Below are 115,343 nucleotides of genomic sequence, written 5' to 3'. Positions count from 1 at the left end.
CAGGCAGGCGCCGGCGCGGTGTCCTTCACCGGTGCCCACGCCGGTCCGGTACCGCGCATGGACGCGTGGAACGGGTCGCCCGGCCCGATCTCGCCGGCCCGGACCACCGTGCCGGTGAACGCCGACCGGTAGATGGCGGCGACCAGCTCGAGCGTGCCGCGCACGTCGGCCACGGTGACCGGAGGTGCCTCCCCCGCGACGAAGGCCCGGTAGGTCGGCAGGAGCTGGGCAAGGTGTCCGGAGGGCAGGGCCGCGGGGTCCGGCTGCCACAGCTGCCCGACGTCGCCCCGGTCCTTCGCGGGCGTGAACGTCCAGTCGGCGTCGTCGTACCCGTAGAGGTGCGACAGCTCGATGGTCGCCGCCTCGGTGTCGAACCGCAGGTCGGAGGTCTCGCGCGGGGACAGCAGGGAGTTGGTGATGGTCGCCATCGCGCCGTTGGCGAAGCGCACGATCGCCATCGACACGTCCTCGGTGTCCACCTGCCGCGCGAGCCGTCCGGCCATCGCCGTCACCTCGGACCAGGGTCCGAGTACCGCCAGCAGCAGGTCGAACTGGTGGATGCCGTGGCCCATCGTGGGCCCGCCGCCCTCGGTGTCCCACCGCCCGCGCCACGGCACCTCGAAGTACTCGGGCGCACGGAACCACATGGTGTCGCAGGTCGCGACGAACGGGCGACCCAGCGCGCCGTCGTCGAGCAGCCGCCGCAGCTGCCGCAGGCCGTGCCCGAACCGGTGCTGGACCACCTGGGTGAACGTCGCGGTGGAGGCCGCCTCGGCCTGCGCGATCAGGTCGATCTCCGCGAGGGAGAGCGTCGCCGGCTTCTCCACGACCACGTGCACGCCTGCTCCGAGTGCGGCGACCGCCGCGTCCACATGAGCGCCCGGCGGAGTGCACACGTGCAGCACGTCGGTGTCGGCGAGCACGGCGGCCAGGTCGGTGCCGTGTCCGGCGACGCCGTACTGCTGGGCGAACGCCTCAGCCCGCGCCGGGTCGATGTCGAGGGCATGCGCCAGGACGGCGTCCACCCCGTGCTGCGACAGCGCTGCGATCGCTTCCGCATGGGTCCCGGCGATGGCGCCCGTACCCAGGATCGTGACTCTCATGTCTCTCCGTCCTCATCGACGAGGTGAATCGTTTCACCGTCCGTACGGACCGTACCAGCCCTCGTCGAGTGCGGGATATCTGCGCCCCTCTGCGGGACTGAGCGCACAGATGTCCCGCACTCGACGGGACGGTCAGCGGACCGACTCGATCTCCTCCGCCACCGCGTCCAGGAAGGTCTCCGGGGTGCTTTCCGGCAGCAGGCCCGGGAGCCCGAGCAGGGCTCGGACGTCCTCCTCGGCACCGGCCAGTCCTTCGACGTCGCCCAGCCCGTCGGAACCACCGGGCACCTCGAAGGCGCTGACCACCGCCTCGAGCTCCTCGGCCCGCGGGTCGTCCACGCCCTCGCCGGAGAGCGTCCGACGTCGGACGAACTCCGCCCAGGCGGCCAGCGCGAACGCCACCCCGCGCGGCTCCCGGCCGGCGGCCAGCGCGTCCGCGAGGACGCCGCCCCACCGGTACGGGATCTTCTGCGTGCCGTCCATCGCCACCTGCGCCGTCGTGTGCCCGGTGTGCGGGTTGGCGAACCGCGCGAGGATCTGCTCGCCGTACTGGTGCAGGTCCAGGCCCTCGGGCGGGGTGAGCGTCGGCAGCGCGTCCTCGAAGAGGTACTGCCGGGCGCGCTCGCCGATCGCCGGATCCGCCATCGCCGCCGCGATCGTCGTGTGCCCTGCGAGCCACCCGGAGTACGCGACCAGGGAGTGCGTCCCGTTCAGCAGCCGCAGCTTGGCCTGCTCGAACGGCGCGACGTCCTTGGTCAGGGTGGCACCGGCCGCCTCCCAGGCGGGGCGCGGGCCGGCGAACCGGTCCTCGATCACCCACTGCGCGAACGGCTCGCCGACGACGAGCCCCTCGTCCCGCGCGCCCAGCGCCTGCTCGACGTGGTCACGCTGCTCCGGCGTCGTCGCGGGCACTATCCGGTCGACCATCGAGCACGGGAACGTGACGTGCGTGTCCAGGAACCCGCGCAGGGCGTCACCCTCCGCCCCGGGCAGGCCCGCGTCAACGGCCTGCCGCACCAGACGTTCGAGCACCCGGCCGTTGTCCACCATGTTGTCGCAGGTCAGCACGGTGATCGGCGCACCGGATGCCGCACGCGCCGCGAGGCCGCGGACCAGGAGGCCGATCGCCGACGTCGCCGGGCGTACCGGCGACGTCCCGGGCGCGGCCCGGAGCTCCTCGAGGTCCCCCGCGACGGCGTCCAGGTCGAGAGCGCCGTCCGGCGTCCGGGCGTACCCCTTCTCCGTGATGGTCAGCGTGACCACGTGGGTGGACGGCGCCGCGAGCGCCGCCAGCACCCGCTCGGTCTCCTCCGCGGGATAGGCGACGTCGACCACCGAGCCGATCAGCTCGACGGACGATTCCTGCTCGCCCGCCGTCAGCACCGCGTACACGCCGCCCTGCGGGCGGAGCTGGTCGCGGACCGTCGCCGACCGCTGGGTCACGCCGAGGATCCCCCACGAGGTGTCGCCCGTGGCGATCGCCGCACGTTCGGTATAGACGGCCTGGTGCGCCCGGTGGAACGCCCCGATGCCGAGGTGGACGATGCCCACCGCCGTCGGCATCACCGGCGCGTCGATGCCCACGGGGACGTTGTCCCGGTGCAGGCGGTCGTCAGTCATCGCGTGTCTCCTTCACCTGTGCCACGAGCTGCGTCGGGTTCACGAACCGCAAGGCAGCCACGAGCATGACGAGCATGGTCGCTGTATAGATCACCGACATGGCCGAGATGAGCTGTCTCGCCTCACCACCGCCGGCGGATGTCATGCCACGGTAGATCGCTACGACGAGTGTGTCCGATCCAGGGCCGGACACGAGGAACGTCAGCTCGAACAGCCCGACGGTCCGGACGAGCACGAGGATCGCCGCGGCGAGGATACCGGGCACGAGCAGCGGGGCGAGGACCCGCGTGAACACCTGCCGGGTTCGCGCCCCGCACATCCGGGCGGCGGACTCGATGGCCGGGTTGATCTGCTCGATGAACGGCGTCATGGTCAGGATCACGAACGGCACGGACGGGACGAGGTTGACCAGGACGACGGCGGTCAGCGTGCGCCCGAGGCCGAAGGAGTACATGACCGTCGCGAGCGGGATGCCGTAGGTGATGGGCGGCATGAGCACCGGCAGCAGGAACAGCAGCATGATCGCGCGCTTGCCGGGGAAGTCGCGGCGGGCGAGCACGTACGCGGCGGGCACGCCAACGGCCACGGAGATGACGACGACGAGCGCCGCCACGCCGACCGTGACGCCGACGACCTCGCCCAGCGCGAACCGGTCCCAGGCCTCCGTGTAGCGCTCGGTGGTCAGGCCCTCTGGCAGCCACGTGTCGAACCACTGCCGCCCGAACGAGTCGACGACGACCGCGACGAGGATGCCCAGCAGGAACACCCCGAACGCGGTCATGCCTGCCCAGACGAACCAGGTGGACGGCCGGGCGGCGATCGGCCTTTCGAGCGTTGCGGTGGCCATCAGCCCTTCCCTCCGGTCGTCCCTCGGTACAGCAGCGACCGCAGGCCCAGCACGGCCACCACGACGATGAGCTCGACCGCGCCCATCATCAGCGCGATGGTGGACGCCATCGCATAGTCGTTCTGCTCGCCGAACGCCCGGAACGCCATGAGCGACATGACCCGGGTCTCGCCCATGGCGTCACCGACGAGCCGCGCCGACGGGAACACGGAGAAGGCGAGCACGAACGTCAGCACGAACGTCGTCGCGAGGCCCGGCGCCAGCAGCGGCAGGATGATCCGCCGGAACCGCTGCCACCAGCCCGCGCCGAGCGTCTTGGCCGCCCGTTCCAGCGACGGGTCGATGCCCGACAGGTAGGACGAGATGAGCAGGAATGCGAACGGGAAGCCGGTGATGACCAGGGAGAACATGACGCCCAGGTAGTTGTTCACCAGCCTGAGCGGCTCCTCGATCAGGCCGATCTCCAGCAGCGTCCGGTTGATCCAGCCCTGCCGTCCGGCGAAGATCAGCAGCCCCTGCGCCGTGAGCACCGTGCCCAGCGTGATGGGGAGCACCAGCAGCGACGTCAGCAGGCGCTTGCCGCGGAACCGGTGCCGCAGCACCATCGCGACCGGCACCGACGCCAGCACGTTGAACAGGGCTGCGGGGAGCGCGAGCCGCATGGTGATCCCGACGGAGTCGAACACGAACGGGTCGCGGAAGAACGCCACGTAGTTCGCGAAGATGCCGCCGCCCCACTGCTCCCGCATCGCCGCGGTGGGCTGGACGGTGAGCCCTATCCCGTACGAGAACGGGTACACGAACAGCGCGACCGCCACGACGAGGCCGGGCACCAGCAGGAGCAGGGTCGGGTCGACGCCCCGCTCGGCCAGGCGGTGCCGCAGGCTCGCGGTGGCGCGCCCGGCCCGCGGCCCGCCCCCGCTCGAGCTCATGCCGCCACCTCCACCGGCACGACGGCGTCCAGCGACTCCGGGAACACCAGCACCCGCTCGACCGGCGCCGTCAGCCGGACGGCGCTGCCGACCTGCGGGGCCGACGGCGTCCTGGCGTGCAGCATCGTGTCGCCGGCCTGGACCCCGACGGCGTGCTCGCGGCCGTGGTACTCGACCACGGCGACGGTGCCGGGAACGGCGCCCGCTCCGCTGGTCGATGCGGGCTCGCCCTGCTCCACCACGAAGTCCTCCGGCCGGATCGCCACCCGCACCTGGTCCCCCGCGCTCAGGGCGCCGACCGCACGCCCCGTGAGCCGCACCCCGCCGTCGGCCGTCCCGGGGAGGGCGACCACCACCTCGCCCCCTGCCGCCGAGACGACGGTCGCGGTCAGGATGTTGCGGTACCCCATGAAGTCCGCGACGTACCAGCTCGTCGGGCTCTCGTAGAGCTCGTCGGGCGTGCCCACCTGCTGCACGCGACCCTCCCGCATGACGACGAGGCGGTCGGCCAGCGACAGTGCCTCCTCCTGGTCGTGCGTCACGTAGATGGTCGTGAGTCCCAGCGACTGGTGCAGACGCCGGATCTCCGTGCGCATGTCGAGGCGGAGCTTCGCGTCGAGGTTCGACAGGGGCTCGTCCATGAGCACGAGCGAGGGTTCGAGCACCACGGCGCGCGCGATCGCGACGCGCTGCTGCTGCCCGCCCGAGAGCTGGCCCGGCAGCTTCCTCGCGTGCTCGCCGAGCTTGACGAGCTTGATCGCCTCGCGCACCCGCGAGTCGATCTCGGCCCGGGGCCGACCCTGCATCTGCAGGCCGAACGCGACGTTCTTCTCCACGGACAGGTGCGGGAACAGCGCGTAGGACTGGAAGACCATCCCGAACCCGCGACGCTCGGGCGGCAGGGTGTCGATGCGCTTGCCGTCGAGCAGGATCTCGCCGTGCGTCAGCGGGAGCAGGCCAGCGAGGCAGTTCAGCGCTGTCGACTTGCCGCAGCCCGACGGTCCGAGCAGGGCGACGAACTCGCCGGACCTGATCGTCAGGTTCAGGTCGGACAGCGCGTCCACCCCGCCGAACCGCCGTCCGACACCGCGCAGCTCCAGGGAATCGAAGTCGCTCACCTCAGGACACCTCCTCCACCTTGCCGCCGCCGACCTCGCGGTCCCAGATGTCGAACGCCTTGACCATCGACTCGGCGTCGAGCGGCACGACGGCGTCCTGGGACTCGATGAGCTCGTCGAACATCGGGCGGCCGAACTCGTCGATCACGTCCTGCGACTTTTGCGGCGCAAGGTCCAGCGTGGCGCCCTCGACGGCCGGGCCGGGGTAGAAGTAGCCGGCGTCGTACGCCTTGGCGTTCTGCTCGGGCGTGAGCATGTCCTGCAGCAGGAGCATGATCGCGCTGATCTTGTCCGCGCTCTGCCCCTTCGGGATGGCCGCGTAGTGCGCGTCGGTCACCCAGGTGAAGTCGTCGAACGCGGCGGCCTGCAGCTTGTTCGGGAGCTGGCCCTCGGCGCGCGGCGCGATCTCCCAGCCGGTGGTCGTGGGGATCATCGCCCAGGTGCCGTCGGCCATGTTGGTCACCACCTGGCCGGTGCCCGTCGGGTAGGTGTCGACGTACTCGCCGAGCTCCTTGAGGTACGCCCAGGTCTTGTCCCAGCCGTTCTCGGGGTCGGTCGGGTCCTCGTCACCCAGGATGTAGGGCAGGCCCATGAGGAACGTCCGGCCGGGACCGGAGTTCGCGGGGCGGGCGTACCCGAACTTGCCGGGGTTGGCCTTCGCCCACGCCAGCAGCTCGTCCGGGGTCGCGGGCGGCGCGTCGACGACGTCGGGGTCGTACTGCAGCAGCGGCCCCGACGGGTAGTACGTCGTCACCACGCCGAAGCCCTGGGCGAGCTCCTGCATCTTCGCGGCCGGCTCCAGGTAGTTCTCCTGGTTCGACACGCGGTCGCCGTAGTCGTCCACGATCGGCAGCCACAGGTCCTGGCTGATGCCCGCGGCCAGGCCGTCGTTGCCGGTGAAGACGACGTCGATGGACAGGTTGCCGCTGTCGACCTGCGGCTTGACGATGCCCGTGACGTCGGGCGCACCGCCGGTCTCCCAGGTGACCGACTCGATGACGTCCGGGTTGTTCTCGACGAACTCGTCGACCATGCCCTCGGTGAGCCGCTGGTTGCCCGCGACGTCGAGGATGTTCAGCGTGACGGGCTCGGAGGGCGTGTCGGGGACGTCCGCCGCGTCGGTGACGGCTCCGCCGCTCTCGCCGCCGGGGGGCGCGGGCGGGGTGCAGGCGGTCAGCAGGGTCAGTGCCGCGACGCCGGCGAGCGCCACAGCCTTCTTCGAGGTGCGCATGGTGCCTTCCTCTCTCTCGGGCTCCTTCGCCCAGGGTGTGTTGCCGGGACGGGCGTCAGTTGGCCGGCCCGGCAGGTACGGGTCCTGTGGACCCGCGAATCGTGAGCTCCACGGGGAGCTGTGAGCTGGCCGACGTCCCGCCGCGCAGGCGCGCCAGCAGCAGGTCGACGGCGCGGCGGCCCAGCCGGGCGAGCGGCGCGTGCACCGTCGTGAGCGCGGGCGAGACGAGGGTGGCGAGCTGGACGTCGTCGAACCCGACGACGGACATCTCGCCCGGTACGTCCACCCCGCGGTGCCGGAGCCGGTCCAGGATCCCGAGCGCCATGAGGTCGTTGAACGCGACGACGGCGGTCACGCCGCTCGCCAGGGCGTAGTCGGCTGCCTGGGTGCCGCCCGCGAAGTACGGCTGGAAGGTGCCGAGCTCCACCAGCTCGACGTCCCGCAGCTCAGCGGCGGCCTTCAGCCCGGCGACGCGGCGGCTGCCCGACCACGACGACGACGGACCGGCCGCGACGCCCACCTTCCGGTGCCCGAGCGCGTACAGGTGCCCGAGCACCTGGGCCACGCCGTCGGCGTCGTCCACCGAGACGCAGGGGATCTCCAGCGGCTCGGCGCCGGAGCCGCCTGCCAGCTCCCGGTTGGCCAGGACGGCGGTCACGCCCACCAGCGCCGCGCTCAGCTCCGCGTCGCCCGACCGCGGCGAGGCGACGACCAGGCCGTCCGTCCGGGCGGCGAGGGCGCCGATCAGCTCGGCCTCGACATCCGGGTCCTCGTCGGAGTCGGCGACGAAGACCTCGTAGCCCTCCGCGCGGGCACGCGCCTGCACGGCCTTGGTCACGGTGGCGAAGTAGGGGTTCTCCAGGTCGGGCACCAGCAGGCCGACGGCGTGCGTGCGCCCCATCCGCAGGCCGCTCGCCGCCTGGTTGGGCCGGTAGCCGAGCTCGGTAGCGATGCGGGTGACCCGGTCGCGGGTCTCTGCGGCCACACGTTCCGGGGAAGCGAGGGCGCGGGACACCGTGGAGATCGAGACCCCAGCCGCGCGAGCGACGTCGTGCACCGTGACCATGGCACCTCCTTGTGACCGTTGCGACGCTGCAAACGTTTGCACCATACCCTAGGTTAGAGTGCAAACGTTCGCACCACTCTCCGTCCGGCCGCCCGACCGGCCCGGCAATGACGCCAGGAGCACACGAATGACCGCATGGACCCTGCACCCTGACCGAGCACTGCCCGCCGACCCCGTGACGCGGCCGATCGCGCGCGAGATCTACGAGGCGGTGCGCGACCTCCCGATCGTGTCGATGCACGGCCATGTCGACGTCACGGCGTTCGCCGACGACGAGCCGTTCCCCGACCCGGCGCAGCTCCTCGTGGTGCCCGACCACTACCTGACGCGGATGCTCGTCTCGCAGGGTGCGCAGCTTCCGGAGCTGGGTGTGGGGCCGGCCGACGGGCCGGGGTTCGAGTCGGACCCGCGCGAGATCTTCCGGCGCTTCTGCGCGGGCTGGAAGCATTTCCGCGGCACGCCCACGCGGTACTGGATGGAGCATGAGCTCGTCGAGATCTTCGGCGTCACGGTGCGGCCCTCCGCCGAGACCGCCGACCAGATCTACGACCAGATCGCTGAGACCCTGGCCGACCCGGCGTTCCGGCCGCGCGCCCTCCTCGACCGGTTCGGCATCGAGATCATCGGCACCACCGACCCTGCCTGGAGCACGCTCGACGAGCACGCCCGCCTCGCCGCCGAGCTGCCGGGCCGCGTGCTGCCGACCTTCCGTCCGGACCCGCTGCTGCATCCCGCCCGGGCGACCTGGCACGGCGACCTGGAGCGCCTCGCCACGGCGTCGGGCATCGCGACCGATACCTACGCGGGCTACCTGGCGGCGCTCCGCGAGCGCCGCGCGGCCTTCGTCGCGGCCGGTGGCCTCGCCACCGACCACGGCCACCTCAGCGCGGAAACGACCCCGCTTCCCGACGACGTCGCGAGCAGCCTGTTCGAGAAGGCGCTGCAGGGCGGCTCCGACGGGTCGGGGATCAGCACCGCGGAGGAGTCGGCGTTCTCCGCGCACATGCTGTTCCAGATGGCGGCGATGTCCGTGGAGGACGGCCTGGTCATGCAGTTCCATCCCGGTGTGCTCCGGGATCACGACCCGGCCGTCGCCGCGACGTTCGGACCCGACAAGGGGTACGACATCCCCGTCGTCACCGAGTTCGCGCGCGGCCTGCGGCCGGTCCTGGAGGCGTTCGGCAACTCGGCGAGCTTCCGGATGATCGCGTTCACCGTCGACGAGGACGTGTACTCGCGCGAGCTGGCGCCGCTGGCGGGCGTGTACCCCGCGCTCCGGCTCGGTGCGCCCTGGTGGTTCCTGGACGCGCCGGACGCGATGCGCCGGTTCCGGGAGTCGGCGACGGAGACCGCGGGGTTCTCGAACATGTCGGGCTTCGTCGACGACACCCGGGCGTTCTGCTCGATCCCCGCACGCCACGACCTGGCCCGCCGGGTCGACGCCGGCTACCTGGCCCGGCTGGTGGCGGAGCATCGCCTCGACCTGGACGAGGCGGTGGACACCGCGGCCGACCTGGCCTACCACCTGCCGAAGCAGGCGTACGCGCCGCGCTGACCCGAGCGTGCCGGGCCCGCAGGCACCGGGTCAGCCGCGCACCGGGTCCAGCGGAGCGCCCGGAGCGAGCGCGAGCTTCGCGAAACGTTCGCCGATGCGGCGGTGCGTGGCGGAGTCCGGGTGGAGCCGGTCGGGCAGGGGCAGCTCCTCGGCGTCGGCGTGGCCGTACAGCTCGAGGCCGTCGAGGTAGTGGAGATTCGGGTCGCCCGCGGCACGCTCGCTCACTATGCGGGCGAGCTGTTCGCGGATGACGGTGAGGGTGAGCTTGCCTGCCGCGCGCTCGGCGGGGTCGCCGGTCGCGCGGAACCGGAGCTGCCCCTCGGCGAGGGCGTCGGTGTCGAAGGCGCCGGGGCCAGGTGTGTCCTCGTGGATCGGACAGAGGATGGGTGAGATGACCAGCAGGGGCGTGTCCGGGTGTCCGTCACGCACGGTGTCGAGGAATCCGTGGACGGCGGGGCCGAACGCGCGCAGGCGCATGAGGTCGGCGTTCACGAGGTTGATGCCGATCTTCAGGCTGATCAGGTCGGCGGGGGTGTCGCGCATGGCGCGGGCCGTGAACGGGTCGAGCAGCGCGCTCCCGCCGAACCCGAGGTTGACCAGATCGACGCCGCTGAGGGACGCCGCGACCGCCGGCCAGATGCCCGTAGGCCGCAGCGCGTTGGAGCCCTGGCTGATCGAGCTGCCGTGGTGCAGCCACACGGGCCGCCGGTCCGCCGAGGCATGCACCGGCGCGTCCGTGCGCAGCTCGACGAGCTCGACCGTCTCGTTGTGGGGCAGCCAGAGCTCGACGGACTTCTCGCCGTCGGGCAGCCCGTCGAACCGGACGCCGTCGACGCCGCCCTCCGCGACCTCGCGCGCCCCGGTGGCCATGTCGATCGTCACGACGGTGGCCGAGGCAAGGCTCCCCTGCCCGACCAGCCGACCGTCGACGACCAGGTCGAAGACGCCGAGGGGGCGCGCGGGAGCACCGCGGAAGCCGAACCGGGTGGCGAGCGCCCGCAGCTCGATGCTCGTGGCGGCGGTGGTGACGGCGAGCCGCACCCCGGACGGCTGCGACTCGACCATGGCGAGCTGGGGGTCGGCGGCCTGGGCGAGCGCCCGGGCCGGCAGCCGGTGCACGCGCACGCCGGTCGGCGTCTGCTCCAGCTCGGGTGCGCCGCGCAGCAGGTCGGCACTGACAGGGGTGGTGTGTGGAAGCGGCCGAGCAGTCATGCGAACAGCGTATGGGCGGCGGACCGCCGGTCGCCGCGCGGCAGACCCCTCGCATCCTCGCCGCGAACCCTGGTCCGGGGTGGACCTGGGGCAGTTCGCTGAGGCACAGTTCAAGCACGCCCCCACATATCTGCATATCAACCGCAAGACGGACGGGACGATCCATGACCGGTGATACTCAGCGCTCCGTGCCCCATCCGGCCTGGCTGCCCGACGACGCGTTCGCCGCGATCGGCAGCCGCCGCGTGGTGGTGGCCGGCGACGGCGTCCTCGCGGGCACGGTCGCGGAAGAGGTGGCGGCCGCGACGGCGCGGTTCGGCGGTTCGTTCTCACGCCTCGAGGTGGGCGACGGCGTGGCTGACGCCGAGCTGGTGCTGACGCTTGCGCACTTCGACGCCTCGTCGGCAGACCACTCGATCGACGAGAGCTTCCGGTTCACGCGCGAGGCGGGCGCCGTCGTCGTGCAGGCGGAGACCGATGCCGGGCTGCTGCACGGCCTGTTCCACGTGGTGCGCCTGGGCGAGGCGGCGTTCGAGGGGCCGGACACCGACGAGACGCACGCCCCCGCGACCGGCCTGCGGATGCTCGACCACTGGGACAACGTTGACGCGCATCCTGTGATGGGCCAGGTGGAACGTGGGTACTCGGGCGGCTCCATCTTCTACGACAACGGTTTCGTCCGCGCGGACCTGTCGCGGGTCGAGCGGTACGCACGGCTGCTGGCCGCCGTCGGGATCAACCGGGTCGCGATCAACAACGTCAACGTGCACGAGCGCGAGGCGCGGCTGCTGACCGACGACCTGGGCGACGTCGTGCGGATCGCCGCCGTCTTCCGGCGCTGGGGCATCCAGGTGCACCTGTCGGTGTCGTTCGCCTCGCCGATCACGCTCGGCGGCCTCGCCACGTCGGACCCGCTCGACCCGGGTGTGGCGCACTGGTGGGTGCGTACGGCGGGTCGGGTGTGGGACGCGATACCGGACTTCGGCGGGTTCGTGGTCAAGGCCGACTCCGAGGGCCAGCCGGGCCCGTTCGCCTACGGGCGCACGCATGCCGACGGCGCGAACATGCTGGCTGCGGCCGTCGAACCGTACGACGGCCTGATCCACTGGCGGGCCTTCGTCTACGACCACAGGCAGGACTGGCGCGACCGGTCCACCGACCGCGCCCGCGCGGCCTTCGACCACTTCCAGCCGCTGGACGGCACCTTCTCGGACAACGTGATCGTGCAGGTCAAGTACGGCCCGCTCGACTTCCAGGTGCGGGAGCCGGTCTCGCCGGTCCTTGCCGCCATGCCCCGTACCCGGATCGCCCTGGAGCTGCAGGTCACCCAGGAGTACACGGGTCAGCAGAAGCACGCCGTCTACCTCGGGCCGCAGTGGAGCCAGATCCTCGGGTTCCGGTTCTGGGACCGGGCCGGAGGGGACGGCGGTTCCCCCACCGTCGCGGACCTCGCGACCGGCCGTGGCAAGGCCGCCGAGGACCCGGGCACCGGCACGTGGCAGGAGCCCGCCGGCGGCTTCGCCGCCGTCTCGAACGTGGGCGACGACGAGTTCTGGACCGGGCACCCGTTCGCCCAGGCCAACCTCTACGCGTACGGACGGCTGTGCTGGGACCCGGCTCTTGACCCGGCCACGGTGCTCGACGAGTGGGTGGGCCTCACCTTCCCTGGCGCCCCCGAGGCCGTCCGGCAGGCGGTGCACGCGGTGCTCGACCGGTCCTGGGAGACGTACGAGCAGTACACGGCGCCGCTCGGCGTGGGCTTCATGGTGCGCCCCGGCCACCACTACGGGCCCGACGTCGACGGGTACGAGTACACCCCGTGGGGCACCTACCACTTCGCGGACCGGGACGGGATCGGCGTCGACCGGACCGCGCGGAGCGGCACCGGCTACGCGAGCCAGTACCCGTCGCCCTGGCGCGAGACCTACGAGTCGCTGTCCACCTGCCCGGACGAGCTGCTGCTGTTCTTCCACCACGTGCCGTACTCGCACGTGCTGCACGGCGGGAAGACCGTGATCCAGCACGTCTACGACACCCACTTCGAGGGCGTCGAACGGGTCGAGGCGATGATCCGCGCGTGGTCGGCGGTCTCGAAGCTCGTGGACCCTCGTCTCTCGGAGCGCGTCGCGGACCGGTTCGCGGAGCAGCTCCGCTCCGCCACCGAGTGGCGCGACCAGGTGAACACCTACTTCCTGCGGAAGTCGGGCGTGCCGGACGAGCGGGGCCGCACGATATACCCCTAGGCGCTCCGTCAGGCCGGTCGCGGGACGTGCCGCGTGTGGCTGAAGGTGCCCTTGCCGAAGGCCAGCACCTTGGTGGGCTCCACGGCGAACACGAGCGCGGGGCCGGCGACGTCGTTGAGGAACACGCCGTCGCCCACCTCGTAGACCCACCGGCCGTCCCACTTGGTGCGCCAGGCCGCCGCGAGCCGCGCCAGCGCCTCCCGGTCGGTCACGCGGACGGCAGGACCCTCGACCACGACGTCCACGCCCTCGTCCCAGGTGTCACGTCCGGTGGTCAGCACGACGTTCGGGTTGACCGCCAGGTTGACCGCCTTCTGCTCCTCGGGTCCGGTCGTGAAGTGCAGTGCCCCGTCGAGCCAGACGGCGACCAGTGGCGCGACGTGCGGGCGCCCGTCGGCGCGCACGGTGGTCACCCAGGCCATCTGGGCGTTCTCGAGCACCTCCTGCGTGGCCTGCCAGCTGGTCGGCTCGGCGTAGGGGTCGCTGAACCGGGCGTCGATGGTGGTGATCGGGTCCTTCATGATCGCGCTCCTCGGGTTGGATGGAAGCGGCCCGAGTCCATCCCCCTTCGAGGACGGAGTCCGCGGCACCGCTACCAAACCCGACGAGCGAGTGGCGGGAAACTCATCGCAGCGGTCACCCGCTCGATGTTCGGCCAGGCGCCGGACGCGGACTAGTCCGTCACCCCGCGCGGTCCGTACATGATCACCGAGACGCCGACCAGGCAGATCAGCGCCCCGACGATGTCCCAGCGGTCGGGGCGAAAGCCGTCGACGACCATGCCCCAGGCCAGGGAGCCGGCCACGAAGACGCCGCCGTAGGCCGCCAGGATGCGGCCGAAGCTGGCGTCGGGCTGGAGGGTCGCGAAGAAGCCGTACAGGCCCAGCGCGATCACTCCGGCACCGATCCACAGCCAGCCCCGGTGCTCACGGACGCCCTGCCACACGAGCCAGGCGCCGCCGATCTCGAACACGGCGGCGGCGACGAACAGGATGATCGAGCGCATGACCATGCCACGACGTTAGTCCTCCGAGCGAGCTCGAAGGACTAGCCCCGGGCATCAGCCCGCGTCGAACCGCTCCTCGCCCTCCAGGTCGGGGTCGTCCTTCGGGTGCTCGCCGGGGATCGCCCTCTCCCCTGCCGGGTCCTCGGTCGTGCGGTCGAGGTCGTCGTCCTGCCCCGGCACGTCACGCGGTCCGGGGTTGCTGCTGCCCTGTACGTCGTCGTCGGCGGTGACGGGATCGACGCGCGGTCCGGGATTGGCCTGCGGCGTCGGCACGTCGTCGGTCCGGTAGTTCTCGTTCTCGCTCATGCTGGACTCCCTCCGGCTGGATGGTGCGGCGGCGCGACCTCACGGACGACCACACCACCTCTTCTCGACCGTAAGGCGACGACGTCCCGCTCGCACCCGGCCCCTACGACGCCGTGTCGCCGGGAACCTTCACGGCCTCCACCTGGGCACGAGCCGGCAGGCCGGTGTCCCAGAACTGGATGGTCTGCAGCGCCCAGTAGAGCGCGAAGATCAGCATCAACGCCGTCTCGACCACGAACAGCGTCTGCGGGAACAGGTCCGGCAGGAACCGGTCGAGGACCACCATGGTCGCCAGGCCCACCACCAGCACGGCGGCCATCACCGCCGCGATCCAGCGGTACCAGACCCGGTACGCCCGGGCCGACATACCCCGCAGCCGCTCTAGCGTCTGGGTCGTGATCGCGTGGTCCGAGCCGTTGATCCAGGCGATGGCCACGAGGCAGGCGAACAGCAGGACCGCCGCCGTGTAGTGCGCCGACTCCAGGAAGCTCGCGGGCCACACCAGCAGCCACACGCCCGTCCCTGCCCAGGTCAGCCACGTGAGCCAGAGGTCCCAGCCCACGCGGCCGCCCAGGTCACGTCGCCGCGGCCAGGTCGCCAGCACCAGGACCACGCCACCGACGAGGAGCAGCGTGCCTACGTTGTTGCCCACCCGCTCCGGCACGTCGAGGCAGTACGGCTCCTCGCCGCACATCGCGGCGTCGAGCGGCGTCGGGATCAGCGCCACGAGGACCGCGAACATGCCCGCGAAGTTGAGCAGCACCTCCTCGGCCCCGTGCCTGCCCTTGATCGCGATCAGACACGTGCCGATACCCACCAGCGTGCCCACGAAGATGCTCTGCACGGGCGAGTAGAAGTACGCGCTGATCGACGCGTGCCACCACTCCTCGCCGGAGCCGAGCCTTCTGTGGTCGGCGGCTATCTGCATCGTCAGCGACACGAACAGCACCAGCACCCCCGCCACGATCGCTATGCGCAGATAGCGGTAGGTCAGTCGTGCCGGGTCCCCCTGCTTGATCACCATGCGCTCACTGTGGCGCAACGCCACAGATCGGACAATGTTGCACACGCGACCCGGTCAGGATCCGCCGGTGAACCGCTCCTCGACGTCGGCCAGCAGAGGGGCCGCGTTGCGCAGCACGAAAGCGAGCCACACCACCGCGACAAGACCGAACAGCACCTCGGTGGTCAGCACGATCACTCCCCCCGCGAGCACGAGCAAGGAGAGGTTCCCCAGCGTGACCAGCGGACGAGCCGCGAGGTAGTGGGCGGCGAGCCGAGCCGAGTCTCGTGCCCGGAAGCCGAAGAACGAGACGATCACCAGCACGTTCACCGTCCACAGGAGCAGTCCCGCGCCGATGACGACAAGGGCTGGCGTGTACCACGCGGGCACCCCCGACGCACCGAGGTTCGCCAGCGAGAAGCCCAGGATGCCGAGCACCACGAGCGCAGGAGTCCACACCCGGAGGACGTCGGCCCAGTTCAGGCGGTACCCCCGCCAGAAGGAGGACGCCGGGGTCAGTGCGTCGGTGGTGGCCCGGTCACGCAGCGCGAACAGCCCGGCCGACGCCGCCGGCCCCAGCGGCAGCAGGCACAGCACCACGAACGGGACGTTGCCCGGCGACCGGTCCAGCAGCGCGAGCGCGACCAGGCCCGGCAACGACGTCAGCACGAGCAGCAGCTCGACCACGAGATACCAGTAGATCGCGTTCGCCGCCCGCCCCAGCGGACCGTCACCGAACTCCCGGCGCTCAGCCACGGCCCAGGATCCGGGTGTCGTCGAGCCAGGACGGGGTCTCGTCGCGTACGGCGTCGAGGGTCACCAGTGTGACGCCGTGCCGCCCGATCGTCAGGTCGAGGTCCACCCGGCCATCGTCGCCGACCGGTAGCGAGTGCGCCCGACGCGCGGGCTCGCTCGCATCGCGCAGCGCGTCCAGCTGTCTGCCCGACGGCGACGCGGGCCGCCCCATCTCGCGCCAGGCCGCCCACGCATTCCCGGCGACCTCATCGACGTCGTACCGCATGGTGAACACCCTCCCACTCGCCGAGGTAGCGACCGGGACGCTCAGCCGGAGCTCGTGCCGGGCCGGCTCGGTTGCGTCGTCGGTCCCGCCGACCGGCTGCCAGGCGAGCACCGTCACCTGACCGGTGGCAGGATGCCTGGTCACCAGGTGGTCGACCCCACGAGCGAGGATCTCCGGCCCCATCCGCGCCATGAAGGCGTACAGGTGGAAGGTCGGCTTGCGCACCTGCCGGTGGGTCAGCATCCCGAACCCGCCGTGGAAGAACGACGCCGGCACACCCGCCTCCTCGAAGACGTCGCTGAACGTCCAGTACGAGAACGAGTCAGCGTGCTCGCCGCCCTCCGCGAGCACCGGGGCGAGGTAGGCGGCGTTGTACGCCGTGTCGTGCACCGGGTTGTCGGGGCGGTAGCTCGTGTTGAACTCGGTGACGTGCAGCGGCCGGTCCGCGAGCGCCGTCCCGGCGAGGATCTTGCGCGGCCTGGCGAACTGGTCGAGCAGGTGCTGGGGCCGCTGGAGCGTCTGGTAGACGCCGAACGGCACGTGCTGGGCGGGCCCGGAGCTGTAGGCGTGCACGGACAGGAAGTCGGCGGGCAGGTCGCGCGCGGTGACGAACTCCGCGAAGGGCTCCCACCAGTCGTCAGCTCCCGGGGAGATGGCGGGGCCACCCACCTGGATCGACGCGTCGACGTCCCGCACGGCCCGGACCGACGTCTCGTAGAGCCGGAAGTAGGCCGCTTGGTCGGCGTCCTTCCAGAACTGGGGGAGGTTGGGTTCGTTCCACACCTCGACGGGCCAGGTGCGCACCTCGGCGACGCCGTACCGGTCGATGAGGTGCCGCAGGAGCGCCCGCACCAGGCTCGCCCACTCGGCGTGGTCCCGGGGCGGGGTGACGTTGCCCAGCCACCAGAACACCGTCTGGTCGCCGGACGCGAGCCCGCTGGGCATGAACCCGAGCTCGAGGAACGGCTTGATCCCGAGCCCCAGGTAGGCGTCGACCACCTGGTCCACGTAGGTGAACACGTAGGCGGTGCCGCGGTGGCCGCCGGCGTCGTACGTCCGGTGGACGGCGACGTCGTCGTGCAGGAGGCCATGGCCGCGGATGTACCGGAACCCGATCTCGCGCTGCACCAGGGCCAGGGAGTCCTGGTAGTCCTTGCGCAGCGCGAGACCGAACCGGCCCGTGCCGACGCAGGTGCGCCAGGCGTCGCTGAGTGTTCCGGCGGCCTCGGTCGGCACGATGGTGCGGGGCACGGGTCTCCTCGGTGGTTCGGGGCGTGGTCGTCCGGGCTAGCTCGTCCGGCGTGCACAGGCGTGCGGGTCGTCGACGACGGCCCGCACGCCTGGGTCAGGGTCGGGTGACGGTCACTCGCCACCGTCGAGAGCGCCGTTGGCCAGCTCGACGTAGTCGGTCATGCCTGCCGCCTCGAGCTCGGCGACGTAGTCGTCCCACTCGCTGAGCGGCCGCTCACCGACGATGAACTGCGCGGTGTTCTGGTAGACGGTGTCCTGCAGGTTCGTCTGGTAGAGCGTCGCCTGCTCCTGTTCCATCTCGTCGTACGTGATGGACGGCGGAAGGGGCAGCTCCTCCTTCGCGTTCATGCCGTCGAGGAACTCGACCACCTCGTCACGCAGCATCGACTTGTCGAGGTCCTCGGTGGACCCGTGGGCGAGCAGCCAGACGCCGTTGTGGAAGCCGAAGTCCTTGCGGAGCTCCTTGGGCGCGCCGGGGTTGAGCCCGTTCACGTCGATGTCCTCCTTGAGGACGCGCTTGTCGCCTTCCCGCTCGAACGTCTCGCCCTCGACGCCCCACTTGGCGAACTCCAGGCCCTCGTCGGAGTAGTACAGCCAGTCGACGAACTGCAGCATCGCGAGGAAGTCGTCGTCCTTCGCCGCCTCGGCGCCGAACACGATGCCCGACTCACGGCGCGAGCCCGCGGCGAGGTAGCTGCCGTAGGGGCCCGCGGGCACCACGATCTGGTGCACCTCGGCGTCCTTGTTGCCGAGCTGCTCGAAGTTGTCGCGGTACTTCACCAGCTCCTGGTCGTTCGAGCTGATGGCGGCGACGCTGCCGGACGCGAACTTCTGCTCGCCCTGCTCCATCTCCTGGGTGACGGACTCCGGGTCCATCAGGCCGTCCTCGACGAGCGACGCGAAGTACGTCACCAGGTCGCGGTAGCCGTCACTGGCTCCGGCGTAGGTGAACTCGCCGGCCTCCTCGTCCCACCAGAGGCCGTTGATGAAGCCGGTGCCCGCGGAGGTCCCGAAGTTGGGGGCCGCGGCGTTGAGCGTCTGCTCCATGGGGCTGTTGATCGACCACTTGTCGCTGAACGGGTAGTCGATCTCGGGGTTGGCCTCCTTGACGGCCGCGAGCTGCTCCTTGAACTCGTCCCAGGTCTCGGGGTCCTCGGTGATCCCGGCCTTCTCCCACAGGTCCGAGCGGACAGCGATGGAGTACTGCGGCTTCGCGATCTCGTGGATGCCCGGGAGGATGTAGTACTTGCCGTCCTCCTGGCGCAGCTGCTCGACCTCGGCCTCGAGCCCCCACTTCTCGATCTTGTCGAGGAAGTTGGGCATGTGCTCCACGTAGTCCGAGATCGGCAGCAGGGCGTTCCGGAACTGCGTCTCCTCGCCCGCGTAGATGGAGGGCATGATGTCGGGCGCGTCCCCCGAGCTGATGAGGACGGACCGCCGTGTCGCGAGGTCGGCGAGCGGCACGTTGACGTACTCGAACTCGACGTTCTGGTTGTTCTTGAGGTGCTGGACGATCGACCAGTCCTCCTTGAACGGGTAGTCGGGGTGGTCGCGGTACAGCAGGCTGAAGTCGACGGGCTCCGTCGCCTTGAACGTGGTGCCGACCTCGAAGTCCTCCATGTAGCCGACCTGCGACTCCATGTCGATGGCTCCGGACTCCTCCTGGCCGCCGCCGCTGGTCGTGCACGCCGTCAGCGTGACGACCAGGGCCGACGCAGCGAAGCTGGCGGCAGCCCGTCTGCGGGTGATCCTCATGGTTCTCCTTCGGGTTGTGAACGCCTTCGTTCAGGACGGTGAGGCTGGTTCGGGACGGCTCTCGTGTACCGGACGGCGTGCGGTCAGCCCTTGACGGAGCCGAGCATCACGCCGGACACGAAGTACTTCTGGATGAACGGGTACACGCAGACGATCGGCAGGACCGTGAGCAGCATCGCCACGGACTGGACGTTCGCCTGGATCTGGACGGTGTCGCTGCCGAGGTCCGTCGTGGACGTCGCCGCGGCGAGCAGGTTGCGCAGGTAGAGCGTCACCGGGTACATGTCCCGGTCGTTCAGGTACAGGTACGCCTGGAACCACGAGTTCCAGAACTGGACCGCGTAGAAGAGGGTCATCGTGGCGATGACCGCCTTGGACAGCGGGAGCACGATGCGGAAGAACACGCCGAACTGCGACATGCCGTCGATCTCCGCGGCTTCCTCGAGGTCCCTGGGGAAGTTGTCGAAGAACGACTTCATGACCAGGAGGTTGAAGACGTTGATCGCACCCGGCACGACGATCGCCCACATCGTGTTCTTGAACCCGAGGGCATCGATGAGCAGGTAGTTCGGGATGAGGCCGCCCGCGTACAGCATGGTCACCATGGCCAGGCCGATCAGGACGCCCCGGCCCTTCAGGTACGGCTTGGACAGCGCGTACGCGAAGGTGGTGGTCAGCGCCATCGCGATGGCCGTGGCGAGCAGCGTGTACACGACCGTGTTCCGGTAGTTGACCCAGAAGATCGAGTCGCCCATCACGCTCGCGAACGTGGTCAGGTTGAACCCGCGCGGCCACAGGTTGACCTGGCCTGCGGCGATGTACGCCTGGGAGCTGAACGCCTTCGCCACCATGTTGAGGAAGGGGTACAGCGTGAGGAACGTGATCACCACCAGCACGAGCCCGTTGACGATCCGGAACGCCCGGTAACCGAGCGTGTCCTTGACCGTGATCGTGGCGGGGCTGACCGCCGTGATGTCGGGAGTGTTCGTCGTCACCACAGGGAGGCTCCCACCGCTCGCTTCGAGATCTGGTTGGCCGTGACGACCAGGGCGACACCGATCAAGGCCTCGAAGAGGCCGATCGCGGCGGCGAACGAGTAGTTGCCGCCCTCGCCGATCCCCACGCGGTACAGGTACGTGGAGAGCACGTCCGCCGTGTCGTACGTGAGGGGGTTGTACAGCAGCAGGACCTTCTCGAACCCGACCGCCATGAAGCTGCCGATGTTGAGGATGAGCAGCACCATCATCGTCGGCCGGATGCCGGGGAGCGTGATGTGCCAGGTCTGCTGCCACCGGTTGGCGCCGTCGATCCGGGACGCCTCGTAGAGCTGGTCGTCGATGGTGGTCAGCGCGGCCAGGTAGAGGATGGTGCCCCAGCCGACCGTCTGCCACACCTCCGAGGTCAGGTAGATGGTCCGGAACCAGTCGGCCCGCTGCATGAACGGGATGGCTTCACCGCCGAACCCCTCGATGATCTGGTTGATCGTGCCGTTGATCGCGGTGAGCTGGAAGACCATTCCCGCCACGATCACTATCGACATGAAGTGCGGCAGATAGGTGACGGTCTGCACCACGCGCTTGAACAGCCGCGACCGCAGCTCGTTCAGCATCAGCGCCAGGATGATCGGCAGCGGGAAGCAGATCGCCAGGGTGAGCCCACCGAGAACCACCGTGTTCCAGAAGACGTCCCAGAACGGCTTGCTGCCGATGAACATCTGGAAGTAGTAGAGGCCCACCCACTCGTCGCCGAACATCGAGCCGCCCGGCCGGTACCTGCGGAACGCGATGACGTTGCCGATCATGGGCACGTAGCGGAACACCAGGAGGAAGACCACCGGCAGGACCACGAACGTGTACAGGCGCCAGTGCCTGCGCAGGGACACACGCCAGGTCTCGTTGTTGCGGAGCTGCTGCGGCGGCCTGGGCCCCACGCCGCCGACCGCGCCACCCGCTCCGCGGCCCGGCAGCCCGTCACCGGTCCGGGGAACGGCGTCGACCGTCCCAGTGCCTCGTGCCATCAAGTCCTCCGGTCACTCGCCGTGCCGGTCCCCACCAGGAGGGCGCCACGTCTTCGTGGAACGTTTTCGAAACTATCGGCGGCTTTACCGAGAGTCGTTGGCTGGGACATTAGGATGGTTACCGTCATATCGTCAAGAGCAGCCCACGGCCGGCACTGTCACGATGTGGTTACGTCGAACTTCAGTGCGGGATGACCCGACGCTGGTGTACCGTCGGCAGCGAAAGTTTCAGAGCCCGGATCGAAAGGCCTGCGCAATGACGGACGTACGGCCAGGTCCCACCATCGCGTCGATCGCGAGCGAGCTCGGCCTGTCGGTGCCCACGGTCTCGAAGGTGCTCAACGGCAGGGCCGACGTCGCCCCCGCCACCCGCGACCGCGTCGAGGCAGCGCTGGAGAAGCACCAGTACCGACGCCGGCGACCGGCGACCGCACCGGCGGGCACCGCCCTGATCGACCTGGTCTTCCACCGGCTGGGCTCCGGCTGGTCCATGGAGATCATCCGCGGCGTCGAGGACGCGGCCGCCGAGTCGCGCACCAGCGTGATCCTGTCCGAGCTGGGCGGCGAGCATCGCCCGCCCGCCCGGTGGCTCGACACGACCATCGCCCGCCCGCCCCTTGGCGTGCTGCTCGTCGCCGCGAACCTGTCCGAGGGGCAGCACCAGCAGCTCGACCGGCGGGGCATCCCCTACGTGGTGATCGACACCGACGGGGAGCCACCGGCCGACGTCGCCTCCGTGGGCTCCGACAACTGGAACGGCGGGCTGGCGGCCACCCGGCACCTGCTGGCGCTGGGCCACCGGCGCATCGCCATGATCACCGGGCCGTGGGACATGCTCTGCAGCCGCGCCCGGGCGGACGGCTTCCGCTCCGCGCACGAGGAGGTGGGCGCCGTCGCCGATCCCGCGCTCGTGCGGGAGGGCAACTTCTACGTGGAGACCGGCTTCGACCACGGCCTGGAGCTGCTGTCGCAGCCCGACCGTCCGACGGCGGTGTTCGCCGGCTCCGACATGCAGGCCCTCGGGGTGCTGCGGGCAGCGCACCAGCTCGGCCTACGCGTGCCGGAGGACCTCTCCGTGGTCGGCTACGACGACCTGCCGCTGGCCTCCTGGGTCGGCCCGCCGCTCACCACGGTGCGGCAGCCGCTCCGCGAGATGGGAGCGGCCGCCACACAGATCCTCCTCGACATCGCGGGCGGCAGGTCGCCGAAGGTGCGCCGGCTCAACCTCTCGACCGAGCTCGTGGTCCGGGAGTCGACGGCCCCGCCCGGCTGAGCGCCCTCGCTCAGATCGAGCGCGCGTGCTCCGCGAGCCGGTCGTACGCGGCGTCCAGCTCGGCGTCGACCACCCGCGCCTCGGGGTGGGCGTCATACCAGGACACCTGCTCCGTGGCGCCGACGTCGTAGGTGATCGTGGTGCCGAACTCGGGCACGAGCGTCCGCACCTTGGAGATGTCGAAGACCATCGAGTGCGCCTTGTCCCCCACCAGGCCGGGCCCCATGTCGGGCAGCACCCTGGCGATCGTCTCGGACGCGACGTGCACCAGGTCGGGGTTCGGCACGCCCGCTGCCTCGGCGAGCCAGGTGTAGATCTGGTCCCACGTGGGGGCGTGCGTGCCCGTGATGTGGAAGGACTCCCCGATCGCGAGCGGGTGGCCGAGCAGGCCCACGAACCCGACGGCGAAGTCCTCGGTGTGCGTCAGTGTCCACAGCGAGGTGCCGTCGCCGTGGACCACCACGGGCTTCCCTGCGCGCATCCGGGCCACGTCGGTCCAGCCGCCCGACGTCGGCAGCAGCGTGCGGTCGTACGTGTGCGACGGGCGCACGATCGTCATGGGGAACCCGTTCTCGCGGTACTCCCGGACCAGCACGTCCTCGCACGCGATCTTGTCCCGCGAGTACTGCCAGAACGGGTTGCGCAGCGGCGTGGACTCCCGGACGGGCAGCCGCGCCGGTGGCGTCTGGTACGCCGACGCCGACGAGATGAACACGTACTGCCCGGTCCGCCCGGCGAACTGCGCGACGTCGCGCGCCACGTGCTCAGGGCTGAACGCGCGGAACTGCGCGACGACGTCGAACTCCCGGCCACCCAGCGCCGCGGCCACTCCCTGCGCGTCGTTCGCGTCGGCGACGAGCGTCTCCACACCGGCCGGAAGCTGGCGCGCGGACGATCTGCCTCTGTTGAGCACCGTCACTCGGTGCCCGAGCCGGGCGGCCCGGGCGACCGAGGCGTGGCTGATGATTCCGCTTCCACCGATGAACAGGATGCTCTTGGACGACATGCCGCCAATCCTTGCACCAAATGGGCAGGTCAGCGCTGTACGCGGGCACTTCCTCCGCCGGCGAGCTTCGCGACCTCTGCGAGCGTCACCATGGTGGTGTCACCGGGCGTGGTCATGGCCAGCGCACCGTGCGCTGCGCCGTACTCGACGGCCTCCTGGAGCGAGCCCAGCTCCATGAGCCCGTAGGCCAGACCGGAGGCGAACGAGTCACCGCCGCCGACCCGGTCGAAGATCTCCAGGTCGGCCCGGTGGGTGGCCTCGGCGAAGCCCTCCTTGCGCGACCAGGCGATGGCGCCCCAGTCGTTGCGCGACGCCGACCGCACTCCGCGCAGGGTCGTGGCGATCACCTGGAAGTTCGGGTACGCCTCCGACGCCGTCTCGATCATCGCGCGGAACGCGCCGGTGTCCAGGTCGGTGAGGTTCTCGTCGACCCCCTCGACCTCGAAGCCGAGCGAGGCCGTGAAGTCCTCCTCGTTGCCGATCATCACGTCGACGTGCTGGGCCAGGCGCCGGTTGACCTCCCGGGCACGCTCCTCGCCGCCGATGCCCTTCCACAGCGAGGGCCGGAAGTTCAGGTCGTACGACACGATGGTCCCGTGCCGGCGGGCGGCGGCCATCGCGGCCTCCGCGACATCGGCGCTGCTCTCGGAGAGCGCGGCGAAGATGCCGCCCGTGTGCAGCCAGCGCACGCCGCGGGAGAAGAGGGCGTCCCAGTCGACGTCGTCGGGCTTCATCTGCGCGATGGCGGTGTTGCCGCGGTCGCTGACCCCAACGGCGCCGCGTGCGCCGAACCCGCGCTCGGTGAAGTTGAGGCCGTTGCGGACCGTGCGCCCGATGCCGTCGTACGGCACCCACTGCACGTACTGGGTGTCGAGGCCGCCGGTGAGCATGAAGTCCTCGACGAGCCGGCCGATCTCGTTGTCGGCGAGGGCCGTGACGATCGCGCCGCGCAGGCCGAAGCAGCGGCGCAGGCCGCGGGCCACGTTGTACTCGCCGCCGCCCTCCCAGACGTCGAAGCTGCGGGCCGTGCGGACCCGGCGGCTGCCCGGGTCGAGGCGGAGCATCACCTCGCCGAGGGCGACGACGTCGTAGGCACTCTCGGTGGCGGGGCGAACGTTGAGCGAGGTCATCGGTTGTTCTCCTGGGAGTCGATCTGGGCGGCGAGCGCGACGGCGTCCCGCGTACGGCTGGTGATCCCGTCCCAGTCCCCCGCGGTGACGAGCGCACGGTCCACCATCCACGAGCCGCCGACGGCGAGGACCGGCTTCAGTGTCAGGTAGTCGGCGAGGTTGGCGGCGCTCACCCCGCCCGTGGGCACGAACCGAAGCCCGGGGAACGGCGCGGAGAACGCCTTGATCGCGGCCGGCCCGCCGACGACGGAGGCGGGGAACAGCTTGACGACGTCAATCCCGAGATCGAGCGCCGCCATGATCTCGGACGGCGTGGCCACGCCGGGCAGCACGGGGATGCCGTGCTCCTGGGCGCGCCGCACGACGGCGGCCGACAGCCCCGGGGACACGATGTAGCGCGCGCCGGCGTCCACGACGTCGTCCACCTGCTGGGCGGTGGTCACGGTGCCCGCGCCGACGACGACGTCGGGCTGGTTCTTCGCGACCGCGCGGATGGCGTCGATGCCGCCCGCGAGGCGCAGCGTGATCTCGGCGACGGGGAGGCCGCCCGCGACGAGCGCGTCGGCCAAGCGTGCGCCCTCATCGGCGCCGTCGACCACCACGACCGGCACGAGCCGGTGGGCGGCGAGGGTCTCGAGGACTGTGCTGTCCGCGGATGACATGGGGCTCCTTCGTGGACTAGGGTTTCGCTATGGTGAACGACTGTTGTTCACTGCGAAACGCATGCTACGTGAGGGAGCCCCATGGATGCCAGCCCGCTCGGGAGCGTCGACAAGGCGCTGCTCGCGCTCGACACGCTCGCCGGCTTCGGCGCCAGGGGTGCCTCGCTGGCCGCTCTCGCGCAGGCCGTCGGTGTCAGCAAGCCGACCCTGCACCGCACGCTCGCCGCGCTGCGCCACCGCGGCTACGCCGAGCAGACGGAGGACGGCGCCTACCGCCTCGGCCCCGCGGCGCTCTCCCTCGGGAGCACCTACCTGGCGGAGGAGAACCTGCCCGCCCTGCTGCACCCGGCCCTGACCGCGCTCAGCGAGAAGACCGACGAGCTGGTGCACCTCGGCGTGCTCGCGGGACGCGAGGTGGTCTACCTCGACAAGGTGGAGCCGCAGCGGGCGGTCCGCGTGTGGTCCGCCGTCGGACGGCGGCGTGCTGCCGCGACCACCGCACTGGGCCGCGCGCTCCTGTCGGTCCAGGATCTCGACGAGGCGGCGCTCGCCCGGTTCGCGGGTGACGCGACCGGCCCCGAGCAGCTTCGCACGGCGCTCTCGGAGGCGCGGACCTCCGGTATCGCCGGCGAGACCGAGGAGAACGAGGCGGGCATCGCCTGCATTGCGACCCCCCTGCTGCGCGCCGGCCGCGCCGTCGCGGCGGTCAGCATCACCGCCCCGGTGGAGCGGCTCACCGGAGCGGCCCGCGCCGAACGGGTCGCGGCTCTCCGGGACGTCCTGCCGGGGCTGCTCCCGGCAGGCCTGGCGGTGCCGCCGGCGACAGGCTCACCAGGCTGACCGCCCGCGAGATCGGTCCCTTGCCGCCCAGCTCGGACGAGATCGGTCGGTTGCCATGAGATCGGTCGGTTGAAGGACCGATCTCATGGCAACGGACCGAAGTCGATGAGCTCCGTCGGTTGCCTTGTGTGAACAGCCGCAGCGGGCATGCCAAAGGCCCGGCCGCTCCCTCTCGGGAGCGACCGGGCCTTCTGGCTCGATCCGGACTACCGGGCGATCACGCCCCGCCGGCAGCCATCTGGCCCGACGGCGGCAGGTCGCGCGGCACCAGCCCGGCGCCCGCGGGCACCGACTGCGGCTCTGCGGTGGTCGGACGACGACGCTCGTCGCGCTCCACACCTCGGAACGTGAACTCGCCGAGGATGCCCTCGCCGACGCCGTCGATGATCACCAGCTGGCCTGCGGTGAGCTCGCCGAACAGGATCTTCTCGGACAGCGAGTCCTCGATCTCCCGCTGGATCGCCCGCTTCAGCGGACGGGCACCGAGCACCGGGTCGTAACCCTTCTCGGCCAGCAGGTGCTTGGCGGCGGTCGTGAGCTCGAGGCCCATGTCCCGGTCGCGCATACGGCGGTCGAGCTTCGCGATCTCGAGGTCGACGATCTGGATGATCTCGTCCTGCGAGAGCTGCGGGAACACGACCGTGTCGTCGACACGGTTGAGGAACTCCGGCCGGAAGTGCTGCTTGAGCTCCTCGTTGACCTTCGCCTTCATCCGCTCGTAGGAGGTCACCAGGTCGCCACCGGAGTTGAAGCCGGTCTGGACGCCCTTGGCGATGTCCCGCGTGCCGAGGTTGGTGGTCATGATGATCACCGTGTTCTTGAAGTCGACCACTCGACCCTGCGAGTCGGTGAGGCGGCCGTCCTCGAGCACCTGCAGCAGCGAGTTGAAGATGTCGGCGTGCGCCTTCTCCACCTCGTCGAACAGGACCACGGAGAACGGCTTGCGACGCACCTTCTCGGTGAGCTGGCCGCCCTCGTCGTAGCCGACGTACCCGGGCGGGGAGCCGAACAGTCGCGAGACCGTGTGCTTCTCCGAGAACTCGGACATGTCGAGCTGGATGAGCGCGTCCTCGTCACCGAACAGGAACTCCGCGAGGGCCTTGGCGAGCTCGGTCTTACCGACACCCGTGGGGCCGGCGAAGATGAACGAGCCACCGGGGCGCTTCGGGTCCTTGAGGCCGGCCCGCGTACGGCGGATGGCCTGCGACAGCGCCTTGATGGCGGTCTCCTGGCCGACGACCCGCTTGTGCAGCTCCTCCTCCATGTGGAGCAGGCGGCTGGACTCCTCCTCGGTGAGCTTGACGACCGGGATGCCGGTGGACATCGCCAGCACCTCGGCAATCAGCTCGTCGTCGACCTCTGCGACCGTGTCGAGGTCGCCCGACTTCCAGGCCTTCTCCTTGTCCGCGCGGAGCTGCGTGAGCTGCTTCTCCTTGTCACGCAGGCCGGCGGCCTTCTCGAAGTCCTGCTCGTCGATCGCCGACTCCTTCTCGCGGCGCGCCTCGGAGATGTTCTCGTCGAGCTCCTTGAGCTCCGGCGGTGCCGTCATCCGACGGATGCGGAGCCGTGCGCCGGCCTCGTCGATCAGGTCGATCGCCTTGTCCGGGAGGAACCGGTCGTTGATGTACCGGTCGGCGAGCGTGGCCGCGGAGACCAGCGCGGAGTCCGTGATGGACACGCGGTGGTGCGCCTCGTAACGGTCGCGCAGACCCTTGAGGATCTCGATGGCGTGCTCGAGCGACGGCTCGGACACCTGGATCGGCTGGAAGCGACGCTCCAGGGCCGGGTCCTTCTCGACGTACTTGCGGTACTCGTCGAGCGTGGTGGCACCGATCGTCTGCAGCTCACCGCGAGCCAGCATCGGCTTCAGGATGGAGGCGGCGTCGATCGCGCCCTCGGCGGCACCCGCACCCACCAGGGTGTGGATCTCGTCGATGAACAGGATGATGTCGCCACGCGTGCGGATCTCCTTGAGCACCTTCTTGAGGCGCTCCTCGAAGTCACCGCGGTAACGCGAACCGGCGACCAGCGCGCCGAGGTCCAGCGTGTACAGCTGCTTGTCCTTGAGCGTCTCCGGGACATCACCCTTGACGATGTCCTGCGCGAGGCCCTCGACGACCGCCGTCTTGCCGACGCCGGGCTCACCGATCAGCACCGGGTTGTTCTTGGTGCGGCGGGACAGGACCTGCATGACCCGCTCGATCTCCTGCGTACGACCGATGACCGGGTCCAGCTTGCCCTCGCGCGCGGCCTGGGTGAGGTTGCGGCCGAACTGGTCGAGCACTGCCGAGCCCGCGGGCTGGCCCTCCTGGGGACCGCCTGCGGAGACGGGCTCCTTACCCTGGTAGCCGCTCAGCAGCTGGATGACCTGCTGGCGCACCTTGTTCAGGTCGGCACCCATCTTGGTGAGCACCTGTGCTGCGACGCCCTCACCCTCGCGGATGAGACCGAGCAGGATGTGCTCGGTGCCGATGTAGTTGTGGCCGAGCTGCAGCGCCTCGCGGAGCGATAGCTCAAGTACCTTCTTGGCACGCGGCGTGAACGGGATGTGCCCGCTCGGCGCCTGCTGCCCCTCACCGATGATCTCGGTGACCTGGGTGCGGACGCCGTCGAGCGAGATCCCGAGCGACTCGAGCGCCTTGGCGGCTACGCCCTCACCCTCGTGGATGAGGCCGAGCAGAATGTGCTCCGTGCCGATGTAGTTGTGGTTCAGCATCCGCGCCTCTTCTTGGGCGAGGACGACGACGCGACGGGCGCGATCCGTAAATCTCTCGAACATGTGCTGCTCCCTCACGAGCGGCGTACACCTGCACCGGCGGTACCAGGCCTGACCGCAACGACTCTATGCGCTCACAACGCGCCCATGGGCCGATCGATGCCCATGTTCGCCAGGGGCGTGACGATGTCCGGCCCTCGACCGGCCTCGAACACGCCGGTGCGGGGCGACACGCCCGGGCGCGGGCTCTCGGCGGCGAGTCCCGGGTATTTCCGGGCAGATTCCCGCGGAGGTAATTGACGCCTTCCCCCGCACCCGGCAGTCTCGGTGTCAGACCCGTACCCGTCCCGGGGAGGCCACATGGCTGACGAACCGAGCCCGACCCCCGAGTCCTGGGAGCAGATCGTCGCGCGCTTCGCACGGTTCTCCGGCGTCGTCGGCGAGGTCGACGACCCCCTGACCTGGGGACTCGACCTGGTCGAGGAGGAAGTCACGGGGCTCTCCGACAGCACCGACCCCACCGAGGAGCGCTTCCTGCGCTCCTACCGCACCTTCTCCGGCGAGACCGTCGAGGTCGAGACCCTCCGCGTGCCGGCGACCCCGGCCCAGATCGAGGACATCGTCCGTGCCGCCTGCAGCGGAGCGCTCGTCGCACCGCTGCACGCCGACGTCGACCCGGCCGCGCCCCCGGAGATCACCGACGTCACCGACCTGGCCGAGTCCTACCAGGACTACCGCAGCGCGATGCGGGCGATCGTCGCCGAGGTGGACGACGTACCGTGCGAGACCCGGCAGTTCCGGGTGGACGGCACCGCCAAGCGCTGCATGCGGGTCACCGTGCGCAACACAACCGCCGTCTACTCTCCCGCCGCGGACCGCGCGGTGGTCGTGACCGGGCCGTCTGACCTGGTGGATCGCGTGGATGTCGTCACGCGTCCCATCCGCAACCTCCTCCACGGCGAGGACGGCCCGCGGTTCTGACCCGGAACTCACCCCCAGCGGCACGCCGCACGGCGGTACGATCGCCGCTGTGATCCGTGCCACCGCCCCCTACGCGACGCCGCGGCCGAGGGTGCGTGACGCCGCGGCCCGACGCCGGGCCCTGCTGATCCTGCTCCTGCTGACCGTGCTGGCCCTGGTGGGCGCAGCCGCCGCCGGGCCACGCGCGGCAGCCGCCGAGTCGTCGCGCGACGACATCTGGGTCAACGCCGACGGCGTCGCCTTCGGGCGGGACGGCGAGAGCGACGAGCTCGCCTACGTGGTCCGGCCCCTCGGTCAGCGCAACGGTGGCCAGGCGTACTCCCGCGAGCTCACCCGGGACGAGCGGAACAACGGCTGGGCGATGTTCTGGGAGGCCCGGTACAACTATCCGGACGGCTACTGCGTGGTGTGGGTAGAGGTCGAGGACGCGAGCAACTGGCACGAGTCGGAGGGCAGCACTGCCTGCCGGGGCGACGACCAGCCCGCCACCGAGACGCCGACCCCGACACCCACGCCCACCCAGACCGAGCGGCCGACACAGGGGCAGCGCCCGGCCCCGACGCCGAAGCCCGCGCGACCGGAGACCCAGGACGACGCGGCGACGCCGACGCCGACGCCCTCCTCGACACCGACCCCCACGCCGACCCCGACACCCACGCCCAGCGCCACGCCGTCGCCGTCCGTCTCGAGCACACCGAGCCCTTCCCCGACCCCCACGCCGTCCGAGACGGACGCTCTGCAGGGCCTTTACGAGCAGCAGGGGCCCCGGGCCCAGGCCGTCGCCATCCGGCAGGACGAAGTCATCTCTCCCCTCGGCTGGGTGGCCGTGCTCGGCAGCGGCGCGGTGCTCACAGCGGGCGGCGTGCTGATGCTCTGGCGTCGCCTGACCTGACCTGACCTGACCGACGGAGCGGGGCGGGCAGACCTCTCGTCGCCCGACGCCCCGCGTGCCGGGCTCGCAGGCCGCAGCCGGTGCAGACTGGGCGGATGAGCACCCCCGCAGGCCTCTTGCTGACCCCTGGCGCGGGCGCGAACCGGGAGAGCCCGGCGCTCGTCGCCGTCGAGCACGCGCTGGCCGACGTCGAACCGGCGCTGCCGGTGCGCCGCGCCGACTTCCCGTACCGCCTCGAGGGCCGGCGCATGCCGGACCGTGCGCCCGTCGCCGTCGCGCACCTGCGGGCGGAAGCCACGGCGTGGGCCGACGAGCTCGCCGTCGCGACGGACCGGCTGCTCCTCGGCGGACGGTCGTACGGCGGGCGGATGTGCTCGATGGCCGTGGCGGAAGGCCTGCCCGCCGCGGGTCTGGTGCTCCTCAGCTATCCGTTGCACCCACCGGGACGGCCGGAGAAGCTCCGCGTGGAGCACTTCGGGCAGATCACGGTCCCCACGCTGTTCGTGTCCGGCGACAAGGACGCCTTCGGCACCCCTGACGAGCTCGCGGAGCACGTCGCGGCGATCCCCGGACCCGTCACGACGGTGACGCTGTCCGGGGCGCACGACATGCGCGGCGCCGCCCGGCAGGAGGCGGTGGCGGACGCCGTCGCCGCCTGGGTCGCCTCGCTGTAGGCGTCAGCGGCCGCCGGCCGGCTTTTCCGGGTATTCCGGCGGGGTCTTGTCCAGCTCGATGGCGATCTCGCGGCGTTCCGCGATGATGTGCGGGCGTTCCTCGTCGCGCTGCTCCAGCGCGTCCGCCTGCAGGTCCGCATCCAGGTGGTCCCAGTAGAGGATGCCGTCGAGGTGCTGCGACTCGTGGATGAAGCAGCGCGCCAGGTACCCGCTGCCCGTCAGCTGCACCGGCCCTCCGTGCTGGTCCACGCCGCGCACGGTCGCCCGGCCGGGGCGCACCAGCGGCTCGTAGGCGCCGGGGACGGAGAGGCAGCCCTCCTCCTCGGTCTCGGGCTCCGCCTCGGCGTCCATCTCGAGCACCGGGTTCACCACGTGCCCCACGTGCCGGTCGCCCGACGAGTCCGTCAGGTCGTACACGAACACGCGGAGATCGACGCCCACCTGCGGGGCCGCCAGGCCGACACCCTGCGCCGACTCCATGGTGGCGAACAGGTCGTCGATGAGCCGGGCGAGCTCCGGGGTCGAGAACGTCTCGACCGTCCGGGCCGGGTTGTGGAGCACCGGCTCACCGATCTCGGTGATGCGCAGCACGCGGCCACGATCCACCTCAGGGGCTGTCGCGGGGTACTCCTCGACCGGCTCTCCGAGCAGGTACGTGACGGGTTTGCGTCGTCGGGGGCGGGTCCATGCCATGGCACAGAGGGTACCTTCGACGCATGCAGTCCACGCCGATCCGCGATGCCGCGCGCACGGCGGGGTACGTGCTCGACGACGCACAGCTGGCCGCGGCGGAGCACCTCGAGGGCCTGCTGGACCGGCTGGCCGCCAACGTCCGACGCGGACCTCGCCGCGTCGCGCACGGCGCCTATCTCTGGGGTCCGGTGGGCCGCGGCAAGACCTGGCTCCTCGACCGATTCCACGATTTCGCAGGTGGCCCGCGGTTCCACTTCCACGAGTTCTACCGCGCGCTCCACGCCGAGGTGTGGGCACGTACGGGCACACTCGACGCGATGGACCGCGCCCTGGACGCTCTGCTCGGTGACGCGCCGGTGCTCTGCTTCGACGAGCTGCACCTGCACGACGCCGGTGACGCCATGCTCCTCTCCCGCGCCCTGCGCAACGTGCTGGGCCGCGGAGTGACCCTCGTCGCGACGTCGAACTACCCGCCACAAGGTCTGCTGCCCGACCCGCTGTTCCACGAGCTTGCGGAGCCGCTCATCACCCTTCTGGAGACCGAGCTCGACGTCTTGCCCGTCGACGGTCCGGTGGACTACCGCGAGCTCCGGGTGCTCGACACCGCATCGGCCGCACCGGGGTGGCGCGGCGGAGCCGCCCTCGTGCCAGGCACTGCTCAGCAGTTCGCCGACGCCGGTCTGGTCCCGCCGAGCCCTCGTGAGGCGGTGGCCGTCGCACTGGGCGGCGGCCGGAGCGTGCGAGCCCTGAGAGCCTCGGCCGACGTCGTGTGGTTCGACTTCACGGGCCTGTGCGCCGCCCCGGTATCCGCACTGGACATGCTGACGCTCGCGGAGCGGTTCGGACGGTGGGTGGTGACCGACGTCCGGCCGTTCGCTGCGTGCCACGTGAACACCCAGCAGCGGTTCGTGAGTTTCGTGGACGTGTTGTACGACCAAGATCTGCCGCTCGTGCTGACGGCGCACCGCCCGCTGGACGAGGTGCTGGCGGTGCCCGAGGGCCACCCTGCACCGCCCGACCTCGCCCGGGCGGCCAGCCGCGTACGGCAGCTCCGGCAGACTGCGCACATGAGTGAGTGCACATGACGGGTGGGACGAGAAACCGGCTCCGGCAGCGGTTGGTACCCGCTGTCGCGGCGGTGGTGACCGTGGCGGCAGGGCTGTCCGTGCGGTCCGTGCTCGGTGGCGACCTCGCGAAGTACGCGGGAGATGCGCTCTACGCGCTGCTGATCTTCTGGCTCGTGCTCGTGGTGGCGCCGCACACCCGGGCCTGGGTCGCCGCCGTCGTGGCCTTCGCGGCGAGCGTGGCGGTCGAGCTCTTCCAGCTGACCGGCGTCCGCGCAGAGCTCGGCGCGCACAGCACGCTCGCGCGGCTGGTGCTCGGCACCACCTTCAACGCGCCGGACCTGCCGTTCTACGCCGTGGGCGCCGCGCTCGGTTGGGCCCTGCACCGGGCCACCCGGAGCCGTCGTCCTGCCCCACAGCCCCGTTAGGCGGAACCCGCCAGCCCGCGCAGCGCGCCCCGGACGATCGCTCGCACACCGTCCGGTGAGAGGTCGCCGGACCGCTCCGTCCAGCGCCGCGTGACCGGCGCGAAGATCAGGTCCACCGCGAGGTCCAGGTCGACGTCGGCGGCGAGCTGGCCCGCCTCCTGCGCCCGGCGGAGCCGACGCCGCTTGAGGTCGCGCATCGGCTCGTCCAGCCGCTCCCGGTACGCCTGGCTCAGCTCCGGGTCCTCGATGATCGCCGCGGTGAGGCCCCGCAGCGCACGGTCGAACGCGGGGTCGGCGAACTCCTCGACGGTGGCGACCAGCACTGCGGTCAGGTCGTCCTCGAGGTCGCCGCTGTCGGGCAGGTCGCCGGGCTCCCCCGGCCCGAGCGAGCGCTCCAGGACGGCGTCCAGCACCAGTGCGCCCTTGTTCGGCCACCACCGGTAGATCGTCTGCTTGCCGACGCCTGCCTGGGCGGCCACCTTCTCGATGGTCAACCGGGCGTACCCGAGCTCGGCAACGACGTCGAAGGCCGTGCCGAGGATCGCCGCGCGGGTGGCGGGGTTGCGGCGCCGTCCGGTGGACGGCTGCTGTGCGGTAGGCATTCGGGCACGGTACCGCATGCAGAGACGAGACGTTGCGTATTGACAATGACAGGACGGCCTGCCATCGTTCTTGTCGAGACGCTCCGTCTCGACAAACTGTGGAGGAAGCACTCATGACTGAACCGATCACCACCCCGCAGCGCCGCACCTGGTTCATCACCGGGGCCAGCCGCGGTCTGGGCCGCGCCTTCACCGAGGCCGCACTCGCTGCGGGCGACCAGGTCGCCGCTGTTTCTCGCACGATCCGGGAGGACGACGACCGCGACGGCCTGCTCCAGATCGTCGCCGACGTCCGCGACCCGGCGTCGGTAGGCGACGCCGTCCGGCGGGCGGTCGATACCTTCGGACGCCTCGACGTGGTCATCAACAACGCCGGGACCATGTCGTACGGGTTCGTCGAGGAGTTCACGGAGGCACAGGTCCGCGCTCAGCTGGAGACGAACTTCTTCGGCGCCGTCTGGGTGACCCAGGCCGTCACACCGGTGCTGCGTCGGCAGCGCTCCGGCCACCTCATCCAGATCTCCAGCATCGGCGGCCTGGCAGGCTTCGCGGGCACTGGCCTGTACAGCGCGAGCAAGTTCGCGCTGGAGGGCCTGAGCGAGGCGGTGGCGCACGAGCTCGCCGAGTTCGGCGTCGACGTGACGATCGTCCAGCCGGGCGGCTACTGGACCGATCTCTACACCGCCATGGACGCCGCGACGCCGCTGCCCGAGTACGACGGGTTGCGCGACCGCCTGGCCGCACAGTTCGCCGAGAACAGCGTCGACAGCGACCCGAAGCGCGCCGCTGCGGCGATCCTGGAGCTGGCCGCCAGCCCTCGTCCGCCGCGCCGGCTGCTCCTCGGCGGCACCGCCTATGACATCGCGTTCGAGGTCACCGAGGAACGGCGTCGGACCTGGAAGGCGTGGGAGGCCGTGAGCCGCGCCGCCGAGGAGCCGATCCCGGCGCCGCAGGGCTAGCCGGCGTGCTGTCACACACGGGGCCTCGGTGTCGTCGGCGGGGCAGACAGCACCCGTTCCGAGGAGAAACGTATGAACATCGCCCTGTGGATAGTTGCCGGCCTCCTCGCCGTCGCCTACGTGGCCGGCGGCGGGCTCAAGGTGATCATGAGCAAGCAGAAGATCGCCGCATCCGGACCCGCGGCCGGATGGGTCGAGGACTTCAGCCCGGGCGCCGTCAAGACGATCGGTGCCCTGGAGATCCTGGGCGGCCTCGGACTGATCCTGCCCGCGGCGCTCGGCATCGCCCCCGAGCTGGTGCCGCTGGCCGCTCTGGGCCTGGCGATGATCATGGTCGGCGCGGCGGCAACCCGCGTCAGCCGGCGTGAGTACCGGCTCATGCTGGTGGACCTGACCTACCTGGTCCTGATCGGCTTCGTGGCCTGGGGCCGGTTCGGTCCGGAGGCGTTCGTGGGCTGATCCGGCCGGGTGACGCCGCCTCCGACGTCGGACAACAAAGAAGCCCGGAACCGTTGAGGTTCCGGGCTTTTTGCATGCTGAGCCGCCTGTGAGAATCGAACTCACGACCTTCTCATTACGAGTGAGATGCTCTACCGACTGAGCTAAGGCGGCGCACGCACCACGATCCGAGCAGAACCGGAAGGGTGAGCGGGCCTCACTGTACCCAATGGATGGCCCAGGTTTCAAAGTGAAACCGTGTGACGTCCTCAACCCGCCGGATCCGGCCCCCGGACGGTCAGCAGGTGAGGCCCTCCTCGGGGACCGTGCCCTCGACCAGGTAGTCCTCCACAGCCGTGCTGATGCACGTGTTCGACCGGCCGTACGCCGTGTGGCCCTCGCCCTCGTAGGTGACGAGCGTCCCCGACGACAGCGTCTTCGCGAGCGACTCGGCCCACCGGTACGGGGTGGCGGGGTCGTTGGTGGTGCCGATGACGACGATCGGCGGCGCACCCTTGGCTGCCGGGTCGAACTCCTGCTTCGCCGCCGGGTACGGCCAGTCGGTGCACTCGATGCCCGAGTACCCGAACGACTCGCCGAGCGTGGGCGCCGCAGCCTCGATGTCGGCGGCGAGCTGCTGCATGGTCGCCATGTCCTCCTCGGCGCGAGAGTCGGCGCAGTTGATCGCGCGGAACGCCTCCTCGCTGTTGGACTTGAACGTGCCGTCCTCGTTGCGGTCGTTGTAGACGTCGGCCAGGTACAGCAGGTCGTCGCCCTTGCCCTCCCACAGGACCTCCTGCAGGGCCTGCGTGAGGAACGACCAGGATCCCTCGTCGTACATCGTGACGGCCACGCCGTAGAAGGCGAGCTTCTTGGTCACGTCCCGGCCGGAAGACGTCGGGATCGGGTTGGGCTCCGCGTCCTCGACGATCGCCTGGATCTGCTGGAGACCGCTCGTGACGTCGCCGGTGAGCGGGCAGTCGCTGCTCGTCTGGCAGTCCGTCACGTACGCGCGCAGGGCGCTCTCGAAGCCCTCCGCCTGCTGCAGGGCCACCTCGTCCGAGGCCAGCGTCGTGTCGAGGGCACCGTCGAGCACCAGACGCCCGGTCCGCTTGGGGAACAGGCCCGCGTAGGTGGCGCCGAGCTGGGTGCCGTAGGAGAAGCCGAGGAAGTTGAGCTTGTCGTCGCCGAGCGCGCCCCGGAGCATGTCCATGTCGCGTGCGGCCGACTGCGTGTCCACGTTCCCGAGGAGCGGGCCCGTGTTCTCGGCGCAGGCCTGGCCCCAGTCCCGGACGGCGTCCTGCCGGGCGGCCAGACCCTGCTCCGTGTACGGGTAGTCGGTGCTGAGGAACTCGTCCTTGCCCGCGTCGTCGTAGCACTTCACCGGCGTCGACTTGCCGACCCCGCGGGGGTCGAAGCCCACGATGTCGAACGACGAGCGCAGCGACTGCCCGAAGCGGGCGGGGTCGCCCACGAAGTCGACGCCCGACCCGCCCGGCCCACCCGGGTTGACCAGCAGCGAACCCACCTTCTGCCCCGAGGCAGGGATCCGCTTGAGCGCGATCTCGATGCTGCCCGCACCGGCGTCGTGCCAGGAGAGCGGGGCGGACGCCGTCGCGCACTGGAAGCCCTCACCGCAGTCCGTCCACTCCAGCGACTGGCCGTAGTAGTCCTCGAAACCCTTCGGCGCGCCCACCGTCGCCGAGCCGTCCGACTTGCCCACGTCTTCCAGCGCCGTCTGCACCTTGGGCGGTGCGCCACAGGCGGCGAGCAGGAGAACGGCGGTGAGCAGCGTGGCGACGACGGCCGCAGGCTGACGACGGCGGGCGGGGCGAGTCACCCGGACAACCTATCGGTTGTGCTGGGTAGATTTCTTACCCGTTGGCGAACCGACACGCGACCCTCACGAGTCGAGCCAGGCCACCGGTCCGGGCTCTCCCTCGGCGGGACGGGGCAGGAGCTCGACGTCACCCTTGTCGCCAAGGACCACCGGTTCTGGGTCACCGGTGTCGACCTCCGCCGGTACCTCGACCACAGTGGTCGTCGGCACGAAGTCCATGGTGCAGATGCCGTCGCTCGCCGGCATGAACCGCACCGTGAGCACGCCGTCCGCTGCGCCGACCTTCGCGGACCTGCCCCCCGAACCGAGGGTCGCCTCCGGCTCCGCGAACAGGGGACAGGAGCTGGACCCGTTGGTCACCACGTACAGCAGGCCCTCGACGGGCGCCCACGCGACGCCGACCGGCGAGTCGGTGTTCCCCTCCAGGCCCGGCGGCAGACCGCGCCCCGAGTTCCCGGCCGCGACCTCCATGTCCGCGGCCTGCGGCAGCTCGCCGTCCTGGCCCGCACCTTCGCCGGCGCTCTCCGTCGGGCTGGGGCTGGGGCTGGTCAGGTCGCTCTCCTCCGGTTCCTGGGACGCGGCGGCGTTCGAGTCGCCCGCCTCCGACCCGCCGACGTCGGACTGTGCGCACCCCGACAGCGCGAGCGCCGCCGTCATCCCGAGGCCGAGGGCTACCACGCCCGCACGGGCCAAGGGCCGTACAGCTGCACCGGACCGGTCCATCTGCCTGATCTTCATGCCCAGTTCCTTCCGCTCGCCTGACACCACCAGGTGTTTGTCGCAGACTTGCGACGCCTCCACCCTGGTCATGTGGCGGGCGCCACCTGTCTTGCACCCCACCCCATGATCCGTCACAGGACAGGTGACCGGCAGTCCGAGCTACCGGTCACCTGACCTGTCATCGATCATGCGTGCTCGCGACGCATCACGCGCGTCGGCGGCTCATACGCGGGCCGTGGAGAAGCGCAGCTTCTCCGGGGTGGCGTCCGCCGCGGTCTTGCGCAGGAACGCGCGGCGGTGCACCGAGAAGGCGTTGCGGTCGTCGAAGAAGTCACGCGCCATCTCGGCCAGCTCGATGGTCTGGTAGTACGACAGCGGCTTGTCCGTCGCCCGACGCTCGGCACGCGCGGCGAGCATCCAGCCGAGCGTGGCGGGCTCCTCGTACCCCTGGGCGGCGGAGGACAGCCAGGTGTTGAACTCGCCCCACTCGCGCGGCCCGACGGCGCTGATCAGCCCGATACGGGCCGCCTCGGCGACCGAGATCGGCAGCTTCCGGTTGAGGAGGAGCGACGCGCGGTGCTCGCCCACGCGGGCCGGGACGCTCCACGAGTGCAGCTCGGAGCCGTAGATCCCCATGTCGTAGTACGGGTTGAGGACGACGCCCTCGCGAGCGAGGGTCACGTCGGCGCAGAGGCCGGCCATGACGCCGCCCGCGCCGGCGTTCGCGGTGAACGCGGCGACGGTGAGCTGCTCGGCGGTCGCGATGGCGAGGCAGAGCTCGTCGATGGCGCAGATGTTGTCCCAGGCCTCGGCAGCCGGGTCCGGCGACGCGTCGACGGTGCCGAGGTGGATCCCGTTGGAGAACGCGTGCTCGGTGCCCTTGATGACCAGCACCCGGGTGTCCTCGGTCAGTGCCTTCTCGACGGCGCTCGTCAGGCGGCGGCACTGCTCGGTGTACATCGCGCCGCTGTAGGAGCGGAACGTCAGGTACCCGACCGCGCCGTCCCGCACGTACGTGGACTCCGCCAGGGCGTCCGGGACACGGCGGAACGGTGCGCCGCTCGCGTCGATCACCTGGGCGGCCGGAAGCTTGGCGCCGCGGCGGCCGCTGAGCTCGGCGGCGTAGCCGACCCAGAGCGTGCCGACGCCGCAGGCGATCGCCACCGCGTCGAGGTTGCGGCCCACGACGGTGCCGGGGGCTGCACCGGTGTGCTCGGGCGACGCGACGGCGTCGAACACGCAGACCGACCGGCCGTTGACGGTCGCGGGGGCGCCGGGCGCGCCGTCGGCCGCGGCGACGAGGCGCTCCAGCTCGTTCGCGGGACGGCTCCAGTCGATGCGGAAGTCCTCGCGGCGCAGGAGCGGCAGCTCACCGTCGACCGGCACGATCCGCAGGCAGGCCTCCGCGGGGATCGGCCGCTCGCCATCGGCGACCTTGCGGACCACCTCACCGATGCAGGCCATCGCGGCATCCGCGACGCGGCTGTTGTAGAGCGCGCTCTTCGAGATCGGCTGGTCCGGCATGTCGAAGACGGCGGTGGCCCACACCGGGCCGGCGTCCAGCTCCTCGACGGCGGACAGAGCGGTGACGCCCCAGCGGTCCCGGCCGTCGCGGATCGCGTGGTCGAGCGACGAGGGCCCGCGGTCGCCCACGGGGCCAGGGTGCACGATGACCGTCGGCCAGCGGTCGTAGATCGTGTCCGGCACGCGGTGCTTGAGGAACGGGCACAGGATCAGGTCGGGGTCCGCACGCTCGACGGCCCGCGTCATGGCGGCACCCGACTCGAACGTGGGGGCAAGCTCGACTCCGACGTCATGCCCCTGTTCCCTCAGGGAACACCAGACCCGCTGGGTGAGACCGTTGAAGGCTGAAACCAGCAGGAGGATCCTCATCGGGCGGTGGACTCCTTGTCGCACGGAAAAGCTCTGGGGGCGTCCGCAGCCTAACCACGGACGCCAATCGGGACAATCTGCCTTGGTGGTCCAGCTTCACCCGCGCCAAATCTTCACAGGTCAAGCATTCACAGGTGCGGGACCACCCGGCGGTCAGCCTTGCGGGCGCAGGGCTATCGCCATCGCCTCGAGCGCGAGCAGCGGGGCGACGTTACCGTCCAGGCGGGTACGGGCAACACCTATCGAGTCCATCCGCCGCACCGTCTGCTCCGGGGTGGAGTCGGCGGCCAGGAGGCGCACCGTCTCCGCCAGCTCGGCGTTCACGAGGTCGACCTCCGCGCCGAGCTGCACCACGAGCACGTCCCGGTACAGGGAGAGCAGGTCCACCATGGCGCGGTCGAGCACGTCGCGCTGATGCCGCGTCGCGCGCCGCTTCTGGTCGTCCTCCAGCTGTTTGAGCTGCGACCGCAGGCGCGGCGGCAGGGTCTCGCCGTCAGCCACGCCCAGGCCACGCATCAGCTCGGCCTTCTCGGCGGCGTCCCGTTCCTGGGTGGCCGACACCGCCTCCGCCTTCGCCACCTCCACGAGCTCGCCCGCGGCGAGCACCGCGTCCCCGACGCCGCGGATGCGCCGCGCGATGCTCAGTACGGCGGTACGCCGCTCGCGCGCCCCGGCGTCGCGGGCCAGCCGCTTCGCGAGGCCGACGTGGCTCTGCGCCGCGCGGGCGGCGCTCAGCGCGACCGCCGGGTCGGCTCCGTCGCGCCGCACCAGCAGGTCGGCCACCGCCTGCGGCGGGGGTACGCGCAGCACCACCGCGCGGCAGCGCGACCGGATGGTCGGCAGCACGTCCTGTACCGACGGCGCGCACAGCACCCATACCGTGTGCGGCGGGGGCTCCTCGATCGTCTTGAGCAGGACGTTCGTGGTGCGCTCCGCCATGCGGTCCGCGTCCTCGATCACGATCACGCGCCATCGCCCGCCGGACGGCGACCGGGACGCGGTCATGATCAGGTCCCGCACCTCGTCGATCGCGATGACCACCTTCTCCGTGGCCAGCAGCGTCACGTCCGGGTGGGTGCCCGCCATGGTCGTGGTGCACGCCTGGCACACGCCACAGCCGCCCTGGAGGCACTGCAGCGCCGCCGCGAAGGCGCGGGCGGCCACCGACCGTCCGGAGCCCGGCGGGCCGGTCACCAGCCACGCGTGCGTCATCGCCGCCGGGTTCGCCACGGCGCTCTGGAGCGCGGCGACCGCGTGCTCCTGCCCGACGACGTCGTCCCACACGGTCATGAGCGGTCCTCGCCGAGGGACTCTGCGACGGCGTCGGCCTCTGCGACGGCTGCTGCCTCGGCGAGGGCGCCCGCCTCGGCGACGACCGGTGTGAGGCCCAGCCGGGCCGAGAGATCCACCCTGATCTGTGCCTGGATGTCGTCGACCGGCAGTGCCGCGTCGAGGATCACCCAGCGCTCCGGGTCCGCGGCCGCCCGCTGGAGGAACGTGTCCCGGACCCGGGTGTGGAACTCGAGACCCGCACGCTCCAGCCGGTCCAGCGCACCCTTGCCGTCGGCCCCTGCGCGCCTGGCCGCCGCCGCCGCGGGCTCCAGGTCGAGCAGGATCGTGATGTCCGGCCGCAGGCCCTTCGCCGCCCACAGGGAGAGGTGCTCCACCTCGTGGCCCGGCAGGTCGCGGCCGCCGGACTGGTAGGCGACGGACGAGTCGAGGTAGCGGTCGGTGATCACCACCGCGCCGCGAGCCAGCGCCGGCCGCACCACCGTCTCCACGTGGTGGGCGCGGTCCGCCGCGTAGATCAGCGCCTCGGCGCGCGCGCCCATGTCCTGGCCGTGCATGACGGCCGCCCGCAGCTCCTTGCCGAGCGCGGTGCCACCGGGCTCGAACGTGAGCACGACCTCGCGGCCGGTCAGGTCGGCCAGCCAGTCGCCGAGGAGGCGGGACTGGGTCGACTTGCCGACGCCCTCGCCGCCCTCGAAGGAGATGAAGTAGCCCGGTTCGTTCACGCGGCAACCCTAACCGCGCCCACCGACACCCACCGGCCGAGGAACGGGTCGGGCCTGCAGGCCGCCGGAGCGACCCGCACGCCCGACCGGTGCTACGTGTTCGAGCTCGACGCCTTCTTGGCGGCCGGCTTCTTGGCCGGGGCCTTCTTCGCCGCCGGCTTCTTGGCCGTGGTCGCCCGCGTGGTGCGCTTCTTGGCCGGGCCCTGGGCGCGCTTCTCCGCGAGCAGCTCGATCGCCCGCTCCGCGGTGACCGACTCCGGTGTGACGTCGCGCGGCAGGGTGCGGTTGGTCTCGCCGTCGGTCACGTATGGGCCGAACCGGCCGTCCTTGACCTGGATCGGCTTGCCGCTGGTGGGGTCGTCCCCGAGCTCGCGCAGCGGCGGGGTGGCCGTCCGCCCGCGCCCCCGCTTGGGCTGCTTGTAGATCTCCAGCGCCTCCTCGAGGGTGACCGTGAACATGGCCTCCTCTGACGGCAGCGTGCGCGAGTCCGTGCCCTTCTTCAGGTACGGGCCGTAGCGGCCGTTCTGCGCGGTGATCTCGTCGCCCGACTCCGGGTCGGTACCCACCACGCGCGGCAGCGACATGAGCTGCAGGGCGTCCTCGAGCGTCACCGAGTCCAGGGCCTGCGTCTTGAGCAGCGACGCGGTCTTCGGCTTGGGCAGGGCGGCCAGCGCGCGCTTCTTCGCCGCGGCCGACAGGTCGGGGTCGAGGTCCGGCTCCGGCATCTGCTCCGTGACGTACGGGCCGTAGCGGCCGTTCTTGGCGATGACCGGGTTGCCGGTCTCGGGGTGCGTGCCGAGCACGCGTCCGTCGTCGGCCCCCGCCGCGAGCAGCTCCCTGGCCTTGGCCACCGTCAGCTCGTCGGGCGCGACGTCGTCGGGCACCGAGGCGCGGGGCGGGGTCTTGCCCTCCTCGACCTCGGCCGCGAGGTCCTCGATGTACGGGCCGTAGCGGCCCACCCGCACGCGGATGCCCTCGCCGATGTCCACGGAGTTGATCGCAGCGGCGTCGATCTCGCCGAGGTTCGCCACGAGCGCGCGCAGACCGCCGCCGTCGCTGTCCACACCGAGCTCGTCGGAGGTGCCGAGGTTGCCGGGCGCCTCACCGAAGTAGAACTCCTTGAGCCACGCGACCCGCTCCCGCGACCCTGCGGCGATCTGGTCGAGGTCGGCCTCCATGGTGGCCGTGAAGTCGTAGTCGACCAGCCGGTCGAAGTGCTCCTCCAGCAGGCGGATCACCGCGAACGCGAGCCACGTCGGCACCAGCGCCTGGCCACGCGTGATCACGTAGCCGCGGTCCTGGATGGTCGAGATCGTCGCGGCGTAGGTGGAGGGGCGGCCGATCCCGCGCTCCTCCAGCGCCTTGACCAGCGACGCCTCCGTGTAGCGCGCGGGCGGCGCCGTGGAGTGGCCGTCGGCGGCGAGGTCGGTACCGACCAGCGCGTCGCCCTCTGACATCGTCGGCAGGCGCGTCTCCTTCGCCGCCGCGGCACCCTCTGCCGCCTCGGTGTCGGCGTCCGCGCTCTCCTCGTAGGCCGCGAGGAACCCGCGGAACGAGATCACCGTGCCCGACGCCGAGAACACCGCCTCGTTGCCGTCCTGCTCGCCGCCCACGACCACCGCACCGAGCCGGACGGACGCCGTCGAGCCCTTCGCGTCGGCCATCTGCGACGCGACGGTGCGCTTCCAGATCAGCTCGTAGAGCCGGAACTGGTCGCCGCTGAGCTCACCGGCCACCTGGGCCGGGGTGCGGAACGAGTCGCCGGCCGGGCGGATCGCCTCGTGCGCCTCCTGGGCGCCCTTCGACTTGGACTGGTAGAGGCGGGGCGCGCCCGGCACGTACTCGGGGCCGTACAGCTCGGCCGCCTGGCGACGCGCGGCGTTCGTGGCCTCCGACGACAGCGACGGGCTGTCGGTACGCATGTAGGTGATGTAGCCGTTCTCGTACAGGCCCTGCGCGGTACGCATCGCCTGGCGCGACGACATCCGCAGCTTGCGGCCCGCCTCCTGCTGCATGGTGGAGGTGGTGAACGGCGCGGCGGGACGGCGCGTGTACGGCTTGGTCTCCAGGCTGCGGACGGAGAAGTCGGCGGCCTGGAGCCCGGAGACGACGGCGGTCGCGGTGGCCTCGTCGAGCTGCACCACGCCCGTACGGACCTTGAGCCGCCCGCGGTCGTCGAAGTCGCGACCCGAGGCGACCTTGGCGCCGGCGAGCTGGGTGAGCCGGGCGCGGAAGGAGGGCTGGCCGGAGGCCGCGCCGTCGTCGTCCGAGACCGCGAAGGTGCCCGCCACGTCCCAGTAGTCAGCCGAGACGAACGCCATCCGCTCGCGTTCCCGCTCGACGACCAGACGCGTCGCCACCGACTGCACACGGCCTGCGGAGAGACCCTGGCGCACCTTGCGCCACAGCACCGGCGACACCTCGTAGCCGTACAGGCGGTCGAGGATGCGCCGGGTCTCCTGGGCGTCCACGAGGTCCTGGTCGAGCTCCCGGGTGTTCTCCAGGGCGCGGAGGATCGCGTCGCGGGTGATCTCGTGGAACACCATGCGCTTGACGGGGACCTTGGGCTTGAGCTCCTGGATCAGGTGCCAGGCGATGGCCTCGCCCTCGCGGTCCTCATCGGTCGCGAGGAAGAGCTCGTCGGCGTCCTTCAGAGCCTTCTTGAGCTCGCTGACCTTCTTCTTCTTGTCCGCGTGGACCACGTAGTACGGGTCGAACCCGTTGTCCACGTCGACCGAGAACTTGCCGTACGGCCCCTTCTTCATCTCCGCCGGCAGGTCCTTGGGCTGCGGGAGGTCGCGAATATGCCCGACGCTGGCTTCGACCTCGTAGTCGTCGCCGAGGTAGCTCTGGATCTTTCGAGCCTTCGTGGGCGACTCCACGATCACGAGCTTGCGTGCCTGGGACATCCGGTCCTGCCTGCTTCCTGCGGGGTCTGGGGGAGGGCGTCGAGCGCCGTTGGAGAGTTCACGGTACGCCAGACACAACGGCTCGCACCCTATCCGGGCCGACAGCCGGTTGCCCGGCAGTCCCGCATGACCGTGGTGATTTTCACCCGTGGCGTGATGGACGACGTGATCAGGACGTGATGAACCGGGGGGCGTTACATCGGACACATCGTCTCCGCGGCAGGCTCCCCTACGGTGGGGACCATGACGGACCAGACCCTCCCGCTGCCCGGTCATCGGGACGAGAGCAGCACCAACTACGCGGGTCCCCGGATACCGCGGCGCCGGCCCCGGCTCGCACCCCGTATCGCCGCCGCGGTCGTGGCGGTGGTCGCGCTCTGGGCCGTGTGGGCGACGTGGGACACGTTCGTCGCGTCGCCCGGTGGCCAGCGCGCGGACCAGCTCGCGCTCGAGGGAGCTGCCCGCGGCCAGAACACCCTCTGGGAGCTCGCCGAACCGGTGCTCGGAGTGGTGTCGAACTCGTTCATCGGCCTGGGCCTGGCGGCCGCCGTGGTCCTCGCGCTGGCCCGCGGCCGCTGGTGGCTCGCCGTGCAGGTCGCGATCCTGGTGGGCGGGTCGAACCTCACCACGCAGGTGCTCAAGCAGGCGGTGCTCGACAGGCCCGCGCTGCTCGACGTCCCGCGAGCGGACATCAACACCCTGCCCAGCGGGCACACGACGGTAGCTGCGTCCATCGCGGTGGGGCTGCTCATCGCCGTCCCCCGGCGCTGGCGGCCGGTGGTGGCGGTGGCCGGAGCGGCCTACACGGCGGCCACCGGCGTGTCGACGCTGGTCGGCCAGTGGCACCGACCCTCCGACGTCGTCGCCGCCATCCTCGTGGTGCTCGCCTGGGGCGCCGGGGTGTGCGCGCTGAGCTCGCCGTCGTCCCTCGACGCACCGCAGGACGGTCCCCAACCCGGGACGTCCGGCGCTGCCGCACTGCTGCTGCTCGGCGCGGCCGGCACCGGAGTGCTCACGGTCGGTGCCCTGGGCAGCGTGCGGGGCTCGGGCTGGGGTCTGCCGCTGGGTGGGGACCTGACCGCCTACATGGGCGGGATGCTCGGTGTGGTGGCGGTGACGCTCGGCGCGTTCGCGCTGCTGCTCCTCGTGCGGCAGTCGACGGCGCGCCCGTAACGCCGGTCCGCGAGGTAGACCCGACCGTCGAAGTAGAGCGCCTGTCCGAGTCTCCCTGGCATCACCAGGGAGACTCGGACAGGTCTACTTCGACAGTCGGGCGTCAGGCCATCAAGGCGTCGAGTACCCGCCCGTGTACGAGCCCGAGCCGGAGTACGAGAGCACGCGCCAGCGGTAGGTGCCCGCCGTGCCCGAGTAGCTCACGCTCTCGTCAGGGGCCGAGGTGATGCCCTGGGCGACGTTCGACCACGTGCTGCCAGAGAGCTTCTGCAGGTAGAGGTCGAAGTCGACACCGCTGGGGCCGTCGAGGCAGCCCGTGATGGTGCCGGCCGAGGACGAGAAGCCGCTGCTGCTCGGCTTGTAGGTGGAGGCGCCGCTGCTCAGCGAACCGCTGAACGCCGTCTCCTGGCCGGCGCAGCCCGGGGGCGGCGTCGTGCCGCCGCCACCGGTGAGCAGCGTCACGCTCGCGGCGCTGAGCGCCTCGTTCACCGGCTGGAAGTACGTGGTGCCGCCGGAGGAGCAGTTGCCGTTGCCGCCTGACGTCATGCCCTGGGCCTGCGTGCCGGCGAGCAGCGAACCGCCCGAGTCACCCGGCTCCGCGCACACGTTGGTACGGATGAGGCCGGACACGCTGCCCTCCGCGTAGTTCACCGTGGCGTTGAACGCCTGGATCGTGCCGCAGTGCCAGCCGGTGGTGGAGCCCGAACGGCAGACGGACGCGCCGACGGCGGCCTGGGACGAGCCGGCGACGTTGACGGTGCCACCGCTGTAGTTGTTGACCGCCCCGATCGGGGTGTCGTCGGAGCCGACGTTCACGTACGCGTAGTCGTTGCCCGGGAACGAGGACACCTGGAAGGTGCCGCTCGGCTGGGTGGTGGTGGCGCCGCGCGAACCGCAGTGTCCGGCGGTGACGAAGCCACCGGTGACCGAGAAGCCGACCGAGCAGCGTCCGCCGCCGATGTAGTAGGCGTTGCCGCCGATCACGTTGATGAGGGTGCGAGGCATCGCGGCGACCTCGACCACGGAGACGGAGCCCGCGGAGAGACCTGTCCGCGCGACGGCGGCGGCGACGGCGCCCTTCGAGCCCTTCGCGACCTCCATGACCACGGAGTTGGACTCGACGTCCACGTAGGCAGCGGCGACCTTGGCGTCCGGAGCCGCCTGGTACGCCTTGGTCGCCAGCCGCTCGAGCTGGCTCAGCGACTTGTCGACGGTGACTGCGTTGGCACCGGCGGCACGGACCTCGGCGGCTCCTGCCTTGTCGGTGACGGCGACGAACAGCTCGCTGCCGTCCACCCACGCCCCGGCGTAGCCCTTGTCGAGGGACTTGATGATGGCGTGGTGCTTGTCGGACAGCGCCTTGTCGATCTTGATGCGGTCCACCGCCTGCGCGGTGGTGAGGCCGAGGTCGCGCTCCATTGCGGCGACCATGCCGGGGGCGTAGCCGGCAACCTCAGGCTTGTCGGAACCGGCGGCAGTGCCTGCGGTAGCAGCGGTGATGCTGGCGGCGAGGAGCGTCGCAGCGGCTGTAGCCACGGTGATCGCTCTGAAGGATGTGCGTCTCATGTCCAGCGACTCCTTGTCGTCGGGGCAATGAATTCACCCAGTGCGGCAAAGCGTAGGGTCGCTTCCAGGAAACTCCCAGATACCGATTAGGACATATCGGAGCAATATGCGGGCATGCCGGGGGGCAGGTAGGGCTTTCCCTACCTGCCCCCCGGACCACCGACCGAGGTGCGCCCAGCGCCCCCGGGTCAGCGGGTCACGAGCGAGACACCCGCCGCGCCCAGCGCCTCACCCACGGGGTTGAAGTACGTCGTGCCGCCGGAGGAGCAGTTGCCCGAACCGCCGGACGTCATGCCCTGGGCCTGCGAGCCGGCCAGCAGCGAGCCGCCCGAGTCGCCGGGCTCGGCGCACACGTTCGTGCGGATCAGACCGGTGACGCTGCCCTGGGAGTAGTTGACGGTGGCGTTGAGCGCCTGGATGGTGCCGCAGTGCCAGCCGGTCGTGGAGCCCGAGCGGCAGACGGTGGAGCCGACGGCCGCCGCGGACGAGCCCGAGACGTTCACGGTGCCGCCGCTGTAGTTGTTGACGGCACCGACCGGGGTGTCGTCCGAACCGGTGTTCACGTACGCGTAGTCGTTGCCCGGGAACGAGGACACCTGGAAGGTGCCGCTCGGCTGGCTGGTCGTGGCACCGCGCGACCCGCAGTGACCCGCGGTGACGAAGCCGCCGGTGGCCGCGAAGCCGACCGAGCAGCGGGAGCCGCCGATGAAGTAGGCGTTGCCCCCGACCACGTTGATCAGCGTCTTGGGCCGCTCCGCGGCCGTCGACAGCGAGACGGCGGAGGCGGGAACGCCCGCCTCGGCGACCGCGGCAGTGACGTCAGCCTTGGCGCCGCGGACGACGTCGATGACGATCTCGTTGGTCTCCACGTCCACGTAGTACGAGGTCACGTCGGACGTGGACAGCGCGCCGTCGAGGTCCTCAGTCCAGGTGTCGAGCGCCGCGAGCGAGTTCTCCACGGCCACCGGGGTCGCCCCGGCCGCCCGTACCGCTGCGGCGTCGGCGGTGTCGGTCACCGCGACGTGCAGCTCGTCGGTGCCCTCGACCCACGCGCCGGCGTAGGACGACGCACCCAGCGTCCTCTCCAGGCTCCGCTGCGTTCCCGCCAGGGCCTCCTGTGCCTTGAGCTGCGCCACGGCCTCGGCGGTGCTCAGGTCGAGGTCGCGCTCCATGGCCGCGACCATGCCCGGGGCGTACTGCGCCGCGGCGGCCTCGGTGTCCGGCTGGGCGGCGGCGACGGCGACGGCGTTGATGGTGCCCGCGAAGAGGCCCACGGTGGCGGTTGCCACGGCGAGACCCCGGAGGGAAGTACGACTCATCTCAGCGACTCCTTGTGTCGGAGAGCAGGTGAAACCACCACCTGAGGGCGACTATTCACCCGTGCGCTCAACCTAGGAGCAGTTGGACTTCACGTACAGATCACACTCAGGTCATACATATTTCATATGGAGGGCAATCCGGTCAGCCGCATCGCTGTCGGCCGAGCCTGCGGTTCCGCTCCAGGCGCGTGCCTCGCATCTCGGCCCGCACCCTGCGCTGCACCTCCGGCTCAGCCGAGCATCCCGTACATCGCCAGCCACTGTTCGTACTGCGGGCTGCGCCGCACGGCGTCCCGGTGCGCGCGGTGCGCGGCACCCTCGACGGCCTCCAGGTCCACGCGCAGGTCGGCGTCGTGCCGCCAGCCCAGGTAGTGGGTGCGCCGCAGGGGCGCTCCGGTGAGCGGTACCGTCACCACGCCCGGCGGGTCCAGCTGCCCGGGCTCGACGAGCGCGACGGCGCGCCCGGCCCGCACCTGGTCGACGGCTGTGGTCCACTCCGCCTCGCCCATGCCACGCGGCGTGAACCCTGCGCGCACGCATGCCGACACGAAGCACTCCTCGAGGCAGCCGTGCGACGGCACGCAGAGCCACTGCTCCTCGGACAGCTCGGCGAGCGAGACCTCGGGCTTGCCCGCGTACGGGTGGTGCTCGTCGATGAGGACGAACATCGGGTCGGTGCAGACCCGGGTCCACGTGACCTCGCCGGCGGACGGCGGTGAGACGTCCGCGCACATCCCGACCAGCCCGACGTCGATGGTGCCGCGCGCGAGCCGGGACGCCACGTCGTCAGCGAGATGGGGCATGGCCGTGGTGACCTGGGCACCGGGTATGGCGATGTGCAGCTGGTTCACGAAGAGGCCGCCCAGCGCGGTGCCGGTGATGCCGACCCGGACCGTCTCACCCTTTGCCACGTCGCCGTTGACGAGGCGCTCGGCATCGTCGGCGAGCGCCGACATCGCCGGGAGCAGCACGCGAGCGTGCCGCAGTATCAGCTCACCGAGCTCGGTCGGTCGCGCGCCGAAACGGTCGCGGACGAACACGTTCCCGCCCAGCGACCGGTCGATGCGGTTGAGCTGCGCAGTCAACGCCGGCTGCGCGATGCCGAGAGCAGCGGCCGCCTTTGTGACGCTGCCCGACTCGGCAACAGCGACGACCATCCTCAAGTGCCGCATGTCGAGTTCCACACGGTGGAAAATATCTGTCAAAGCACCAGATGTCTCTGTTCTGAACAAAATTTATCGGTGCGCGCGACCGGAAGTTACGTCCGCGAAACGGATGGTGCACCTCCTGCAGGGGAGATGATGGTTTTCTTGCGTCATTCTGCAAGGAAACCGTCACGGACCAGACGACGGACCGCCGGGAGGAGCTCTGCGGCAAGGTCGTCGGAGGGGACGTCGAACAGCGACGCGAGCGCACCGACGATCTGCCCCACCGACAGCTCCCCGTCGCACGCCCCCACCAGCGCGGCGAGCGGGCTCGACGCCTGCACGCCACGCCCCAGGCCGTCCCCCTGCCGCAGGATGACGATGTTCGGGTCGGCGGCGCCGGGCGTCAGGTAGCGCTCCTCCGTGATGTCGGCGGCCGTGACCAGGTGCGACGCCGCGAGTGCCGCGTCGTCGCGCGCCGCGAGCCAGTCATGGCCCGCGAGGCTGCGGGCGATGTGCGCGCCGAGCGGCTGCCGGACCGAGCCCGTGTGCTCCTCCAGGCGCCGTAGCGTGGCCGGTCCGGACAGCGGCCGGCGAAGGGTCACCAGCCCGAAGCCGACCGCCTCGACGTCCCGGGACTCGAAGTCGTCGAGCCACGCGCCGTAGGCGGCCGCCCAGGCGTCCGGCTCACGGTCGGCAGTGGTGCCGCCGTCCCGGATCCAGGTCTCGGCGTACTCGGCGGGGTCGAGGACCTCGCGCTGGATGATCCAGCCGTCCAGCCCTGCAGCGGAGAGCCATGCGCCGACCCGTTCGGTCCACGGCTCGCCCCGGCGGTGCTCCCAGTTGCCGAGGAGCTGCGCGGTGCCACCCGGCGCGAGCACGTCGCCCACCCCGAGGATCAGGTCCCGCACCAGGTCGTCGCCCGCCCTGCCGCCGTCGCGGTACTCGTAGTCGCCGAGCGCGTCGGCGACCGCCCGGCCCGGCGCCCCGGCATGCGGTGTGATCACGAACGGCGGGTTGGAGACGACGAGGTCGAACTGCTCCCCCGCCACCGGCTCCAGCATCGACCCGTGCCGCAGCTCCAGCTCAGTCCCCGCACGGGTGTTCAGCGCGGCGTTGAACGCCGCGAAGGCCAGCGCCCGCCGGGAGATGTCCGTCGCCACCACGTGCTGCGCGTGCCGCGCCGCGTGCAGGGCCTGGATACCGCAGCCGGTGCCCAGGTCCAGCACCCTGCCCGTCGAGCCGCGCACGGTCACCTGCGCCAGCGTGAGGGAGGCGCCGCCGGCGCCCAGCACGTGGTCCGTGGCCAGGCGTCCGCCGGTGACGAGCTCGCCGAGGTCCGAGGCGAGCCACCAGCTCGCGTCGCCGAACGCGTCCACCGAGGAGTAGGGGCGCAGGTCCACGACGGCGCGCACCTCGTCGTCCTCCCCCGTGCCCTGCGCGGCGACCAGGCCGAGGCGCTCCGCACCCGCGGTCCCCGTCCCGGGCAGCGCCCGATCGAGCGCCGCGCGCGGCACCACGCCGCCCAGGAGGAACAGGCCGACGAGGGTCGCCAGCGGGTCGGGGCGCGACGACGACGGGGCTCTCGTCGCGGCGGCCAGCGCCCGGCGGGCAGGCAGGGACTGCTCGCGGTGCAGCGCCGCGGCGGCGACCGGACCCAGCAGACGTTCGACACCGTCCACGTCGTAGTCGGAGGCGACCAGGTCGTCACGGAGGGAGTCGACGAGGGCGCGGTCGGTCACGGGAGGCAGCACGGACCTATCCTGCCCGCAGTCGCCCGCCCGTCACCACGCGGGAGGCCTACCCGCGGCAGTTGGAGGCCACGAACTCCTGCACGCGCTGGGACGCCGCAACCATCGCCTCGGTGTCGAGCTCCTGCTGCGCGCCGCCCACGGCATCGCTCACCGCGGGGCCGTCGGTCGCCTTCACCTTCTCGATGTTGTTGGCGACCGTCGAGTAGTACGTGAAGGCGATCGCCCAGTCGCCCGCGATCGCCTCGGGTGGGGTCACGCCCTGCAGGGCGTTGCGGGCGTTGATGAATCCCTTGCGCAGGGTCTCGGGCTGGTCCTCGACCATCGCCGACTGCGCGTTGGCGGCCTGTGTCCACGCCATCTGCGTCTGGGCGCACGACGCGGCGTCCGCCGTGGAGAGGCCCTCGTCGTCCCCCTGGAGCTGGGTCATCCCCCAGCCCGTGCCGAGGCCCAGCGCGGCGGCGGTCACTCCTGCGAGCACCAGCACGAGCGTCTTGTCCAGCAGCTTGGGCAGACCCCGGCTCAGGGTTCGCCTGATCCGCTTCTGCTGCGCGGTATCAGGGGCCGACAGGCGGCCCTTGGGGCGCTGCTTGCCCGCCTTGCGCGACTCGGCCTTCCGGGAGTCGCTCTTCCGGGACTTGTGCGGCTCCGGCTCGCTCGGCCCGGCAGGCGTGTCGTCGAGCTCGGGCACGTCGGGACGGTGCACGGAGCCGACCTCGTCCGGCAGCTCCTCGACCTGGTAGTCGTCGTCCTCGGCTACCAGGTCCTGGTCCAACGTGCCGTGGTTCGACGGGGCAGGACTCAGCGGGAAGCCGCCGGCCGGGGTGGGCGCGGACTCGGACTTCGGCGCACCCTTCGTGCCGGACTTCGCGCCCTTGCCCTTCGACCGCGACTTGACGGCCTTACCAGTCTTGCCACCGGCGTTCTTGCCGCGGCCACGCGTGACGGCAGGCTCTGCGGCCGCTACGGAACCCCACGGGTTGGCGTCGCCGTCGCTCTCGCCGTCCGCGATGACGGGCGCGGGCACGTGTCCCCAGGGGGAGCCTGTCGTCTCGTCGACAGGGTCCGGCACCACCGGGGCGCCCGCGCCCGCGGCGCTGCCCCAGGGGCTCGGTGCGGGCTCGCTCTCCGCGAGGCTCTCGGCCCACTCGAGGGCGCTGGCCCCAGGGGCGGCCTCTCCGGCCGCGAGGCTCTCCGCCCAGGTGAGCGCATTCGATGCGGGGGGACCACCAGCGCGAGACGCAGCACGACCACCCCGCGAACCCTTGCGCCGTGTCGCACTCATAGCCGCGCACTTTACCCGCTTGCGCCACCGGCGCAGGAGGGGCAATCGTGTGATACGTGGCGAACTGGGGGTGAAGTTGCTACAGGTTCAGGTAGTTGATGCTCGACCAGAACACCACGACGATGACCGCGACGATTCCGATCGCGAGCGACAGGAGTCCCCAGTTGCGCGCGCGGCGCGACGCTTTCCTGGACTTGTCGTGCTCCTGAGCCTTCCACAGGGCATTCACGCGCAGCGCACTCACCAGAGCGACCAGACCCGTCGGCGGGAAGCAGAAGATTGTCACCAGGACGGCGAACACGAGATAGGTCCGCGGCGGATACTGCAGCTGCGCGGGGTACGTGTGGACGTTGACGTGCACCGGCGAACGCGACCCGCCCGGGACCGCGGGCGGCAGGGCGGAGCTGCTCATGAACGTCTCCCTCTTCTGTGTAAAGGGAGAACTTAGTCCAATTTCGGCGATTTGTTGAATGTGCTGGTCAGCCGGGTATTTTGCGCAGTACCTCACGATAGAAATGCACGCCGCGGCCCAGGGAATCAACGCTCAGATGCTCGCCCACGCCGTGGATCGACTGCCGCTGAGCGCGCGACAGAACGAACGGGCTGAACCGATAGACGTGGTCGCTGATGGGGGTGAAGGTGCGCGAGTCGGAGGCCGTGAGCAGCACGTAGGGCACCACCACCGCGTCGGGATACGACGCGCCGATCGCCTCGCTGAGCAGAGCGAACTGCTGGCTGTCCGTCGGCGAGACCTCGCTGGGCTCGCTGCTCCGCACCACCTCGAGCACGACCTTCTTGTCCCCGATGATCCGGCGGAGCCGTGCAACCGTCCGGTCCACCGTCTCGCCGAGCGCCACACGCACGTCCAGGCGAGCACGAGCGGACGACGCCGCCACGTTCGCCCCCGCGCTGCCCTGGAGCTCGGTGACCGCGACGGTCGTGCGGGCAAGGGCCGCGGCCTCTGGACCGCCTCCGGCGAGCAGCCAGGCGGCGACCTTGCGCAGAGGCCCGGAGGCCAGCCTGGTCGCCAGCTTGAGGCCCAGCCCCTTCCCGCCGTCCACGCCGGGCGCGATGCGTGCCAGCATCTCCGCCGTCGGGGCGTTGATCTTCGCGGCGAAACGACGCCGGGTGACCCGCGTGACCGCACGGGCGAGACGCACCGTGGCCGACTGCGTGCCGGGCACCGCGGAGTGCCCGCCGACGTCGGAGGTGTACAGGTTGACGCCGACGAAGCCCTTCTCCGCGACACCCACCATCGCTGCCTGCCGGCTCAGCCCAGGGAAGGCGTCCGTCACGACGCCACCGCCCTCGTCGATCACCAGCCAGGGGCGCACGCCGAGCTCGTACAGGCGCCGGACGGCGATCTGCGCGGACTCGCCCGCCGTCTCCTGGTCCGCGCCGAAGAACAGCCAGATGTCCCGCTCGGGCACGAAGCCGTCGCCGAGCAGCGTCTCGACGGCGTCGAGCAGCGCCACGAGCCCGCCCTTGTCGTCGAGCGTGCCGCGGCCGTGCACCAGTCCGTCCCTGATCTCGCCGGAGAACGGGTTGGTCGGCCAGTCCGCGGCCCGGACAGGCGCGACGTCCTGGTGGGCCATGAGCACAACGGGGAACGGGTGCAGCACGTCCTGCCGCCCGCGGCCCGGCCACCGGTAGAGCAGCCCGTGATCGCCCGCCGGCTCGCTCTGCAGGGCGTGCACGCGGGGATAGAACGCGGCCAGCGCCGCCCGGTGCCTGGCGAACGACTCGTGGTCGGCGTACTGCGGGTCCCACGACGAGACGGTGGGGATCTGCACGAGCGAGGACAGGTGCGCCGCCGCGATGTGCCCTGCCGAAGCGTGCCGCTCGCCGTAGGGCTCGGAGGAGCCGAAGGCGGACGAGCCCTTCCGGTCGCCGAGCGCGGCGTCCGGGGCGGCCGGCTGCTCGGCGAGCGGCTGCGCCGTCGGCTCGCCGGACGCCTCGCGGGCGGCCTGTGTCCGGCGCCCGTCGGGCGTCGTGGACGCGGGCCGCGCGAGCGAGCTGTCCGGGCGCGTCGCCGACAGCGGGGCCGGGGACGCCACCCTGCGCGGCTCGGCGGTGGACCCGGACCTCGGCCCGGGCGCCGGGTCGGCGGTCGGTTCGGCGGACGGTGCCGCAGCCGGCTGGACTGCCGCCTTGGCGATCATTTCGGCCGTGACCTGAGGTATGGCCTCGGTCGGGTCGATATCGGCGCTCACGGGACCTTCTCCTGCTCTGGGTCTCCCACGACGGGGGCTCCTGCGTCGGGGCTCTCGTCGGCGCCCGCGGACCGCGGAGCGTTCGGGAGCACAACACCGCAGACGATAGCGGTAGCACCCGGTTTTCCCCATACCTCCGGTAATGCTGGACGGCCCAGCAACCCCACGTCGGGGGTGCTCACCGCGCAGTGGTCACCGTGCCGCCCAGTGGATGGCCGTCGCCGCCTGGCTCAGGCCGCCCCGAGGATGGGTACGGAAGAAGACCGAGGTGCCGAACACGAACGCCCGCGCATGCCCCACTTTGCCGGATACGGCGGCAGCCTGCCCGATGACGGAGCCCCGCCCGTCCGGTTCCCTCGTCAGGGGCCAGTACCCGGCCCGGAGGTCGCCGTAGGCCAGCTCCGTGGTCGTCCCCTCGTCCAGGTCGGTGAACCAGACGGCGGGGTAGACGAAGCCGTGGTCCTGCGCATGGTCGTCCAGCACCTCGCCAGGGGTGCTGGTGGCGATGATGCCGTTGCTCGCCGGGTCGCCGGTCCTCGCAGTGCCGCTGACCAGCCCGTACGCCTCCGCGGCCGCGAACGCACCCGCCCCGCGCCCGACGATGGCGCCGTCGTCGTGCAGCCAGGAGAGGACGTGTGCGTGGCCTGCGGAACCCACCGGCAGGTCCAGGGACGAACCGACCCACAGCACGTCGGCGTCCTCGAGCCCGGTGGGGTCGCCGTTGGCCGCGCGCGCCTCGATCCGGGCCGCCGAGACCGGCACCAGGTCGTCGAACCCGAGCGCCAGGAGCGACATCCGGTCGTCCTGGTTGCCCGCGTACGCGACGGTCAGGTCCTCGCCGCGCCCGCCCGCGACGTACTCGGCGCGCGAGACGGTCACGAAGGAGATGCCGTACCGGTCCGCGACGTCGCGTGCGGCGCGCAGCCCACGCGGTCCGACGGCGGCACGCCCGTCCGCCGTCAGCCGCACGGTCACGCCCTGCCCCAGGAGGTCGTTCAGGGCACGGTGGTCCTCCACGCCTGCCACGTCGAAGGCGACGTACCTCGCCCCGTCCGGGACGGTCCCGCGCGGAGCGTCTCGGCGAACCGGTGCGGTCCGTCCGACCGGGCCGTCGGTGGTGACGCCCACGCGATCCACCGTCGCACCCCAGAGGTAGGCGGGCGACCACGCGGAGACGTCGTACATGGCCGGTACGTCGCCCGAGACGTCGGAGCCGAGCGCGAGCAGCGCGTTCGCGAGCCCGCGCAGCGGCTGGTGCAGGTCCACCACGTAGGAGCCGGCCGGATAGGTGGTGCCCGCGACGCGCGTGGAGGCGGTCAGCCGCTCCACCTCGACGCCGTGGAACAGGAGCGCGTCCACCAGGTCCTCGGCGTCCGACGTCGACCGCTGGCCGGAGCCGACCGGGATCACGTAGGCGCGCGGGAGGCGCACCGCGCCCTGGTCGTCGGCCCCGTCCCAGAGCTGCTTCCACTCGTCCGGCCCGGGGACCGCGCCGATGTTCTCGGCTGTCAGCGCGACCTTGGGGGCGCCGGCCAGCCCACGACGGAACATCTCTGCCTGGTCGGCGAGCATCGAGTCCGAGCTGGTGTGGACGTAGTCGATCATCGATCGCATGACGGTGGCCGCCACCTCGGTGTTCACCGCCGTGGCCGCCCGCGCGCCGGTGCGGCCCGTCGGGTCGAGCGGCAGCTCGACCGTGCTGGACACGGCGCCGTGGAAGAGTGCGTACTGCGCGGTGAAGACAGGCGGGTAGTCGTCCCAGCCCGACGGCGTGTCCCGGTACGGGATCTTGATCGCCCCCGTGTTCCCGGCAACGACCTCCCCCGTGTCCCGGTCGTAGTAGGTGTTGCCCTCGATCTCCGCCGCGACGATGTCGTCCTCCACCTGGCGGGCCATCGCGTAGGCGTGCGGGAGGAAGAGGTCGTACTCGTAGTTCTCGCCGTGCGGCGGGCCGGCCGGCTCGACCTGGAGCACGTCGGTGTAGCCGTGGAAGTCCCCGGCGAACAGCGGCTGCACCGCCTGCGCCGTGCGCACGTACGAGCGTGCCTCCGGCGTGGCGAGCGTGACCATGTCGCGGTTGGCGTCGAGACCGAGGGACGTCGAGCGCGTCGCATGCGTACGGCCGTCGGGGTTGAGCGTGAGGCTGAACACGAGCCGGTGGTGCTCCAGCATCCTCCGCGTGGCGGCGTCGTCCGCCGTGGCGAGGCGTTCGACGACCCGCAGCGCGGCGTCGGTGCCCTCCCACTCGTCACCGTGGATGTTCGCGCTGATCCAGATGGGCGTCTTGTAGCCCGCCCGCAGCGCACGGTTCCGCAGGGCCTCGCGCGGCTGCTCCCTGATCTCCTCGCGCCACGCGGTCTGCCGGGCCGTCTCCGACCGGCGCTCGGGCGCCGTCACGGTGACGAGGTAGAGGTCGCGCCCCTCCGTCGACCTGCCCACCACCTGCGTGGAGACCCGGTCGCTCCGCTCCATCAGCCTGGTCAGGTGGGGCGCGAGGTCCGCATGGCTGACGGTGCCGTTCAGCTCGGTGGCATCCGCGGCGTCCGGCGGATAGACGCGCAGCTCCGGCTGGTACGGGTAGGACGCCGGCATGCGCAGCGGGTTGCCGCCCCGAGCCGGCAGCGGCGCAAGCAGATCGGCCGGACGGTCCTCGGAGGCCGCCGTCGGACCGGCCAGGACGTTGGCCTCGATGCCCCGGCCGAGCCCCGCCGTGGCCACCCCGGTGGCCGCACGCCCGTCCACGAGCGCGCCGGAGGGCTGGGCGGCGGCGGGTGCGGTCAGCGAGCCGGCCACCAGTGCGGCTCCGGCCAGGGCGGCGCCCGTGATGATCGCGAGCGGACGAGTACGAACGAGCAAGAGGTGCCTCCCCAGCGGCAAGTCGGCCAATTCTGGCCCACGGCCCGGGCAAACTGGAACAAAAAGACAAAATCCGCTACGCGGTTCCCCCCGGCCCTGCGGACAACACCGCTCAGAATGCCGTTGACCTGGTGGTCGTCCGGCGGTGCACTGTGGCGATGAGCACCGAGCGATGGACCTCCGCAACTGTCTACCCCGACATGTGGGCAGATCCGGACGACGACCCGCGCGAAGCGCTGGCGAATCCGGTCGGGGAGAAGGAAACCCTCTGGAACTATCTCAAGCACTACCGGATCACGCTGGAGATGAAGTGCGAGGGGCTCGACGTGGAGCAGCTCGCGCGGCGCTCGGTGCCGCCGTCGACCCTCTCGCTCCTCGGGCTCGTGCGACACCTGGCGCATGTCGAGCAGAGCTGGTTCCAGCGGATCCTGCAGGACCAGCCGGACCTGCCGAAGCTGTTCGGCAAGTCCCCGGAGAACCCGGACGCGGACTTCGACGACGTCGTGGCGGACCCGGCGATGGTGGAGGACGCCTGGGCCACCTGGCGGCGGGAGGTGCAGGCGGCCGACGTCTGGCTGGCGGCGCTGCCCGACGACGACCTGGGCCGAACGGTGCTGCGCGGCGACGACGTGATACCGGTCCGTGACGTGCTGGTCCACATGGTCGAGGAGTACGCCCGCCACGTGGGCCACGCGGACCTGCTGCGCGAGTGCATAGACGGCCGGGTGGGCCAGTAGCGAGGTTCGCGACGTAGAGCGCCTGTCCGCGTCTCCCGGCTTCACCCGGGGAGACGCGGACAGTCGCTCTACGTCGCGAACCTCGCTACTTCGGCGTCAGACGACCGCATCCTGTTCCGCGCGGTCCTGCTCTGCCTGCTGTGCGGCGTCCACCCGGCTGGCCCGCATGCGGGACCAGATGACGGCGCCGAAGGCCACGGCCGCCGCCACGAGGGCGATGCCGATCCGGAGCGCGTGGTTGGCGTCCGCGGGGACGCTCATCGCCACGACCGCAGGGGCGATCAGCAGCGCGACCAGGTTCATCACCTTGATCAGCGGGTTGATCGCCGGGCCGGCGGTGTCCTTGAACGGGTCGCCGACGGTGTCGCCGATGACCGTCGCGGCGTGGGCGTCGGAACCCTTGCCGCCGTACTTGCCGTCCTCGACGATCTTCTTCGCGTTGTCCCAGGCGCCGCCCGAGTTCGCCAGGAAGATCGCCATGAGGACACCCGTGCCGATCGCGCCGGCGAGGAATCCGGCCAGCGGCCCGACACCGAGGCCGAAGCCGACGGCGATGGGCGCGAACGCCGCCAGCAGACCCGGCGTGATGAGCTCGCGCAGCGAGTCCCGGGTGCAGATGTCGACGACCTTGGCGTAGTCGGGGCGCTCCTCGTACGTCATGATGCCCGGGTGGTCGCGGAACTGGCGGCGCACCTCGAACACGATGGCGCCGGCGGCGCGGGTGACGGCGTCGACCGCGAGCCCGGAGAAGAGGAACACGGTGGCCCCGCCGAGGATCACGCCGACGAGGGTGACCGGCGAGATGATGTCGTAGCTGAGCATCGAGGTCACCAGCCCGGTGCCGACGTTGCCGACCTGCGCGAGCGCGTGGGACACGGCGTCGGCGTAGGAGCCGAACAGCGCGGTGGCGGCGAGCACCGCCGTGGCGATCGCGATGCCCTTGGTGATCGCCTTGGTGGTGTTGCCGACGGCGTCCAGGTCGGTGAGGATCTGCGCGCCCTCCTCGTCGACGTCACCCGACATCTCGGCGATGCCCTGCGCGTTGTCGCTGACCGGGCCGAACGTGTCCATGGCGACGATGACGCCGACAGTGGTGAGCAGGCCGCAGCCCGCCAGCGCGACCAGGAACAGCGCGAGCGGCACCGAGCCGCCGGCCAGCAGGAAGACGCCGCAGATCGCGGCGGCGATGATGCCGGCCGTGTAGACGGCGGACTCGAAGCCCACGCCGATACCGGAGAGGACGACGGTCGCCGCTCCCGTCCGGGAGGTCGCTGCCACGTGCAGCGTCGGCTTCTTGTCGGTGCCGGTGAAGTAGCCGGTCACCCAGAGGATGACGCCGGCGAGGACAACACCGATGAGCACGGCGAGCGCGGACACGACGCGCGGGTCGGCGGTCACGTCGGAGAGGTCCGCGGTACCGGTCATCTGGCCGAACGACGACGGCAGGTAGGCGAAGGCGGCGATACCGGCCAGCACCGCGCCGACGATCGCGGAGATGTAGAACCCGCGGTTGATCGCGGCGAGGCCGCTCTCGGACCCGCGGACCCGGGTGATGAAGACGCCGAGCAGCGCGACGAACGCGCCGATCGCCGTGACGATCAGGGGGAACACGAGGCCCTGCTCGCCCATGGCGGCCTTGCCGAGGATGAGGGCGGCCACGAGGGTCACCGCGTAGGACTCGAAGAGGTCGGCCGCCATGCCTGCGCAGTCGCCGACGTTGTCGCCCACGTTGTCCGCGATGGTGGCGGCGTTGCGGGGGTCGTCCTCCGGGATGCCCTGCTCGACCTTGCCGACCAGGTCGGCGCCGACGTCGGCCGCCTTGGTGAAGATGCCACCGCCCACGCGCATGAACATGGCGAGCAGCGCGGCACCGAAACCGAAGCCCTCGAGGACGGCCGGGGCGTCCACGTCGTAGACGAGCACGACGAGCGCGGCGCCGAGCAGGCCGAGGCCCACCACGGACATGCCGACGACGCCGCCGGTGCGGAAGGCGATGCGGGCGCCCTCGGCCCGGCCGCCCGGACGGGTAGCGGCAGCCGCGACGCGGACGTTCGCCCGCACCGCCAGCCACATGCCCAGATAGCCGATCGCGGCGGAGAACCCGGCGCCGAACACGAACGCGACGGAGCGCCCGATCCGGATGCCGCTGTCCCCTGGCAGCAGGAAGAGCAGTCCGAACACGACCACCGCGAACAGCACGAGGGTGCGGAACTGCCGCTTCAGGTAGGCGGATGCGCCCTCCTGCACGGCCTGGCCGATGTCCTGCATCTTCGCGGTTCCATCAGGTGCGGCGAGCACCTGGCGACGCAGCACGAACGCGCACACGAGAGCGAGTACCGCGATGAGGGCGATCACCGCCACCGTGGTGTAGCTCCCCGCGCCGAAAACAATGCCGTCTTCGAGCCCCATTCGTCCTCCTCGACGAGCTCCGGGGAAGTCCCCCAGAAAGTGTGTTGCCCTGTACGGGGTTGACCCGTACAAGGCCTATGCATCCCGCCAGCGACGTCGATGGCGGGAAGAAGCCAGAGTCTACCCACATGTGACGCCAGTCACTATGTCTACAGGAACGCCTAGCGCAGCCCCGCACCGGTGGTGAGCTCGCGGATCTCCTGGAGCAGCCGCGCGGCGTCGGTGAGGTCCGCCAGCACGACGTCGGCGCCCGCCTCGACGAGCCGGTCCGTCGACGTCGTGCCGGACGCCACGGCGATCACGCGCGCGCCGCCCTCGAGGCCGGTGCGCACGTCCTCCAGGGAGTCCCCGACGATCACCGTGTTGCCGACGTCGAACACGCTGCCGTACCGCTCACCCGCGCGGCCCTGCGCGACCGCCACGAGGGCCGGCCGGTGCGCGTCGTCGGACGAGAATCCGCCCACCGCGGCGTCCACGTACCGGTCCATGCCGAAGACCCGCAGCTTGATCAGGGCGTTCGCCTCGAGATTGCCCGTCAGGACGGTGGACACGAGGTCGGGCTCTGCCGCGACCGCCTTGAGCGCCTGCATGGCCCCCGGCAGGACGGAGCCGAGGTTCCGGACGTCCTCCGTGTGCGCCGCGAAGCGCAGGGGCACCGCCTCGAGCATCCGCGGCAGCAGGGCCTCCACCTCGTGGGCGCTGACCCCGTTGTCCGCCAGGAGGCCGCGGATCGCCAGCGGCATCGTCACTCCTGTGCCCTTCGCCGGGAGGCGTTCGGCGGGTCGACCCACGACCTCGGCGAACGCCTCCCGGTATGCGGTCCGGTCCACCTCCCCGACGTAGACGAGCGTCCGATCGATGTCCCAGAGCACCAGGGCCCTGGCATCACCGCCGGAGGTGACCGGTGTGGTCACGGCGCGAGTGCCACGATCCGCTCGGTCAGCACCCGGGCGTTCACCCCGGACCGGCGCGACGAACCGCCGCGACGGAGGTCCGCCGACAGGTCGCGCAGGTGCTCCCGCAGCCGCGCGGACTGCACGGTCTCCGCGATGCTCACCGCCTCGTCACCGGTGGCGCACGCGGCGTCGAGGTCGCCCGCCCTGGCGTGCGCCTGAGCCGCCCGGCTCAGGAACAGCCCGTGCGTGCGGCGCTCCCCCGCACGCTCGGCCTGGATCGCGTGCCCGAAGCTCTCGACCGCACGCGCCGTGTTGCCGAGCGCCAGGTGCGCCGAGCCGGACTGCCCGTGGATCTCGCCCTCGTTCATCCAGTACAGCCAGTGCGGGTCGTCCTCGCCGCGTCCGCGGGCGCACAGCTCCGAGGCCTCGCCGAGGGCACGGCGTGCCGCCTCGCCCTCGCCGGCCGCGGCATGACCGCGGGCCTGCCTCGTCAGCAGCGTGGCGGCCAGGTGAGGCGCGTCGAGGCGAGCGATCCGACGCCGGCCGGCCTCCGCGGCGCGGACCGCGTCGCGCGGGTCGCCGCTGGAGTAGCCGTGGATCGCGAGGTAGGACAGCGCACCCGCGCCGAGCCGGTCGTCGGCGGCGGCGTGCGCGGCGCGCAGACCGGCCAGCATGTAGGCGCGTGCCGTGTCCGTGCGGCCGGCGTCGAAGGCGAACCAGCCGGCCTGCGTCGCGGTGTCCGCGGCGACGGCGGCGAGCTTGCGGCCCGTGACCTCGTCGTACGTGCTGCGCTCCAGGACGCGGACCACCAGGGCGAGGTGGGCGCGGGCCAGGTCGGCCACCGCCCCGCTGCCCGAGCCCTTGTCCATGACGCGCAGCTCGTCGAGCGTGCCCTGCAGGTGGCCGCAGAGCTCGAGCGAGACGCGGGTGCCCGTGGTCGCGCGGCGCAGCGGCTCGGCCTGCTCGACGTCCCAGCTCTGGATCATCGAGTTCAGCGCGATGCCGGACGCCGGTCGCGGCGTGTCGGTCCCGGCGGCGTCGCTCATCGCCGTGGCCGAGACGGGGCCGTTGGCGTCCGTCGGCAGCCAGTCCGCCGTGTTGTCGGCGACGTGCGCGAGGCGGAGTGCGGTGAGCATCCGGTCCGCCGTCCACGGCAGCACCGGGTCAGGGGCCGTCGGTGTGACCTGCTCCGGCGCCGCTACGGCCTGGCCGGACGCGGCGGGGCGTGCGGCAGCTGCGGCGTCGGGCAGCGGGCTGATCCCCGGGAGGGGGAGCCGGACCAGGTCCGGTGGCGTGCCCAGGCCCGTGAGGAACTGGACGACGCGGGAGACGTCGGTGAGGCGGCGGTCACCGCACTCGAGCATCGACAGGTAGGACTGGCTCAACCCGGTCAGAGCCGCCACGTCCTCCTGACGGAGCGGGACCAGCTGCCGCACCATGCGGCTGACCTGCCCGAAGTCCCAGTCCGCGAGGGCTGACCGGACGGCTTCGTCCTGCCAGACCCGCGTCGGCACGCTGGGCAGTGAGACCACGGGCACTGACTCGGTGCGCCTGCACGCGGCACAGCGAGCTTCGGAGTTGTAGCGGCTGAGTACACAACCACATCGGGCACAAGTGCGAACGGTGGCACGAGGCAACGGGGGCTCCTGGGGTCCGGCATTTCTCTTTTGCCGAGGTTACGGCTCGGATGACCACAGTGGTATCACCCCCCTGAGGTCACTGCATCCGGACGGTACTAGGTATTTTCTTCCAGACCGACGGCCAACTTGGAGCGTACGTTTTCGCAGGTCAGCCGGGATCTTTTTTGGACAAACGTCCAACTAGTGCCCGAATTACGTAAATTGTAGACCCGGACAGAACCAACGAAACATGCATAAGCCCAGGTCACTCCGATTAACCACGCTAGCGGCCCGTTCCGGGAGGATTCGACGTTTCAGCGTGCGAGAACAGCCTCCATCGCACGGGCGAGGTACCACGGATCGACGACGGCGGTGAGCTCGCGTGCCGAGTGCATCGATAAAATTGCTACCCCGATGTCCACAGTTCGGATGCCCAGACGCGTCGCGGAGATCGGTCCGATCGTCGAACCGCACGGCAGCACGTTGTTGGAGACGAACTCCTGGGTGGGCACCCCCGCCGTCGCGCAGGCCACGCTCCAGGCCGCCGCGCCGTGCGCGTCGGTCGCATAGCGCTGGTTCGCGTTGATCTTGAGGATCGGGCCGCCGCCCGCCACCGGGCGGTTGGCCGGGTCGTGCCGCTCGGCGTAGTTGGGGTGCACCGCGTGCCCGACGTCGGACGACACGTGCAGCGACGCCGCGAACGCCCGTGCCCGGTCCTCCGCCGTGGCGCCAAGGGCTGCCGAGATCCGGACCAGCACCTCCTCGAGGAAGGGGCCGGCCGCACCGGACCGGGACTCGCTCCCTATCTCCTCGTGGTCGAATCCCGCGAACACCTGGATCGACCCCTCGGCATCGCCGGTCGCCCCGAGCAGTGCCGTCAGCCCCGCGTGGGTGGAGAGCAGGTTGTCCAACCGCGCCGACGCGAACAGCACCTCGCCCGCACCGAAGGCACGGGCCGGCTGCGTATCGGCCAGCACCACGTCGTAGCCGCCGATGTCGGCCGGGTCGACGCCGGCGTCCGCCGCGAGCGCCGCGAGGACGTCCGCGCTCTCCGCGTCGCCAAGACCCCAGACGGGCTGTGTGTGGCGTTGCTTGTCCAGCGTGAGGCCGTTGTCGTTGACGCCGCGGTCCAGGTGGATGGCGAGCTGCGGGATGCGCAGCATCGGGCCGGTGCGTACGAGGTGCTCGGTGCCGTCGTGGGTGACGATGCGCCCGGCCAGCTCGAGCTCACGGTCGAGCCAGGAGTTGAGCAGCGGCCCGCCGTACACCTCGACGCCCACCTGCCACCAGCCGCCTGCGCCGTGCGTCGTCGGCTTGGGCTTGAGCTTGAAGCCCGTGGAGTCGGTGTGCGCGCCCACGATGGTGAACGGGGTGGTGGGGCCGGCGCCGTCGGGCACGGTGAAGGCGATGACCGAGCCGTCACGGACCACTACATAGCGTCCGCCGTGGGTCACTGCCCAGGCGGCGTCCTCCGCCAGGCGGGTGAAGCCCGCCGCCTCCGCGCGCCGGGCCACCTCCTGTGCCGCGTGGTAGGACGACGGCGAAGCGGCCACGAAGGTGCCGAGGTCTTCGGCGTGGGCGCGGGCTGCGTCCGGGACCACTGAGGGCTGGATGGGGTCGACGGACCGGGAACGGGTTGTCTGGGCAGTCACCGAGCCATTATGTCGCCTCACCGTTCGGGCCTTGATTGCCGGTCAGGCCGGTCGGGTCCGCCCGCCGGGTGAAGCTTGCCCCACAGGGATGTGTTGCTGTGCGTAGACATCGTCTACTCGTAGCAACACATCCCCGCTGGGCAGGCTCCGACGCTCGGCCGGCCAGGTGCGCGGTGGGCCGGGTGTTACTGGCGAGGGAACGACCCGACGCCCCCGTAGCTCGTCCAGGTGCCGTCCTCGCTGATGCTCACGGCCATTCCCTGGTACCCGTACGTCGTGTTGGCGCGCTGGGCGGCCGCTTCCTCCGCCGTCAACAGGCCCGCGTCGACGACCTCCTGCCACGCCTCGCCTGAGTCGGCGAACTCCTCCAGCGCGACGCGCGGCCACACGACGGGCTCGGGCTGTCCCGCGTCCGTCTGGCCGGTGAGGAGCGCGCCGGTGGTACCGCCCAGCAGAGCAGCCAGCGTCCGGTACGGCAGCGCAGCGGTCTCAGGAAGCGCGAAGGTGTCCTCCGGAGCCTCCAAGGGGAGCATCAGCTCGGCGCCGGATGCCGTCGCCAGCTCGATCAGCTTCCCGGAGTCACAGGCAAGAGCCGCGTCCAGAATGGCATCGGCGGTGTCCGTCGCGGCGTCGCTCGGCGAGCTCAGCGGGTCGTCGGCGACGTCGAGCCCGCTTGCCGAACAGTCCCCGGCCAGATCCACGTCATCAACACCGGCCGAGGGCGCGAGCACCGCCGAGAACCAGGCCACACCGTCGGGCAGGGTCTGCCCGAACGGCACCTGGAAGTCGACCGCCCCGCGGCTGATGCCGGGAGCGCCGAGGGGCAGCACGGTCTCCGTACCGTCGCAGACGACCTCACCGGACCTGAACGCCTGGCCGGTCGACTCCTCCAGCACCTCGAACGGCACGGTGTCTGTCGGGTTGGTGCTCTCGCACTGAGCGGTGACGGACACTGCGGGCGCCGGCAGATGGCGCCGGTACGTCATGCTCGCCGTGACCCACTCGGTGGAGCGGTCCAGCTCGAACCGTGAGATCTCACCGGGCACCGGCTCCGGAGGCTCGATCGTCGACTCTCCGCCCCTGGCCCCGGTGGGGCTGTGCGCCCCGGCGGCGTCGATGTGGACCGCGACCGGTTCGCTCACCACCGTGGCCAGCTCGCCGGAGCCGTCCGGGTGGGATCCGTCGTGCGGGAAGCCGACCACCCGCACGTCGTAGTCGCCCTCGGGCAGACGGGCCTCGAAGACCGGATCGTCACCGGTCCTGGTCGGAGCGCAGGTCGAAGCCTCAGCGCCGTGCGCCTCGAGGTAGGCCCCCGTGTCGGAACTGATCAGCGGCACGGGACTGGGCCCTCCGGGAGGACCGGCGAACACGTCGGGCCCGAGGTCCACCACCTTGCCGTCCTGGCTCCACACCAGGGCGAGGGAGGAGTCGAGCGCACCCGGTCCCGGCCCCTCCTCGATCGCCGCCGCCATCCGCCACGACGTCGAAGGCTCGCCCCCCAGATCCGTCGTCCGGGCGTAGATGTCACCGGCCGGCGCCACCGACCAGCCAGGCGCCGTCGTCTCCAGATCGGCCACCGGCATGCCGCACGTCAGGTCGGTCCAGTCGAGCCAGGGCGGCTGGTACCCGTCCTTGACCTTGAAGTCCGGCGTGTCCGCCTTCACCGGAGAGGACGTCGGCGGGGAGGAGGCCGAGGGCGACCCCGGCAGCAGCTCCGACTGGTCCGGGGCAGCTGGCGCGAGCTGCCCCGCCCCGAGCACCAGCGCGCCCGCCAGGGCAAGAGCGCCACCGCCGAGCCCGCCCAGCTTCGCCGTCCGACGACGCCGCACCCGCTTGCTCATCACCGACATCACCGCGGCAGGGCCCGTGGGAGACGCCGGGTCCACCCCGCCCGCCATCGCGCCGAACGTCTGCTTCAGGAGATCGGCCTCCGCCGGATCCTCCCAGCCGTGGTCCTGGCCCCGGCCGTCGTCGTGCTGGTTCATCGCAATGCTCCTTCTGCCGTGGCCGATCCAGCGGCCGATCCAGCCGGTTCCAGCACGTCCCGCAGGACGCGCATCGCGTCATGAAGGTGGCGCTTGACCGTGCCCGGTGCGTTCCCGAGCGTCTCCGCCACCTGGTCGATGGTCATGTCCTCGAAATAGCGCAGCACCACGCACGCCCGCTGCCGGGGCGAGAGCCGCGCGAGCGCCAGCACCACGTCGGCCCGGGCGGTGATGCCCGAGTCGGGAAACTTCACCCGGTCGTCGGTGGCGACCCGCGGCTCGATGTCCGCCCACCTCTTCCGGCGGCGCCAGCCGTCCAGGTAGAGGTTCAGCACCATGCGGCGCACGTACGCCTCGGCGAACTCGACGGCCTGCCGCTGGGGCCGGCCCTGCTGCTCGTCCAGCGACACCGTGTGCATGCCCGACGCCGCAGCGCCACGCCGACCGCCCGGCCGCACCAGGCGGGAGCAGTACCTGACCAATGCCTCCTGTACCAGGTCCTCGGCCTGCCGCACATCGCCGCACAACGTGTACGCGTACCCGACGAGCACGCTGCCGCGCTGTGCGGCAAGCGTCTCCAGGTCTTCGTGCCAGCCCATTGCCGGCTCCTTCCTGCTGTCCTGACCGTATCGACGAACCAACCCGCCCCCGGGTTGGGGCAGTTCGACATCGGATTCCTGTCGGTGCGCGAGCAGGCGGGTCAGGATAGGTAGATGGCCAGCACCACCGACGACGTCGGGCAGCCCATCACGACGTACCCCCTCCGGTTCCGGTCGGCCGAGGCTCGCGGCGCCCGGATCGGCCGGCCGCTGCGGCTGTTCGCACGGGTGCGCGGCGTAGACGGGGCACTGCTGGACCGGATCGGCCGCGCCTTCTTCGAGCAGGACGACGCCGGGGCGGCGCTCGCCGCGGCGATGCGGCTCCCCGCGAGGGCTCCTGGACGGGTGACCCACAAGCAGCTCCGGGACGCGCTCGCGGGAGGGGCCTCCGAGCCCGGCCCCCAACCCGGTGGTGCTGGGTGCGGTCCCTTGCACGGCACCGATGCTGAGTTCGGTCCGTTGCCTCGAGATCGGTCGATCAACCGACCGATCTCAGAGCAGAGGACCGATGTCGGTCGGGCACCTCAGCAAAGGGCCGAAGTCGGCGGCGACGTTCAGGGTTCCGGCCCCAGCACGCTCGTGCCGGACCCCCTGCGCCACCTCCTCGACGAGGTCACCACCGTGCCCGACTGGGTCGACTGGGACCTGGTCGAGGAGGGTGCAGCCGTACAGCGAAGGCTCGGGCAGAACTCGGACGACGTGCTGCTCCAGCTCTCCCTCGTCGGCGGGTACCGGTTCGGCGGCCCGACCGACCTGCTCGCGGCGACCGGCGCCCTGACCGGTGGGGCGCTGCGGCGGCTCCGGGAGACGCAGGAGTGGACGGTCGGGCTGTCCGAACCCGGAGCGCTGCGGCCGTACGCCCCCGCCTGGCGCGCCACCGTGCACGTCCGTGTGATGCACGCCCTGGTGAACTCGTCGTTCGCGGACCCGGACCGGCAGGACCACTGGGACACCGCACGCTGGGGCCTGCCGATCAACCAGGCGGACCAGGCAGCGACGCTCGGGCTGTTCGACGGCACCCTGATCCTCGGGTGCCGGGCGCTCGGGGTGCCCGTCCCGCCGTCGGACAGCCGGGCCCTGATGCACCTGTGGAAGTGGGTGGGGCACCTGCTGGGCGTGCACCCGGACTTCCTGGTCGACGACGAGTGGGAGCGGCACCGCCTCAACTACCACGTGCTGCTCGCCCAGGCCGGGATCTCCGAGGCAGGGCCGCATCTCGCCCGGGCGGTGGTGGCCGCGCAGGCCGAGCGGACGTATCGCGGGCCGTCCTGGTGGCAGCCCTTCCGGGCGGGGTTCGAGCGCGAACGGCTGCTGTCGATGCTGACGGCGTTCCTCGGGGTGCGCAGCATGCGCGAGCTTGGCCTGCCGCTGCGCCCGCCGTGGGCGCACGCGTACGTGCTGCCGCTCAACACGTTGCGGTACCGCGTGCTTGGCCGCACCCGCCGGGGCCGGGAACGTCTCGACCGCTGGGGCCGACGCCGGAGCGGCGCGATCCTGGCGAGCTACGGGTCGGGCTCCCGGACCGCCCGGGGGCCCGACCCGCTGGTCAGGGCAGGGTGACCGGGTAGGGGGTGCTGTAGGCGAGCTCGAAGGCGTCGTTGTCGACCAGCCGGTAGGGCACCGCGTACACCACCTCGTACTCGCCCGCCGGCAACGGAGTCAGGTACTCCTCCGGGAAGACGTCTACCCGCTCGCCGCAGGTCGAGACGTCGTCGAGCACCAACGAATAGCTGGTCGCGACCTGCCAGGTCTGGCCGGGCGAAGTCGCCTCGTACGTGACGGAGTTGCCGTTCTCGTCCTCACGCTGCTCGGTGGCGCCCCACCAGGCCACGTCCCGCTGACCCCAGCTGGTGCTCACCAGGCGGCCGTGCTGGAAGAGCAGGTACTCCACGTCGCCGCCGACCGCCAGCTCGTACGACTCGCCCGCCACCTCGGTGATCGTGAACCCGGACGTGACCCGCAGGTCCGTCGGCGAGTCGTTCGGCTCCAGCGTGAACCGCACGGGTTCCGTCGGCAGGTCCCCGATCGGCACACCGCACCCGATCGGCGGGGCCTCGAGCGCCCACGACAGGTAGCCCTCGTCGAAGGGTTCGAACGGCGGCCACGCGATCTCGGGTGCCTCCGGCTCCTCGGACCCGTCCGCCCCCGGCTCCGTCGCCACCGCCGACGCGCTGGCATCCGGCTCCGGCTCCACCACCGGGACGCCCGACGGCGACGGGCTCGGCGACGCGGACGGGCTGCTGGACGGCTTCGGTGACATACGCGTCGTCGGGATCTCCGACGGCACCGGACCGAGGTCGCTGGCGTGCACGGTGGGGCGGCCGGGCAGCGGCTCGGACCGGTTCCACGTGCTCGCCTGCGCCGCGCTGAAGGCGAGCGCACCGACGACGGCCGCTGTGCTGAGCCCCACCACGCCGGCCTTCGCGATGCGCCAGGTCCGCACCCTGCGCCGCAGGAACCCGAGGTTCTGCTCCGGGGCGCTGGGGACGCCGAGGGGTGTGGCGCCGTCGACAAGTGCGCCGATGGTCTGCCGCAGGACGTCCCCGGCGGGACCGAGGCCGTCGCCGGACGCGAGATCGTCGTGCTCGTTCACAGGAGCCCTCCTTCCGGCACGAGGACGCCCCGCAGGGCGCGGATCCCGTCGGCCAGGTGTCGCTTGATGGTGCCCTGCGAGATGCCCAGCGTGGTCGCGATCTGAGGCACGGTCAGGTCGTCGTAGAAGCGGAGCACCACGCACGCGCGCTGGCGTGGGCTCAGGCCGCGCAGCGCGGCGGTCACATCGGCGCGGGCGGTGATGTCCGACGCCGGGGCCTTCACCTCGTCCGCCGTCGCCACCGTGGGCCGGGCCTTGCGCCAGAGCGCGAACCGCCGGGTCTCGTCGAGGTAGAGGTTGAGCATCGTCCGGCGGACGTACGCCTCGATGCCCGCGTGGCTCCCGCCGTCGTGCAGGGGAAACTCCGTGTACCCCTCGGTGCCGGCCGCCTCGGGGCGGCGGAACCGCCGGAAGACGCGGACCAGGGCGTCCTGCACGAGGTCCTCCGCCGTGCGTACGTCACCGGTCAGCGCGTACCCGTAGCCCACGAGGGCCCGCCCCCGGCTCCTGACGAGCTCGGTGAGCTCGTCGTCCCAGCGACTGGTCATCACGCGTTCCTGCCCTGGTCCCGTCGGACCGCCTGCCTCGTCACATGCCCATCCCCTCGCCGGCGGCCCTGTGCCCCGCTCCTACCTACATACGAGCGGGGCACAGGAAACGTTGGGACAGCGAGCGATTCAACAAAGACGGCGGCGAAAGAACGGCGGCGAACTCAGAAGTCGATCAGCCTGATGGGGTCGGCGCATCCGCCGCCGTTGACGACGTGCCAGTCCAGGGCGTCCCGCGTCTGGGGCCCGTATTCGCCGTCAGCGGTGATTCCTTCATCGACCTGGGCGCGCCACAAAGCATCCTCGGTCCGATCGCCGAAGACGCCGTCCGGAACGAGGTTCTCGCCGTAGCACCGGTTGAGAGTCCGCTGAAGGCTCTCCACCGAGTCGCGTCGAGACAGGCCTTTGACCAGGTAGCAGTCCGACGACGAGACGTCAGGGATGTGCAGGATCCAGGTGACGCTGATGTTCGGGCCGTAGTTCCCGGTACCCGTGCACCATGCCACCGGCGTGTTGTTCTTCGTCTCGGCTGTATCGGCCGCACTCACCCGAGGCGTCGGAAGCTCCACCGCACCTGCCTGAGGCACCGTCAGGGCGAAAGCACCAAGCACCAGGGCCAGCCCCGAGAACCCCGACATCACTCGTGAGAGCTTCCCCATCTTTCCCCGATTCGCCTGAGGTGTGATGACGAGAAGAGCCAGACCGGCGTCGAACCCCGCTCAGCCGTTTCCAGATCATACTGAGCCACCGGACAAACAGGTCAAGGAATCGATCGGCCCCTCCGGAAATATCACCCTCTGCATGCGCATCGTGTCAGCCATTCCTGTGCCCCGCTCTCACGTACGTGCGAGCGGGGCACAGGACATATCGGTGCACGATCCGGGCTGGATCAGGGTGTCGCGGAGTAGTACCTCCAGGCCCCGGACTCGTCGATGGCGATCCGCATCCCGGTGTAGCCCATCAGCTCGTCGGCGCGCTGGGCGTCGGCCTGCTCCTGGGTAGCCAGGCCCGCGTCGACCACCTCCTGCCACGCGTCGTCGGAGTCACGGAACTCCTCGGCGACGACCCGCGGCCAGACGACGTTCTGGTTGCCCGCGTCCCCGCCGACGAACGCGCCGCCGGTCCCCGCCAGCAGGGCGACCAGCGTGCGGTAGTGCTGCAGGTCGCCCTCCGGCAGGGCGAAGACCTGCTCGGCAGGCTCTCCGGTGACCATCAGCTCCGTGGGGTACTGCGTGGCCAGCTCGACCATCCGGCCGGAGTCGCAGGCCAAGGCCGCCTCGACGATCGCCTGTGCGGTCGCGCTCGCGCCCGCACTCGGGGAGCGGCTCGGGTCGTACGCCATGGTGAGGCCGTCGGCCGAGCAGCCGGCCGCGGAGTCGCCGCCGTCGCCCGGGGCGAGGACCGCCCAGAGGCGGGCGACGCCGTCCGGGACGTCCGTCAGGCGGACGTCCACGGACTCCTCGGCGCCGCCGACCACGGGCTCCGACTCGAACGTCGAACCGTCGCACGGCACCTTGCCGGTCCCGAACACCCCGCTCGAGGGTGTGTACAGCTCGTACGTGACGGTGTCCGTAGGGTCGGTGCTCTCGCACTGCGCGGTGACCGTCGGTGTTCCGGTCGTCACGTATCCGCGCCGTGTCAGCTCCGCGGTGACCCAGTCGGTGCTCCGGTCGAGCACGAACCGGGAGAGCTCGCCCTCGGCGGGCTCCGGCGGCTCGATCGTCGCGCTGCCGCCGCGCGTCCCCGTCGCGGTGTGCGCGCCGTCGGCGTCGAGGCGGACCGCGACCGGTTGGCTCACCGCCATTGCCCACTGGCCGGCGGCGACCTCCGGAAGGGCGACCACCCGCACCTCGTAGCTCCCCTCGGGAAGACGCGTCTCGAAGATGTCGTTCGCCTCCGTCTCGGTGGGCGCACACGTGGTGAACGCGGCTCCCTGAGCCTCGACGACGCCCTCGGCGGAACCGAGAAGCGGCTCGATCTGCCCCTGGGCCCCGAAGACGTTCGTACCGAAGTCCACCACCACGCCGTCCTGGCTCCAGACCAGGATCGGGGCCACGTCGAGCGATCCGTCGCCCTCGGAGACGGTCGCCGGCATACCCCAGGCCGTCGAGGGCGTACCCCCCAGATCCGAGGTCAGCCCGTAGATGTCACCCGCCGACGCCACCGACCAGCCGGCCGCCGTCGTCTCCAGGTCCGCCACGGGCATGCCGCACTCCAGCCCGGCACCCAGGTCCCGGATCCAGGGAGGTTGGTACCCGTCCCGGATGACACCCGAGGCCGTGGGCCCCGACGGGATCGGGTCCGGCATCTGCGTCGCGGCCGTGGGCCCCGACGGGTCCGGGCCCACGAACGCGTTCTGGGACTGCCCCGGAAGCACCTGATCGTCGCTCCTCAGCAGCGGCGTCTGGGTCGCGCCGAAGGCGATCCCGCCCACCAGCACGAGGCTGACGCCGGCGAGGCTGCCGATCTTGGCGGCGCGACGGCGCCGCACGCGGTCACGCACCACTCCGAATGAGATGTGCAGGTCGTCCACCTCCCCACCGGGGATCTTGTCGGCGGCGTCACGGAGCGCGCCGCTCAGGAAGTCGTTGTCGTCGCTCCAGCTGTCGTTACGGTCGATGTTCATCGGGCAGCCCTCCCTTCGGCGGGTCGGAAGTCGTCGGGGCGCAGGTACTCCTGCATGTTCTTCGTGGCATCAGACAGGTACCGCTTGACAGTTCCCTGGGCGGTACCCAGGACGTCCGCGATCTGCGGCACCGTCATGTCCTCGAAGTAGCGGAGCACCACACAGGCTCGCTCGCGAGCGCCGAGCCGTGCGAGGGCCGCCATGACGTCGATGCGCGCCGAGGCGGCCTGGTCGGCACCGCGGGTGCTGGGGTCGTCGGCGAGGAGGTGCTTGATGCCCGTCCAGCGCTGCCGCTTGCGGTAGCCGTCCAGGTAGATCGTGAGCACCGCCCGCCGCACATAGCCCTCGGCGTTCGTGAACGGGGAGTCGAGGTCGTGCGCCCGGCTGCCCTGGGGCACGCCCACCGCCCCGGAGACGCCGGGCGTGCCGCGCAGCCTCGAGTAGACCTTGACCAGCGCGTCCTGGACCAGGTCCTCGGCGAGCGCGCGGTCGCCCGAGAGCATGTAGGCGTAGCGGACGAGCGCGCTGCCGCGCACTCGCATGAGCTCATCGAGCTCGCTCTCCCATACCGCCATGGCCACCACCCCGGTGCGTCAGTACTGTCATCGTCTCCACACCCACCATGACGCGCCGCGAGAGGGTTTCGTTGGTCGTTCGCCGGCGGTCAGTTCCCGGGGAAGTACGAGTACCCCAGCCCCGCCGACACGAGCTGCCGCGCGCCGCCCGAGCCCGGGTCGAGCTCGGTGAGCGCGTGCAGGTCGTACATCCCTGCCGGTAGCCCGGCCTCCGGGTCCGTGAGGCACGTCCGGTCGGGTTCGACCGGCACGACGACGGAGGTCTTGCCGTTCGCACCGACCCGCAGATTCTCCACGGGTTCGGACCAGACGTCGCGGCCGACGCCGATCACGCGCCCCTCGGCGAGCCAGACGAGCGTGATCGGCGTCCGGGTCGTGTCGACGGCCTCGCCCTCGGTCTCGGTGAACGTGACCGCCACCTCGTCGCCGATCTCACCGCCGTCCAGGTCGGTCGTGACCTCCAGCGTCAGGCCGGACCGCTGCGAGGGCACCGTCCAGGCGCCCGGGATGTCCGACACGTTGGCCCCGCAAGCCAGCCTTGTTCCATCCAGCCAGGGCGGCTGGTCGCCGTCCTGGATGCCGACGCTCAGCGGCGGCAGGGCCGGCACCTCGAGCGCGGGGACCTCCATGGTGACCGGGTCGCTCACGGCCAGGTCGGTCTCACCGTCCCCGTCGCCCCACCACATCACCGCGTACACGTCGTACGTGCCGGCCGGTCGCTGGTCCCGGTAGTTCTCGTGCAGGTCAGAGACCGTCCACGCGCCACACGCGGTGGCGGCGCCCGCCTCGGCGACGCCGACCGCGGACTCGCCGGGGCCCGGCAGCGTGTACCCGCCCTCGTTCCAGCCCCCGCCGATGTCGGTCACCAGGCCGTTCCGCGCGAAGACCAGCTGGGGGTACCCACCGTCGAGAGCCGGGCCTTCGGCGTCGGGCCGGGAGATCCTGATGGGCGCTGCCAGATAGTCGTCGGGGAGCTCGTCGCCACCAGGCACGAGCTCGATGTCGCCGGTCAGCTCCAGGCGCACGGCATCCGACGACGACGTCAGGTCCGTCACCTCCATACCGCAGTGGAACTGCTCCCCCTGCGTCTGCCAGCCGGTGGGTACCCAGCCGCCGACCGGCACGCTCGACACCCCGGGGCTCGGCGTGGCCGGCGGCACCGGCTCCGACAGGAAGCGGTCAGGCCCCCACAGCGCTGCGACGGCCAGCAGGCCCGCCACCACCAGCGTGGCCCCACCGAGGGCGCCGACCTTGACGGCGCGACGACGCCGGACCGAACCCGACACGGCGCCGAGCCGGTCCTCGAACGAGGTCTCCATCTCCGGCGCGTTCATCTCCGCGAGCGACGTACGCAGCAGCTCCATCGCGTTGGACAGGTGCCGCTTGACGGTGCCGGGGCTCGTCCCGAGCGTCTGCGCGATCTGGGGCACCGTCATGTCCTCGAAGAACCGCAGCACCACCGACTCGCGCTGTCGCGGGGACAGGCGCGCGAGCGCCAGGCCGACGTCGACCCGTGCTGTCGCGGCGCGCTCCGCCGCTGGCGCGAAGGAGTCGTCGGCGAGCAGGTGCTTGATGCCCGTCCAGCTGCTCTGACGCCGGTAGCCGTCCAGGTAGATGGTCAGGATCGCCCGCCGCACGTAGGCCTCCGCGTTGGTCAGGCGCGGCTCGTCCTGGTCCAGACGCATGCTGTTTCCGCCCTCACCGCTGTCCGCCGGACGGCGCAGGCGCGAGAACACCTTGACCAGCGCGTCCTGCACCAGGTCCTCCGCTCGCGGCACGTCACGCGTCAGCGTGTACGCGTAGCCGATGAGCGCTCGGCTGCGCCGTGCCATGAGCTCTTCGAGCTCCGTCTCCCACTGCGCCATGTCGGACGCCCCCTCTCCCTCTTCATGCTCCCTGACGGGTGGCGGCGGCAAAACGATGACGGGAGCGGCGAGATGGGTGGTCCGGGTCGCCGGGTGGTCCGGACGCGGCTAGACACAGTCGGCGGGGGCTTCCGGGCGTCGGCAGAAGTCGTCGTCCCCCTCGTAGAAGGACTCCCAGCGGGGGCTGTACATGGCGCTGATGTGGAGCCGCCAGCCCGTGTACCTGCCGGCTTCCCGGTCCTCGGCAGCCTGCTCCGGGGTGATCGCTCCGGCATCGATCGCCTCCTGCCAGGCCGCGTCGTCATCGCCCCACCTGTGGATCTGGGCCACACGCGGCCAGGTCCACTCCTTGCTGTTGATCCGTACCGGCCGGGTCTCGGTCAGGAGCCGGGCGACCGTGCCGTAAGGCGCCCGGCCGTCGGCCTCGGGGAGCGCGAACACGTCGTTCACGTTCGGCGAGCCGGGCTCCGGGAAGGGCACCATGGACGTCCCCCCGCCGAGCTCGGCGAGCCGGTTCTCGTCGCAGGTGGTGACCGCCTCGAGCAGCTGGTTGGCGACGGCCTGCACCGGCTCCTCCAGGTTGGGCGCCTGCATGTCCTGGCCGACGTAGGCCGCACCGCTGCAGTCGTCCGCCGGCGCGGCGAAGGTCGGCGCCGGGGGTACGCCCGACTCCAGGTCCACGGTGATCGGGTCGCTGATGTGAAGGGCAACGTCGCCGGCCTCCGCCCCGCTGCCGCTGACGCCGTCCAGCACCACACGCAGCTCGTAGCGGGCACCGGGGCGCACGTTGTCGTACCGCTCAGGGAAGCCGCCGTCCTGAAGGGTGTCGGCACGGCAGGCCGACGAACTGCCGGCGAGCGCCGAGCCGCTCCAGGAACCCTGCTCGGACAGGATTCGTGAGATGTCCGGATCGGCCTCGGACCAGGCGGTGGTGAGATCGACGATGCGCCCGTCATGTGCCCACACGATCACCGGGCTGGTGATGAAGTACGAAGGGTCCGACACGTCTGCGGGTACCGCTCCCTCGACCGTCACCGGGAGCGCCCAGGAGCTGGTCTCACCCCGAGCTTCGGTCGTGAGGTCACCGGCGATCTCGACGTCGAAGGTGCCGGCGTCGAGCGCGTCGAACTCCTCGACCGGCATGCCGCAGTACACGCCCGCTTCGCGTGGCCAGTTGCCCGGCACGTGCCCCTGCGTGTACTCGACCTGGTCGTCCGCCGGCAGCGGCTCCGACCGGATGAACGGCTTGATCGCGTAGGCGCTCCAGGCGAGCGCAACGGCCAGGACCATCGTCGCCCCTGCCAGGGCACCGACCTTCGCGGTCCGACGGCGGCGCACCGCACCCGCCACCGTGTCCACCCGCTCGTCCAGGTCCGTGTCCATGGCCGGCACCGAGACCTCGGCCAGGGCCTCGCGGAGCACCGCCGTCGCGTCGAACAGGTGGCGCTTGACGGTGCCCTGGGTCGTGCCGAGCGCCGCGGCGATCTGCGGCACGGTCAGGTCGTCGAAGAAGCGCATGACCACCGTCTCGCGCTGCCGGGGCGAGAGCCGCTTCAGCGCAACACCGACGTCGACCCGGGCCGTGGCGACCCGGTCCGCCCCTGGGGCGTCGGTGTCGTCGGCCAGGAGGTGCTTGAAGCCGGACCAGGCGCTCCTCCGGCGGTACCCGTCCAGGTAGATCGTCAGGATCGCCCGCCGGACGTACCCCTCGGGGTTGGACGTCTCCGGCCGGTCGAGGTCGAGCCGCGTCGCACCACCGGACGACGGCCGGCGGAGCCGGGAGTAGACCTTGACCAGAGCGTCCTGCACCAGGTCCTCGGCCTGCGCCTTGTCCCGGGTCAGCGAGTACGCGTAACCCACCAGCGCACCGCTGCGCCGCATCACGAGCTCGGTGAGCTCCGCCTCCCACTGCGCCATGTCCGACGCTCCTCTCGTTCCGCTGCCAGTAACGGACGGAGGCAGGGAACCGTTGAGCCCGTACGTCGACGGAACCGATGATTCCCCAACGTGGCCGACGGGACGCGCCGCGCCCCCTTCGAGGCCTAAGGGGGCGTCAGGCCAGCTCGATGCGGTAGCCGCGCTTGACCACCGTGCGGATCAGGTCACGGCGACCCGCCGCCTCGCGGAGGCGCGCGATCGCGACCTCGGCGGCATGCGTGTCCTGCGAGTCGCCCGGCAGCGCGGCGAGCACCTGCTCACGCGGCACGACGTCACCCTCGGCCGCGGCGAGCAGCCGCAGCACCGCAACGCCTGTCGGCGACAGGGGCAGCACCTTTCCGTCCAGCACCGCGACGCGCGCCCGGATCACCAGCGACCCGGCGACGGTGGCCAGGGCGACGGACTCGATGTGCTCGTAGTGACCCACCAGCGCCCGGACGAGCGCCCCGAGCCGCCCGCGCTCGGGCTGCAGGGGCACTATCCCCCGGCTCTCCAGCGGCTGCGCCGTGATCGGCCCGACGGCGGCCGCCACGGTCCCGCCCTCGACGAACCGGGCGCGTACCCGATCGAGCAGCCGCTCCTCCTCGACGGTCCGGAGCCAGGCCTCGGCGCCGGGGGCAGAGGTGAAGACGACGGCGTCGATCTCGCCGTCGGCCAGCGCATGCACCGAGGCGCGCAGCGCCGCCGGATCGGGCGCCGGTCCCCACCGGTAGACCACGAGGCTGGCGACCTGCGCGCCCGCCTTCTCGAACACCTCGTCCAGGCCGTCGGCGCCCGCGCCGTGGTGCTGGATGGCGATCCGCAGACCCTGCACACCCTCGCTGAGCAGCACCTCCGCCACCTCGGCGGACGTCTCGGACTCGGCGACCCAGTCCGCCTGCAGGCCGGCGGCCTGGATGGCGCCGCGAGCCTTGGGACCGCGCGCGACGATCCGGGTCCTGGCGAGCAGCTCGAGGAGCGGCTCGGCGAGCCCGTGCGCGTCGGCGGCCTCGATCCAGGCGCGGAAGCCGATCCCGGTGGTGACCACCAGGACGTCCGGCGGGGCGGAGATGATCGCGCGGGTCGCACCGATCAGGGTCTCGTCGTCGACGTGCGGGATCATGCTCAGCGCCGGCGCGTGCCGGATCGTGGCGCCGCGCCGCTCCAGGGCCGCCGCGAGCTCTGCGGCCCGGCGTTCGGCGGTGACGAGGACCGTCGCGCCGGCCATGACCTGGCCCAGCGTCGGGTGGGTCGCCTGCGCGTGCGCGGGCGCTACGACATCAGACACCGGCACCTGCCAGACGTCGCTCACTCGTACCCTCCAGGAGACCTTCTGCTGCCACGTGGCCTATGACGACGACCGCGGGTGACCGCACCCCGCGAACCGCTGCCACACCGACCGCCTCGTCGAGGCGCGCCCGGGTGACACGCTGCTCCGCGGTGGAACCGTTCTCCACGATCGCCACCGGGGTTGCGGGATCCGCGCCTGCGGCCAGGGACTGCGCCACTATCGCGCCGAGGGACCGCACCCCCATCAGTACGACAAGAGTAGCCGTGGCATCCCGCACGCAGGCCACTGCCGCGTCGTCGAGCGGTCCGGACCGTTCGGACGCGCCGTCCGACCCGGCGGCGCAGTGGCCGGAGACCACGTGAAAGCCCGTGGTGACCCCACGGTGGGTGAGCGGGATACCGGCAAGGCCGGGCACGGCGACGGCGGACGTCACGCCGGGCACCACCTCGACGGGGACACCGGCCGTCACGCAGGCGACAACCTCCTCGCCGCCCCTGCCCAGTACGAACGGGTCGCCGCCCTTGAGCCGCACCACGTGTGCGCCCGCCAGCGCATGTTCCACGAGGATCTCGTTGATGCGTTCCTGCGGCACGGGATGCCGGCCGGGCTCCTTGCCGACGTCGACCACGCGGACGTGCGGCGGGAGCTCGGCGAGGATCTCGACGGGACCCAGCCGGTCCGCGACCACGACGTCCGCCGACTGCAGCGCGCGCCACGCCCGCAGGGTCAGGAGGTCCACGGCTCCGGGCCCGCCCCCGACGAGCGTTACCCGGCCCTTCGTCGAAGCGGCTGTCACGGGAGGCCCACGTGGACCACGCCGTCGCGGATCTCTACCGGGTAGGTCGTGAGGTCCGGCGGCAGGTCTCCCTTGGGGGTCTTGTCCGCCGCGACCAGGCACTCGCCGGTGACCAGGGAGAACACCTGCTTGTAGACCGGGGCGGCCACGGTGGGCACGCCGGCCCGCGTACCGACGATCCCGCGCGACATCACGTGCGCCGCGGAGAACGGGTCGAGGTTCTGGACGGCGTACACCCGCCCGCCCTGCGCCGGGTCCGCCGGGTCCTCCGCGAGGCGGAAGAGCGCCACCTGCACGTCACCGAAGAGCGCTGCCGCGCCGCGCTCGGGAAAGAGGTCGGTGAGCAGGCAGGCCCGCTCCCAGCGGACCGGGGCGTCGGACACCAGGGTCGTACCGGATACCTGTGCTTCTGACACGTCGTCGGAGCTCATGCTCGTACCTCCAGCTTCGGGCCCGCGATGACGACGCCGGACGCGCGCTCCTCCGCCGTCGCGGGGCGGCGCTGGCCGCGCTCCTCGACGTAGGCGAGCGACGGGTCGGCGTCCTTGGGGGCGTTGACGAACGACGAGAACCGGCGCAGCTTCTCCGGGTCCTCGAGCACGGCCTTCCACTCGTCCTCGTAGTTCTCGACGTGGCGGGCCATGGCGGAGTCCAGGTCGGCGCAGATGCCCAGCGAGTCCTCCATGATGACCTCGCGGACACCCTCCAGGCCGCCCTCGACCTCCTCGATCCACGGCGCGGTGCGCTGCAGCCGGTCGGCCGTGCGGACGTAGTACATGAGGAACCGGTCGATGGTGCGCAGGAGCTCCTCGGACGTCAGGTCCTCGGCGAGCAGCTTCGCGTGCCGCGGCGTCTGGCCGCCGTTGCCGCCCACGTAGATGTTCCAGCCCTTGTCCGTGGCGATGACGCCCACGTCCTTGCCGCGCGCCTCGGCGCACTCGCGCGCGCAGCCGGACACGCCCATCTTGAGCTTGTGCGGCGAGCGCAGGCCGCGGTAGCGCAGCTCCAGCTCGACGGCCATGCCCACGGAGTCCTGGACGCCGTAGCGGCACCAGGTCGACCCGACGCACGACTTCACGGTACGCAGCGACTTGCCGTACGCGTGGCCCGACTCGAAGCCGGCGTCGACGAGGCGGCGCCAGATGTCAGGCAGCTGCTCGACGCGGGCGCCGAACATGTCGATGCGCTGGCCACCCGTGATCTTCGTGTACAGCCCGAAGTCCTTGGCGACCTGGCCGACGACGATCAGGCCCTCGGGGGTCACCTCACCCCCGGGCATCCGCGGGACCACCGAGTACGTGCCGTCCTTCTGCAGGTTGGCCAGCATGTGGTCGTTGGTGTCCTGCAGCGTGGACTGCTCGCCGGACAGGATGTGGCCGTTGCCCAGGCTCGCCAGGATCGACGCGACGACCGGCTTGCAGATGTCGCAGCCGCGGCTGTCCGGCTGCCCGAACCGGGCGACGATGTCGCTGAACGAGTGCAGGTCGGCGACCCGGACGGCGTCGAACAGCTGGGCGCGGGACATGTCGAAGTGCTCGCACAGCGCGGTGCTGACCTCGATGCCCGCGCGCTCCAGCTCGGTGTCGACGAGCTTCTTCACCAGCGGCAGGCAGGCGCCGCAGGTCGTGCCGGCCCGGGTGCACGCCTTCACGCCCGGGACGTCGGTGCACTGGTGCTCGGTGACCGCACCGCGGATCGCGCCGGCGGAGACGTTGTTGCAGGAGCAGACGTTCGCCTCGTCGGGCAGCTCCAGGTTCGGAGCGCCGCCGCCACCCTCGGGGAGGAGGAACGCACTCGGGTCGTCGCCGGGCAGCTCGGCGCCGAGCATCGGGCGCAGGCTGGCGTACGGTCCGGCGTCGCCCACGAAGACGCCGCCCAGGAGGGTGCGCGCGTCGTCGGACAGGACGAGCTTCTTGTAGACGCCGGCCACCGGGTCGGCCCAGACGACCTCGACGGCGTCCTCGGTGCGGGCGTGCGCGTCACCGAACGAGGCGACGTCGACCCCCGAGAGCTTGAGCTTGGTCGCGGTGTCCGCGCCGGGGAACTCGGCGAGCCCGCCGAGCAGCCGGTCCACGACCACCTCGGCCATCGTGTTGCCGGGCGCGACGAGGCCGATGCAGCGGCCCTCGATGCAGGCCACCTCGCCCACGGCCCAGATGTGCGGGTCCTCGGTGCGGCACGAGAGGTCGACGACGGCGCCGCCGCGCTCGCCGATCGGCAGGCCCGCGGCGCGGGCGAGCTCGTCCCGGGGGCGAACGCCGGTGGCGACCACCACGACGTCGACGTCGAGCCGGCCGCCGTCGGCGAAGTCGAGCCGGCCCACGTGGCCGGTACGGCGGTGCGGCTTCATCTGGCTGGTCGCGGTCTCGGCGCGCACGCCGATGCCCTTGCCGTTGATGAGGCGCTTGAGCGCCTGACCGCCACCGAGGTCGACCTGCACACCCATCAGGTGGGTGCCGAACTCGATGACGGTGGCCTGTGCGTCCAGCGCGGTGAGCGCGCCGGCTGCCTCCAGGCCGAGCAGGCCGCCGCCGATCACGGCACCGCGGACCGGCTTGCCCTCGGGGTAGCTCTTGCGCTTCTGCTCCACCCAGCCCCGCAGCGCGGCGACGTCGTCGATGGTGCGGTACACGAAGACGCCCGGCAGGTCGTTGCCCGGGATGGGCGGCATCGCGGCGCTGGAGCCGGTGGCGAGCACCAGCTCGTCGTACGTGTGGACGTTGCCGAGGCGGTCGGTAACCGTCTTGGCCTCGCGGTCGATGGAGTCGATCTTGCGGTCGGTGTGCAGGGTGACGTAGGGGTCCGCCCACAGGGCCGGGTCGCCCAGGGCCACGCCCTCTGCGCCGTCCTCGAACCAGCGGGTCAGGCCCACCCGGTCGTAGGGAACGCGGGGCTCTTCCGCGAAGACGGTGACGTGGTAGCGACCGGCGTCGTCCCGGGCGCGCAGGGCCTCGACGAGCCGCTGCGCGACCATGCCGCCGCCGATCACGACGAGGTGCTGAGTATTGCCCGAGTTGACCATGACTTGACCGTAGAGTGCTGGTTTTTCGCGCTGGTGCGCCGGTCGTTACCCGGGCCGAACATCTTCCTCACAGGGCTGTGAGGGAGCCGGTGAGTGCCGCACGCAGAGGGCTCACTCATCCAAGTTTCGGCGAAACTTGGATTGACGGGTCTTGCCTGTTCCACGTCTCGCGCCGCTAACGTGGGGCGGCATGGACATCCGGACCGTGCCCAACCCGCTGGTGCGCGCGGGCGGCCGCTGGCTGCACCGGGTCAACCAGCGGCATCCGTGGAGCCACAACGACCATTTCCACGGCTGGATCCTGCGGCGGCTCCCGGCCCGACGGCGGCGGGCGCTCGACGTCGGCTGCGGCGCCGGCCTCCTGCTGAGCCGGCTGCGGGGACGCTTTGACGAGGTGCTGGGCGTGGACGCCGACGCGGCCATGGCCGCCGTCTCGACCGAGCGGTTCGCCGGCGATCCCACGGTGAGCGTGCGCCACGCCCGGTTCGAGGAGGTCGACGGCGCGTTCGACGCGATCACGATGATCGCTGTGCTGCACCACATGCCGTTGGAGGTCGCTCTGCGGCACGCGTCCGAGCTGCTCGAACCCGGGGGCCGGCTGCTCGTCGTCGGCCTGGTGCGGCCCGACTCGGTGACCGACCTCGTCTGGGAGGTCGCGTCCTCGTTGCTCAACCCGCTGGTCGGGATGGCCAAGCATCCACAGCCGGTCACGGAGCCTGTGGACGACGGCGGCCCCGCGATGCCGGTGCGCGACGCCGCCGAGACGTTCGCGGAGCTCTCCCGGGTCGCGCGCCGGGTGCTGCTGGGTGCACGTATCCGGCGTCGCCTTTTCTTCCGCTACACGCTGGAGTGGACCCGGCCGACGTAGCCCGGGTCCACCCAGCGATCGGGCCCGTACCCATCGTGAGTTCTGGGCCCAATCACTGGGCAGCAGCGGACTTTTGATCCGCGGGTTCGGGGTTCGGCTCACGCCGGCTCCGGGACCGCCTCCTTGCTCTCCTTGAGCCAGTCGACCAGCCCGCACACCGCGTCCTTGCAGGACCCGCAGCCCGTGGTCGCCCGGGTCTCGCGCACGACCTCCTCGACCGTGTGCGCACCCGACCCGCACGACTCCGCGATATCGCCCTTGGTCACGCCGTTGCACCGGCACACCACCGCGTCGTCCGGCATGTGCTCGGGGGACGACGCCGGAGCCGCCGTCTGCATCACCGGCGTCAGCAGGAGGAACGCGGGGTCCATCGGGACCGGCGTGCGGCGTGTGTAGGCGGCGGTGAGGTCGGCCGCGACCCGCGGATCGCCCACGCAGGTGGCGCCCACGAGGATCCCGTCGGACACCACCACCTCGATGTACCGGCCCGCCCTCGGGTCGGCCAGGCGGACCGCCCGCTGCGTCAGGCCGTTCGGGCGCGACGGCCCGCAGACGCCCATCGTGGTGACGCTGAGCGCACCGGCCTTGACCTTCACGACATCGGTCCCCCGCGTGTCGATGCCCCGGTCCGACTGCGCGCGGGACGCGCCGCCCGCCAGCAAGGCGCCCAGCCGTACGGCCATGCTGGGCTGGGCCCCGTCGTGGGGCAGGCGGAGGTGGACGGTCTCGGCAGGGGTCTCGTTCTCGACGGGCTCGACCGGCGCGTTGACCGGCTCGACCAGGGAGACCAGGGTCTCCGCCAGACGACGCGCCTGGTCCCAGCCCTCGGCGACGAGCCCGCGCGAACCGTTCGGCGGCTGCGCGCAGTCGCCGATCGCGTGCACGCGCGGGTCGTCAGGGCTGGCGAGGTCGTAGCCGACGACGATGCCCCGGTCCGTCGACAGCCCCGCCGCCGCGGCGAGGCCGGTCTCGGGGATGGTGCCGACGGAGAAGATGATGAGCCGGGCGGCGACCACCTCGTCGCGCGGGCCCGAGCCCCCGTCGCCGGCCCGGTCCGCGTTGTCCTTGACGCGGATCCCCACCGCCCGGCCGCCCGCGACGAGCACCTCGCTGGACAGGCAGTTCGGCAGTACCGTGACGCCCTGCCCCTCCAGTCCGGACCGGACGACGTCGGCGGCCTCCGGGTCGAGCTGACGCTCCATGAGCGACTGCACGTTGTGGACAAGGGTCACGCTGAGCCCGCGGCCCGCGAGCCCCACGGCGGCCTCGAGCCCCAGCACACCGCCGCCGACCACCACCGCACGCGGCGAGTTGACGGTGGCGGCGACGATCTCGCGGGCGTCGTCGAGGGTGCGCAGCGCATGCACGCCGGCGGGCAGGCCGCCGTCGGCCGTGCGCAGGCCCGGGATCGGCGGGATGCGGGCCGCCGCGCCGGTCGCGAGCACCACGTGGTCGTACGGGTGCGTCGAGCCGTCGTCGGCGGTCACCACCTGTGACTCGCGGTCGATCGAGGTCGCGGTGACGCCCCGCAGGACGCTGACCCTGGCGCCGTCGGGCAGGGGCATGGTGATGGCGGCGACGTCGGTACGGCCAGCCACCACGTCGCTGAGCAGCACCCGGTTGTACGGCTCGTACGGCTCGGAGCCGAGCACTGTGATGTCGAATGCCTCGGGCTCGCGGCGGAGCAGCTCGTCGACGAGCCGCGAGCCGACCATCCCGAAGCCCACCACCACGACCTTCACGGGGACACGTAGGTTCATGTCGAGAGCTCCTTCTGTATGGGACCCCGCCGGCCGACCTTGTCGGGACCCGGTGTCGCCAGGGTCTCGGCAGGCTCGACCAACGGGGTGACAGGCTCGTCCGGGGCCACCGAGACGTCCACGGCGCAGACCTTGAACTCCGGCATGCCGGAGATCGGGTCGGTCGCATCGGTGGTGACCTGGTTGACGGATCCGATGCCGCTCCAGTGGAACGGCATGAAGACGGTGTCGGGGCGGACCGCGTCGGTCCAGCGTGCGGTGGCCTCGACCTGGCCGCGGGAGCTGGTGAGGCGCACGCGGGCGCCGTCGGGCACGCCGATGCGGAAGCCCAGCACCGGGTGCAGCTCGACGTACGGCTCGGCCACGAGGCGCTCCAGCTCCGCGACGCGGTGTGTCTGCGCGCCCGACTGGTAGTGCTGCAGCACCCGGCCGGTGACCAGGTAGAACGGCGCGCCGGGCCGTACCTCGTCGCTCGGCCCGACGTGGTCGACGGCGACCATGCGCGCCCGCCCGTCGGGCGTGGCGAACCGGTCGGCGAAGAGCCGAGGCGTGCCCGGGTGCTGATCCGTGCCGGGCGCCGCTCCGGCGACCTGCGGGTCCGACGGCTCGGAACGGACCGCGGGGACCGGCCAGAACAGGCCCGGGCCGCCGGACGCCTCGTCGGCGTCGAGCCGTGCGTGGGACAGCCCGGAGTAGTCGGCGGGGCCGCCGGCGGAGGCCCTGGCCAGCTCGTCGAACACCACCGCCGGGTCGGTCGGGAAGGCGAGGTCCTCGGGCGCGCCCAGCCGGCGCGCCAGCTCGGCGAGGATCCACAGCTCCGAGCGGGCCTCGCCCGGCGGCGTCACGACGGCGCGACGGCGGATGACCCGGCCCTCGAGCGACGTCATGGTGCCCTCCTCCTCCGCCCACTGCGTCACCGGCAGCACGACGTCGGCCAGCAGCGCCGTCTCGCTCGGGACGAAGTCGCAGACGACGAGGAGGTCGAGGCTCTTCAGGCGGTCGATGACGCGGTTCGCGTTGGGGGCGCTGACCACGAGGTTGGAGCCGTGCACGAGCATCGCGCGCGGGCCCGTCGGCGTTCCGAGGGACCTGAGCAGCTGCACCGCCGGGAGGCCGGGCCCGGGCAGCGTCTCCGGGTCGACGCCCCAGACGGCGGCGACGTGCTCACGTGCCGCCGGGTCGTCGATCTTGCGGTAGCCCGGGAGCTGGTCGGCCTTCTGCCCGTGCTCGCGGCCGCCCTGCCCGTTGCCCTGCCCGGTGATGGCGCCGTAGCCGGAACCGACCCGGCCCGGCAGTCCGAGCGCGAGCGCAAGGTTGATCGACGCCGTGACGGTCGCGGTGCCCTGCGTCGACTGCTCGACGCCGCGGCCGGTCAGCACGTACGCACCGGCGCCGCCGTGGACCGGTGCGGCCGCGGCCAGCAGCCGGGCCACGCGCCGGAGCTCGTCGGCGGGTACACCGGAGACCGACTCGACCCGCTCCGGCCACCAGCCGGCGACCGACCGGGCGACGTCGTCGAACCCGGTGGTGCGCTGCTCGAGGTACGCGCGGTCGGCGAGACCTTCCGCGAGCACCACGTGCAGGAGACCGAGCAGGACCGCGAGGTCCGTGCCCGGCACCGGCGCGAGGTGCACGCCCTCTGCCGGCTGTCCGGTCGAGGGGTCGCCCGTCAGCCGGGCCGTCGCCGACCGCCGCGGGTCGACGACGACGAGCCCGCCCGCCGCCCGCGCCCCGGCGAGGTGCTGCACGGCCGGCGGCATGGTCTCGGCGAGGTTGGAGCCCAGGAGCAGCACCGCCTGCGCGCCCCCGAGGTCGGCCAGCGGGAACGGCAGCCCACGGTCGACGCCGAAGGACCGGTTCATCCCGGCCGCCGCAGAGGCCATGCAGAACCGGCCGTTGTAGTCGATGTTCGGCGTGCGCAGCACGGTCCGCGCGAACTTGCCGAGCGCGTACGCCTTCTCGTTGGTCAGCCCGCCGCCGCCGAAGACCGCTACGGACTCCGGGCCGTGCTCGGCGGCCAGGCCGGCGAGCCGGGACGCGACCAGGTCGAGCGCCGCGTCCCAGCTCACCGGCTCCAGCTCGCCGGACTCGCCCCGGACCAGCGGGGTGACGAGCCGGTCCGAGACCCCGAGCACCGCAGCCGACGTCCACCCCTTCTGGCACAGCCCGCCCCGGTTCGTGGGGAAGTCGCGGGGCTGCACCTCTGGTGCGGCCGTCACGTCCGTGCGGGGCCGCGTCAGCGACATCCCGCACTGCAGCGCGCAGTAGGGGCAGTGTGAGTCGACGGCGGTTCCGGGGGAAGCAAGCATGTTCAGACCCGAGCCTCTGCCATGGCACCGCGTCCGTAGACGAACCAGCACACGGAGGCCATCACGGCATACACCCCGATGAACACCCACAGCGCGGGCACGAGCGACCCGGCCACCGTGGTGGACAGCGCGAACCCGCGCGGGATGAGGAACCCGCCGAACGCGCCGATCGCGCCGGCGATGCCGATGCACCCGGCCGCAGCCTTCGCCGTCGCGCCGCTCACCCGGAAGACCGCTGGGATCATCCGGTAGACCGAGCCGTTGCCCATGCCCGTCGCGACGAACAGGATCAGGAACGAGCCGAAGAACATCGCGAAGCTCCCGGTGCCGAGGGCATAGATCGCGCCCATGGCACCCAGGGCCATCACGCCGAAGGATCCGATGGTCACGGCCACCCCGCCCACGCGGTCGGCGAGGATGCCGCCGAGCGGCCGGGAGACCGACCCGACGAGGGCGCCCATGAACGCGAGCGGGATGGCGACGTCCGGGAACTGGCCCTTGAGCAGCGTCGGGAAGGCTCCCGCGTACCCGATGAACGAGCCGAACGTGCCGATGTAGATGAAGCTGATGATCCACGTGTGCTTGTTCTTCACCGCCACGCCGAACGAGCGGGGGTCCGCCTTCGCCTCGGTGAGGTTGTCCATCCAGCGCCAGGCCAGGAACGCGGCGAGCAGGATGAACGGGATGAAGATGAGCCCGGCCCGGTCGAGCGCGACGCCCGCACCGGTCACGATGACGAGCGGGACCGCGAGCTGCACGGCCGCCGTGCCGATGTTGCCGCCGGCGGCGTTCCAGCCGAGGGCCGCGCCCTTCTCCTTCTCGGGGAAGAAGAACGAGATGTTCGCCATCGAGGACGCGAAGTTGCCGCCGCCAAGGCCCGCGAGCGCCGCGGCGCCGAGCAGCAGGGGGAACGGGGTGGTCGGATCGCTGACGGTCAGCATCAGCGCGCTGATCGGCAGCAGCAGGAGCAGCGCCGAGACGATGGTCCAGTTGCGGCCACCGAACACGGGGACGGCGAACGTGTAGGGGATGCGGAGCGTCGCGCCGACGAGGGCCGGTACGGAGATGAGCCAGAACATCTGGTCGACGGTGAGGTCGAAGCCCGCGGCGGGAAGCTGCGGCACGACGATGGACCACAGGGCCCAGGCGCCGAAGCCGAGGAACTCCGCGAAGATCGAGAGCACGAGGTTCCGGCGGGCGGTCCGGCGTCCGCCGTCCTCCCAGAGGGTCTTGTCCTCGGGGTCCCAGTGGTCGATCCAGCGTCCGGTATACCGCTGGACTGCTGACTTCGGCGCTGCTTCGGTGGCGGTCGAGCTCGTGGGCTCGCTCGCGGCCGAGGTCTGGTCGTCGTGTGTGGTCGGAGTGGACACGTTGTCCTCCTGCATGGGCGTATGCCCGACGACGCCGGGCGCGCCCGGACCGACAAGCGCCGAATCCGGGGCCGGCCCGACGTCGGACCGACAGGTAGGAACCTAGGGAGGCGGTGTTTCATCGCCCGACAAAGAGCAGTTAATCGACCGTAAGGAAGAACGCACAGCGTACCGACTCGCTGTGTGAGGGCGTTGAAGCATCCACATGGCGGCACTGGCGGCTACGTCACGTGACCGGCGTCAGGACCTCCACGCGGTTGCCCGCGCCGTCGAAGGTGTGGAAACGCTCGTAACCGTCGAACGTGTAGCGGTCCTTCCAGGTGAGCTCGAAGCCGAGCTCTTCCAGGCGGGCGCCGATGGACTCGAGGTGCTCAACGGAGTCGGCGACGAGGGCGGGGTGGGCCTTGCGCGCGGGCTCGAACGGGTCCTGGACGCCTACGTGGATCTCGGCGGTCGTGCGGCCCTCGTCGTCGAAGTCGCGGAACCAGCAGAGGGCCCGGCCCGCGAGCCCCGGCGGGAGTGGGACCTCGGTGAGGCCAAGGCCTTCACCGTAGAAGCGGCGGGCGGCATCCTCGCCGCCGGGCGGGCAGACAACCTGGACGTGATGAAGACGCATGGGCCCGATTATCGCTGCTCACACCGCCCGGCGAGAGGCTGTGCGAGCTCCGAAACCACCTTCGCACCCGGCTGTCCTATGGTCGGACCATGGAGCCGCAGGCGCGCAGCGTCACCGAGCACGTCGAACGTGTGCTCGCCCTCGTCGCGCCGCTGCGCGCCGCAGCACACGACCTGGAGGACGCGCTCGGCTCGGTCCTCACCGAGGACCTGTACGCCTCCGTGTCCGTCCCGCCCTTCGACGGCGCCGCGATGGACGGGTACGCGGTGCGGCTCGCCGACCTGCCGCCCGACGGGAGCCAGGTGACGCTGCAGGTGACCGGCGACGTCGCGGCAGGGCCGAGCGGCCTGACCGAGGTAGGGACGGGGCAGGCGGTCCGGATCATGACCGGCGCCCCGCTCCCGCCCGGTGCGGATGCCGTGATCCCCGTGGAGCGCACCTCGACCGGCCGGTTCGTGGCCGGTGCGCCACGGGCGGAGGAGGCGGTGACGCTCGCCAGGCAGTCCCGGCCGCACGTCCGGTGCGCGGGTGAGGACGTGCGCCAGGGGGAGCTTCTCGCGCGGGCCGGCACAGAGCTGACGGCGGCGCTGGTCGGTGCGCTCGCGGCGTCGGGCACGGTGCGCGTCGCGGTCCGACGCCGGCCACTGGTCGCCGTCATCTCCACCGGGTCGGAGCTGGTGCCGATCGGCGGTGTGCTCGGGCCGGGGCAGATCACCGACTCCAACGGGCCGATGCTCGCGGCGGCGGTCCGCGCGGCGGGTGCCGACGTCGTCCGGCTGGGGCCCGTGCCGGACGACCCCGCGGCGCTCCGCGGGGTACTCGACCAGGCGCTACACGCCGACGCCGACGGTGCGGGCGCCGACCTGATCGTGACCGCAGGGGGTGTGTCTGCGGGCGCGGCGGACGTGGTCCGGGAGGTCCTGGCAGCGGCTCCCGGCTCGAACCGTCCAGGAGCAACCGGCGTCGACGTCGCGACGGTCGCCATGTCCCCCGGCAAGCCGCAGGCCCTGGCGCGCTGGGGCGGTGTGCCGTGGCTGGCCCTGCCGGGCAATCCCGTGGGCGCGTACGCATCGTTCGAGCTCTTCGCGCGCCCGGCGATCGACCGCCTCCGAGGCGTGGAGGCCTCGGGGCAACACCACACACCCGGAGTGTGTTGCTCAGAGTCGACAATGTCTACGCAGAGCAACACACCCCGCGCGGTACCACTCGCCGCCGCGGCCGGCTGGTCCGGTTCACCGGGGCGGCTGCTCGTCGTCCCGGTCCGGCTCGTTCCGCTGCCCGACGCCGGCGGAGTCGCGCCGGAATCCGCCGGTGTCGTTCCCGCCGGTTCTCACCACTCGCTGTCCGCGCTCGCCACCGCCGACGGCCTGGCGTTCGTCTCGCCGGACGTCGAGAAGGTGCGTCCCGGAGACATCGTCCAGGTGCTGATGCTGCGATGACGGACGACGCCGAGACGCCCGCGGGGATCACGTACGACGCCGTCGTGCTGGCCGGCGGACGGGCCACCAGGCTGGGCGGCACCGCGCGGCTGGGCGACACCGCCAAGGCGGGACTCGTCGTCGAGGGCGAGCGGCTGCTCGACCGGGCGCTCACGGCGAGCAGCCGAGCCCGAGCAGCAGTGGTGGTGGGCCCGCCGGAGCTCGCCGGCGTGCTGACCGGCGTCCGGCCGCGACCGACGCTCACCCAGGAGGACCCGCCGTTCGGCGGGCCCGTCGCCGGCCTCGCCGCCGGACTACGAGCCCTTCCCACAGCTGGTGCGCCATGGGTTCTGGTCCTGGCCGTGGACGTGCCGCACGCCGCGGGCGCGATCGCCCTCCTGGAGCAGGCCGTTTCACGTGAACCCATGGACGGCGCGTACCTGGTGCGCGAGGGCCGGGCCCAGTGGCTGGTGGGGATCTACCGCCGCGCTTCCCTGGTCTCGGCGCTCGCCGGTATCGAGCCGGCCGGCGCCTCGATGAAACGCCTGGTCGGCGAGCTTCGCTGCGCGGAGGTGCCGGACCGGGCAGGCTGGAGCGACGACATCGACACCCCCGCGGACGCCGAGCGCCTCGGCGCCGCGACCGACGACTACCGGAAGGACCCGAGATGACGGACCTCGACAGCTGGGTGGAGGCGCTGGAGGCGGAGCTCGGGCTCCCGCCGGGGACGGTCGACGTCGGGGCGGTGCTCGACCTCGCCCGCGACGCGGCGCACGCCGTCGCCCGGCCGGCCGCACCGGTCACCACCTACGCGGTGGGCTTCGCGGCGGGCCTGGCCGCGGCAGGAGACCTGGGTGCTACGGCGAGCAGCGGACCGGACGCCGCCGAGAAGGCGCTCAGCCTCGCTGCTCGCTGGGTCGCCGACTGACCGCGGCGCAGCTCGCTCCGGCCAGGAGCGTCACCGCCGTCGTGCCGAGCGCCCAGGGCAGGCCCGCTGCCAGGTAGATCCCGCCGATAGCGGCGATCGCGACCGTCTGCGCCACGAGCGGACCGGTGGTGTTGAGCGCGGAGAAAGCGGACACCCGGTGCGGCGGAACCATGCCGGACAGGCGTGCGATCAGCGGACTGTAGCCCCTCGCATGGCCTGCCCCTGCCAGGACGAGGAGCGGCGCGAGAACCCACGGCGAGGCCCCGGTCGCAACCACTGCCACCACCACCGCCAGCACGACGGGCCCCGCCACGGGCAGCGCCCGGATGACGTGCTCCGGCATCCGGGTCCAGGTCAGGCTCATGACACCGAAGCCGATCGTGTACGGGAGAAACGCGAGGCCTGCGGCGAACGGCGTCCAGCCCAGGTCGTCCTGCACGTACAGGGTGAACGTGAAGAGCAGAGCCGCGTAGCAGCCCATCACGACGGCGCACGCGAGCAGACCGGACCTCATCCCGCGCGGCCGCAGCACGACGAGGTCGAGCAGGGGGTGCTCCGTCCGGAGCTGGTGCCGCACGAACCACGCGAGCAGCACCACCGAACCGCCGAGGGCAGCCCACGTCCACCACGGCCAATCTGTCTCCCGGCCCACCGTGAGCGACGTCGTGAACGCGGCCATGCCGAGCGCGAGGACGACGGTCCCGGAGACGTCGAGCCGGCGAGCTCTCACCCGGCCGGCGCCATCCCCGGCACGGGCCGGCGGCAGTACCTGCCCCACCGCCGCGAGCAGCAGCACGCCGACCGGGACGTTGACGAGGAACACGGGTCGCCACGACAGCCCGAACAGGTCCGCCGAGACCAGGAGCCCGCCGAGCAGCTGCCCCAGCGCGACGCCCAGGGCGAGCACCAGGGAGTACAGGCCGATGGCCCGCCGTCGTTCGGCTCCCTGGAAGTGGTGCTGGATCAGGGAGAACACCTGTGGGATCAGCAGCGCCGCCCCTGCGCCCTGGATCGCACGGGCCGCGACCAGGGCGACCGGCGTCGGCGCCAGGCCGCAGGCGAGCGACGCGACGGTGAAGACCGCGAGCCCCCACTGGAACGCCCTGCGGTGCCCGACCAGGTCCCCCAGCCGCGCCCCGGTGACGATGAGGCTCGCGAGGACCACCAGGTATCCCGAGAGCACGAGCTGCTGCACCGCGCCCGTCGCGCCAAGGTCCCGCTGGATAGCGGGCAGGGCGACGTTCGCGATGGAGCCGTCCATCGAGGCCATGGTCTGGGCGGCGAGGAGTACCGCGAGGAGCAGGGGCTTCCGCATGGCCCAAGGGTCCAGCGGCGGACGGCGGCAGTCTTGAAGATCCTTGTTCGGTGGCGGTCCTGGGGCCCGACCGGACTCGGGGTCGGGTCGGAGTGTCGGTGACCCCGCCTACGGTGGGGTCGTGCGCCACGCCACGCCCGTCCTCACCGCACCCGAGTACTCGGTGCGGGTCGTGGCGTGCTCGGACGACCACCGCGGATGGTCCAAGGCCGAGCCGGTCGAGACGTTCGGCCTCGTCCTCGCCCGGCGGGGGCACTTCCGGCTGGTGAACGGCAGCGTCGAGCAGACGGTGGACGTCACCCAGGGCTACACGCAGATCCCGGGTCTGGACCAGCGTTTCGCGCATCCTTCAGGCGGTGACGTGTGCACGTTCGTCTCGGTCGGCGCCGCGCTCTGGCACGAGATCGTCGGCGACCGGCCCACGTCCACCACGGTGCGGGTCGACGGTGTCGCCGAGCTGGCCCACCGGCTCCTGCTCCGGACGGTGCACGACGCCGCGGATCCCGCCGAACGCCTGGTCCGCACGGTGACGGCCGCGGCTCGCACCCCGGCGTCGGACGACGGCGGGGCCGCCCGGACGCCCGCCGCCCGCGCTTCCCGGGCGCGGCTCGTCGTGCACGCGCGCGAGGCGGTCCTTGACGACGCACCCGCGTCGCACGACCTGGTGAGCCTCGCCCGCGCGCTGAAGGTGTCGCCCGGGCACCTCAGCCGGATCTTCGTGACCGAGACCGGCGTCAGCCTCACCAGGTTCCGCAACCGGGTCCGCGTGAGCCGGGTGCTGGCCCGGCTGGAGGCGGGCGACGACGACCTGGCTGCGATCGCCGGAGACCTGGGCTTCGCCGATCAGGCCCACCTGACCAGGACGGTGCGCGTGACGCTCGGTACGACACCCGCCCGAGTGCGCAGTGCGTTCACCGACCGGAGCGCTGACCGGGACCGGCGTCGGCGCCGAGGTTACGCCGACGCCGGGCCGGCTCACCCCCCGAGGTGGGCGATCACCGCGCGTGCCTGGGCCTCGGCACCCGCCGAGTTCGGGTGCGCGGGAACGCCGATCGCCACCCCGTTGAGCGACAGCCCGTACGCCTCCGCGTACCGGTCGAACGGCCCGGTGCAGAGGTCATGGCCGCCGGTCGAGGCGAACGTGTCGACCACCTCCACAGCGGCGCGCTCGGCTGCCCGGTCGATCATCGTGTTGAGCTCGCGGAACTTCCCCGAGATGTACTTCATGTCGGTGTCGGAGGCGGCCAGGCGGGGGAAGCAACCGTGGTCGGGCACGACGTCCATGTAGTTGACCGCGAGGATGCGCGCGTTCGGCGAACGCTCCCTGATGCCCTCGAACGCCCCGACGAGCTTGTCCTCCGACGCGCTGATCTGCCGGCTGAGCTGGTCCACGCCGCCGCGCGTGTACTTGGCCTTGCAGCCGCCCAGCGGCAGGCCGATGCCGATGTCGGTGATCGGCGTGAGCGGCACGAGACCGAGGCAGTCGAGGCCCGCGGCCGCGATCCCGGCGTCGTTCCCGCCGATGCCCACGGTGACGAGGTCGGTGGTCGCCGTGAGGCGCGCGAACTGCGGATCGTTGGTGCCGAGCAGCACGCTCTGGCTGTTCGCGAAGTGCTCGGTGGTCGCAGCCCCGCACGAGGCGTCGCGGAACGTCGCGGGCCGGATCGCTTGCTCGACGAGCTTGGGATAGTTGACCTTGGACTGTGCGCAGCCGAGCGGCGCGTAGCGGGTGTCCGGGATGCCGCGGCCGTCGAGCAGCACGACGTCGGCTGTCCAGGAGTCGCCGAGGGCGACGTACTCCTCGTACCGGGGCACGGAACCCGGTAGCGCGGTGACCGCGCCGGCCTCCTCGGCCTGCGACGGCGGAGCCAACCCGACGGCGAGACCCGTCGAGGCGAACGAGGTGGCGAGGGCGAGGGCCAGTACACGGAACACCGCGCTGTGCTTCGTCATGCGCTGAGATTAGGTGGGCGGCCGTGACGCGGGATATCACAGCTCCGCTCGCGCATCCGGCGTCGTGTGCCGGTCCTGGACAGCGGTGACCGCGCAGGCCGGGCGGCCGCGTCGACCGGGTGTCAGTGTGCCCGCCTATCGTGTGGCGCATGGACCGGAACAGGCTCGAGTTCGCGGTGATCCCGACTGCGATCGGCGAGTGCGCGCTCGTCTGGAACGAGGACGCGGAGATCGTCGGCTCGGCGCTGCCCCACGGGGGTGCCGAGCAGGTGCGGGGTGCCGTGCGCAGCTGGTACCCGGACGCCGTCGAGGCCTCGCCCACGGCGGTGGCACCGGCCGCCGCGGCGCTCGTCCGGCTGCTCGGCGACGGCGTCGGCGACCTCGCGGAGGTTCCCCTGAACATGAGCGCCGTGCCCGACTTCGACCGTCGCGTCTACGAGGTGGTACGCGCCATCCCTCCGGGCGAGACCCGCACGTACGGCGAGGTCGCGGCCGAGCTGGGCACGCCCGGAGCCGCCCAGGCCGTCGGGCAGGCCATGGGCCGCAACCCGTTCCCGCCCATCGTGCCGTGCCATCGCGTGCTGGCAGCCGGCCGCCGCATCGGCGGGTTCTCGGCGCGTGGCGGGCCCCGCACCAAGGTCCGGATGCTGGAGACGGAAGGCGTCTACCTGGAGCAGCCCACGCTCTTCGATCTCTGATCGGGACCCGACCGGATCCCTCCGGCACCAAATTCACCCACCCCACAACTTTCTGGGCACACTGTGCGTCTTAGTCGCTGCCATGTCGCATATATGCACACCTCAGGAGCCCAGAACCGTATGAGCAAGAGATTCCCCGTTCGTTCCTCGGCAGCCACGGGCGCGCTCGCCCTGCTGCTGGCCGGCGCCCTCGCGGCGAGCCCTGCCGGTGCAGCGACCGACGACGCCGAGCGTGCGCCGCAGAAGGTGCCGACCTCTATCGGGTACGGCGGCGCGGTGAGCTCGCTCGACCCGGTCGTCTCCGAGATCGGCCTGCAGATGCTCCGCCAGGGCGGCAACGCCACCGACGCCGCCGTCGCCATGGCGGCGGCGATCGGCGTGACCGACCCGTACAGCGCCGGGATCGGCGGTGGCGGGTTCTTCGTCCACTACGACGCCGCGTCCGGACAGGTCGAGACCATCGACGGGCGCGAGACCGCGCCGTCGGCGATCGAGCACGACGCCTTCATCGACCCGGCGACCGGCAAGTCATACCCGTTCTATCCGGACCTGGTCACCGGCGGTGTCAGCGTCGGCGTCCCCGGAACTCCCGCGACGTGGGAGCGTGCGCTGGACCGGTGGGGCACCACGTCCCTGAGCCAGGCGTTGCGCCCGGCGACGAACGTGGCGGAGCAGGGCTTCGTGGTCGACCAGCTCTTCTACGAGCAGACGCTGCTGAACCAGGCGCGGTTCCAGGCCTTGACCTCGACCAGCGACCTGTTCCTGCCTGGCGGACAGGCGCCGGAGATCGGCTCCGTGTTCCGCAACCCGGACCTGGCTCAGACCTACCGGACGATCGCCAGCGATGGCGTCGAAGCGTTCTACGAGGGGGAGCTCGCGCAGGACATCGCGGACGCGGTGCAGGCTCCGCCCGTCGCGGCCGGGACCACGCTCCCGGTGCCGGCAGGATCGATGACCGCCGAAGACCTCGCGGCCTACGAGGTGGTGGACCGGGAGCCGGTCTCCGTCTCGTACCGCGGGTACGACATCTACGGGATGGCGCCGCCGGCATCCGGCGGAACCACCGTCGGCGAGACGCTCAACATCCTCAAGCAGTTCGACCTGGGTTCGCAGGACGACCCGGCCGTGCTGCACCACTACATCGAGGCGAGCGCCCTGGCGTTCGCGGACCGCGCCGCCTACCTGGGCGACGGCGACTTCGTGGACGTTCCGGTGGCCGGGCTGCTGGACGACACCTTCGCCAAGGAGCGGGCCTGCCTGCTCGACCCCGCGACGGCGGCTGCCAAGCCCGTGACGGCGGGTGACGCCAGGTCGTACGACGGCGTGTGCGCCACGCCCGGCGCGGAGGGCATCGTCCCCGAGGACACCGAGAGCCCGTCGACCACGAACCTGACGGCGGTCGACCGGTGGGGCAACGTGGTCGAGTACACGCTGACGCTGGAGCAGATCGGCGGTTCGGGGATCGTCGTGCCCGGGCGCGGGTTCATCCTGAACAACGAGCTCACGGACTTCAGCATCGAGTACAGCGCCACCGACCCGAACCGGCTCGAGGCCGGCAAGCGCCCGCGCTCGTCCATGGCGCCGACGATCGTCCTGGAAGACGGGCGTCCGGTGCTCGCGCTCGGTTCGCCAGGCGGATCCCAGATCATCAACACGGTCACGCAGATGCTGATCAACCGGATCGACCTTGGCATGACCATCGAGGAAGCGATCGCCGCCCCGCGGGCTGCGCCGCAGAACTCGGTGCGCACGATCGCCGAGCAGGCCTTCGTCGACAACTACGGCACGGCGCTGACCGGGTACGGGCACACGCTCCGGCCGACGGCCAACACGATCGGGGCGGCGACCGCCATCGAGATCGGCCCGGGCGGCCGTCTCACCGCCGTCGCCGAGCCGACCCGGCTCGGCGGTGGATCGGCCCGCGTGGTGTGGCCGGCGGGGTCCTGACCCCGTTCGCCGGACCGAACGGCCCGGTCAGCCGCTGACCTGGGCCGCGGGTTGAACCGAGCGGCCGACACGTCGATGACGTGCGGCCGCTCGGTGTGTCAGCCGGCTGTCAGCGGATGGTGCCACTCAGGGGGCTGTAGACCGTCTTGTTCGCATAGCCCGCGCGTGATCCGGTCACCACGACGGTCACCTGCTTGCCCCGGGCCGACGCCGGAACCCGGAACCGGTAGTAGGTGGCACCCGGCACCGCGACGCCCCCGACCTTCCACTGGTACCGCACGGTGGTCGGCAGCGGGGACCAGGTGCCCCGCACCGCCTGCAGCGTGTAGCCCACCTGCCGGGTGCCGCTGATCGTCGGGCGCGGCGCCGAGAACGTGCCGACCTTCACCGCCGCAGTTGCTGGGCTCCGGACGCTCAGGGTCGCGTAGCCGTTCGCGGAGCCCGTGATGGTCACCGACACCTTCTTGCCCGCCGCCGACGCCGGTACGGTCCACGTCCGCGAGGTCGCCCCGGCGACGGCGGCGCCGTTCAGCCGCCACTGGTAGGTGACGGTCGTCGGCGTCGGGGTCCAGGGCCACCGCTGCGCGGTGAGAGTCCTGCCGACCTGGGCGATGCCGTCGATGGAGGCCGGGCGTGAGGTGACGAAGGTCAGCGGCCGCACCGTCATGGTCCGTTGGGTGCTCCACTCGGGAGCGCCCGGGTACGACTGGTACGTGAACGTCAGCGTCTTGGTGCCCGCTCCGAGGGCGGGGCCGTCCAGCTGGAGCTGCTCGGTGCGCTCGTCGAACACAGCGCTGCCGACGACCGTCGAGCCCGACTTCACCGTCACCTTGCCGTACGGGGTGACGGCGTCCTCGCTGAGCGTCACGGACGCCGTGGGAACGTCCCCGAACGTGTACGACGTCGGGCCGGCGACCGTGATGGCGGGCGGGGTGGGAGTCACGCCACCGCCACCGACGTAGATGGAATAGTTCGTCGTCAAGCTGCGGTTGCCCGCCGCGTCGAGCGCCTCGACCGTCAGGTAGTTCGACCCCCACCTGGTCGGCGTGACGTTGATGACCGTGTTCTCCGTGGCCGCCACCTCCTGCAGCTGGCGGTCCGAGCTGAGGCCGTACCGGTACTTGACGACATCGTCCGACGAGCTCTTGACGAGGAAGGACCCAAGCTCTCCCACCGCACCGCGCTCGGTGTTCTCGAGATAGAAGGCGTCACCGCCCACCAGTGGTGTCACCGCAGGGGCCGCTGGGGCCTGGATGTCGATGGAGAACGTACAGGTGGCCGTCGGACTGACCAGGCCGCTGCTATCCGTACCGAAGACGGACCAGACGTACCGACCGCTGGTAAGCGTCTCGGACGGAACGTCGACGTAGTGCTCACCGCTGCGCGCGGACGACTCAGAGTCCTCCCACACCGTGACATCGGGAGACTCCGCCCGGGTGATCCGGAACGTCGCGGTGACCGGGGCGCCCGACGGATTCTGGGGGTCGTTGCTGTTCGGGTCGGGATCCACGATGTGCGCCATGAGTCGCGGCGTTGTTACCCGGACGACGGTCTCCTGTGCACACGACCAGCTCGAGCTCTGGTAACCGACCCTGAGATCCGTAGGCGTGGCCGGCACTCGGTTGAAGCGGACCACGAGCTGGGCGCGCGGCTTGAACGAGTTCCAGCCGCACGACATGCACGTCTCGTCCGCCGCCCTCAGGCCCGCCGTCACCGTCGACCGGTTGTCCCGCGCGGCGTTGATCGCGAGCTGCGTCGCATCGAAGTCGAAGAAGCCCGTGTACCCGGGCGTCAGCCCGCACTCCGGCCAGTAGAACCTGATGTCGCCGACGCGTCGGTCCGCCGTCCAGTCGGAGGTGCTCGCCCAGGTCGTGCCGGCCGAGATCCGCGGCACGTCGTAGAGCTCCAGGTGATTCGGCGTGCAATTTACGTCGTCAAGCCAGGCGTCGTCGCCGTACGCGAAGAGTTCGGCGGAGGTGATGTCCTGGGGCTCCAGATCAGCGAGGTACTTGATTCCGTCGAACTGCCAGACGAGCCGCTGCAAACCCGGCACAGCGCACCCCTCTGCGTACTCGGCGGGGTCGCAGTGGCCGACCCACTGGGTGCCGGTCCAGTTGTAGCTCGACGGACCGCCCTCGCGAAGAGCGGTCCAGGCAAGCGCCGGCCTCTCGACAGACGAATCGTTCGCCGTCGCCTCCAGCCGCATCCCACCGTTCGGCTCCGCGAACACCTCCGCGCCGGCACCGGCCGCGCCGACCACCTCGACGTCGTCGCCGCACGCAGAGGCGAGCGCCAGCGCGACCGCCTCGCTCTCGGCCGAACCGTCGCACTCGGCCGCCGACGGTGGCGGCACCTCCGTGGACGCCGCGACAGCGGTGGGTGTGACGAACCCCGCGAACACCAACCCGACCGCTGTAGCTCCGGCTATCAGGGAGCGCTTCATCGTTTCCTCCTGCGGCAACCATTCGACCTGGCGTAACGGCGTGAACCTACCGGCGCTGCGGCGCACCAACCCGCCATTTCGCGGGTGAACTCCACGGACTTGGACAAGTTGCTACCGAACGCCACAGGCCGACCGACCACATCGTGGGGATCCACCCGGTGCGAGACTGTGCACCGTGTCCGACGCCTCCACCCACCCCCTCCTCGACGTGCTGCTCGCCGGTGGCGCGCGCGCCGAGCGGCTGACGGCGTCGCGCATCTTCCCGGAGCGCACCGCCGAGCACGCCGACTGGCCGCGCTGGGCCGACGCCACGGTGGTGCAGGGGTACCGGAAGCTCGGCGTCGAGCGGCCGTGGACGCACCAGGCCGTCGCCGCCGACCTCGTCCACCAGGGCCGGCACACGGCCCTGGCCACGTCGACCGGATCGGGCAAGTCGCTCGCGTTCTGGCTCCCCGCGCTGTCCGCCGTCCGGACCGCCGCCGCTGCCGCCACGCTCGACCCCGGAAACATCGAGTCGGCGCACGTCCGCCCCACGACGGTCTACCTCAGCCCCACCAAGGCCCTGGCCGCCGACCAGCTGAGCGCGCTCGAACGCATCCTCGACGCGGCGGGCACGCGCGACGTCCGCGTCGCGACCTGCGACGGCGACACCTCGCGCGAGGAGCGCTCCTGGGTGCAGGACCACGCCGACGTCGTCCTGACGAACCCCGACTTTCTCCACTACGCCCTGCTGCCGAACCATCGCCGCTGGTCGCGGCTGCTGAAAGGGCTGCGGTACGTGGTGGTCGACGAGGGGCATGCCTACCGGGGCGTCTTCGGCGCGCACGTCTCGCTGGTGCTGCGGCGGCTCGCGCGCCTCGCGGCGCGGTACGGGGAGGGCTCGCCCACGTTCGTCGTCGCCTCAGCCACGACGGCGCAGCCGGCGGTCAGCGCGGCCCGCCTCATCGGCGTCGCGCCCGACGACGTCACCGCCGTCACCGAGGACGCCTCGCCCTCCGGACGCCGCACCGTCGTGCTCTGGCAGCCGCCGGAGATCGTCGGCTGGCGACCGCCCGTAGCCGACGGCGCAGGAGCAGACGCCGAACCAGATGCCGGCGCATCCCGGCACGGTCTGTCCGTCGAAGAGCCGACGTCGATGCGCCGGGTCGCCGTCGCAGAGCCCGACCCCTGGGCGCTGCCCGTCGACCCCGATTCGAGATCGACGCCGGAACCCGATCCCGAGGCCGAGCCGGTGGCGACCGAGGCCCCGCCGGAGCATCCGCGCCGGTCCGCGACCGCGGAGGTCGCCGATCTGCTCGCCGACCTGTCCGCGGCCGGAGCCCGCACCCTCGCGTTCACCCGGTCCCGGCGCGGTGCGGAGTCGGTGGCTCAGCAGGCCCGCGACCACCTGCGGCACGCAGCACCGGACGCCGCCCGCCGGATCGCGGCGTACCGCGGCGGCTACCTCCCGGAGGAGCGCCGCGAGCTGGAGCAGGCCCTGCGCACTGGTGACCTGCTCGGCCTTGCGACGACCAACGCACTGGAGCTCGGCGTGGACATCTCCGGCCTGGACGCGGTGCTGATCGCCGGCTGGCCCGGCACGCGGATGTCGCTCTGGCAGCAGGCGGGGCGTGCCGGGCGGGCCGGCGCAGACGGTCTTGTCGCGTTCGTCGCGCGCGAGGACCCGCTGGACACGTACCTCGTGACACATCCCGAGGCGGTGTTCGACGCCCCGCTCGAGGCCACGGTGTTCGACCCCGCGAACCCGCACGTACTCGCGCCGCACCTGTGCGCGGCGGCCCAGGAGGCACCGCTCCGGACCGAGGACCTCGCCACGTTCGGGCACCCCGACCACGTCCGCGGGATCCTGGACGTGCTGGTCGCCCGGGGTGCGCTCCGGCGTCGGACATCCGGGTGGTACTGGACGCACGCCCAGGGCGCCGCGGGCCTCACCGATCTGCGCGGGGCGGGCGGCACGCCGGTGCGCGTGGTGGAGCAGGGCACCGGCCGCATGCTCGGCACCGTCGACGCGGCGTCGGCGGACGGCCAGGTGCACGACGGCGCCGTCTACGTGCACCAGGGCACCACGTACGTGGTGTCGCACTTCGACCTGACGGACCACACCGCCGTCGTGCAGCGGCGCAAGCTCGACTACGGCACGTGGTCCCGTTCCGTGATGTCGGTGGCCATCGAGGGCTGGGACCAGGACGCCGAGGCGTCCGGCGACCCGGGTGCCGAGGCCGGGAGCGCGGACGGCCCCGGCCATGACCTGGTCACCCGGGAGTGGGGACCGATCACCTGGGGCCTCGGCCCGGTCGAGGTGACGTCGCAGGTGGTGAGCTTCCAGCGGCGTCGTGTCCCGGACATGCAGGTGCTGGGGACCGAGCAGCTGGAGCTGCCCGAGCACACCCTCGGCACCGTCGCCGTCTGGTGGTCGGTGCCCGAGTTCGTGCTGCGGGCCGCCGACATCACTCCTGAGCAGACGCCGGGCGCGCTGCACGCCGCCGAGCACGCCTCGATCGGCCTGCTGCCGCTGCTCGCGACGTGCGACCGGTGGGACCTCGGCGGGGTGTCGACGGAGCTGCACCCGGACACGGGCGAGGCGACGGTGTTCGTCTACGACGCCTATCCGGGCGGTGCGGGCTTCGCCGAGCGGGCCTACGACCTCGGCGCGACGTGGCTCCGGGCCACCCGTGACGCGATAGCTGCTTGCCCCTGCGCCGACGGGTGCCCGGCGTGCGTCCAGTCGCCGAAGTGCGGCTCGTACAACGCACCGCTGGACAAGGCCGCCGCCGTGCGGCTCCTCGACGCCGTGCTGTCGCACGACCCCCGCGCCACCCTCGCCGAGGCCCGCTGAGCCCTACTCGCCCAGGCGTTTGAACGGGGTCGTCGAGAACACCACCTCGACGGCGACGCCGAAGTACTCGGCGATGCGCAGCGCGAGGAACAGAGACGGGCTGTACTCACCCCGTTCGAGGTACCCGACCGTCTGGTAGTGCACCCCGAGCGCCTCCGCCAGCTCACGCCGCGAGATGCCACGTTCGGCGCGCAGCATCGCTATGCGGTTATGGACGACGTCGGACTGCTCTGCCACCACTCAGTACCCCTTGGTCATGTAACGCTCTCGTGCCGCCGCGACCGTGGAGCCCGACTCACGCCTGGCCATCCTGCGGAGCACGATCGGCGCGAGCACCATACCCACGACCGCCCAGACCCCGAGCACCGTGAACATCTCGACCGTGCGCCACGACTCCCCGATCTCCGCCGTGACCATGGCCTCCGGGAGCATCGCCGACCGGGCACCGAGCCCCAGCCAGTAGTACGGGAACGCCTGCCCCACCCACTGGAGCCACTCGGGCAGCGCCGTGATCGGGTAGAAGATCCCCGACGGCACGATCAGGAGCATCGACCCGAGGAACAACAGCCCGGTCTGGGACGCCGTCTTGAACAGCGACCCGAGCGCCACGCTGATCGGGACCGTCGCGACCATCCCCACCACGAAGATCAGCACCAGCAGAACCCCGGTACGGGCATCCAGCCGCAGGTCACCCGCGACCGTGAACGCCGGGATCACCAGCGCGACGAGGCTCACGAGCGTGGTCAGCGCGAACAGCAGGATCTTGCCGACGAGGTAGCCGATCATCCCGTTGGGTGTGGCCTTCGCCCGCAGCAGCGTCCCGTCCTCACGGTCGACCGCGATGGTGCTCGCGGGCCCGGTGAGCCCGCCGAACGCGATCGACATGCCGACCAGGCTGGGCAGCACCATGGCACCCAGCGCGAAGTCCGTTCCGGGCACGGTGCTGCCACGCATGAACAGCAGCACCACCGCGTAGATCACCGGGAAGGCGATGATCCAGATGACGTCGCCCGGCTCCTGGAGCGAGTACTTGGTCTCCAGCCAGCCACGGGAGAGCCCTGCCCGCACGGCCGCCCATCGCACGTCGGTCGGGGTGGACGTCGGTGTGGTCATGACTGCGCCTCCTCGGTCTGCTCGGTCTGCTCGGTCTCTGTCGACCCTGTCCGTCCGGTCCGGCGCGCGGGGTCACTCTCGGCCCGGTGGACGAGCGACATGTACGTGTCCTCGAGGCTCGCTCGCTTGACCTCGAGCTCGGTGGCCCCCGGATCATGCGTCAGGAGCTCACGGACGAACTGGGTCGGGTCGCCCTCGGTCACGGCGTGCACGTGTCGGCGGCCTTCGGACATCCAGCGCACCTCCGCCTGGGTGGTCAGCTCGCGGGCGAGCTGCTCCGCGGACCCGTTGGCGACGATGGTGCCCTCGTCGAGCACGAGGATCCGGTCGGCCAGCTTCTCTGCCTCGTCCAGGTCGTGCGTGGTGAGCAGGACCGTCGTGTTCTCGAAGTCGGCAAGGCGGTGCACCAGGTCGTGGAACTCCCGGCGGGCGTGCGGGTCGAAGCCCGCCGTCGGCTCGTCGAGGAAGACGAGCTCAGGCCGTCCGACGATGCCGATCGCCACGTCCAAGCGTCGGCGCTGCCCTCCGGACAGCTTCTGCACCTTCACGTTCGCGTGCTCCGCGAGGCCGACCACACCGATCAGCTCCTCGACGTCCCACGGCCGCTTGACCTCCGGGGTCGAGTACGGGCCGTAGAACCGCGCGAGGTACCCGAGCAGGTCCCGCACCCGCCAGCGGCCGTGGTCCCGCCACGACTGGAGCACCACGCCCAGCCGCGCGCGCCATGCCTCGTCGGCGTGCGCCGGATCCTGTCCGAGCACCGACACCTCGCCGGCCGACCGCATGCGGAAGCCCTCGAGGATCTCGATGGTGGTGGTCTTGCCGGCGCCGTTGGGGCCGAGCAGGGCGAGGACCTCGCCGCGGTACGCCTCGAACGAGACCCCCGTGAGCACGTCTTTCGTCCCGTATCGCATTCGTAGGTCACGCACGTCGAGCGCCACATCGCCCGACGGCGGAGGTGCGTTCCGCGCACCCATCGCATTTTCCGTACTTTTCATAGCAGGAATACTACGAGTCGTACTGAACGCATGTCACTCCCTTTCCGCATCGAGTTGGCCAGGATCACCCGTTCGGGGTCCGGCCCGCGCACTCGCTCGCGCCGCGCCGAGGGCGCCGCCCGGGCCCGCCGCCGCCCGTGTCACGACCACCCGCACCACGCCTCCGCCGAGCTCCTCGCAGACGGCGAGCGCCGCCCCGTTGCGTGCCACAGCGGTCCTTGCCGTCCCGCACGGATCGAAGCCGTCCCGCAACGCGGTCGCGCCGGCGAGCGCTCCGAGATCTGCTGCGGCCTGCGCCGCCCCGCGGGCGTTCTGGGCTGCGCCGAGCGCGGCGATCCCGAACGCGAGCACCAGGATCACGGCGATGACTCCGAGCACCAGTACCGTTCCGGCTCCACGCTCGGAGCATCGCTCGGTGCTCACGGCTCCACCCATGCCGTCGCCGCGCCCGTGGCCCGCAGCGTCCCAGACAACCAGCCACCTGCCACCGGCCGCGTCACCGTCACGCGTACCCAGCCACCCTCGTGCGCGAGCGCCAGCTCCGCCTCAGGACCGCCGACCCTGGCCACTACCGCGCTCACCGCAGGCCCCTGCTCTCCGATCGCCAGCGCCCGCGCTCCCGCGCGGGCCGCGTCCATGGCGCGCATCTGCGCCGTGGACGCGGCCGCGAGGGTGAGCACGGCGACGAGCACGAGGACCACGACGGGTAGCCCGATGGCGAGCTCCGCCGTCACCGTGCCCCGCTCCGACTCACGCTCCGCCATGGGTCAGCCGATCGTGAGCGCCGACTGGACCAGCGACGTGAGCATCGCCTTCACATCTCCGCCCCGCAGGATGACCATGAGGAGACCCGCGAACCCGGCGGCCGCGATAGTCGCGATGGCGTACTCAGCGGTAGCCAGCCCTCGCTCCGACTCGCGGTCGTCCGCCTCCGGCTGCGACCGGTCGTCCGGTTCGGGGCAGGCCACAGCAGTCTTTGTCGTTGTCATGTCTTCTCCGTCTCCGCCCGTTTCCGGGCAATCTGGCCCGCACTGCGAGCCGTCTCTTCATGACCCGCGCAGCGGGTCCCGCCCGCCGTGCGGCGGACGGCGTCGGCGCCCCTGAGCGCGCCGAAGCTTCTTGATCCCTGACGCCGGCTCAGCCGGCGAGCAGGTCGATCCCGAGCGCCAGCAGCACGGGAACGAGGCCCACCAGCACGAACGCGGGGAGGTAGCAGGTGCCCAGCGGGAGCACGAGCCGCACTCCGAGCCGTGCGGCAGCGGTCCGCGCGTCGGCTCTCCGCTCGTGCCGTATCTCCTCTCCGGCGGCCCGGAGTGCCTCGCCAGGTGCGGCGCCGTCCAGCCAGGCACCACGCAACGCCCGGACCATCGGGTCCAGCTCCCCGGAGACGCCGGTCCAGGCGCGCTCCCAGGCCGCTCCGAGCACGAGGGCGTGCCCCGCTCTGGTGAGCACCACCCCGTTGGCTCCACCGACGGCCGCGCCGGTCGCCTTCAGCGCCCGCGGCACGCCGGCGCCGGACTGCAGAGCAGCGGCCACCAGCTCCAGCACCACCTGAACGTCCACGCCTGGCCGGTCGGGACCGCAGGCAGCGGCCACGAGACGGTCCGACCAGACCCGACCGGCCACGAGCAGCACGAGCCCCGCGCCCACCGCCAGGCTGCCGATGCCGCCGTCCGTGGCAGTACCCACGGGGTCGGCGCCGAGCGCCCACCCGAGGAGCCCGCCGACGATCGGCAGCCACATGAGCAGCCGCCCCGTCGTCCGGGGGCCGGCGAGGGCCGCTTCTCGTTCAGCCCTCGACTCGGCCTCCGCGACGAGCGTCCCGGCGACCTGTTCGAGGACCCGGCCGAGCGGCGCGCCGACGTCCAGCGCGAGCCGGGTCGCCGCGACCACCGCCTCCGCATGCCGCGCGCCGAGCACCTGGGTGAGGCCGTCGACGTCGGGCACACCCGTGAGGTCCACGCCCACACCTGCCGCGCGCGACCACGACGCCCCTGGTGATGACCCCGCTCTGAGCAGCGCCACCACCTGCATCACGACCACCCGGACGTCGCCGCCGGGGCCGCGTTCGGCTCGGGAGCGGCGGCCCGGCCGAGCCACGGACGCCGCACCCGGCCCGGACCCGACGCCGGCGAGCCTGCCGATGGGGCCACCGGTGTCCGGTTCAGCTCCTGGCGCCGGGGGTACGAGGACCTCCCGCAACCGGCGACCGCCACGTGCCAGCACCAGCCAGGCACCGAGTGCGACGAGCAGCCCCACGCCGAGCGACTCCACGACGCTCACCACGGCCCGTACCTGCCCACCAGCTCGCGCCACGCGTCCGGCTCGACCGCGCAGCCACCGCTGCCGTCCCACCGCGCGACCGTCCGGACCTCCAGCTCGCCGCTCGGCCCGCGACCCACCAGCCCGATCTCCGCCAGGTACCGAGCACCGTTCGACCGGCGGAGGTGCAGCACCACGTCCAAGGCGCCGGCGGTCTGCGCGGCCACCGCCTCGCGGGTCATCCCCGCCAGACCCGCCAGCGCCTCCAGCCGGGCGGGCACCACCGCCACGGCGTTGGCGTGCAGGGTCGCGAAGCCACCGTCGTGCCCCGTGTTCATGGCCATGAGGACCTCGCGCACCTCGGCTCCGCGGCACTCGCCGAGCACTATGCGGTCCGGCCGCATGCGCAGCGCGTTGCGCACGAGGTCCGCGAGGTCCACGACGCCCGCCCCCTCGACGTTCGCGCGACGAGCGGCCAGGTGCACCACGTGCGGGTGCGCCGGCCGCAGCTCGCGGGCCTCCTCGACGGTCACCACGCGCTCGTCGTCCGGCACGAGGGAGAGCAGAGCGGCGAGCAGCGTGGTCTTTCCCGTGCCCGTGCCGCCGCTGATCAGCACGTTCGCTCGCCGCAGCACGAGGGCGCGCAGCAGGCCCGCCCACTGGCTCGGCAGGGCGCCGGCGGTCACCAGCTCGTCGAGCGTGAACGCGCGGGTGCGCAGCACACGCAAGGAGATCACCGCACCGGCCTCGGCGAGCGGTTCCAGCACGGCGTGCAAACGGGTGCCGTCCGGCAGGCGCGCGTCCACGGTCGGGCAGGCGTCGTCGAGCCGCTGGCCGCCGAGGGCGGCGAGCCGGACAGCCAGCCCGCGTACCGCGGTGGCCGTACCGAGGTTCACCGAGACGTGCTCGAGCCCTGCGCCCCTGTCGACCCACACGTCGTCCGGTCCGTTGACGAGCACGTCGGTGACGTCGGGTGCGTCGAGGAGCGCCTGCAGCGGCCCCGCGCCGGTGAGCTCGGCGCGGGCAGCGCGCTCCAGGTCACGGAGCGCGTCGGACCCCAGCACTCGGCCGGAGTCCCGCACGGCGTCGCGGACGGCAGCTCCGGCGCCGGTGCGGCCGGTCGCGAGGCGCGCGCGGACGTCGTCGAGCAGGGAGCTCTCAGCAACCGGCGTGCTCACAGTGCGCCCGCCATGTCCGCAGCGAACCTGCCGAGCGTGGCCCGGTGCGACATCGCCGGCCCCTCACCCCGTTCGATCGCGCGGGCCAGCCCCACGTCGCGACCCATCGCCCCGGCGACCGGCAGCCCGAGCGCAGCCGACACGTCCTCCTCGTCGACCGAGCCGGGCGCCGGACCCCGCACCACCAGCCGCACGTCCGGTACGCCCGCACCCCGCAGCGCGTCGCGTACCCGTCCCGCGCCCATGATCGCGGGCAGCGTCAGCGGCACCACGAGCAGCGCCGTGTCGCAGCCGGCCAGGAGGGTGCGCACGGCCAGGCCGTCGCTGCCGGGCGCCTCGGCGGCGGCTCCCCCGCCCCGCCGGGTGACAGAGCCCCAGGTACCCGGCCGCGGCAGGTCGAGCACCAGCGACTCGCCCGCCCGTACCAGGCCACGGCAGACGTCGAGCACCACGTCGTCCTCGGGCGGCGCACCCGACGCCGTACCGCTCAGCACCGGCACCATGCCCCAGCGGGGCAGGGCGGCCACCACTCCGGCACCGTCGACCTCGCCGCGCGCCTCGACGAGGTCCGGCCAGCGGGCGCCGCGCCCGCCGTCGGCCCCCAGGAGCAGGTCCGTGCCCGCTCCGTGCGCGTCGAGGTCGACGAGTGTGGCTCGCTCCCCGGTCCGGCGCAGGCCGTGGGCCACGCACGCGGCCACGACTGACGTGCCCGCTCCACCACACGCGCCGACCACGCCGATCACCCGTCCCGGCTCCGGCACCACGCCGCCCACTGTGCTGACCATCGCCGCCTCCTCTGTCCGGGCCCTCCCGGGCTTCCGCCGGGCAGGTGACCACGTCCTCGCTCCGGGCTGACTGCCCGGGCTCCGGAATCAGGTTGGGCGTTCGGCGCCGGGCTGACGTGACCCGGTCGGCCCAGCTGTGCACAGGTAGAGGGAATCCACTCTTGTGGTCGGGCTCGCTCCCCCGTCCCGTCGTGACCAGGGTCTGCGGGTCGGGCTGACGAGTTTCATCCGAACAGCGGCACGCCCCGCTGGTGGCCTCCCCTGACCGACGGCGCCGTTAGGCTCGTCGCGTGACCGAGCAGGTTCCCCAGATCGCCACTCGACCGACGTCGCGCGCCCCGCGTACGGCCGCGTTCTTCGATCTCGACAAGACGATCATCGCCACGAGCTCGTCGGCGGCATTCTCCAAGCCGTTCCTCGCGGGCGGGCTGCTCTCGCACGCCGACGTGCTGCGCAGCGCCTACGCCCATTTCGTCTTCATGATCGGCAACGCCGACGCCGACCAGACCGAGCGGATGCGCGCCCATCTGTCGTCGCTCGTGACCGGCTGGGACGTGGAAAAGGTCCGGCAGATAGTCACCGAGACGGTGCACGAGCTCATCGACCCGTACGTCTACGCGGAGGCGGTCGAGCTCATCGCCGAGCATCACGCGGCGGGCAGGGACGTGGTCGTGGTGTCGGCGTCGGCGGCCGTGCTGGTCGAGCCCATCGCCGGCGCTCTGGGCGCGGACCACGTGCTCTCCACCCAGATGAGCGTCGCGGACGGGCGATTCACCGGCAAGATCGACTTCTACAACTACGGCGACAACAAGGCGGTGGGCATTCGCCGGCTCGCCGCGCGAGAGCAGTACGACCTCGCCGGAAGCTTCGCCTACTCCGACTCCATCACGGACGCCCCGATGCTGGCCGCCGTCGGCCACGCCTACGTGGTCAACCCGGACCGCGTCCTGAAGCGGCGCGCGGCCCAGTCCGGCTGGGGTGTCCTCGCGTTCACGCGGCCGATCGCGCTGCGCCCGCGCATCGAGCCCATCCCTGTCATCGCGGTGGTCGGCGTCGCGGTCGTGGGTGTCGCAGCCTGGCTGATCTGGCGCGCGGCCCGACGCCGGTCCCGACGCGACTGAACCCCGAGGCACGCACCCCTGTCGGCGACGGCTACGAGTGACGGGTCAAGGTCGACCGGACCGCAACATCGGGTCAAGCCGAGGCAAGGCCAAATATTTTCGCGACCAATTGCCAACATGACAGGAATTGGCAATTGTGAAGATGAGCCCGCTCCAGTTGCTTTTGTTAGCCGAAGGCAGTGTGATTGTGTTCACAGCAAGCATTCAGGGCGGAAGGGACCGTGCCCTGGGTTCCGAAAGGGTGTTGACCCGATCGGAGAGCAAGCGAAGTGCACGGTCACCCCGCCCAGCTGGTGAGAGCGACATCCGGCTTGAGGATGCTCCCGGACGTCGTACTCGTAGACCGAGATCTCGCCACCGCAGTGGCCGGGCCCTCGCACTTCCGGATCGCGAACGGAAATTGCGAGGAGCCCGGCCGCACGGCGAATCGTTTCGCGGAATGCACACTCGCTGGTAAAGAATCACCACGCACACATTCCTCCCGGCGTTGAAACGCCGCAGGCACAGGAATCGCGCTCACCACACAGCCCCGCAGCGGGTCACCGCCACTGCCCGCGTGCATACTGCGGCTGCATTCCCACCCCGGACCCCACCGGCTGGACCCCGATCTTCTCGCCCAGGGTGTGTGCCGCTCGCAGCGGCCAGTACGGGTCCCGCAGCGCCTCGCGTCCGAGCATGACGGCGTCCGCCGAACCCTCCACGAGGATCTGCTCGGCCTGCGCCGGCTCGCTGATGAGCCCCACGGCACTCACCGGCAGCCCGGAGACCTCCCGTACGCGACGTGCGTACGGGACCTGGTAACCCGGCCCGACGGCGATGGTCGCCGGCGCCGCGCCCCCCGTCGACACGTCGATCAGGTCCGCACCCAGCGTGCCCAGCCGGCCGGCGACCGCCGCGACGTCGTCGACCCCGAGGCCGTCGTCGCGCCAGTCCGTCGCGGACAGCCGCACCAGCACCGGCAGCTCGTCCGGCCAGACGGACCGCACAGCACCGACCGTCTCCTCGACGAGCCGCGAGCGCCCGTCCGGTGACCCGCCGTACTCATCGGTGCGGGAGTTCGCGAGCGGCGACAGGAACTGGTGGAGCAGGTACCCGTGTGCCGCGTGCACCTCCACCGTGTCGAAACCCGCCTCGCGGGCGCGGCGCGCGGCCGCGGCGAACTGCTCAGGGACGTCGGCCACCTGCTCGGCGGACATCTCCGCCGGGGTGTCGAGCCCGGGGAACGCCGCGGGCGACGGGGCCAGGGTCGGCCAGCCGCCGTCGGCCGCCGGGACGGTGCCCTGGAGCGGGGACCAGGGGCGGAAGGTCGACGCCTTGCGCCCTGCGTGCGCGAGCTGGATGCCGATCCGCGCCCCGCGGTCGTGCACGAAGTCGACGATGCGCTTCCAGGCGACCGCCTGCTCGTCGTTCCAGATGCCCGTGTCCTGGGGCGAGATCCGGCCCTCCGGCACGACGGCGGTCGCCTCGGTCAGCACCATCCCGAACCCACCGGCGGCGCGGGCACCGAGGTGCACGAGGTGCCAGTCGTTCGGCATCCCGTCCGACGCGGAGTACTCGCACATGGGTGACAGCCAGACCCGGTTGGGCACCGATAGGTCGCGGAGGGTGACCGGTTCGAAAAGGAGACTCACGCCAGCCCCAACGTGGCCGGTCCCCGGGCCATTCCGGGTGGCCCGACCGGTGTCTCAGGTGGTGACACGGGATTGTGAGGACTGTCACCGTCCGGGACTACACTCACCGACCAGAGAGACGTCAAGGCAGTACCAAGCACCTGCCTGAGACGAACGCGAAGACGCGCACCGGAGGTCACCGTGACAGACACCAACCCGACGTCGGGCTCGGCATCCAGCCCCAGCCTCGAGAACCTGCTGCACGAGACCCGGAGCTTCCCGCCCAGCGCGGAGTTCGCGGCTCAGGCGAACGCGAAGGCCGACCTGTACGAGAAGGCATCGGCGGACCGCCTCGAGTTCTGGGCCGAGCAGGCTCGGGAGCTCGTGACCTGGAAGACGCCGTTCACCGAGACCCTCGACTGGAGCGGCGCCCCTGTCGCACGCTGGTTCGCGGACGGCACGCTGAACGCCGCGTACAACGCGGTGGACCGGCACGTCGAGGCGGGCAACGGCGACCGCGTCGCCATCCACTTCGAGGGCGAGCCCGGCGACACCCGTACGGTCACGTACGCCGACCTGCAGCAGGAGGTGTCCCGCGCGGCGAACGCCCTGACCACGCTCGGCGTGCAGACCGGCGACCGCGTGGTCATCTACCTGCCGATGCTCGTCGAGTCCGTGGTGGCCATGCTGGCCTGCGCCCGCATCGGTGCCGCGCACTCCGTGGTGTTCGGCGGCTTCTCGGCAGACGCCCTCCGTAGCCGCATCGCCGACGCGGAGGCCACGCTGGTGATCACCGCCGACGGCGGTTTCCGCCGCGGCGCGCCGTCGGCCCTCAAGCCCGCCGTCGACGAGGCGCTCGCGCCCAAGGAGGGTGCCGAGGCGACCACAGTCCAGAAGGTGCTCGTCGTCCAGCGCACCAAGCAGGACGTCGGCTGGGTAGAGGGACGCGACGTGTGGTGGCACGAGGCGCTGGCCGCCGCGGACCCGGTGCACGAGCCCGTGGCCGTCGAGGCCGAGCACCCGCTGTTCATCCTGTACACGAGCGGTACGACCGGGAAGCCGAAGGGCATCCTGCACACCACCGGTGGCTACCTCACGCAGGCCGCGTACACCCACAAGAACGTCTTCGACCTCAAGCCGGAGACCGACGTCTACTGGTGCACGGCCGACGTCGGCTGGGTCACCGGCCACTCCTACGTGGTCTACGGGCCGCTCGTGAACGGCGCCACGCAGGTCCTGTACGAGGGCACGCCCGACACCCCGCACCGCGGGCGCTGGTGGGAGCTCATCGAGAAGTACAAGGTCTCGATCCTGTACACCGCACCGACGGCGATCCGTACCTGCATGAAGTGGGGCGACGACATCCCCGGCGGGTTCGACCTCTCCTCCCTGCGCGTCCTCGGCTCGGTGGGCGAGCCCATCAACCCCGAGGCGTGGATGTGGTACCGCCGCGTCATCGGCGGCGACCGGACCCCGATCGTCGACACCTGGTGGCAGACCGAGACCGGCGCCATCATGATCAGCCCGCTCCCGGGCGTCACCGCGGCCAAGCCGGGCTCGGCCCAGGTCCCGCTGCCCGGCATCGTCGCGACGGTCGTCGACGACGAGGCGAAGCCCGTGCCCGACGGCGGCGGCGGTTACCTCGTGCTGTCCGAGCCGTGGCCGTCCATGCTCCGCGGCATCTGGGGGGACCTGGAGCGCTACAAGGAGACGTACTGGTCGCGGTTCGAGAACCTGTACTTCGCCGGCGACGGCGCCAAGAAGGACGACGACGGCGACATCTGGCTGCTGGGCCGCGTGGACGACGTCATGAACGTGTCCGGCCACCGCCTGTCCACCACGGAGATCGAGTCGGCGCTCGTGTCGAACCCGATCGTGGCGGAGGCCGCGGTCGTCGGCGCGAACGACGAGACGACCGGGCAGGCCGTCGTCGCGTTCGTGATCCTGCGCGGTGAGCACGCGAACCGGGCAGCGACGCCGGAGGGCGCCGCCGAGGTACAGAAGGAGCTGCGCGACCACGTGGGCAAGGAGATCGGCCCGATCGCGAAGCCCAAGAAGATCCTCGTCGTGCCCGAGCTGCCCAAGACGCGGTCCGGCAAGATCATGCGCCGCCTGCTGCGCGACGTCGCCGAGGACCGGGCGGTGGGCGACGCGACCACCCTCGCCGACTCCTCGGTGATGGACCTGATCACGGCGGGCCTGGCCGCGCCGTCGGCCGCCTCGGAGGACTGACCCCTTCCGCTGGTCGAGCCTGTCGAGGCCACGGGGCACTCACGCCACTCACGAGGAGAAAAAAATAGGAGCGAACAAAAGGCACCGCCTGACCAGGAACGTCGTATGGGAAGTCTGACCCCCA

General features: G+C 71.6%; 94 protein-coding genes, 1 tRNA gene and 1 pseudogene (1 of these 96 running past the window's edge). 24 read left to right on the top strand and 72 right to left on the bottom strand.

Annotated features, from left to right (window positions below; translation table 11 throughout):
- From AB0I32_RS04545 to AB0I32_RS04515, 7 genes are all read right to left on the bottom strand, one after another.
- Positions 1-1,103, bottom strand: partial view of a Gfo/Idh/MocA family oxidoreductase gene (locus AB0I32_RS04545; protein ID WP_357503323.1) — the 5' portion only. The gene continues 1 nt to the left of window position 1, outside the view; 1,103 of the gene's 1,104 nt are visible here — the first part of the coding sequence; it begins with the start codon at positions 1,101-1,103; the stop codon is cut by the window's left edge — 2 of its three bases fall inside, at positions 1-2.
- 132 nt (positions 1,104-1,235) lie between these two features.
- Positions 1,236-2,723, bottom strand: a complete 1,488-nt coding sequence (locus tag AB0I32_RS04540; protein ID WP_357503321.1) for a mannitol dehydrogenase family protein — start codon at positions 2,721-2,723, stop codon at positions 1,236-1,238.
- Positions 2,716-3,570, bottom strand: coding sequence for an ABC transporter permease subunit (locus AB0I32_RS04535; protein ID WP_357503319.1), 855 nt, complete (start codon positions 3,568-3,570; stop codon positions 2,716-2,718). The genes AB0I32_RS04540 and AB0I32_RS04535 overlap by 8 nt, the downstream gene beginning before the upstream one ends.
- Entirely contained in the window at positions 3,570-4,502 is a 933-nt protein-coding gene (locus AB0I32_RS04530; protein ID WP_357503317.1) for an ABC transporter permease subunit, read from the bottom strand. Before AB0I32_RS04530 ends, AB0I32_RS04535 begins: the two co-directional genes overlap by 1 nt.
- A complete protein-coding gene (locus AB0I32_RS04525; RefSeq protein WP_357503315.1) occupies positions 4,499-5,620 on the bottom strand; it encodes an ABC transporter ATP-binding protein in 1,122 nt (373 codons plus the stop codon). The genes AB0I32_RS04530 and AB0I32_RS04525 overlap by 4 nt, the downstream gene beginning before the upstream one ends.
- 1 nt (position 5,621) lies before the next feature.
- Positions 5,622-6,851 carry an extracellular solute-binding protein gene (locus AB0I32_RS04520; protein ID WP_357503313.1) on the bottom strand — a complete coding sequence of 410 codons (1,230 nt, stop codon included), beginning with the start codon at positions 6,849-6,851 and terminating at the stop codon, positions 5,622-5,624.
- A 55-nt stretch (positions 6,852-6,906) separates the two neighbouring features.
- Entirely contained in the window at positions 6,907-7,917 is a 1,011-nt protein-coding gene (locus AB0I32_RS04515) for a LacI family DNA-binding transcriptional regulator (RefSeq protein ID WP_357503311.1), read from the bottom strand.
- Between the two features lie 127 nt (positions 7,918-8,044).
- Between AB0I32_RS04515 and uxaC the strand changes: the two genes are divergently transcribed.
- On the top strand, positions 8,045-9,472 hold the full coding sequence (uxaC, locus tag AB0I32_RS04510; protein ID WP_357503309.1) for a glucuronate isomerase: 1,428 nt from the start codon (positions 8,045-8,047) through the stop codon (positions 9,470-9,472).
- A gap of 30 nt (positions 9,473-9,502) precedes the next feature.
- On the opposite strand, the gene AB0I32_RS04505 is transcribed toward uxaC, so the two are convergent.
- Positions 9,503-10,684, bottom strand: a complete 1,182-nt coding sequence (locus AB0I32_RS04505) for an SGNH/GDSL hydrolase family protein (protein ID WP_357503307.1) — start codon at positions 10,682-10,684, stop codon at positions 9,503-9,505.
- A 164-nt stretch (positions 10,685-10,848) separates the two neighbouring features.
- Between AB0I32_RS04505 and AB0I32_RS04500 the strand changes: the two genes are divergently transcribed.
- The gene (locus tag AB0I32_RS04500; protein WP_357503305.1) at positions 10,849-12,927 is read left to right on the top strand and encodes an alpha-glucuronidase; all 2,079 of its coding nucleotides are present in this window, start codon (positions 10,849-10,851) and stop codon (positions 12,925-12,927) included.
- A gap of 8 nt (positions 12,928-12,935) precedes the next feature.
- On the opposite strand, the gene AB0I32_RS04495 is transcribed toward AB0I32_RS04500, so the two are convergent.
- The 9 genes from AB0I32_RS04495 to AB0I32_RS04455 all read right to left on the bottom strand — a co-directional run bounded on the left by AB0I32_RS04495 (position 12,936) and on the right by AB0I32_RS04455 (position 21,286).
- Positions 12,936-13,448, bottom strand: a complete 513-nt coding sequence (locus AB0I32_RS04495; RefSeq protein WP_357503303.1) for a pyridoxamine 5'-phosphate oxidase family protein — start codon at positions 13,446-13,448, stop codon at positions 12,936-12,938.
- 152 nt (positions 13,449-13,600) lie between these two features.
- On the bottom strand, positions 13,601-13,939 hold the full coding sequence (locus AB0I32_RS04490) for a YnfA family protein (RefSeq protein WP_357503301.1): 339 nt from the start codon (positions 13,937-13,939) through the stop codon (positions 13,601-13,603).
- Positions 13,940-13,987: 48 nt separating this feature from the next.
- On the bottom strand, positions 13,988-14,239 hold the full coding sequence (locus AB0I32_RS04485) for a hypothetical protein (protein WP_357503299.1): 252 nt from the start codon (positions 14,237-14,239) through the stop codon (positions 13,988-13,990).
- Positions 14,240-14,342: 103 nt separating this feature from the next.
- Complete coding sequence (locus AB0I32_RS04480) at positions 14,343-15,263, bottom strand: hypothetical protein (RefSeq protein ID WP_357503297.1); 921 nt, start codon at positions 15,261-15,263, stop codon at positions 14,343-14,345.
- Between the two features lie 54 nt (positions 15,264-15,317).
- Positions 15,318-15,998, bottom strand: a complete 681-nt coding sequence (locus AB0I32_RS04475) for a glycosyltransferase (RefSeq protein WP_357503295.1) — start codon at positions 15,996-15,998, stop codon at positions 15,318-15,320.
- Complete coding sequence (locus AB0I32_RS04470) at positions 15,991-17,514, bottom strand: xylan 1,4-beta-xylosidase (protein WP_357503293.1); 1,524 nt, start codon at positions 17,512-17,514, stop codon at positions 15,991-15,993. Before AB0I32_RS04470 ends, AB0I32_RS04475 begins: the two co-directional genes overlap by 8 nt.
- A 111-nt stretch (positions 17,515-17,625) precedes the next feature.
- Entirely contained in the window at positions 17,626-19,269 is a 1,644-nt protein-coding gene (locus tag AB0I32_RS04465) for an extracellular solute-binding protein (RefSeq protein ID WP_357503291.1), read from the bottom strand.
- Between the two features lie 83 nt (positions 19,270-19,352).
- A complete protein-coding gene (locus tag AB0I32_RS04460) occupies positions 19,353-20,267 on the bottom strand; it encodes a carbohydrate ABC transporter permease (RefSeq protein WP_357503289.1) in 915 nt (304 codons plus the stop codon).
- Entirely contained in the window at positions 20,261-21,286 is a 1,026-nt protein-coding gene (locus AB0I32_RS04455; protein ID WP_357503287.1) for an ABC transporter permease subunit, read from the bottom strand. Before AB0I32_RS04455 ends, AB0I32_RS04460 begins: the two co-directional genes overlap by 7 nt.
- A gap of 256 nt (positions 21,287-21,542) precedes the next feature.
- On the opposite strand from AB0I32_RS04455, the gene AB0I32_RS04450 reads away from it, so the two are divergent.
- On the top strand, positions 21,543-22,559 hold the full coding sequence (locus AB0I32_RS04450) for a LacI family DNA-binding transcriptional regulator (RefSeq protein WP_357503285.1): 1,017 nt from the start codon (positions 21,543-21,545) through the stop codon (positions 22,557-22,559).
- A 10-nt stretch (positions 22,560-22,569) separates the two neighbouring features.
- Here the strand turns inward: AB0I32_RS04450 and AB0I32_RS04445 are convergent, their stop codons facing one another.
- From AB0I32_RS04445 to eda, 3 genes are read right to left on the bottom strand one after another with little or no spacing between them, the layout of a single operon-like run.
- Positions 22,570-23,565, bottom strand: a complete 996-nt coding sequence (locus tag AB0I32_RS04445) for an SDR family oxidoreductase (RefSeq protein WP_357503283.1) — start codon at positions 23,563-23,565, stop codon at positions 22,570-22,572.
- A 29-nt stretch (positions 23,566-23,594) separates the two neighbouring features.
- Positions 23,595-24,695 (bottom strand): sugar kinase, encoded by a 1,101-nt coding sequence (locus AB0I32_RS04440; protein ID WP_357503281.1) that lies wholly within the window; start codon positions 24,693-24,695, stop codon positions 23,595-23,597.
- Entirely contained in the window at positions 24,692-25,357 is a 666-nt protein-coding gene (gene eda, locus AB0I32_RS04435; protein WP_357503279.1) for a bifunctional 4-hydroxy-2-oxoglutarate aldolase/2-dehydro-3-deoxy-phosphogluconate aldolase, read from the bottom strand. Before eda ends, AB0I32_RS04440 begins: the two co-directional genes overlap by 4 nt.
- Positions 25,358-25,438: 81 nt before the next feature.
- Between eda and AB0I32_RS04430 the strand changes: the two genes are divergently transcribed.
- On the top strand, positions 25,439-26,197 hold the full coding sequence (locus AB0I32_RS04430) for an IclR family transcriptional regulator (RefSeq protein WP_357503277.1): 759 nt from the start codon (positions 25,439-25,441) through the stop codon (positions 26,195-26,197).
- A 217-nt stretch (positions 26,198-26,414) separates the two neighbouring features.
- On the opposite strand, the gene AB0I32_RS04425 is transcribed toward AB0I32_RS04430, so the two are convergent.
- Positions 26,415-28,976, bottom strand: coding sequence for an ATP-dependent Clp protease ATP-binding subunit (locus AB0I32_RS04425; RefSeq protein ID WP_357503275.1), 2,562 nt, complete (start codon positions 28,974-28,976; stop codon positions 26,415-26,417).
- A 297-nt stretch (positions 28,977-29,273) separates the two neighbouring features.
- Between AB0I32_RS04425 and AB0I32_RS04420 the strand changes: the two genes are divergently transcribed.
- The 3 genes from AB0I32_RS04420 to AB0I32_RS04410 all read left to right on the top strand — a co-directional run bounded on the left by AB0I32_RS04420 (position 29,274) and on the right by AB0I32_RS04410 (position 31,460).
- The gene (locus tag AB0I32_RS04420) at positions 29,274-29,894 is read left to right on the top strand and encodes a hypothetical protein (RefSeq protein ID WP_357503273.1); all 621 of its coding nucleotides are present in this window, start codon (positions 29,274-29,276) and stop codon (positions 29,892-29,894) included.
- A gap of 49 nt (positions 29,895-29,943) precedes the next feature.
- A complete protein-coding gene (locus tag AB0I32_RS04415) occupies positions 29,944-30,786 on the top strand; it encodes a hypothetical protein (protein WP_357503271.1) in 843 nt (280 codons plus the stop codon).
- A gap of 95 nt (positions 30,787-30,881) precedes the next feature.
- Positions 30,882-31,460, top strand: a complete 579-nt coding sequence (locus AB0I32_RS04410; protein WP_357503269.1) for an alpha/beta family hydrolase — start codon at positions 30,882-30,884, stop codon at positions 31,458-31,460.
- Positions 31,461-31,463: 3 nt separating this feature from the next.
- Here AB0I32_RS04410 and def read toward each other — a convergent pair whose 3' ends face one another.
- Positions 31,464-32,153 carry a peptide deformylase gene (def, locus tag AB0I32_RS04405; protein ID WP_357503267.1) on the bottom strand — a complete coding sequence of 230 codons (690 nt, stop codon included), beginning with the start codon at positions 32,151-32,153 and terminating at the stop codon, positions 31,464-31,466.
- 23 nt (positions 32,154-32,176) lie between these two features.
- On the opposite strand from def, the gene zapE reads away from it, so the two are divergent.
- Together zapE and AB0I32_RS04395 are read left to right on the top strand one after the other, a co-directional pair.
- Complete coding sequence (zapE, locus tag AB0I32_RS04400) at positions 32,177-33,238, top strand: cell division protein ZapE (RefSeq protein WP_357503265.1); 1,062 nt, start codon at positions 32,177-32,179, stop codon at positions 33,236-33,238.
- Positions 33,235-33,645, top strand: coding sequence for a DUF2809 domain-containing protein (locus AB0I32_RS04395; protein WP_357503262.1), 411 nt, complete (start codon positions 33,235-33,237; stop codon positions 33,643-33,645). The genes zapE and AB0I32_RS04395 overlap by 4 nt, the downstream gene beginning before the upstream one ends.
- Here AB0I32_RS04395 and AB0I32_RS04390 read toward each other — a convergent pair.
- On the bottom strand, positions 33,642-34,247 hold the full coding sequence (locus tag AB0I32_RS04390) for a TetR/AcrR family transcriptional regulator (protein ID WP_357503260.1): 606 nt from the start codon (positions 34,245-34,247) through the stop codon (positions 33,642-33,644). The two genes, AB0I32_RS04395 and AB0I32_RS04390, sit on opposite strands and share 4 nt — an antisense overlap.
- Positions 34,248-34,360: 113 nt before the next feature.
- Between AB0I32_RS04390 and AB0I32_RS04385 the strand changes: the two genes are divergently transcribed.
- Positions 34,361-35,206 carry an SDR family NAD(P)-dependent oxidoreductase gene (locus AB0I32_RS04385; protein WP_357503258.1) on the top strand — a complete coding sequence of 282 codons (846 nt, stop codon included), beginning with the start codon at positions 34,361-34,363 and terminating at the stop codon, positions 35,204-35,206.
- 72 nt (positions 35,207-35,278) lie between these two features.
- The gene (locus tag AB0I32_RS04380; protein ID WP_357503256.1) at positions 35,279-35,665 is read left to right on the top strand and encodes a DoxX family protein; all 387 of its coding nucleotides are present in this window, start codon (positions 35,279-35,281) and stop codon (positions 35,663-35,665) included.
- An 80-nt stretch (positions 35,666-35,745) separates the two neighbouring features.
- Here the strand turns inward: AB0I32_RS04380 and AB0I32_RS04375 are convergent.
- From AB0I32_RS04375 to topA, 7 genes are all read right to left on the bottom strand, one after another.
- A tRNA-Thr gene (locus AB0I32_RS04375) sits at positions 35,746-35,818 on the bottom strand.
- A 124-nt stretch (positions 35,819-35,942) separates the two neighbouring features.
- A complete protein-coding gene (locus tag AB0I32_RS04370; RefSeq protein WP_357503254.1) occupies positions 35,943-37,484 on the bottom strand; it encodes an alpha/beta hydrolase in 1,542 nt (513 codons plus the stop codon).
- A gap of 63 nt (positions 37,485-37,547) precedes the next feature.
- Complete coding sequence (locus tag AB0I32_RS04365) at positions 37,548-38,222, bottom strand: hypothetical protein (protein ID WP_357503252.1); 675 nt, start codon at positions 38,220-38,222, stop codon at positions 37,548-37,550.
- 204 nt (positions 38,223-38,426) lie between these two features.
- Entirely contained in the window at positions 38,427-40,097 is a 1,671-nt protein-coding gene (locus tag AB0I32_RS04360) for an enoyl-CoA hydratase-related protein (protein ID WP_357503250.1), read from the bottom strand.
- 153 nt (positions 40,098-40,250) lie between these two features.
- Positions 40,251-41,387, bottom strand: coding sequence for a DNA polymerase III subunit delta' (locus AB0I32_RS04355; protein ID WP_357503248.1), 1,137 nt, complete (start codon positions 41,385-41,387; stop codon positions 40,251-40,253).
- Entirely contained in the window at positions 41,384-42,112 is a 729-nt protein-coding gene (tmk, locus tag AB0I32_RS04350; protein ID WP_357503246.1) for a dTMP kinase, read from the bottom strand. The genes AB0I32_RS04355 and tmk overlap by 4 nt, the downstream gene beginning before the upstream one ends.
- A 92-nt stretch (positions 42,113-42,204) precedes the next feature.
- Positions 42,205-45,021: a type I DNA topoisomerase gene (topA, locus tag AB0I32_RS04345; protein WP_357503244.1), complete on the bottom strand. Its 2,817-nt coding sequence runs from the start codon at positions 45,019-45,021 to the stop codon at positions 42,205-42,207.
- Between the two features lie 243 nt (positions 45,022-45,264).
- On the opposite strand from topA, the gene AB0I32_RS04340 reads away from it, so the two are divergent.
- On the top strand, positions 45,265-46,194 hold the full coding sequence (locus AB0I32_RS04340) for a phosphatase PAP2 family protein (RefSeq protein ID WP_357503242.1): 930 nt from the start codon (positions 45,265-45,267) through the stop codon (positions 46,192-46,194).
- 111 nt (positions 46,195-46,305) lie between these two features.
- Here the strand turns inward: AB0I32_RS04340 and AB0I32_RS04335 are convergent, their stop codons facing one another.
- The 8 genes from AB0I32_RS04335 to AB0I32_RS04300 all read right to left on the bottom strand — a co-directional run bounded on the left by AB0I32_RS04335 (position 46,306) and on the right by AB0I32_RS04300 (position 58,329).
- Positions 46,306-47,760: a S1 family peptidase gene (locus AB0I32_RS04335; RefSeq protein ID WP_357503240.1), complete on the bottom strand. Its 1,455-nt coding sequence runs from the start codon at positions 47,758-47,760 to the stop codon at positions 46,306-46,308.
- A 188-nt stretch (positions 47,761-47,948) separates the two neighbouring features.
- Complete coding sequence (locus tag AB0I32_RS04330) at positions 47,949-49,079, bottom strand: S1 family peptidase (protein WP_357503239.1); 1,131 nt, start codon at positions 49,077-49,079, stop codon at positions 47,949-47,951.
- A gap of 230 nt (positions 49,080-49,309) precedes the next feature.
- Positions 49,310-50,251, bottom strand: coding sequence for a LysR family transcriptional regulator (locus AB0I32_RS04325; RefSeq protein ID WP_357503237.1), 942 nt, complete (start codon positions 50,249-50,251; stop codon positions 49,310-49,312).
- Positions 50,252-50,394: 143 nt separating this feature from the next.
- On the bottom strand, positions 50,395-51,978 hold the full coding sequence (locus tag AB0I32_RS04320) for a methyltransferase (RefSeq protein ID WP_357503235.1): 1,584 nt from the start codon (positions 51,976-51,978) through the stop codon (positions 50,395-50,397).
- 46 nt (positions 51,979-52,024) lie between these two features.
- Complete coding sequence (locus AB0I32_RS04315; RefSeq protein ID WP_357503233.1) at positions 52,025-53,260, bottom strand: hypothetical protein; 1,236 nt, start codon at positions 53,258-53,260, stop codon at positions 52,025-52,027.
- Positions 53,261-53,339: 79 nt separating this feature from the next.
- Positions 53,340-53,672, bottom strand: a complete 333-nt coding sequence (locus AB0I32_RS04310; protein ID WP_357451046.1) for a CD225/dispanin family protein — start codon at positions 53,670-53,672, stop codon at positions 53,340-53,342.
- Positions 53,673-53,739: 67 nt separating this feature from the next.
- Positions 53,740-55,473 (bottom strand): M20/M25/M40 family metallo-hydrolase, encoded by a 1,734-nt coding sequence (locus tag AB0I32_RS04305; RefSeq protein ID WP_357503231.1) that lies wholly within the window; start codon positions 55,471-55,473, stop codon positions 53,740-53,742.
- Positions 55,474-55,665: 192 nt separating this feature from the next.
- Positions 55,666-58,329 carry a M14 family zinc carboxypeptidase gene (locus tag AB0I32_RS04300; protein WP_357503229.1) on the bottom strand — a complete coding sequence of 888 codons (2,664 nt, stop codon included), beginning with the start codon at positions 58,327-58,329 and terminating at the stop codon, positions 55,666-55,668.
- 158 nt (positions 58,330-58,487) lie between these two features.
- Between AB0I32_RS04300 and AB0I32_RS04295 the strand changes: the two genes are divergently transcribed.
- On the top strand, positions 58,488-59,066 hold the full coding sequence (locus AB0I32_RS04295) for a DinB family protein (protein ID WP_357503227.1): 579 nt from the start codon (positions 58,488-58,490) through the stop codon (positions 59,064-59,066).
- A 96-nt stretch (positions 59,067-59,162) separates the two neighbouring features.
- Here the strand turns inward: AB0I32_RS04295 and AB0I32_RS04290 are convergent, their stop codons facing one another.
- From AB0I32_RS04290 to AB0I32_RS04265, 6 genes are all read right to left on the bottom strand, one after another.
- Positions 59,163-61,475: a sodium-translocating pyrophosphatase gene (locus tag AB0I32_RS04290; protein ID WP_357503225.1), complete on the bottom strand. Its 2,313-nt coding sequence runs from the start codon at positions 61,473-61,475 to the stop codon at positions 59,163-59,165.
- A 161-nt stretch (positions 61,476-61,636) separates the two neighbouring features.
- Positions 61,637-62,389: an HAD hydrolase-like protein gene (locus AB0I32_RS04285; protein ID WP_357503223.1), complete on the bottom strand. Its 753-nt coding sequence runs from the start codon at positions 62,387-62,389 to the stop codon at positions 61,637-61,639.
- A complete protein-coding gene (locus AB0I32_RS04280; protein ID WP_357503221.1) occupies positions 62,386-63,903 on the bottom strand; it encodes a helix-turn-helix transcriptional regulator in 1,518 nt (505 codons plus the stop codon). Before AB0I32_RS04280 ends, AB0I32_RS04285 begins: the two co-directional genes overlap by 4 nt.
- A gap of 401 nt (positions 63,904-64,304) precedes the next feature.
- A complete protein-coding gene (locus AB0I32_RS04275; protein ID WP_357503517.1) occupies positions 64,305-65,603 on the bottom strand; it encodes a M18 family aminopeptidase in 1,299 nt (432 codons plus the stop codon).
- 224 nt (positions 65,604-65,827) lie between these two features.
- Complete coding sequence (locus AB0I32_RS04270) at positions 65,828-67,627, bottom strand: hypothetical protein (protein WP_357503219.1); 1,800 nt, start codon at positions 67,625-67,627, stop codon at positions 65,828-65,830.
- Positions 67,624-68,226: a sigma-70 family RNA polymerase sigma factor gene (locus AB0I32_RS04265; protein ID WP_357503217.1), complete on the bottom strand. Its 603-nt coding sequence runs from the start codon at positions 68,224-68,226 to the stop codon at positions 67,624-67,626. Before AB0I32_RS04265 ends, AB0I32_RS04270 begins: the two co-directional genes overlap by 4 nt.
- A gap of 114 nt (positions 68,227-68,340) precedes the next feature.
- On the opposite strand from AB0I32_RS04265, the gene AB0I32_RS04260 reads away from it, so the two are divergent.
- The gene (locus AB0I32_RS04260; RefSeq protein ID WP_357503215.1) at positions 68,341-69,786 is read left to right on the top strand and encodes an oxygenase MpaB family protein; all 1,446 of its coding nucleotides are present in this window, start codon (positions 68,341-68,343) and stop codon (positions 69,784-69,786) included.
- Here the strand turns inward: AB0I32_RS04260 and AB0I32_RS04255 are convergent.
- The 11 genes from AB0I32_RS04255 to nirB all read right to left on the bottom strand — a co-directional run bounded on the left by AB0I32_RS04255 (position 69,773) and on the right by nirB (position 83,459).
- Complete coding sequence (locus AB0I32_RS04255) at positions 69,773-70,819, bottom strand: hypothetical protein (protein WP_357503213.1); 1,047 nt, start codon at positions 70,817-70,819, stop codon at positions 69,773-69,775. The two genes, AB0I32_RS04260 and AB0I32_RS04255, sit on opposite strands and share 14 nt — an antisense overlap.
- A complete protein-coding gene (locus AB0I32_RS04250) occupies positions 70,816-71,367 on the bottom strand; it encodes a sigma-70 family RNA polymerase sigma factor (RefSeq protein WP_357503211.1) in 552 nt (183 codons plus the stop codon). Before AB0I32_RS04250 ends, AB0I32_RS04255 begins: the two co-directional genes overlap by 4 nt.
- A 164-nt stretch (positions 71,368-71,531) precedes the next feature.
- Positions 71,532-71,936 carry a peptidoglycan-binding domain-containing protein gene (locus AB0I32_RS04245; RefSeq protein WP_357503209.1) on the bottom strand — a complete coding sequence of 135 codons (405 nt, stop codon included), beginning with the start codon at positions 71,934-71,936 and terminating at the stop codon, positions 71,532-71,534.
- Positions 71,937-72,256: 320 nt separating this feature from the next.
- Complete coding sequence (locus AB0I32_RS04240; RefSeq protein WP_357503207.1) at positions 72,257-73,993, bottom strand: hypothetical protein; 1,737 nt, start codon at positions 73,991-73,993, stop codon at positions 72,257-72,259.
- On the bottom strand, positions 73,990-74,568 hold the full coding sequence (locus AB0I32_RS04235) for a sigma-70 family RNA polymerase sigma factor (RefSeq protein WP_357503205.1): 579 nt from the start codon (positions 74,566-74,568) through the stop codon (positions 73,990-73,992). The genes AB0I32_RS04240 and AB0I32_RS04235 overlap by 4 nt, the downstream gene beginning before the upstream one ends.
- 89 nt (positions 74,569-74,657) lie before the next feature.
- On the bottom strand, positions 74,658-76,433 hold the full coding sequence (locus AB0I32_RS04230) for a SigE family RNA polymerase sigma factor (RefSeq protein WP_357503203.1): 1,776 nt from the start codon (positions 76,431-76,433) through the stop codon (positions 74,658-74,660).
- Between the two features lie 108 nt (positions 76,434-76,541).
- Positions 76,542-78,350: a SigE family RNA polymerase sigma factor gene (locus tag AB0I32_RS04225; RefSeq protein WP_357503202.1), complete on the bottom strand. Its 1,809-nt coding sequence runs from the start codon at positions 78,348-78,350 to the stop codon at positions 76,542-76,544.
- A 136-nt stretch (positions 78,351-78,486) separates the two neighbouring features.
- A complete protein-coding gene (locus AB0I32_RS04220) occupies positions 78,487-79,578 on the bottom strand; it encodes a uroporphyrinogen-III synthase (protein WP_357503515.1) in 1,092 nt (363 codons plus the stop codon).
- A gap of 52 nt (positions 79,579-79,630) precedes the next feature.
- The gene (gene cobA / locus AB0I32_RS04215; RefSeq protein WP_357503200.1) at positions 79,631-80,437 is read right to left on the bottom strand and encodes a uroporphyrinogen-III C-methyltransferase; all 807 of its coding nucleotides are present in this window, start codon (positions 80,435-80,437) and stop codon (positions 79,631-79,633) included.
- Complete coding sequence (locus AB0I32_RS04210; RefSeq protein WP_357503198.1) at positions 80,434-80,868, bottom strand: nitrite reductase (NAD(P)H) small subunit family protein; 435 nt, start codon at positions 80,866-80,868, stop codon at positions 80,434-80,436. Before AB0I32_RS04210 ends, cobA begins: the two co-directional genes overlap by 4 nt.
- Complete coding sequence (gene nirB / locus AB0I32_RS04205) at positions 80,865-83,459, bottom strand: nitrite reductase large subunit NirB (protein WP_357503196.1); 2,595 nt, start codon at positions 83,457-83,459, stop codon at positions 80,865-80,867. The genes AB0I32_RS04210 and nirB overlap by 4 nt, the downstream gene beginning before the upstream one ends.
- A gap of 190 nt (positions 83,460-83,649) precedes the next feature.
- Between nirB and AB0I32_RS04200 the strand changes: the two genes are divergently transcribed.
- Entirely contained in the window at positions 83,650-84,327 is a 678-nt protein-coding gene (locus AB0I32_RS04200; protein ID WP_357503194.1) for a methyltransferase domain-containing protein, read from the top strand.
- Positions 84,328-84,425: 98 nt separating this feature from the next.
- Here AB0I32_RS04200 and AB0I32_RS04195 read toward each other — a convergent pair whose 3' ends face one another.
- From AB0I32_RS04195 to AB0I32_RS04180, 4 genes are all read right to left on the bottom strand, one after another.
- A complete protein-coding gene (locus AB0I32_RS04195; RefSeq protein ID WP_357503192.1) occupies positions 84,426-86,087 on the bottom strand; it encodes an FAD-dependent oxidoreductase in 1,662 nt (553 codons plus the stop codon).
- Positions 86,084-88,396, bottom strand: a complete 2,313-nt coding sequence (locus tag AB0I32_RS04190) for a molybdopterin oxidoreductase family protein (protein WP_357503190.1) — start codon at positions 88,394-88,396, stop codon at positions 86,084-86,086. The genes AB0I32_RS04195 and AB0I32_RS04190 overlap by 4 nt, the downstream gene beginning before the upstream one ends.
- Before the next feature lie 2 nt (positions 88,397-88,398).
- A complete protein-coding gene (locus AB0I32_RS04185; RefSeq protein WP_357503188.1) occupies positions 88,399-89,766 on the bottom strand; it encodes an MFS transporter in 1,368 nt (455 codons plus the stop codon).
- A gap of 226 nt (positions 89,767-89,992) precedes the next feature.
- Positions 89,993-90,382: a VOC family protein gene (locus AB0I32_RS04180; protein WP_357503186.1), complete on the bottom strand. Its 390-nt coding sequence runs from the start codon at positions 90,380-90,382 to the stop codon at positions 89,993-89,995.
- 89 nt (positions 90,383-90,471) lie between these two features.
- On the opposite strand from AB0I32_RS04180, the gene glp reads away from it, so the two are divergent.
- Genes glp through AB0I32_RS04165 form a run of 3 tightly spaced genes read left to right on the top strand, consistent with a single transcriptional unit; the run spans position 90,472 to position 92,728 of the window.
- Positions 90,472-91,821: a gephyrin-like molybdotransferase Glp gene (gene glp / locus AB0I32_RS04175; protein WP_357503184.1), complete on the top strand. Its 1,350-nt coding sequence runs from the start codon at positions 90,472-90,474 to the stop codon at positions 91,819-91,821.
- Entirely contained in the window at positions 91,818-92,471 is a 654-nt protein-coding gene (locus tag AB0I32_RS04170) for an NTP transferase domain-containing protein (RefSeq protein ID WP_357503182.1), read from the top strand. Before glp ends, AB0I32_RS04170 begins: the two co-directional genes overlap by 4 nt.
- Complete coding sequence (locus AB0I32_RS04165; RefSeq protein ID WP_357503180.1) at positions 92,468-92,728, top strand: DUF6457 domain-containing protein; 261 nt, start codon at positions 92,468-92,470, stop codon at positions 92,726-92,728. The genes AB0I32_RS04170 and AB0I32_RS04165 overlap by 4 nt, the downstream gene beginning before the upstream one ends.
- On the opposite strand, the gene AB0I32_RS04160 is transcribed toward AB0I32_RS04165, so the two are convergent.
- Complete coding sequence (locus AB0I32_RS04160; RefSeq protein ID WP_357503178.1) at positions 92,697-94,043, bottom strand: MFS transporter; 1,347 nt, start codon at positions 94,041-94,043, stop codon at positions 92,697-92,699. The genes AB0I32_RS04165 and AB0I32_RS04160 overlap by 32 nt on opposite strands.
- Positions 94,044-94,164: 121 nt before the next feature.
- Between AB0I32_RS04160 and AB0I32_RS04155 the strand changes: the two are divergent.
- Positions 94,165-94,938, top strand: a pseudogene (locus AB0I32_RS04155) (AraC family transcriptional regulator); the annotation flags it as partial.
- An 80-nt stretch (positions 94,939-95,018) separates the two neighbouring features.
- Here AB0I32_RS04155 and AB0I32_RS04150 read toward each other — a convergent pair.
- Positions 95,019-95,996 (bottom strand): SGNH/GDSL hydrolase family protein, encoded by a 978-nt coding sequence (locus AB0I32_RS04150; protein WP_357503176.1) that lies wholly within the window; start codon positions 95,994-95,996, stop codon positions 95,019-95,021.
- 149 nt (positions 95,997-96,145) lie between these two features.
- Here AB0I32_RS04150 and AB0I32_RS04145 point away from each other — a divergent pair, with 149 nt between their 5' ends.
- Together AB0I32_RS04145 and ggt are read left to right on the top strand one after the other, a co-directional pair.
- Complete coding sequence (locus AB0I32_RS04145) at positions 96,146-96,694, top strand: MGMT family protein (protein ID WP_357503174.1); 549 nt, start codon at positions 96,146-96,148, stop codon at positions 96,692-96,694.
- Between the two features lie 120 nt (positions 96,695-96,814).
- Positions 96,815-98,641 (top strand): gamma-glutamyltransferase, encoded by a 1,827-nt coding sequence (gene ggt, locus AB0I32_RS04140; protein ID WP_357503172.1) that lies wholly within the window; start codon positions 96,815-96,817, stop codon positions 98,639-98,641.
- 109 nt (positions 98,642-98,750) lie between these two features.
- Here ggt and AB0I32_RS04135 read toward each other — a convergent pair whose 3' ends face one another.
- The gene (locus AB0I32_RS04135; protein WP_357503170.1) at positions 98,751-101,084 is read right to left on the bottom strand and encodes a hypothetical protein; all 2,334 of its coding nucleotides are present in this window, start codon (positions 101,082-101,084) and stop codon (positions 98,751-98,753) included.
- 175 nt (positions 101,085-101,259) lie between these two features.
- Here AB0I32_RS04135 and AB0I32_RS04130 point away from each other — a divergent pair, with 175 nt between their 5' ends.
- Positions 101,260-103,920 carry a DEAD/DEAH box helicase gene (locus AB0I32_RS04130; RefSeq protein WP_357503168.1) on the top strand — a complete coding sequence of 887 codons (2,661 nt, stop codon included), beginning with the start codon at positions 101,260-101,262 and terminating at the stop codon, positions 103,918-103,920.
- A gap of 3 nt (positions 103,921-103,923) precedes the next feature.
- On the opposite strand, the gene AB0I32_RS04125 is transcribed toward AB0I32_RS04130, so the two are convergent.
- From AB0I32_RS04125 to AB0I32_RS04085, 9 genes are all read right to left on the bottom strand, one after another.
- Positions 103,924-104,157, bottom strand: coding sequence for a helix-turn-helix transcriptional regulator (locus AB0I32_RS04125; RefSeq protein WP_357503166.1), 234 nt, complete (start codon positions 104,155-104,157; stop codon positions 103,924-103,926).
- Between the two features lie 3 nt (positions 104,158-104,160).
- A complete protein-coding gene (locus tag AB0I32_RS04120) occupies positions 104,161-105,033 on the bottom strand; it encodes an ABC transporter permease (protein ID WP_357503164.1) in 873 nt (290 codons plus the stop codon).
- Positions 105,030-106,031, bottom strand: coding sequence for an ABC transporter ATP-binding protein (locus AB0I32_RS04115; RefSeq protein WP_357503162.1), 1,002 nt, complete (start codon positions 106,029-106,031; stop codon positions 105,030-105,032). Before AB0I32_RS04115 ends, AB0I32_RS04120 begins: the two co-directional genes overlap by 4 nt.
- Before the next feature lie 33 nt (positions 106,032-106,064).
- On the bottom strand, positions 106,065-106,454 hold the full coding sequence (locus AB0I32_RS04110; protein ID WP_357503160.1) for an Rv3654c family TadE-like protein: 390 nt from the start codon (positions 106,452-106,454) through the stop codon (positions 106,065-106,067).
- Positions 106,451-106,795, bottom strand: coding sequence for a TadE family type IV pilus minor pilin (locus AB0I32_RS04105; protein ID WP_357503158.1), 345 nt, complete (start codon positions 106,793-106,795; stop codon positions 106,451-106,453). Before AB0I32_RS04105 ends, AB0I32_RS04110 begins: the two co-directional genes overlap by 4 nt.
- A 3-nt stretch (positions 106,796-106,798) precedes the next feature.
- The gene (locus AB0I32_RS04100) at positions 106,799-107,020 is read right to left on the bottom strand and encodes a DUF4244 domain-containing protein (protein ID WP_357503156.1); all 222 of its coding nucleotides are present in this window, start codon (positions 107,018-107,020) and stop codon (positions 106,799-106,801) included.
- Between the two features lie 148 nt (positions 107,021-107,168).
- Positions 107,169-108,317 carry a type II secretion system F family protein gene (locus AB0I32_RS04095; protein ID WP_357503154.1) on the bottom strand — a complete coding sequence of 383 codons (1,149 nt, stop codon included), beginning with the start codon at positions 108,315-108,317 and terminating at the stop codon, positions 107,169-107,171.
- Complete coding sequence (locus tag AB0I32_RS04090; protein ID WP_357503152.1) at positions 108,311-109,471, bottom strand: TadA family conjugal transfer-associated ATPase; 1,161 nt, start codon at positions 109,469-109,471, stop codon at positions 108,311-108,313. Before AB0I32_RS04090 ends, AB0I32_RS04095 begins: the two co-directional genes overlap by 7 nt.
- Positions 109,468-110,256 (bottom strand): pilus assembly protein FlpE, encoded by a 789-nt coding sequence (locus AB0I32_RS04085; protein WP_357503150.1) that lies wholly within the window; start codon positions 110,254-110,256, stop codon positions 109,468-109,470. Before AB0I32_RS04085 ends, AB0I32_RS04090 begins: the two co-directional genes overlap by 4 nt.
- Positions 110,257-110,546: 290 nt before the next feature.
- On the opposite strand from AB0I32_RS04085, the gene AB0I32_RS04080 reads away from it, so the two are divergent.
- The gene (locus AB0I32_RS04080; RefSeq protein WP_357503148.1) at positions 110,547-111,377 is read left to right on the top strand and encodes an HAD-IB family hydrolase; all 831 of its coding nucleotides are present in this window, start codon (positions 110,547-110,549) and stop codon (positions 111,375-111,377) included.
- Between the two features lie 539 nt (positions 111,378-111,916).
- Here AB0I32_RS04080 and AB0I32_RS04075 read toward each other — a convergent pair.
- A complete protein-coding gene (locus AB0I32_RS04075) occupies positions 111,917-113,008 on the bottom strand; it encodes an NADH:flavin oxidoreductase/NADH oxidase (RefSeq protein ID WP_357503146.1) in 1,092 nt (363 codons plus the stop codon).
- A 180-nt stretch (positions 113,009-113,188) separates the two neighbouring features.
- Here AB0I32_RS04075 and acs point away from each other — a divergent pair, with 180 nt between their 5' ends.
- On the top strand, positions 113,189-115,219 hold the full coding sequence (gene acs, locus AB0I32_RS04070; RefSeq protein WP_357503144.1) for an acetate--CoA ligase: 2,031 nt from the start codon (positions 113,189-113,191) through the stop codon (positions 115,217-115,219).
- Positions 115,220-115,343: the final 124 nt, after the last annotated feature.

Origin of the sequence: Promicromonospora sp. NPDC050249 (assembly GCF_040656015.1) — a bacterium.
Taxonomy (GTDB): Bacteria; Actinomycetota; Actinomycetes; order Actinomycetales; family Cellulomonadaceae; genus Promicromonospora.
Note: the sequence above shows the minus strand (reverse complement) of the source record. Positions and strands in the feature narration are given on the sequence as shown.

What these genes read in the sequence shown, in the direction of transcription:
- AB0I32_RS04540 (WP_357503321.1), bottom strand. Translation starts at nt 2,723, where the DNA reads ATGACTGACGACCGCCTGCACCGGGACAACGTCCCCGTGGGCATCGAC.
- AB0I32_RS04535 (WP_357503319.1), bottom strand. Translation starts at nt 3,570, where the DNA reads ATGGCCACCGCAACGCTCGAAAGGCCGATCGCCGCCCGGCCGTCCACC.
- AB0I32_RS04530 (WP_357503317.1), bottom strand. Translation starts at nt 4,502, where the DNA reads ATGAGCTCGAGCGGGGGCGGGCCGCGGGCCGGGCGCGCCACCGCGAGC.
- AB0I32_RS04520 (WP_357503313.1), bottom strand. Translation starts at nt 6,851, where the DNA reads ATGCGCACCTCGAAGAAGGCTGTGGCGCTCGCCGGCGTCGCGGCACTG.
- AB0I32_RS04515 (WP_357503311.1), bottom strand. Translation starts at nt 7,917, where the DNA reads ATGGTCACGGTGCACGACGTCGCTCGCGCGGCTGGGGTCTCGATCTCC.
- uxaC (WP_357503309.1), top strand. Translation starts at nt 8,045, where the DNA reads ATGACCGCATGGACCCTGCACCCTGACCGAGCACTGCCCGCCGACCCC.
- AB0I32_RS04505 (WP_357503307.1), bottom strand. Translation starts at nt 10,684, where the DNA reads ATGACTGCTCGGCCGCTTCCACACACCACCCCTGTCAGTGCCGACCTG.
- AB0I32_RS04500 (WP_357503305.1), top strand. Translation starts at nt 10,849, where the DNA reads ATGACCGGTGATACTCAGCGCTCCGTGCCCCATCCGGCCTGGCTGCCC.
- AB0I32_RS04495 (WP_357503303.1), bottom strand. Translation starts at nt 13,448, where the DNA reads ATGAAGGACCCGATCACCACCATCGACGCCCGGTTCAGCGACCCCTAC.
- AB0I32_RS04490 (WP_357503301.1), bottom strand. Translation starts at nt 13,939, where the DNA reads ATGGTCATGCGCTCGATCATCCTGTTCGTCGCCGCCGCCGTGTTCGAG.
- AB0I32_RS04485 (WP_357503299.1), bottom strand. Translation starts at nt 14,239, where the DNA reads ATGAGCGAGAACGAGAACTACCGGACCGACGACGTGCCGACGCCGCAG.
- AB0I32_RS04480 (WP_357503297.1), bottom strand. Translation starts at nt 15,263, where the DNA reads ATGGTGATCAAGCAGGGGGACCCGGCACGACTGACCTACCGCTATCTG.
- AB0I32_RS04465 (WP_357503291.1), bottom strand. Translation starts at nt 19,269, where the DNA reads ATGAGGATCACCCGCAGACGGGCTGCCGCCAGCTTCGCTGCGTCGGCC.
- AB0I32_RS04455 (WP_357503287.1), bottom strand. Translation starts at nt 21,286, where the DNA reads ATGGCACGAGGCACTGGGACGGTCGACGCCGTTCCCCGGACCGGTGAC.
- AB0I32_RS04450 (WP_357503285.1), top strand. Translation starts at nt 21,543, where the DNA reads ATGACGGACGTACGGCCAGGTCCCACCATCGCGTCGATCGCGAGCGAG.
- AB0I32_RS04445 (WP_357503283.1), bottom strand. Translation starts at nt 23,565, where the DNA reads ATGTCGTCCAAGAGCATCCTGTTCATCGGTGGAAGCGGAATCATCAGC.
- AB0I32_RS04440 (WP_357503281.1), bottom strand. Translation starts at nt 24,695, where the DNA reads ATGACCTCGCTCAACGTTCGCCCCGCCACCGAGAGTGCCTACGACGTC.
- eda (WP_357503279.1), bottom strand. Translation starts at nt 25,357, where the DNA reads ATGTCATCCGCGGACAGCACAGTCCTCGAGACCCTCGCCGCCCACCGG.
- AB0I32_RS04430 (WP_357503277.1), top strand. Translation starts at nt 25,439, where the DNA reads ATGGATGCCAGCCCGCTCGGGAGCGTCGACAAGGCGCTGCTCGCGCTC.
- AB0I32_RS04425 (WP_357503275.1), bottom strand. Translation starts at nt 28,976, where the DNA reads ATGTTCGAGAGATTTACGGATCGCGCCCGTCGCGTCGTCGTCCTCGCC.
- AB0I32_RS04420 (WP_357503273.1), top strand. Translation starts at nt 29,274, where the DNA reads ATGGCTGACGAACCGAGCCCGACCCCCGAGTCCTGGGAGCAGATCGTC.
- AB0I32_RS04410 (WP_357503269.1), top strand. Translation starts at nt 30,882, where the DNA reads ATGAGCACCCCCGCAGGCCTCTTGCTGACCCCTGGCGCGGGCGCGAAC.
- def (WP_357503267.1), bottom strand. Translation starts at nt 32,153, where the DNA reads ATGGCATGGACCCGCCCCCGACGACGCAAACCCGTCACGTACCTGCTC.
- zapE (WP_357503265.1), top strand. Translation starts at nt 32,177, where the DNA reads ATGCAGTCCACGCCGATCCGCGATGCCGCGCGCACGGCGGGGTACGTG.
- AB0I32_RS04395 (WP_357503262.1), top strand. Translation starts at nt 33,235, where the DNA reads ATGACGGGTGGGACGAGAAACCGGCTCCGGCAGCGGTTGGTACCCGCT.
- AB0I32_RS04390 (WP_357503260.1), bottom strand. Translation starts at nt 34,247, where the DNA reads ATGCCTACCGCACAGCAGCCGTCCACCGGACGGCGCCGCAACCCCGCC.
- AB0I32_RS04385 (WP_357503258.1), top strand. Translation starts at nt 34,361, where the DNA reads ATGACTGAACCGATCACCACCCCGCAGCGCCGCACCTGGTTCATCACC.
- AB0I32_RS04380 (WP_357503256.1), top strand. Translation starts at nt 35,279, where the DNA reads ATGAACATCGCCCTGTGGATAGTTGCCGGCCTCCTCGCCGTCGCCTAC.
- AB0I32_RS04365 (WP_357503252.1), bottom strand. Translation starts at nt 38,222, where the DNA reads ATGAAGATCAGGCAGATGGACCGGTCCGGTGCAGCTGTACGGCCCTTG.
- AB0I32_RS04360 (WP_357503250.1), bottom strand. Translation starts at nt 40,097, where the DNA reads ATGAGGATCCTCCTGCTGGTTTCAGCCTTCAACGGTCTCACCCAGCGG.
- AB0I32_RS04355 (WP_357503248.1), bottom strand. Translation starts at nt 41,387, where the DNA reads ATGACCGTGTGGGACGACGTCGTCGGGCAGGAGCACGCGGTCGCCGCG.
- topA (WP_357503244.1), bottom strand. Translation starts at nt 45,021, where the DNA reads ATGTCCCAGGCACGCAAGCTCGTGATCGTGGAGTCGCCCACGAAGGCT.
- AB0I32_RS04340 (WP_357503242.1), top strand. Translation starts at nt 45,265, where the DNA reads ATGACGGACCAGACCCTCCCGCTGCCCGGTCATCGGGACGAGAGCAGC.
- AB0I32_RS04335 (WP_357503240.1), bottom strand. Translation starts at nt 47,760, where the DNA reads ATGAGACGCACATCCTTCAGAGCGATCACCGTGGCTACAGCCGCTGCG.
- AB0I32_RS04330 (WP_357503239.1), bottom strand. Translation starts at nt 49,079, where the DNA reads ATGAGTCGTACTTCCCTCCGGGGTCTCGCCGTGGCAACCGCCACCGTG.
- AB0I32_RS04325 (WP_357503237.1), bottom strand. Translation starts at nt 50,251, where the DNA reads ATGCGGCACTTGAGGATGGTCGTCGCTGTTGCCGAGTCGGGCAGCGTC.
- AB0I32_RS04315 (WP_357503233.1), bottom strand. Translation starts at nt 53,260, where the DNA reads ATGAGTGCGACACGGCGCAAGGGTTCGCGGGGTGGTCGTGCTGCGTCT.
- AB0I32_RS04310 (WP_357451046.1), bottom strand. Translation starts at nt 53,672, where the DNA reads ATGAGCAGCTCCGCCCTGCCGCCCGCGGTCCCGGGCGGGTCGCGTTCG.
- AB0I32_RS04295 (WP_357503227.1), top strand. Translation starts at nt 58,488, where the DNA reads ATGAGCACCGAGCGATGGACCTCCGCAACTGTCTACCCCGACATGTGG.
- AB0I32_RS04290 (WP_357503225.1), bottom strand. Translation starts at nt 61,475, where the DNA reads ATGGGGCTCGAAGACGGCATTGTTTTCGGCGCGGGGAGCTACACCACG.
- AB0I32_RS04270 (WP_357503219.1), bottom strand. Translation starts at nt 67,627, where the DNA reads ATGAACCAGCACGACGACGGCCGGGGCCAGGACCACGGCTGGGAGGAT.
- AB0I32_RS04265 (WP_357503217.1), bottom strand. Translation starts at nt 68,226, where the DNA reads ATGGGCTGGCACGAAGACCTGGAGACGCTTGCCGCACAGCGCGGCAGC.
- AB0I32_RS04260 (WP_357503215.1), top strand. Translation starts at nt 68,341, where the DNA reads ATGGCCAGCACCACCGACGACGTCGGGCAGCCCATCACGACGTACCCC.
- AB0I32_RS04250 (WP_357503211.1), bottom strand. Translation starts at nt 71,367, where the DNA reads ATGACCAGTCGCTGGGACGACGAGCTCACCGAGCTCGTCAGGAGCCGG.
- AB0I32_RS04240 (WP_357503207.1), bottom strand. Translation starts at nt 73,993, where the DNA reads ATGAACATCGACCGTAACGACAGCTGGAGCGACGACAACGACTTCCTG.
- AB0I32_RS04235 (WP_357503205.1), bottom strand. Translation starts at nt 74,568, where the DNA reads ATGGCGGTATGGGAGAGCGAGCTCGATGAGCTCATGCGAGTGCGCGGC.
- AB0I32_RS04230 (WP_357503203.1), bottom strand. Translation starts at nt 76,433, where the DNA reads ATGGCGCAGTGGGAGACGGAGCTCGAAGAGCTCATGGCACGGCGCAGC.
- AB0I32_RS04225 (WP_357503202.1), bottom strand. Translation starts at nt 78,350, where the DNA reads ATGGCGCAGTGGGAGGCGGAGCTCACCGAGCTCGTGATGCGGCGCAGC.
- AB0I32_RS04220 (WP_357503515.1), bottom strand. Translation starts at nt 79,578, where the DNA reads ATGGCCGGCGCGACGGTCCTCGTCACCGCCGAACGCCGGGCCGCAGAG.
- AB0I32_RS04210 (WP_357503198.1), bottom strand. Translation starts at nt 80,868, where the DNA reads ATGAGCTCCGACGACGTGTCAGAAGCACAGGTATCCGGTACGACCCTG.
- nirB (WP_357503196.1), bottom strand. Translation starts at nt 83,459, where the DNA reads ATGGTCAACTCGGGCAATACTCAGCACCTCGTCGTGATCGGCGGCGGC.
- AB0I32_RS04200 (WP_357503194.1), top strand. Translation starts at nt 83,650, where the DNA reads ATGGACATCCGGACCGTGCCCAACCCGCTGGTGCGCGCGGGCGGCCGC.
- AB0I32_RS04195 (WP_357503192.1), bottom strand. Translation starts at nt 86,087, where the DNA reads ATGAACCTACGTGTCCCCGTGAAGGTCGTGGTGGTGGGCTTCGGGATG.
- AB0I32_RS04190 (WP_357503190.1), bottom strand. Translation starts at nt 88,396, where the DNA reads ATGCTTGCTTCCCCCGGAACCGCCGTCGACTCACACTGCCCCTACTGC.
- AB0I32_RS04180 (WP_357503186.1), bottom strand. Translation starts at nt 90,382, where the DNA reads ATGCGTCTTCATCACGTCCAGGTTGTCTGCCCGCCCGGCGGCGAGGAT.
- glp (WP_357503184.1), top strand. Translation starts at nt 90,472, where the DNA reads ATGGAGCCGCAGGCGCGCAGCGTCACCGAGCACGTCGAACGTGTGCTC.
- AB0I32_RS04170 (WP_357503182.1), top strand. Translation starts at nt 91,818, where the DNA reads ATGACGGACGACGCCGAGACGCCCGCGGGGATCACGTACGACGCCGTC.
- AB0I32_RS04165 (WP_357503180.1), top strand. Translation starts at nt 92,468, where the DNA reads ATGACGGACCTCGACAGCTGGGTGGAGGCGCTGGAGGCGGAGCTCGGG.
- AB0I32_RS04160 (WP_357503178.1), bottom strand. Translation starts at nt 94,043, where the DNA reads ATGCGGAAGCCCCTGCTCCTCGCGGTACTCCTCGCCGCCCAGACCATG.
- AB0I32_RS04150 (WP_357503176.1), bottom strand. Translation starts at nt 95,996, where the DNA reads ATGACGAAGCACAGCGCGGTGTTCCGTGTACTGGCCCTCGCCCTCGCC.
- AB0I32_RS04145 (WP_357503174.1), top strand. Translation starts at nt 96,146, where the DNA reads ATGGACCGGAACAGGCTCGAGTTCGCGGTGATCCCGACTGCGATCGGC.
- ggt (WP_357503172.1), top strand. Translation starts at nt 96,815, where the DNA reads ATGAGCAAGAGATTCCCCGTTCGTTCCTCGGCAGCCACGGGCGCGCTC.
- AB0I32_RS04135 (WP_357503170.1), bottom strand. Translation starts at nt 101,084, where the DNA reads ATGAAGCGCTCCCTGATAGCCGGAGCTACAGCGGTCGGGTTGGTGTTC.
- AB0I32_RS04120 (WP_357503164.1), bottom strand. Translation starts at nt 105,033, where the DNA reads ATGACCACACCGACGTCCACCCCGACCGACGTGCGATGGGCGGCCGTG.
- AB0I32_RS04115 (WP_357503162.1), bottom strand. Translation starts at nt 106,031, where the DNA reads ATGAAAAGTACGGAAAATGCGATGGGTGCGCGGAACGCACCTCCGCCG.
- AB0I32_RS04105 (WP_357503158.1), bottom strand. Translation starts at nt 106,795, where the DNA reads ATGGCGGAGCGTGAGTCGGAGCGGGGCACGGTGACGGCGGAGCTCGCC.
- AB0I32_RS04100 (WP_357503156.1), bottom strand. Translation starts at nt 107,020, where the DNA reads ATGACAACGACAAAGACTGCTGTGGCCTGCCCCGAACCGGACGACCGG.
- AB0I32_RS04085 (WP_357503150.1), bottom strand. Translation starts at nt 110,256, where the DNA reads ATGGTCAGCACAGTGGGCGGCGTGGTGCCGGAGCCGGGACGGGTGATC.